This is a genomic window from Lysobacter sp. HA35 (assembly GCF_054061195.1).
On record NZ_JBSSDY010000001.1, the window covers coordinates 837157 to 952499 of the forward strand.

A 115343-nucleotide genomic window follows, 5' to 3' on the forward strand; every position below is an offset into this window, starting at 1 on the left:
ACCATCCTTGGACGTCACTAGGACTGCACCGATACCGCAGGTGCCGACGTACCAGGTGTTTCCGTAGATATGGCGCGGTACCGCCGGATCATTCCAACCCGCGTCGTCGGCGCAACGGTTCGGTGCGGGGATCGAGGTCGCCGGCGTCTTGGCGACGCTTGCGCACGCCGACAGCGCGCCGATCGCGAGGACCAGCAGTGCGACGCGTAGGTCAGACATTGCGCGCGAGTTCCGCGGCGCGGCCGATATAGCTGCCTGGCGTCATGTCGACGAGGCGCTGCTTGGCATCGGCCGGCAGGTCGAGGCCGGCAATGAACTCGCGCATCGACTGTTCGGTAATGCCTTGGCCACGCGTGAGCGCCTTCAGCTGCTCGTAAGGCTGCGGGAGCCCATAACGACGCATCACCGTCTGCACCGCTTCGGCGAGCACTTCCCACGCCGCATCGAGGTCGGCGGCGAGGCGCTCGGGATTCACGCTCAGTTTGCCGAGACCACGCATCAGTGCATCGAAACCGATCAGCGAGTGGCCGAACGCGGTACCCAGCGCACGAAGCACGGTGGAGTCGGTGAGGTCGCGCTGCCAGCGGCTGATCGGCAGCTTCGCGGCGAAATGCTCGAAAAGTGCGTTGGCGATGCCGAAGTTGCCTTCCGCATTCTCGAAGTCGATCGGGTTGACTTTGTGCGGCATGGTCGAGCTGCCGACTTCGCCCGCCTTCACCGCCTGCTTGAAGTAGCCGAGCGAGATGTAGCCCCAGACGTCGCGGCACAGGTCGACGCAGATCGTGCCGATGCGCTTCATCGAATCGCTGATCTCGGCGATGCCGTCATGCGGCTCGATCTGCGTGGTGTACGGCTGCCAGGTCAGGCCCAGCGACTGCACGAAAAGCTGCGAGAACGCGGCCCAGTCGACATCCGGATACGACGCCACGTGCGCGTTGTAGTTTCCGACCGCGCCATTGATCTTGCCCGGCATCGGCAGCGCTTCGAGCACTTCGCGCTGGCGCTCTAAGCGCGCGACGACGTTCGCGAGTTCCTTGCCGACGGTGGTCGGTGACGCGGTCTGACCGTGGGTGCGCGACAGCATCGGCAGCTCGGCGTGCTGGTGCGCCATGTCGCGCAGCTTGCCGATGAGGTCGCGAAGCTTCGGCGCCATCACGTCATCGCGTGCTTCGCGCAGCATCAGCGCGTAGCTCAGGTTGTTGATGTCCTCGGACGTGCAGGCGAAATGCACGAACTCCAGCGCTGGCGCGAGCTCGGCGTCGTCCTTGAGGCGTTCCTTGATGAGGTATTCGACCGCTTTGACGTCGTGGTTGGTCGTGCGCTCGATTTCCTTGACGCGCGCGGCGTCGGCGACCGTCAGGCCGTCCGCGAATGCGCGGAGACGAGCGATCGCGGCGTCAGCGAAGGCCGGCAGCTCGACGATCGCCGGCTCGGCCGCCAGCGCGATCAACCATTCGACCTCGACCTTCACGCGCGCCTTGATCAGCCCGAATTCGGAGAACACCGGCCGTAGCGCGTCGACCTTGCCCGCATAGCGGCCATCGAGCGGCGAGAGGGCAAGGAGCGAGGTTTCGACGGACGGGGACATGGCGGGCCGGACGGGGAGGGTGCCGCGATTTTACCTGCCGCGGGCGCCAGGCCCGGCGCGCGTTGACGCCGCGCGTCGTACGCTCGGGTCTTCGACAGGAGGCGACGATGGCCCGCGACGACGCAGATGTCCGCATCGAACACGACAGCATGGGCGAGCTGCAGGTCCCGGCCGACGCGCTCTGGGGCGCGCAGACGCAGCGGGCGGTCGAGAATTTCCCGATCTCCGGCCGGCGCATGCCGCGCGGTTTCATCGAGGCGCTGGGGCTGATCAAGGCGTCCGCGGCCGAGGTCAACGCACGGCTCAGGCTGCTCGATCCGGCCGTCGCCAAGGCAATTGCGGACGCCGCGCAACGCGTGGCCGGCGGTGAGTTCGACGCGCAGTTTCCGATCGACGTGTTCCAGACCGGCTCGGGCACGTCGAGCAACATGAACGCCAACGAGGTCATCGCGCATGTTGCTTCGAACACGCGGCGGCGCGTGCATCCGAACGATCACGTCAACCTCGGGCAGAGTTCCAACGACGTGATCCCCACGGCGATCCGCGTGTCTGCGGCCATCGCCTGCACCCGTGAGCTGCTGCCGGCACTGAAACATCTACAGACGACGATCACCAGGAAGGGCCGCTCGCTCGGCAAGGTCACCAAGACCGGCCGTACGCACCTGATGGACGCGATGCCGGTGACGTTCGCGCAGGAGTTCGGTGCCTGGGCGTCGCAGCTGGATTCCGCGCGGATGCGCATCGAGGATGCGTTGGTGCGGCTGCGTCGGCTGCCGATTGGCGGCACGGCGGTCGGTACCGGCATCAACGCCGATCCGCGCTTCGGCGAGCAGGTTTCGAAGGCGCTGGCCAAGCGTTCGGGCGTGAAGTTCGATTCGGCGGCCGATCGCTTCGAAGGCATTGCGTCGCAGGACGACGCGGTCGAGTTGTCCGGCCAGCTCAACGCGCTAGCGGTCGCGCTGATGAAGATTGCCAACGACCTGCGCTGGATGAACTCCGGGCCGCTTGCCGGACTCGGCGAGATCGAACTGCCGGCGCTGCAGCCGGGCAGCTCGATCATGCCGGGCAAGGTGAATCCGGTGATTCCGGAAGCGGTCGCCATGGTCTGCGCGCAGGTGATCGGTCACCACGCCGCGATTACCGTCGCCGGGCAGAGCGGCAATTTCCAGCTCAACGTGATGCTGCCGCTGATCGCGGACAACCTGCTCGACTCGATCGGGCTGCTGTCGAATGTGACGCGGTTGCTCGCGGATCGTGCGATTGGCGGCCTCAAGGTGCGCAATGAACGCGTGCGCGAGGCGCTTGATCGCAATCCGATCCTGGTGACGGCGCTGAACCCGGTGATCGGTTACGAGAAGGCCGCGGCGATCGCCAAGCAGGCTTACAAGGACGGGCGGCCGGTGCTGGACGTCGCCGTCGAAGCGACCGGCATGCCGCGCGAGCAACTCCGTCGACTGCTGGATCCGACGTCGCTCACTCAGGGCGGTATCCGCGAAGGCATGTCGGGCGGCGGGTGATCGCGGCCCCCTGAAACGACGACGCGCCGTATAGACGGCGCGTCGAAGAACCATGTGCGAGCGGATCAGTTGCCCGGTGCGACCGTGATCGTATCCGGCGTTCCGGACTTGCTGGTCGAGCTCGAAATCGTCGTGGCGTCCTTGCCGTCCGACGTCAGGTCGTCATGACACTTGTCCTGTTCGGTGGACTTCATGGTTGCGAACGGTGCGAATTCCGGCACGGCCTGCGCAACCCGCTGCTGCGACGCATACATCGCCGGCAGCTTGTCGCAGAGCGACGCCGCCGCGCGCTTCATCTCCTGCGACTGGGCTTCGACGCTCTTCTCGATGCGGTCGGTATTGCCGCTGAAGATGCCGCTGATCGCTTCACTCACTGCGTGACCCGCGAGGTGCGCGCCCTGCTTGCCGATCTCGATGCCGGCGCTGGCGATTTCGAGGATGTGCGCGCGGTGCTCGAGCAGCAATTGGCGCTGCTCGGCGTTCACCGCGATGGTCTTGCCGTCGATGATCAGGTCGCCCTTCGGCGTGATCTCGGCGTGGCGGCCGTTCTCGGTGAGCTTGACGTTTTCGGTGCTGAGCTTCGCGTGCGCTTCGCTCATCGCGGTGTCGACGTTGCGGGTGATCGCGCCTTCGATGCCAGTGTCCGCCGCAGGCTTGGCGGCGGTGGCGGAATCCGGCGTCCGCGCCTGGCAGGCGGCGAGGCTGGAGATCAGTGCGGCAGCGAGTGCGGCGGTGCGGAGTGCGTTCATTGCGTGATCCTTCGGAAGCAGGACGCGGTGGTGTGTGGTGAAGCCGACTATCGGGCATCGAACCGCCGGGCGTGATGCCCGGCGTGCGATGGAAGTGCGGGACGGTGCCCGCAGCTCCTCAGCCCTCGTCGCGCCAGCGGCGCAGGCGGATCGCGGCGACGATCATCGCGAGGCCGGCCACGATGCCCACCCACATCGACGGTGTTGCGAACAGTGCGTACAGCGAGCGGACCGTTGCGAGTGCGTCGAGATCGGCCGGCGAGTTGACGTGGATGGTGCCGAGGTTCGCCGCCGCCGGAAGCATGGTCGGGAACGTGCTGCCGAGCAGGCGCAGGACGATGTTCTGCCAGTACCACGCGGTGTCGAGGTTGACGAAGTGGAGCAGGTCGAACCAGCTGACGAAGATGCCCACGAAGACCGGAACCACCAGCGCCCAGAGGAAGGGCTTGCTGCGTGCCCATGCCGAGCAGAGCATCAGCCAGCCCACCGTCGGCAGCGCCCAGGCTGCGTACACCGGCACACCTGCGATGAACGTCGCGATCACCGAGGTCGGGCTCGCCGGACCCCAAAGCAGCGTCATCGGGTTGCCGCCGTGCAGCAGCACGAACAGGCTCAGCATCACCATCAGGACGATCATCGTCGCGATGCCGGCGAGTGCGGCGAGTGCAGGAGCCACCAGCGTCGCACTGGCGAGCTTGGACAACACCGTCTGCGAATCCGACAGCGGCATCGACTTCCAGAACAGCACGCTGCGGTCGCGGCGGTCGTCGTACAGCGAGCCGAGCGCGTAGAAGAAGACCACGAAGCCGAGCACGATGAACGGGATGCCGGCCGACATCATCAACGTGAGGTCGATGGCGCCGCCGAACTGACGGAGGTCTTCCGCGCTCAGGTGCTGCGTGAGCTTGGAAAGATCCAACGCGCCGACCTGGATGTGCGAACCGTTGATGTTGAGGTTCTGCTCACCCGCACGGCTCTTCGCGACTTCGGCGGTGATCATGCCCATCAGCGTCAGCAGCAGGAAAATGCCGCCGGCGATCATCGGAGCCCAGAAAAACCCGCCCTTGTGCTCCCAGAATTCGCGCTTGAGCAACAGCTTGAACTTGTGGGTGGCGTGCGGCGCCGCGACTTGCGTGCGCGGCATGGTGTCGGTCATGGCATTCATGCGTAGGTCCCCTTCATCGTGGCGACGAACAGGTCGGCAAGCCCCGGCGTGCGGGTTTCGCCGAACTTCGCCAGCTGCACCGCCGGCACGCCGTCGAACAGCATCACGGTCTTGCCGAACGGAAGCGCGCGTTCATCGATCGGGTTGAGCGCGCGCGCCGTTTCGACGTTCGCGCTTTCGACCAGCACTTCGACGTAGCGGTCGCCGAGCGTGTCCATGGCGGCGTCGAGCGTGATGCGGCCGTCGCGGATGAACAGCACGTCGGTGAGGATGTGCTCGATCTCTTCCACCTGGTGGGTGGTGACGATGATCGTCTTCTCCTCGTCGAAGTAGTCCTCCAGCAGGCGCTGGTAGAACTGCTTGCGATAGAGGATGTCGAGGCCGAGCGTGGGTTCGTCGAGCACCAGAAGCTTGGCGTCGATCGCCATCACCAGCGCCAGGTGCAGCTGCACGATCATGCCCTTCGACATCTCACGCACTTTCAGGTTCGGCTTGAGCTGCGTGCCGGCGAGGAAGCGCTGGCACTTGGCCATGTCGAAGCGCGGATGCACACCGGCGACGAACTCGACCGCTTCCTTGACGCGGATCCAGCGCGGCAGCACCGCCACGTCGGCGATGAAGCACACGTCGCGCATCAGGTCGTCGCGCTGCGTGCAGGGATTGCGGCCGAGCACGGAGAGTTCGCCGTCGAACGGGATGAGGCCGAGCATCGCCTTGAGGGCGGTGGTCTTGCCGGCGCCGTTGGGGCCGATCAGGCCGACGATGCGGCCGGCCGGGATCTCGAACGACGCGCCGTCGAGGGCGGCCTTGTTCTTGTAGGCCTTGCGGAGGCCGCGGGCGCGGACCACCGGAGCCGGGGAGGACGGGGCGACCTGGGCATTCATTGCATGCCTTCCTTCGGGCCAGTGGCCAGCAATTCGTCGAGCTTGAGACCGAGGCGCGCGATGCGCTCCATCACCAGCGGCCATTCCTCGCGGAGGAAACGGTCGCGTTCGTTGACCAGCAACTTCCTTGCGGCTTCTTCGGTGACGTACATGCCCAGTCCTCGGCGTTTTTCGACCAGAGATTCGTCGGCGAGCTCCTGGTAGGCCCGCGACACGGTGATGGGGTTGAGCTGGTACTCCGCGGCGACCTGGCGCACGGAGGGCAGCGGATCACCCGGCTTGAGGAGCCCGTCGAGCATCATCGCAATGACGCGCTCCTTGAGCTGGCGGTAGATCGGAGCGCCGTCGCTCCATTGGATGGCGGCCATGGGTCAGCCCCTCGGCAGGAAAGAGAAATAGGGCATCGCCAGCGCGTGGCGGATGCGATTGATGTGGCTGACCTTCTGATGCGCGTTCATCGCCACGGCGACCACCGGGGGCGAAACCGCCGGTGCGGTGGAGGCGAACGGGACCGACGCGGCGCCGAAGGCCGCGGTCGCGCACAGGGCCGCCGTGACGACCAGGGCGTTCAGGCTGTTACGGAGCCTGCGGTACATGGCAAACCTCCTCGTTGGTAGACCGGTGTTGTAGGCAACTATAACACCACTTCGGCCAGCGTCAACAAGCGAGGCCCCAACTGATGGCATACGGCCGCTCTCCGATTTGCCCGGTTCAGGACGCGCCGCGACAATACGGCCCCTCGCGCCGATCCGGCGCCGCACTGGAGTCGTGCATGAACCTGTCCGCACGCGGCCTCGCCGCGCTGCTCGCGTCGACCGCTGCCGTGGCCTTCGCCGCGCCGCCGTCGACCAAACCGGCCCCGGCCAAGCCGGCACCGGTCGCGTCCGCCATCACCGCGCAGTCGTTGGCGACGCCGCGTCAGAAGGCTTCGTATGTCGTCGCATTCGATCTCTCGCAGATGCTGCTGCCGATCGCACCGGACTTCGACGTCAACGCGTTCCGCGCGAACGTCGACCAGATCGTCGCCGGCCACGCGCCTCAGGTCGATCGCGCGCGCGCGCAGCAGATCAACCACGCGCTGATGGCGCGCATCGCCGCGCGTCGTGGCGAAGCGAAGGGCGCACCGCCGCCGGATGTATCGAAGACGGAAGTCGCGAAGCTGGTCGCCGCGGATCTCGGCCCGTCGCTCGCATCGATCAAGGATGAAGTCGATTACCCGCTCGTGTTCCAGGCGCTTTCCGGCCTGCTCGCAGGGCAGCAGCCAGTGCTCGACGAAACGACGCGCAACAGCGTGCGCACCGAGTTCACCACCTCGATGAAGTCGAAGCTCGACGCAAAGCGCGCGGGGCAGTCGGCGACGAACAAGCAGGCGGGCGAGAAGTTCCTCGCCGAGAACAAGACGAAGAAGGGCGTGTTCACCACGCCGTCCGGCCTGCAGTACATGGTGCTGCGCCAGGGTTCGGGCGCGCGTCCAAAGCCGACCGATCGCGTTCGCGTCAACTATCACGGTACGCTGCTCGACGGCACCGTGTTCGACAGTTCCTACGATCGCGGCGAGCCGGTGGAATTCATGCTCAACCAGGTCATTCCGGGTTGGACGGAAGGCGTGTCGATGATGCCGGTCGGCGCGAAGTACCGTTTCTGGATTCCGTCGCAGCTCGCTTATGGCGAGAAGGGTGCCGGCGAACAGATCGGTCCGAACTCCACGCTGGTCTTCGATGTCGAACTGCTGGCGATTTCGCCCTGACCGCGGCTATAGCCGCCCCGAAAGAGGATTTCGAATGAACGCTTCTCCGATGCGCCTGCTGGCGCTGAGCACGCTGTCCGTCGCGCTGCTCGCTGCCGCCGGTTGCAACAAGAACGCGCCGGCACCCAAGACCGAAGCCGCTGCAGACAAGAAAGACCCGAACGCGATTCCCGGCCTGAAGGACGAGAAGCAGCGCGTGAGCTACATGATCGGCCTCGACATGGGCCAGACGCTGAAGCAGGTCAAGGATGAGGTCGACCTTCCCACGCTCGAGAAGGGCCTGAAGGCCGCGCTCGACGGCAGCAAGCCGCTGATGAACGAGCAGCAGGCGCAGGCGGTGCGCGAAGCGTTCGCGCAGAAGCTGCAGGCCAAGCACATCGCGGACCAGATGCAGGCGGCGAGCAAGAACTCGAAGGAAGGCCAGGAGTTCTTCGCCAAGAACGCGAAGGCGGCTGGCGTGCAGGTCACGCCGAGCGGTCTGCAGTACCAGGTGCTCAAGGCCGGTACCGGCCCGAAGCCGAAGGCCGATGACGTTGTCACCGTGCATTACACCGGCACGCTGCTCGACGGCACGAAGTTCGACAGCTCGTACGACCATGGCGGCCCGGCGACCTTGCCGCTCGGCCAAGTCGTCGCAGGCTGGCGCGAAGGTATCCAGCTGATGCCGGTGGGCAGCAAGTACCGCCTGTGGATCCCGGCGTCGCTGGGCTACGGCGAAGCCGGTACGCCGGGTGGCCCGATTCCGCCGAACGCGACGCTGGTGTTCGATGTCGAGCTGATCGGTATCGGCAAGCCGGGCGCAGCGGGTCCGGGTCCGGGCGCGCCGGAAGGCATGCCGCAGGGCTGATCCAGGGGCCCGGCTCCGGCCGGGCCGCATCATTCGGAGCACGCGATGCGCGTCACCATCTTCGGTACCGGTTACGTAGGACTCGTCACCGGTACGTGCCTCGCGGACGTCGGCCATGACGTGGTCTGCGTCGATATCGATGCGGGCAAGGTCGCCGCGCTGCAACGCGGCGAGATCCCGATCTTCGAGCCCGGCCTCGCACCGATGGTGCGCGCGAACCACGCCGCCGGACGACTGAACTTCACCACGGACGCCGCCGAAGCGATCGTGCGTGGCGAAGTCATCTTCATCGCCGTCGGCACGCCCCCGGGCGAAGACGGCAGCGCGGACCTGCAGTACGTGCTCGCGGTGGCGCGTTCGATCGGCGAGCATCTCGATCGCCCCGGCGTCGTCGTCAACAAGTCGACGGTGCCCGTCGGTACCGCCGATAAGGTTCGCGATGCGATCGCCGCGGAGCTTGCGAAGCGAGGCGTCGACATCGAATTCGGCGTCGCGTCGAATCCGGAATTCCTCAAGGAAGGCGATGCGGTCAACGACTTCATGCGCCCCGATCGCATCGTCATCGGTGCGAGCGATGCGCAGGTCATCGAACGCCTGAAGCGCCTGTATGCGCCGTTCAATCGCAATCACGAGCGCATCGTGCTGATGGACGTGCGTTCCGCGGAGCTGACCAAATACGCGGCGAACGCGATGCTCGCGACCAAGATTTCGTTCATGAACGAAATGGCGAACATCGCCGAACGCGTGGGTGCCGATATCGAGATGGTTCGACACGGCATCGGCTCCGATCCGCGCATTGGCTGGCACTTCATCTATCCCGGCGCCGGTTACGGCGGCTCATGTTTCCCGAAGGACGTGCAGGCGCTCGCGCGAACTGCGCACGGCGTCGGCTACGAAGCCGAGCTGCTGCATGCGGTTGAAGCCGTGAATGCGCGACAGAAGCAGCATCTGTTCGAGCTGATCGAGCGTCATTACGGCGGAAACATCGACGGCAAGACGTTCGCCGTGTGGGGCCTGGCGTTCAAGCCGAATACCGACGACATGCGCGAGGCGTCCAGCCGCGTGCTGCTGCAACAGCTGTGGGACGCAGGCGCGAAAGTGCGCGCCTACGATCCCGAAGCGCGCGAGGAGACGCATCGCATCTTCGGCGATCGCGACGATCTCGTGCTCTGCGATAGTGCGAATGCCGCGCTCGTCGACGCGGACGCGCTCGTCGTCGTCACCGAGTGGAAGCAGTTCCGCAGCCCGGATTTCAGCCGTCTCCGCGCCGGTCTTGCCGATGCGGTGCTGTTCGACGGTCGCAATCTCTACCACCCCGACGAAGTCGAAGGCGCGGGTCTCGCGTACTACGGCATCGGTCGCGGGCGTTCGGTCGTCGCATGAGCGACGCCACGCTCGACGATCGTCTGGTCGAACTGGAGACGCGGCTCGCGTTCCAGGAACACTCGCTGGGCGAGCTCAGCGACGCGCTCGCCGACTTGCGCTCGGAAAACGCGCGCCTGGTGCTGATGCTGCAACGCGCGCTCGACGAGCTGCGGCAGGTTCGCGCCGGGCTTTCCAGTGATCTCACGGGCGACCCCGGCCTCGAGCCGCCGCCCCCGCACTATTGATCCATCGTCATGACCGACAGCCTTCGCGACCAGCTCCTCGGCCTCGGCTTCAAGCCGGCGCCCAAACCCGAGAAGCGCAACGCGCCACCGGCCAAGCCGGGCGCGCAGCCACCGCGTCGCGACGATCGTCGTCCGGCGGGGAATGGCGCGCGACCACCGCAGGGCAAGCCGTCGGGCCCGCGGCCGAATGCGCCGCGCCGTCCGCGCACGCAGGAAGAAATCGATCTCGGCAAGGCATACGCACTGCGCGCGCAGAAGGAAAAGGACGAGCGCATCGCCGCGGAAGCCGCGCGTCAGGAAGAAGCGCGCAAGCGTCGCGAGGCGCGCGTCAAGCTTGCCGAATTCCTGAAGGACAAGTCCCTCAACGACAAGGACGCCGAGATCGCGCGTCACTTCCCGTACGGCGGCAAGATCAAGCGCATCTACGTCAACACCGAGCAACTTCGCGCGCTCAATGCGGGCGAGCTTGGCGTGCTGCAACTCGACGGTCGCTATGTGCTGGTGACCGTGCCGGTGCTGGACGAAGCCGAAGCGATCTTTCCGCAGGCGGTCGCGCTGCGCGTCGATCCAAATGCGGCAGCGGGCGACGACCCGTACAGCGACCCGCAGTACCAGGTGCCGGACGACCTGGTCTGGTAATTCGCTAGTCGACGCCCAGAGCGTCGGCGGCTTCGTGCATCACGCGACGCACCGTCGATACGCCGAGGTCGCGCATGAGTCGATGCGCGGTATGCGGCAGCGGGGACTGCGCGATGTCGTGCGGCGTGACGTTCTTGCCTGGCACATCGGGCAACAACTCGATTCCGGCCTGCGCGAAGCAGTGCTGCACCAGCGCCGAGCAGTAGAGCGCGCCTTCGCGCGCGAGCAGGTTGTCACGACGTCGCAGGCGTGTGCTGTGCATGCCGAGCAGCGTGCCGACGAGCTCGCGGATCGAGTAGTGCGCGAGGCCCGACACCACGTCGAGCGCGGCGGTATGGCACGCGGCTACCTGCGCCGCGTCGAGTCCGAAATCGAGCACGGCGACATTCGGAAACGCTTCGTCGTCGAAGTAGCGGTCCAACCGGTTTTCCTGCGCGCCGAGTCGTACCTGCCGATAGCGCACGTCGAGGTCGGATTCGATCACCCACCAGCGTCCATCGACGCGCTTCTCGGTGAACAGGAACGCGTGCGACCAGAGGCTGCGATGCCCGTCGGCGGTCAGCGGTGCCTGTGCCTTGCGGATCAGGCGGCTGACCGGATCGCGTCCACCGCACAGGCCGACGCGGCCCGGCCCTGCATGCTCGAGGAGAAACCGCGCGTTATCCATGTCGCAGATCGAAGTGGGCGGCGTCCGCCATCACTCGGGATCGTAGTCCAGATTCGACGCCAGCCAGCGCTCGACCTGCGCGACTTCGACGCCCTTGCGGCGCGCGTAATCCGCAACCTGTTCCTTCGACACGCGGCCGACCACGAAGTACTGGCTCTTCGGGTGGCTGAAGTAGTAGCCCGACACCGATGACGCCGGATACATCGCGAAGCTTTCGGTCAGTTCGATGCCCGCACGTTGCTGCGCGTCTAGCAGGCGGAACAGCGTCGACTTCTCGCTGTGTTCCGGGCAGGCGGGATAGCCGGGTGCAGGGCGAATACCGACGTAGCGTTCGGCGATCAGCGCGTTGTTGTCGAGCGTCTCGTCGGCAGCGTACCCCCAGAATTCGCGACGTACGCGCTGGTGCAGGCGTTCCGCGAGCGCTTCGGCGAGGCGGTCGGCCAGCGCCTTGAGCAGGATGGCGTTGTAGTCGTCGTGGTCGGCTTCGAAACGGGCGACGTGTTCTTCGATGCCTAGGCCTGCCGTGACCGCGAACGCACCGATCCAATCATCGCGGCCGGTATCGGCCGGCGCGATGAAATCGGCGAGGCAGAAGTCGGGGCGATCGATGGGCTTGTCGACCTGCTGACGCAGGAAGTGCAGGCGGACCGTGGAGTCGGCGAATCCGTCAGCGGGCGGGCAATGGCGCAGCCCGTCCGATGCAGGCGCACCGGCAATGATGCGAACGTCGACGTCGTCACCGACGGCACGTGCCGGCCAGATACCGAATACCGCTTTCGCGCGCAGCCAGCGCTCGGAGACGATGCGGTCCAGCATCGCTTTTGCGTCGCGAAACAGCTCACGCGCCTGCGAGCCGACGATCGCGTCGTTCAGGATTTCCGGATAGCGGCCCGCAAGCTCCCATGTGTTGAAGAACGGCGTCCAGTCGATGTAGTCGACGAGTTCGGCGAGCGGGTAGTTGTCGAAAACGTGTACGCCGGTGACGCGCGGCGCGATCGGCGCGTGCGCGTCCCAGCCGCCGTCGAAGCGTTGCGAACGCGCCTTGTCCAGCGACACCAGGCGCTTGCCGTCACCACGATTGCGATGACGTTCGCGGATCTCCGCGTAGTCGGCCTGGTTGGCCGCGACGAAGGGCGCGCGAAGGTCGACGGAGATCAGCGACTGCGCGACGCCGACCGCACGAGACGCATCCTTCACCCACACGGTCGGCGCCTTGTAATGCGGATCGATCTTGAGCGCCGTATGCGCGCGTGAGGTCGTCGCACCACCGATTAGTAACGGCATCTGCAGGCCCTGTCGCTGCATTTCGCGCGCGACGTGGCTCATCTCTTCCAGCGACGGCGTAATCAGGCCCGATAGGCCGACCAGATCCGCGTTCTCCGCCTTCGCGCGGTCGAGGATGACCTGCGCCGGCACCATCACGCCGAGGTCGATCACCTCGAAGTTGTTGCACGCCAGCACCACGCCAACGATGTTCTTGCCGATGTCGTGCACGTCGCCCTTTACGGTCGCCATCACGATCTTGCCGTTGGAACGGCCGACGTCGCCGGTGCGCAGCTTCTCCGCTTCGATGTACGGAAGCAGGTAGGCGACCGCTTTCTTCATGACGCGCGCGGACTTCACCACCTGCGGCAGGAACATCTTGCCGGCGCCGAACAGATCGCCGACGACGTTCATGCCGTCCATCAGCGGACCTTCGATGACATCGAGCGGCCGCGTCGACAGCGCGCGCGCTTCCTCGACGTCGCCATCGATGTACGCATCGATACCGTGCACCAGCGAATGGCTGAGACGCTCGCGCACCGGCTTCTCTCGCCAGCGCAGGTCTTCGACGCGCTTCTCGCCCTTCTTGCCCTTGTACTTGTCGGCGATCTCCAGAAGGCGCTCGGTCGAGTCCTTGCGACGGTTGAGCACGACATCCTCGACGCGTTCGCGCAGGTCGGGCTCGAGATCGTCGTAAAGGGGCAGGGCGCCCGCGTTGACGATGCCCATGTCCATGCCCGCGCGGATCGCGTGGTAGAGGAACACCACGTGGATCGCCTGACGCACAGGCTCGTTGCCGCGGAACGAAAACGACACGTTCGAGACGCCGCCGGAGATATGGCTATGCGGGAAGCGTCTCTTCAGTTCGCGCGCGGCCTCGATGAAAGCCACCGCATAACCGTCGTGTTCCTCGATGCCCGTCGCGATCGCGAACACGTTCGGGTCGAAGATGATGTCTTCCGGCGGAAAACCGATCTCGCCGGTGAGCAGCGCATACGCGCGCGAACAGATGTCGACCTTGCGCTCGACGGTGTCGGCCTGGCCCTGTTCGTCGAACGCCATGACCACGACGGCGGCGCCATAGCGACGCACGAGGCGCGCCTGTCGAAGGAATTCGTCCTCGCCTTCCTTCATCGAGATCGAGTTGACGATGCCCTTGCCCTGCAGGCATTTCAGGCCGGCTTCGATCACCGACCACTTCGAGCTGTCGACCATCACCGGCACGCGCGCGATGTCGGGCTCGGCGGCCATCAGGTTGAGGAACGTCACCATGGCGTGCTCGGAATCGAGCATGCCTTCATCCATGTTGACGTCGATGACCTGCGCGCCGTTCTCGACCTGTTGGCGTGCGACGACGATCGCTTCGTCATAGCGCCCGTCGAGGATGAGCTTCTTGAACTGCGCCGAGCCGGTGACGTTGGTGCGTTCGCCCACGTTGATGAAGTTCGTCTGCGGCGTGACGACGAGCGGCTCGAGGCCGGCGAGGCGGGTGTAGCGGAAGAGTTCGGTCATCGGTCTGCAATGCGTGCGACGTCTCGCGACGTCGCGTGTGATTCGGAAGAAGCGATCAGGCCGCGTCGGCGAGACGCGGAAGTGCGCGAGGCGTGAGGCCACGCACGACCTCCGCGATGGCGGCAATGTGCGCAGGCGTGGTGCCGCAACAACCACCCACGAGGTTGACGAGGCCGGAACGCGCGAACTCGCCGATCACCTCGGCCATGTCCTCGGGCGTTTCGTCGTAACCGCCGAACGCGTTCGGAAGGCCGGCGTTCGGATGGGCGCTGATGTAGGCGTCGGCGACCTGTGCGAGTAGGTCGACGTGCTGGCGCAGGTCCTTCGCACCGAGCGCGCAGTTCAGCCCGATCGCGAGCGGTCGCGCGTGACGGACCGAATACCAGAACGCTTCGGCCGTCTGCCCGGAAAGCGTGCGGCCCGATGCATCGGTGATCGTGCCCGAGATCAGTACGGGCAGCCGCGCGCCGCGGGCGTCGAACGCTTCCTCGATCGCGAACAGCGCCGCCTTGGCGTTGAGCGTGTCGAAGATCGTCTCGACCATCAGCACGTCGGCGCCGCCATCGATCAGGCCATCGGCGGCCTCGCGGTAGGCGATTCGCAGGTCGTCGAACGTGACGGCACGGTAGCCGGGACGATTGACGTCGGGACTCAGCGACGCGGTGCGGCTCGTCGGGCCGAGCACGCCGATCACGAAACGCGGGCGACCGTCGATGCCTTCGACCTCGTCGCAGACTTGGCGTGCGAGTCGCGCGCCGACTTCGTTGAGTTCTCTTGCGAGGTGCGACAGCCCGTAATCCGCGAGCGAGATCGACGTCGAGTTGAATGTGTTGGTTTCGACGAGATCCGCGCCAGCCAGCAGGTATTCGCGATGGATGCCGGCGATGATTTCTGGGCGCGTGAGGCTCAGCAGGTCGTTGTTGCCGCGCTGGTCGTGCGCGCAGCCGCAGCCCGTGCCGTGCTGGTGCGCGTCGAGCGTGCGCGTCGCATCGAAACCTTCGACGAACCGCGTGCCGCGGTAGTCGGCTTCGGACAGCTCGTGCTGCTGGATCATCGTGCCCATCGCGCCGTCGAGCACGAGGATGCGCTCGGCCAGGAGCTTTTCGAGCGTGGCCGCGCGTTCCGGATTGACGTACGGAATCGTTTTCATCGTGAGGTTCTCCCGTGCGCGCCGTTGCCCGGCTTGCGCGCGATGATCGAAAGCACTTCGAAATGCGGCGGGCGGCGTTCGCGGGTGACGACGCCGCTACTCAGCACCTCCAGCCCGGCCTTCGTGGCGAAACGCTGGAGGTCCTTTTCGCTGAAGCCGAGGTTGACGTGCCCATACGCCTCGACGACTGCGCGATGCTCGTGCTTCGCGAGACTGCTCAGCAGCAGGCGTCCGCCAGGTCGCAGCACGCGGGCGGCTTCGGCAACGGCCTTCGCCGGTTCATCGGCATACGTGAGCGCATGCATGAGCACGACGAGGTCGAAGCTGCCGTCGTCGAACGACAGCGCGTGCATGTCGCCTTCGATCACCTCGACGTTGCTCAGGCGACGCAGACGCTCCGACGCGGCCAGCACGACCTTGCTGCTGGCGTCGAGGCAGACGTAGCGGCTCGAATGCGGCGCGATGAGTTCGGCGAGCACGCCGTCGCCGGACGCGATATCCAGAACATCGCCGGTTTCCATCAGCGGCAGCGCTGAGCGCGCGAGTGCTTCCCACGTGCGGCCCGGCGAGTAATGGCGTTCCATGTCGCCGGCGACGGTGTCGGCCCAGTTCTGGTCCGCGGCGCGGCTCGCGAGCACGGCAGGCACGCGTTCGGCGTCCTGGCGTAGCAGCGGATCGTCGCTGCCGTCGCGCAGCATTCGCCACAACGCCGACTGCGCGGGCTCGAGCGACTCGTCGTCGAAACGGTAATAGGCGGACACGCCGGCGCGGCGGTCGCGCACGAGGCCTGCGTCCTTCAGGCGCGCCAGATGCGTGGACACGCGCGGCTGGGCGAGGCGGGTGATGGACGAGAGCTCGGCGACGGTCAGTTCCTCGCGCTCGAGCAGCGCGAGCAGGCGGACGCGGGTGGCGTCGGCGAAGGTCTTGAGCTGGCCCGACCAGGCTTCTAGGTCCATGCGTCTATTTATCAACGTATCGCGATAGAGAGATAAGTGTCCTCGCCGGGGCCGCGGGGGTCAAGCGGGGAGGCGGCCGCAACGTGCATCCCGGTACAATTCGCGGGCTTTGCAGTCATCCGCCCAATTCGAGGTGCCGACGTGGATTTCCGCTTCACCGAAGAGCAGTTGATGATCCAGGATGTGGCCCGCCGCATCGCGCAGGAGAAGATCGCGCCGAGCGCGGAGCACTTCGACCGCACCGGCGAGTTCCCGCTCGACAACATCCGCACGCTGGGCGAGAACGGCCTGATGGGCATCGAGGTGCCGGCCGAGTACGGCGGCGCTGGCATGGACCCGGTGAGCTACGTGCTCGCGATGGTCGAGATCGCCGCGGCCGACGCCGCGCACTCGACGATCATGTCGGTCAACAACTCGCTGTTCTGCAACGGCATCCTGAAGTACGGCACCGAGGCGCAGAAGCAGCTCTACGTGCGCGCCATTGCCGAAGGCCGCGAGATCGGTGCGTTCGCGCTGACCGAACCGCAGTCCGGCTCCGACGCCACCGCGATGCGCTGCAAAGCGACCAAGCAGCCCGATGGCACCTACATCGTCAACGGCAAGAAGAGCTGGATCACCTCCGGCCCGGTCGCCAAGTACATCGTGCTGTTCGCGATGACCGACGCCGACAAGGGTGCGCGCGGCATCACCGCGTTCATGGTCGACACGACGCGGGCCGGCTTCGGCCGCGGCAAGACCGAGCCCAAGCTCGGCATCCGCGCGTCGGCGACCTGCGAGATCGAGTTCAACGATTACGTCGTGCAGGCGGACGAAGTGCTCGGCGCCGAAGGCGAAGGCTTCAAGATCGCGATGAGCGTGCTCGACGCCGGCCGCATCGGCATCGCGTCGCAGGCAATTGGTCTGTCGCGCGCCGCGTACGAAGCGACGCTCGCGTACGTCAAGGAGCGCAAGGCCTTCGGTGCGCCGATCGGCACATTCCAGATGACGCAGGCCAAGATCGCTGACATGAAGTGCAAGCTCGATGCGTCGCTGCTGCTTACGCTGCGCGCGGCGTGGCAGAAGGGCGAGTTCGACAAGGGCGGCGCGCGTTTCAGCACGGAGGCCGCCGTCGCCAAGCTCACGTCGTCGGAGGCCGCCATGTGGATCACCCACCAGGCGCTGCAGATCCACGGCGGCATGGGCTATTCGAAGGAGATGCCGATCGAGCGCTATTTCCGCGACGCGAAGATCACCGAGATTTACGAAGGCACGAGCGAGATCCAGCGCCTCGTGATCGCTCGCAACGAGACCGGCCTGCGCTGAGCCCGCAATGAGCACGTCGCCGGCGATGCGGCGTCGACGTTCGGGCTTCGGCCCGGACGCGATGCCCGCGCCGGCGTTTCCTTTTTGAAGGATCCGAACGCCGGCGTACGGATGCCGGCACAGGGAGTCGCCTCACATGACCACGAAACGCACCGCTTCCCGCACCACCCGTCGCGTCGACGACAGCGTCGTCGACCAGATCGTCGCCGCACTCAGCGCCACGCTTCCGAAGGCGCAGCAGGCATTGGCCGAATCGTTCGCGCGCGTCTTCTACAAGCGCATGACGACGGACGAGTTCCCGCAGCATTCGCCGCAGGCTTGGGCCGCACTCGCGGCGGGCTTCGTCGAGTTCATGCGCACCCGCAAGCCCGGCACCACGCTGGTCCGCCTGTTCAACCCGACGCTGCGCACGAACGGTTGGGAATCCGCGCACACGGTGCTGCAGGTCGCGAACGACGACATGCCGTTCCTCGTCGACTCCGTGACGCTCGCGCTCGCCGAGCGCGGCATCGCGGTGCACGTGCTCGGTCACCCGGTGGTTCCGGTCGCGCGCGATCGCGCCGGTCGCGTCACCGGCATCGGCGAAGGCAATCCCGAATCGCTGATGCACCTGGAGATCGATCGTCAGAGCGTCGAGACGATGGCGGAGATCGAGAGCGCAGTGCATCGCGTGCTCGAAGACGTGCGCGCGATCGTCAAAGACTGGTCCGCGATGCAGGACAAGATGCTGCAGGTGGCGGACGAACTGGGTGAGCGTCGTTCGCCGCTCGAGCCCGACAACGTGCGCGAGGCGCAGGAGTTCCTGCGTTGGGCCGCCGATAACCACTTCACCTTCCTCGGCTTCCGCGAGTACGAAGTCGCGAAGCAGGGCAAGCAAGAAGTGCTGCAGGCCGTGCCCGGCACGGGCCTCGGCCTATTGTGCGGCGAAGAGCGCGGCAAGCCGCGTCCGCTGTCGTCGCTGGCCGCGCATTACATGGAGCACTCGGGCGCCGTCGACGCGCTGATCCTGACCAAGACCAACGCGCGCGCCACCGTGCACCGCCGCGGTTACATGGATTACATCGGCGTCCTGAGCTTCGACAAGAACGGCAAGCCGGTGCGCGAAGAGCGCTTCCTCGGGCTGTTCACGTCGAGCGCGTACACGCGTCGCCCATGGGACATCCCGCTGGTGCGTCGCCGCTACGAGCACGTGATGGAGAAATCGGGCCTGCCGACCGATGGTCACAGCGGCAAGGCGCTCAAGCACATCCTCGAAACGCTGCCGCGCGACGAGCTGTTCCAGTCGGGCGAGGACGAGCTGTATCGCACCGGGATGGGCGTGCTCGGCCTGCAGGAGCGCGTGCGCAGCCGCATCTTCATGCGCCGCGACAAGTACGGCCGTTTCTACTCGGCGCTGGTCTACATCCCGCGCGATCGCTTCAACACCGAAGTGCGCCTGCGCATCGAGACGATGTTGAAGGACATGCTCAATGCCGAGCATGTCGATTCGTCGGTGCAACTCGGTGAGTCGCCGCTCGCACAGCTGCACATCATGGTGCGGCCGAAGCCGGCTGATGGTCATTCGGGCACGGTGCCGGACGTCGACGTGGCGGCGATCGAAGCGCGCCTCGCACAGATCGTGCGCAACTGGGCCGACGACCTGCGCGACCAGCTGATCGCGCGTCATGGCGAAAACACCGGGCTGCCGCTCGCGAACGCCTATGGCCGCGCGCTGCCGGCGGGCTACATCGAAAACGTGTCCGCGGAAGTCGCCGCGAACGACGTCGAGCATCTCGCTGCGTTGTCGGGTGCCGATGACCTTCGCCTGAGCCTGTATCGCAGCCATCAGGGCGAAGGCGGCCTGCGCTTCAAGTTCTATCGCGAAGGCGACGACATCCCGCTGTCCGACGCGCTGCCGATGATGGAGAACATGGGGCTGCGCGTCATCGCGGAGCATCCGTACCGCATCGAAGCCGCGGGCAAGGTGTTCTTCATCCAGGACTTCGAGGTCGAGTACCCGCGTGCGCTCGAAGTCACCGAGATCGATCAGGACTTCGAGGAAGCCTTCGCGGCTATCTGGCGTGGCCAAGCGGAGAACGACGGCTTCAATCGACTGATCCTCGCCGCCGGCATGTCGTGGCGCCAGGTCGCGATGCTGCGCGCGTACTGCAAGTACCTGCTGCAGGTCGGCGTGCCGTTCTCGCAGGCGTACATGGAGCAGACGCTGTCGCGTTATCCGATGATCGCGCGCCTGCTGGTCGAGCTGTTCGAAGCGCGCTTCGACCCGGCGACCGGCAAGGAAAGCAAGGCGGAAATCCGCGCGGGGATGCAGAAGTTCGAGGCGCAGCTCGTGCGTCTCGCCGGTGACGATGCCGCGCTTTCGGCGGCCGCGAAGCCGGTCATCGAAGCACGCGCCGGCAAGCGCGACGGTCAGGCGCAGGCCGCGCGCGACGCGATCTTCGGTCTGATGGACCGCGTGTCCAGCCTCGACGAAGATCGAATCCTGCGCAGCTTCATGGGTGTCATCGAAGCCACGCTGCGCACGAGCTACTACCAGCGCGAGCGCGGCGGTGCGTCGACCGGCTACGTCAGCTACAAGTTCGATTCGGCGAAGGTGCCGGACCTGCCGAAGCCGCGTCCGTACCGCGAAATCTTCGTGTACGGCCCGCGCGTGGAAGGCGTGCACCTGCGCTTCGGCCCCGTCGCGCGTGGTGGCCTGCGCTGGTCGGATCGTCGCGAGGATTTCCGCACCGAAGTGCTGGGCCTTGTGAAGGCGCAGATGGTGAAGAACACCGTGATCGTGCCAGTCGGTTCGAAGGGCGGCTTCTTCGTGAAGCGTCCGCCGGCGGGTGGCGACCGTGATGCGGTGCAGGCGGAAGGCATCGCCTGCTACAGCATGTTCATCAACGGCCTGCTGGACATCACCGACAACATTGTCGACGGCAAGATCATCGCGCCGAACGACGTCGTGCGTTACGACAACGATGATCCGTACCTCGTCGTCGCTGCCGACAAGGGCACCGCGACGTTCTCCGACATCGCGAACGGCATCGCGCGCGAACACGGCTTCTGGCTCGACGATGCGTTCGCGTCGGGCGGGTCGGTGGGTTACGACCACAAGGGCATGGGCATCACCGCGCGTGGTGCGTGGGAGTCGGTCAAGCGCCACTTCCGTGCGATGGGGCGCGACTCGCAGAAGCAGGACTTCACGGTCGTCGGTATCGGCGATATGTCGGGCGACGTGTTCGGCAACGGCATGCTGCTCAGCAAGCACATCGTGCTGCTCGCCGCGTTCGACCACCGCCACATCTTCCTGGACCCGACGCCGGATGCGGCGAAGTCCTTCAAGGAACGCGAGCGCATGTTCAAGCTGCCGCGTTCGAGCTGGGAGGATTACGACACCAAGCTGATCAGCAAGGGCGGTGGCATCTATTCGCGTTCGGCCAAGTCGATTCCGCTGAGCCCGCAGATCAAGCAGGCACTGGGCATCGATGCATCGGTCGAGTCGATGAGCCCGTCGGAACTGATGAGCGCGATCCTGCGCGCACCGGTCGACCTGCTGTGGAACGGCGGCATCGGCACGTACGTGAAGTCCAGCCGCGAAACGCATGCGGATGTCGGCGATCGCGCCAACAACGCACTGCGCGTCGATGGCCGCGACCTGCGCTGCCGCGTGATCGGCGAGGGCGGTAACCTCGGGCTGACACAGCTGGGCCGCATCGAAGCCGCGCAGCACGGCGTGCTGCTCAATACCGACTTCATCGATAACTCGGCGGGCGTGGACACCTCGGATCACGAGGTCAATATCAAGATCCTGCTCAACGCGGCCGTGCAGCAGAAGAAGCTCACGTTCGACCAGCGCAACAAGCTGCTGGCGTCGATGACGGACGAAGTCGGCGATCTGGTGCTCACCGACAACTACCGCCAGAACCAGGCGTTGTCGATGATGGAGCGCATGTCGGTTTCGCGCCTCGGCTCGAAGCAGCACTTCATCCGCACACTGGAATCGCAGGGGCTGCTCGATCGCCAGATCGAGTTCCTGCCGTCGGATGCCGACTTCGCCGATCGCAAGGCGCGTGGCCAGGGCCTGACGCGTCCGGAGCTGTCGGTGCTGCTGTCGTACAGCAAGCTCGTGCTGTTCCCGCAGCTCGTGCAGTCGGATGTGCCGGAAGATCCGTACCTGTCGAAGGAGCTGGTGCGTTACTTCCCGAAGCCGCTGCAGGAGAAGTACACCAAGCAGATGGAAGGCCATCGCCTGAAACGCGAGATCATCGCCACGGCGGTGACGAACTCGATGGTCAACCGCATGGGCGCGACGTTCGTGCTGCGCATGCAGGAAGACACCGGCCGTACGCCGGCGGAGATCGCCAAGGCCTACACCATCGCCCGCGAAGCGCTGGAAGCGCGCGATATGTGGGCGCAGATCGATGCGCTCGACGGCAAGGTGGTGGAGTCTGCGCAGGTCGATGCGCTGATGGCGATCTGGCACCTGATGCGTTCGATCACGCGCTGGCTGCTGTCGCGTCCGGGCGCCATCCCGGCCATCGAGGCGGCGGTCGTGCGCTACGGTGACGGCATCCGTGCGGTGCGCGATTCGCTCGAGCAGGCGATGACCAAGGACCTGCGCGCCGCGTACGAACAACGTGCGGCGGATTGGCGCGGTCGTGGCATTCCTGCCGCGCTCGCGCAGCAGCTGGCGTCGCTGCCACTGCTCGATGCGTCGATGGACATCGTCGAGATCGCGCAGGCGCGCAAGCTGGCGGCGGCGGAGGTCACCAAGGCCTACTTCGCCTTCAGCAGCGCGCTGCACCTGTCGTGGCTGTACGACCAGATCGAGGCTTTGCCCGTCGACAGCCGCTGGCAGGCGCTCGCACGCGGCTCGCTGCGTGACGAGCTCGGTGCGCAGCAGCGTGCGCTGGTCGGCCACATCCTGGCCGAGGGCGGGCGCAAGCCGGCCGACGGCAAGGTCGAGTCGTGGCTGCAGCGCGACGATTCCAGCCTGCGCTTCACGCTGACGATGCTGTCGGAGCTGGCGTCGCAGAAGTCGCTCGACTATCCGACGGTATCGGTGGCCGTACGGCGTCTCGCGCAGCTCGCACAGGGCGCCTGACGGATACGGCGCGGTTCGACGCGCCGTCGAGGAAATCACGAAAGCCCGTCGCATCTGCGGCGGGCTTTTCGTTTGGGCGGCCGTGTCGCACGCCTGCACGGTCAAGCCGCTATGCTGCGGCCATGGCGACCGACACGCTCCTGAAGGCGAATCCGCGGCTGGCCTTTCTTGCCGCGCCGACACCCGAAGCCCAGGCGGCGCGCACTGCGCTGGTCGATGCGCACGGCGATACGCCGCCGGCCGAAGCCGACGTGATCATCGCGCTCGGCGGCGACGGCTTCATGCTTCAGACGCTCCATCGCCATGCCGCGCTGTGCAAGCCGGTGTACGGCATGAAGCTCGGCACCGTCGGTTTCCTGATGAACCAGCAACGCATCGACTCGCTGGTCGAACGCATCCACGCCGCGGAGCCTGCCGTGCTGCGGCCGCTCGAAATGATCGTGCAGAGCGAGTCGGGCGCGACGGTTGGATCGCTCGCATACAACGAAGTCTCGCTGCTGCGACAGACGAGACAGGCAGCGCACCTGAGCATTGATCTCAACGGGCAGACGCGACTGGAAGAGCTCATCTGCGACGGTGTGCTGGTGTGCACGCCCGCCGGCAGCACCGCGTACAACTTCTCCGCGCACGGGCCGATCCTGCCGCTCGGCGCGAATGTCATCGCGCTGACGCCGATCGCCGCATTCCGCCCGCGTCGCTGGCGCGGTGCAGTGCTTAAGGCGGATACGGAAGTGCGCTTCAAGGTGCTCGATCCGCTGAAGCGGCCGGTCAGTGCAACCGCCGATTCGCATGAAGTGCGCGATGCGATCGAAGTGACGATCCGCGAATCGCGCGATCGCACGGTCACGCTGCTGTTCGATCCGGAACACAATCTCGAAGAGCGCATGCTCGCCGAACAGTTCACCAGCGGCTGATCGCGCTACGACGTTTCGACGCGGGCTTGGCGTCTGGCTAACGCACGCATCGCAACGATAGACGCCTCGATCCGGAGGCCGCGATGAAAGCCGAACTCAAGTCCGTATCCGACCAGGTCATGGTCATCACCGGTGCCAGCAGCGGCATCGGTCTCGCAACTGCGCTGATGGCGGCCGAGCGGGGCGCGAAGCTCGTACTCGTCGCGCGCAGCGGCGAAACGCTGGAAGAAATCCAGCGCGGTCTCGCCGACGTACGCGGCGAAGCGATCGTCTGCCCGGCCGACGTCGCCGACCGCGAAGCGCTCGAAGCCGCGGCGCAGAAGGCGGTCGAACGATGGGGCCGCATCGATACATGGATCAACGATGCCGGCGTGTCGGTGTACGGCCGCCTCGACGAAGTGAGCGAGGAAGACAACCGCCGCCTGTTCGACACCAACTTCTGGGGCACGGTGAACGGCTCGCTGGTCGCGCTGCCTTACCTGAAGCGACAGGGCGGGGCGCTGATCAACGTCGGCAGCGAAGTATCGGACGCGGTGATCCCGCTGCAGGGCATGTACGCCGCGAGCAAGCACGCGGTGAAAGGTTTCACCGACGCGCTGCGCATCGAACTGGAGCTGATCGACAAGGTGCCGGTGGAAGTCGTGCTGATCCAGCCGACGGCGGTCGACACGCCGTATCCGCAGCACGCCGCGAACTACATGGCCGAAGAGCCCAAGCTGCCGACGCCGATGATCGAGCCGGAGGACGTCGCCGAAGCGATCCTCAAGGCGGCGGAGAAGGGCGGTCGCGACATCAAGGTCGGTGCGATGTCGAAGATGAACACCATGACGTCGAAGCTGATGCCGAGCGTCGGCGACCGAATGTCCGCCATGCAGGCCGATCGCCAGCAGCGCGAGGAGCCGGCGTCGCGCGATCGCGAAGGTGCGCTCTATCGCGCCAGCGAGGACGGCCGCACGCACGGCACGCCGAATCCCTGACCGAAACGAGGAGATCGATATGACGCGTGGACTGGGCGGCGAATCGCCGTCGAACGTGGAGCGTTACCTGGCCGGCGTGCGTTACCCGGCGACCAAGGGCGACCTGCTGCAGGCGGCGCAGGCCAACGATGCGCCGCGCGACATCATGCGGCTGATCGAAGAAATCGAGATGGAGCAGTTCGGTGGCCCGCAGGACGTGATGAAGGGCTACGGCAAGCTCAATTGACGCAGGCGCGGCCGGTCGCCGGCGATGGCGGCCGGCCGCGGCGGGGGCGTGCAGAATAGGCGCATGCCCGACCGCGACGCCGACCCCCTGATCGTTGCCATTTCCTCCCGGACGCTGTTCGACCTGGAGGAAGGCCACGACCTGTTCGAACGCGAAGGCCTCGAGGCGTACGCGCACTTCCAGCGCAGTCATGAGAACGACGTCCTCGCGCCGGGCATCGCATTCCCGCTTGTGCGCAAGCTGTTGCGTCTCAACGACGGCGCGCCGCCGGAAGCGCCGCGCGTCGAAGTGATCCTGATCTCGCGCAACTCGGCCGACACCGGCCTTCGCATCTTCAATTCGATCGCGCACCACGGGCTGTCGATCCGTCGTGCGGCTTTCAGTAATGGCGCGCCGCCGTATCCGTACATCCGGCCGTTCAACGCCGACCTGTTCCTCTCCGCACACGGCGAGGACGTGCGTGCAGCGCTGCAGGCGGGCGTCGCGGCGGCGATGCTGCTGCCGTCCTCGTCACCGTCCGCACTGTCTGCAGGCGCACGCAATCCCGATCAATTGCGCATCGCGTTCGATGGCGACGCGGTGATCTTCGACGACGAAGGCGAACGTGTGTCGCGCGAAGGTGGCCTCGCGGCATTCACCGAGCACGAAATGCAGCGTGCGGGCGAGCCTTTGTCGGGCGGACCGTTTCGCGGCTTTCTTGATGCGCTGCATCGACTGCAGCAGGCGTTTCCCACTGGAGACGACGCGCCCATCCGCACCGCGCTGGTCACCGCGCGCAGCGTGCCCGCGCACGAGCGTGTGATCCGCACATTGCGCGAGTGGGGCATCCGTCTCGACGAGGCGCTGTTCCTCGGCGGTCGGCCGAAAGGGCCGTTCCTCGAAGCATTCGGCGCCGACATCTTCTTCGACGATTCCGAGCACAACATCGTCTCCGCACGCGACCACGTCGCCGCCGGCCATGTGCCGCACGGCGTGGCCAACGTTCCGCGCTAGCCGGTCAGGCTGCCGACGAGCCGGTCGACCGGCAGGCGCACGTCGGTCAGCCGCCAGCGCAGGCCATCGCGGGTGAACACGAACACGATCGGTACGCCGTCGGCGTTCTGCACGGTCGCGGTGAAGCGCGATGCCGACTCGTAGTCGTAATGCGCGCCGCGCAGCGGATCGAACTGCTGTTCCGGCGCCTGCGAACGTTCCGGCGGATAACCCATCGCGCGGCGGATCACGCTGCGGCCCTGCAGGATCGCACCGATGCCCGCGGGCGTCGCGAGTGCGTCGACCACGCCGCCGGTCATCGTCGACGTGACCTGCCGGCCGAGTTCCTTGAGGCGGCTGTCGGTCGACGGGTCGCCCATCTTGCGGGCGAGATAGTCCTCGAGCTGCGCCTTGACGCTGGCGCGCACCAGCGGAAAGTCGACGTCGCGATCGAGCGTGCGCATGTCCCCTTTCTGCACGGCCGCGCTGATCGAGCGCACGGTGAGGAGCGGTCCGGCCGCGACGTAGCCGACGACGGCCAGCACGGCGACCAGGAGGAGGGCGATCAGGGTCTTCATCGGGCGCAGCCTAGCGAATGCGCGTGAGGAGATCGCCGACAGGGCGTCAGGCGACGGGTTCCGGCGCGATCGCGGCGCGCACGCGGTTGCGGCCTTCGCGCTTGGCGCGATACAGCGCTTCGTCCGAGCGTGGCACCAGCGTTCGAAGGCTTGCGCTGTGCGGCTGGCCGTCGCTCCATGCCACGCCGAGGCTGGCGGTGACGCCGAAACCGGGCGCGAAAGGCTCGCAATCGATCAGTTCGACCGCCGCGCGGATCCGCTCGGCCACGGTCATCGCCTGCTCGAGCGTGCAGTCGACGAGCAACAACGCGAACTCATCACCGCCCCAACGCGCGGCGATGTCGCGCTGCCGCGCCTGCGCACGGATCACGTCGGCGATGGCCTGCAATGCGATGTCGCCCGCGGCATGCCCGTGGAGATCGTTGATTGGCTTGAAGCCGTCGACGTCGACCAGCATCAGCGCGACCGCATGGCCCTGCGCGAGATGTTCGAGTTCCGCATCCAGCGCCTGATCGAGAGCGCGACGATTCGACAGCAAGGTGAGTGCATCGGTGCGCGCGAGCCGCTCGGCGATGCTGGTCTGCACCTGCAGCGCATGCGTGCGTTCCTCGACGAGTGCGCGCAGCCGGCGCTGGCTGCGTCGCAGCTGACGGATGCGCGCGCCGTAGGCGAGGGCGAGCAACAACACGGTCGACACCACGATCAGCGCCCACACTAGCGGACGCTGCCACCAGTACGGCTCGATCGTGAACGTCAGGCCGCCGCGCGCGACCGCCGGCTCGCCCGGAACCCAAGCCTCGACGCGCAGGTGGAAATCGCGCGGCGGCAGGCGGGTGAACTGCACCTCGCGGCTGTCACCCAGATCGACCCACGTCGATGTAAGCCCGTCCAGGCGATAGCGGTAGTGCACGCGCTGCGCGTTGATCAGCGTTGGCGAGACAAAGCGCACGACGATGCGGTGGTCGCCCGGTGCGAGCGTCGATGCGACATGCGGATCAACCGCACGACCGTCGACTTCGAAGCGTTCGATGGTGACCGGCGGCAGAGGAAGCGAGCGACGGACCGCGGCTTCGGGATCGAGTCGCGCGACTCCGATAGCGGTCGCGACCCAAAGGCGTCCCGCGTCGTCGAGCGTGGCTGCGGGCATGGAGCCGCCATTCGCCTGCGCCGACATCATCCCGTCCGCACGACCGAACAGATGCACGTCGATGCGTTCTCGACGCTTCGCCGCGACGTCCTCCAGCTCGGCCATGCGCAGGCGCGCAATGCCTTCGTTGCCGGTCAGCCAAAGCCGGCCCTGCGCGTCGCGCACCGCAGCGAAGATCTTCTCGAACGGCAGTCCTTCGGCGCGGGCAACGCGTTGCGGACGCGAGCCGTCGTGATCGATGCGGACCAGGCCGCGATCAGTCGCGAGCCAGAGCGCGTTGCCGTCGACCGACGACACGAAGCTGTAGACGTACTGCGCATCGGTATCGCCGAGGTCCACGGGCTGCGCGCGTCCATTGCGGATCACCGCGGCGCCCGAACTGGTTCCGACCCAGACAGAGCCGTCGGCGTCCTCGTGGAGAGCGAGCACGAACTCCGCCGGCAACCCGTCGTGTGCGCCGTAGACACGCTGCTGCGTGCCGTCGAGCATCACCACGCCCTGCTTGGTGCCGACCCAGAAGCGGCCGTCATGCGCGGCGAGCACGGCACGCACTTCATTCGACGGGAGTCCGTCGTCCATGGTGACGTCGCCGACGACCTCGCCGTCGTGCAGGCGCAGCACACCGTCGTGGAACGTGCCAACGAGCAGGTCGCCGCTGCGATCTTCGGCAAGCGCGAGCACCGAAACGTCCGCGAGATGCGTGCCGAGCCCGACGCGCGTGATCGCGCCCGTCGTGGTGTCGATGCGATCGAGCCCTTGGCCGCTGCCGACCCACAACGTGCCGTCGTGCGAGACCAGCGTGGCGCGCACGAAGTCGTCGGCGAGGCCATCCTTGCGGGTAAAGGTGTGGATGGGCGCCGCGCGCAATCGCACGAGACCGCCGTTCGTGCCGACCCACAGGCTGCCTTCGTTGTCGCGACCGAGCGCGAGCACGCGGTTGTTCGGTAGGCCCTGCGGTGCGTCCAACCATTCGATGCGGTCGCCTTCGACGCGCGCGAGCCCGGCGTTGTTGGTGCCGACCCAGGTCGTGCCACTGGCGTCGCGCCAGATGCGCGTCGCGGTGCGCGTGGCGAGGTCGGGATGCAGCAGCCGCACAGGGCCGCCGTCATCGATCATCGCGCCGTGCTCGGTGCCGATCAGCAATCCACCGGACGGTAGTGCGAACAGCGAAAACACGGGGCCGGCGGTCAGGCCGTTTTCGCCAGCGGCGACCGCTCGATCACCTTCGACGCGCGCGAGCCCCAGGCTCGTCGCGACCCAGATGCGGCCGCGCGAGTCGCGGGCGAGTGCGTTGACGGTGTCGCTCGGCAGGCCGGCAGTCGCGTTGATGGTGTGGCGATGGCCATCGGGGTCGATGCGGACCACGCCGCTTCGTGCGGTGGCGACCCAGAGTCGACCGCCCGGTTCCTCGAGAAGATCGGTGATCAGGCCATCGACCGGCGGACGGGAGTCCCAGCGACCGGCATGCCAGCGCACGATGCCGCCGCGCGCGCTGCCGGCCCAGAGGTCGCCCTTCGGGCCGATGTGCAATGCGCGGACGCTGTCGTCGACGAGGCCTGGAATGTCGTCGCGCCGGTACAGCCGGAACTCGTGGCCGTCGTAACGTGCCAGGCCTTCCCAGGTCGCCAGCCAGAGATAGCCGTCGGAGGTTTGGCCGATGCCGTTGATGGTGCTGTGCGGAAGGCCGTCGCGCGTGGTCCACGATTCGACGAAGTCGTCAGCCAGTGAGTGAGCGGCAGACGCCGGAAGGCAAGCGAACGCGAGCACGGCCAACAACGCGAAAACGCCACGTCGCAGCGACGCGCGAAGGCGCGTGTGCGTACTGGCGCGGACACGCGCGCAGGCACGTGCCTTCAGCGATGCTGCCATCGACCTCGACCGGTTGAATCCCCCGCAGCTACTTTGCCACGGCACACGGGCGGAGTTCGCTTATCCGGACCGACGGCGTACCCGGCCATACGGCCGGTGGCCGGTTCAGGCGATCTCGGCCTGCCGCTCGCGGCCCCAGGCGTCCACCGCATCGAGCACGGCGCAGATGCGGTCATCGCCCGCGCGCGCGGCGCGCAGCGTGCGCAGTTCTTCGAAGAACGAGTCGAACGTGTATTCCGAGCACGTGGTATCGGCGAGACGCTCGCGGCGATACCCGTTCCAGCGCTCGTGCTCGTCGTGGCCCAGCGAATCGCGCCAGTTGCGCGCGCGATAGCGGAACAGCAGCTCGGGAAGCCGCGCGTCGTTGAAGTGGAAGTCGATGCCGCCGAGGTGCTGCGGCGGCGTGCCACGCACGTCGGGAAAGCGCAGGCGGTCGGCGTCGGGCAGGAAACCGTCGTAAAGCGATGCGTCGCAGTCGGACGCACCGCGATCGGGAACGGATGCGAAGACGCGGCGCACCTTCTCCGCGATGTCATGCGCGCGTTCGCGCAGGCGTGCAGCGTTGCGCGCGATGCGATCGACATCGATGCGAAGGCGATCGAGGTCGGCGGGCCGCAGGTGATCCCAAGCGACGATCGCCGGACACCGGTTGAGATGGATTTCCTTCAGCGCGACGCGTTCAACGCCTTCGGGCAATTCGTCCTGTTTGACGTAGAGCCGCGCCGCGATCTCCGTTGGATCGAGCGATAGCAATGCGTCCGGGTCCTGGTCGAGATCGAACACGACGACGCGACTGCCGATGCGCGGATGCATGGCGAGCGGGATCACCGGCGCCGCGCAAAGGCGACTCGCCGGGAAGCGTTGCGACACATGCAACACCGGCGTCATCGCCGCGACGTCGAGCACGCTGCCGGCGAAGCGCTTGTCGCGCAGCTTGAGGCAGTAGTCCCACAGGCGCGGCTGCGCTGCACGAAGGCGCTGGCCGAGACCGATCAGCGCACGCACATCGCTCAGTGCTTCGTGGGCATCGCCGATACGCACGCCGTTCGCGTTTGCGAGACCCTCGAGCGTGAAACTCGGCGTGCCGTCGTCGCGGTAGACCCAGTTGATACCGCCGGGGCGCAACGCGTGCGCGAGTCGCATCACGTCGAGCAGATCCCAACGACAGTTGCCGCCGCGCCACTCGCGTTCGTAGGGGTCGTAGAAATTGCGGAAGAAGCCGTGGCGAACGAATTCGTCGTCGAAACGCAGCGAGTTGTAGCCGGCGGTGCACGTGCCCGGCCGCATCATCTGCTCGTAAATGCGCGCGAACGCTTCCGCTTCGTTGACGCCATGCTCGCACGCGTGTTGCGGCGAAATGCCCGTGATGGCGGCCGCCATGGGCGAGGGCAGCAGGTCGTCGGCCGGCTTGACGTAGAAGCAGATGTCGTCGTCGATCTGCTCGAGGTTCGCATCGGTGCGGATGCCCGCGAACTGCGCGATGCGGCTGCGGCGCGGGCAGGCGCCGAAGGTCTCGAGGTCGTAGAACAGGAAGCTCGACGTCACGCTTCGGCCTCGAGTAGCGGCAGGCGTTCCGCGACGAGGCGATCAGCGAATTCGCGGTCGATGGTGTCCAGCGATGAATGCCCGCGCGTCACCTCCGCCAGCAGTTCCCGCTGCAGGCGGCCGCGTTCGAACGCCGTCGCGTACGGAATGCGCATGAACGTGACCATCGAATAGCGCGGGACGAAGCGGTTCGGATGCCTTGCCGCCAGCTCGCGTTCCAGCGCTCGCTGCAGCAGGTAATCGTCATCGTCGACGCGGTCGCGCATCTCCAGATAATTCTCCAGCGCCATCTGCTGGATGGCACGCGCGTTCGGCAGCCGCTCGGCCTGGAAGGCAGCGAACGCGGATGCGCGGTCCCGCGCACGGTCGAGATGCTCGGCAAGCGCGACGCAGTCCTCGAAGGCGCAGTTCATGCCCTGGCCGTGGAACGGCACCATCGCGTGGGCGGCGTCGCCGAGCAGCACGGCATCGCCGTCCAGATGCCACCGATCGAGGTAGAGCGTGGCGAGTACGCCGGTCGGGTGCGCGTCGAAATCGCGCTCGAGATCGGGGATGAGCGGCGATGCATCCGCGAAGTCGCGCTCGAAGAACGCGCGTGCCTCTTCGCCGTTGCGGACAGTGTCGAAGCTCGGGTCGCCGTGGTTCGGCAGGAAGAGCGTCACGGTGAACGTGCGCTCGTCGTTCGGCAGCGCGATGCACATGTAGCGTCCGCGCGGCCAGATGTGCAGGGCATTCGGCTCGACGCTGAAGCCGCCGTCGTCGGCCGGCGGGATCTCGAGTTCCTTGTAGCCGTGGCCGAGGTTCTCGGTGCGTTCGCCGAGGTCGGCGCGACGGCTCATTGCGGCGCGTAGCGCGGAACCGGCGCCGTCGGCACCGACCAGCGAGTCGAAGCCGACGTGGAAACCGTCCTCGCCGGTGGTGCCGAAGGTCGCGATGCGTCGGTCGAAATCGACGTCGACCAGACCGCGATCGAAATGCAGGCGCACGCCGGCAGCTTCGGCGATCTCCAGCAGAATGATGTTGAGTTCGCCGCGGTGCACCGACCAGATGACTTCGCTGTCGTCGCGGCCGTAGCGCTGCAGGTCGGTGCGGCCGTCGGCGAAATGCACCATGCGGCCCCGCATCATCACCGCATGCGACATCACCGCTTCGTCCGCGCCCGCGAGGCCCAGCGCGTAGCGACCACGCTCGGCGAGTGCGAGGTTGATCGAGCGACCGCCTGCATAACCGCGAACGCGCGGATCGCCGCGCTTTTCGTAAACCTCGACGCTCCAGCCGCGGCGCGCGAGCAGCGTGGCCAGCAACGCGCCCGCGAGGCCCGCGCCAATGATCGTGATGCTGCGGGGGCTGTCGCTCACGTGCAGATCCATCCGGTCGTCGTCGGGCGAGTGTAGTGGCAGCGACGCGTCGTGGCGGCGCGGTTCAAGGCGATGAACGACGCGATCAGGCAGCCGGCGCCCAGCGCTCGACCTCGCGCACGAACCGCAGCACGTCGGCATGCGTGTTGTAGAGCGGGGCAGGCGAGATGCGGATCACGTCGGGCTCGCGCCAGTCGCCCAGCACGCCGTTCGCGGCGAGGTGGTCGAACAGGGCACGACCCTGCTCGCGGCCGCCGTGCACGCGCAGGGACAACTGGCAGCCGCGCTGTGCGGTATCGCGCGGCGTCAGGATGTCGAGCACGTGCGAGAGCCGCGCGTCGATCAGCGCTTCGAGGTATCCGGTGAGCGAGCGCGACTTCTCGCGCAGCGCGGGCAGCCCGGCGCGGTCGAACAGCTCCAGCGATGCACGCAACGGCGCCATCGACAGGATGGGCGGATTGCTGAGCTGCCAGCCGTCCGCACCTGCAGCGGGTACGAAGTCCGGCCCCATGCGGAAACGCGTGGATGCGTCGTGGCCCCACCAGCCGGCGAAACGCGGCACGTCCTCACGCGAATGACGTTCGTGCACGAACGCACCGCCGACCGCGCCGGGGCCGGAGTTCACGTACTTGTAGTGACACCAGGCGGCGAAGTCGGCGTCGCTGTCGTGCAGCGCGAGCTCGAGATTGCCCACCGCGTGTGCGAGGTCGAAGCCGCACCTCGCGCCGGCGTCATGCGCGAGTTTCGCGATGCGCTTGAGGTCGAACGCCTGCCCGGTGCGGTACTGCACGCCGGGCCACAGGACGAGCGCGAGGCGGTCGCGGTTCGCCTCGATTGCGCGTTCGATCGCGGCCATCGAGATCGTGCCGCTCGGCGAGTCCGGCTCGACTTCGATGAGATCCGTCGCGGGGTCGAAGCCATGGAATGCGATCTGCGATGCGGTGGCGTGCCGGTCTGACGGGAACGCGCCGGCTTCGATGAGGATCGCCGGGCGCTCGCGCGTCGGCCGATAGAAACTCACCATCAGCAAGTGCAGATTGGCCGTGAGCGTATTCATCGCCACGACTTCGACCGGCTTCGCACCGACGAGGCGCGCCAGCGGCTCGCGCACGAGCTCGTGGTAGCTCATCCACTGCGCGTCGCCGGTGAAGTGTCCCTCGACCGCGTCCTCCTCCCATTTGCGCAGCACGGTTTCGACGTGCGCACGCGCACCGCGCGGCTGCAGCCCGAGCGAGTTGCCGACGAAGTACGCCATCGGCTCACCGTTGTGGCGCGGAATCAGGAATTCGTCGCGGAAGGCGCGCAGGGGGGCGGCCGCGTCGAGGGCGGCGGCGTGCGCGTCGGAAAACAAATCAGTCATTGATGGGATTCAGGCGAAGCGGGACAGCGGAAGGCCCAGCCAGTCGAGCGCGGTGCCGTGGTAGAGCCGCGCACGTGCGGCTTCGTCGAGCTCGAGCGCGGCGATGCCCGCGCCGGGCTCCTGCTCGCCGAGCGGGAACGGGTAGTCGGTGCCCAGCATCACGCGGTCGACGCCGCAGGTGTCGAGCAGGTATTCGAGCGCACGCGGATCGGCGACCCACGAATCGAAGAAGAATCGCGACAGGTAGTCGCGCGGATTGCGCGGGTTGTCGGTGGCGACGAGGTCGGGACGCATGTTGAAGCCATGCTCGATGCGACCGATCGTGTACGGAAACGAGCCGCCACCATGGGCGAGGCAGATCTTCAGCTTCGGCAAGCGCTCCAGCACGCCGCCGAAGATCAGGCAGCACGCGGCGCGCGACTGCTCCGCTGGCATGCCGACGAGCCACGGCAGCCAGTACTTGGGCATCGACTCGGTGCCCATCATGTCCCACGGGTGCACGAGGATGGCGGCGCCGAGTTCGGACGCGGCCTCGAAGAATTCGAACAGCTCCGGCGCGTCGAGGTTCCAGTCGCCGATGTGGCTGCCGATCTGCACGCCCTGCAGGCCGAGCTGATCCATGCAGCGCTCGAGTTCCTGCACCGCAAGGCGCGGCGATTGCAGCGGCACGGTGCCGATGCCGGCGTAGTTGCGCGGATAGTCGTTGACCGTCTGCGCCATGTGGTCGTTGAGCGCCTGATGCAGCTCCAGAGCGTGCTGCGGTTTCGCCCAGTAGCTGAACATCACCGGCACGGTGCTGATCACCTGCACCTGCACACCGAATCGCGCGTAGTCGTCGATGCGCTCCTGCGGATCCCAGGTCTTGCTGAAGATCTCGCGGAAGAACTTGCCGTCCTTGTAGATGCGATGGCGGCCGTCGTCGGTGTGGTGGATCACCGGGAAGCGGGCGTCACCGTACTTGCGCGCAAGGTCGGGCCAGTCGCGCGGCAGGTAGTGCGCGTGTGTGTCGATCTTGAGCATGCGTCAGGTGATGTCCGCTTCGGAGGTCGCTTGCAGCTCGTAGCGGCTGGGCCGCGGATTGAGGTGCCCGCAGTTCTTGCAGGTGCGCAAATCGTCGTCGCGATAGAAGCGTTCGAACACGCGGAAGAAATCCTGCTCGATGTCCACGAGGTGGAAGAACTCCTCGTACACCTTCGCGTTGCAGCGTTCGCAGAACCACATCAGCGCGTCGTCCTCGTCTGCAAGACGACGACGTTCGATCACCAGCCCGACGCCGCCCGCGCTGCGCTGCGGGCTGTGCGGCACGCGCGGCGGCAGGTAGAACATTTCACCCGCGCGGATCGGGATGTCGCGCACCGCGCCGTCTTCCTGGATGCGCAGCACCATCTCGCCTTCGAGTTGGTAGAAGAACTCCGGGCCTTCCTCGAAGTGGTAATCCGTACGCGCGTTCGGCCCGCCGACGATCATGACGATGTAGTCGCCATCGACGATGCACTTGTTGCCGACGGGCGGCTTGAGCAACTCGCGATGCTCGTCCACCCACTTCTGCAGGTTCAGCGCGTCCGGCAGTTTCACGACTTCAGCACCGCCACGCACTTCATCTCCACGGCGATCGGCGTCGGAAGGTAACTCACGCCGACAGTGGTGCGGCACGGCGCGTTCTCGGGGTTGGGAAAGTATTCCGCCCAGATCTCGTTGAACACGCGGAAGTCGTGCGGAAGGTCGGTGAGATAGACGGTGACGTCGATGAGGTCGTCGAGCTTGGCGCCCGCCGCATCGAGCACGTTGCGCACGTTGCGGAACACCGCGCGGCACTGCGCTTCGATGTCGTAGCTCATCAGCTTGCCTTCGGTGTCGCGCACGTCGCCGCTGACCTGGTTGGTGTCCGGGTCCCGCGGGCCGATGCCCGACAACAGCAGCATGTTGCCGACGCGGCGTGCATGCGGGTAGCTGCCGACGGGACGCGGCGCGTTGTCCTTCAGGATGATGCTGTCGCTCATGCGGTTCGCTCCGGGGATTCGATGTGGGCCAGCGCGCGTTCGTACGCGTCGGCGAGTGGCGTCGTGCGGTCGACATGCAGGCCGAGGTCGCGTACCAGGCCGTCCTCGAGTCGATAGCACCACGCGTGCACGGTGACGTCCTGACCACGCGACCAGGCGTCCTGCAGGATCGACGTACGCGCGACGTTGACCACCTGTTCGAGGACATTCAGTTCGCACAGCCGGTCGTGCATGGCGTGTTCGTCGCCCAGCGGCTGCAGATGCGCCTGGTGCTTCTCCGCGACGTCGGCGACGTGCCGCACCCAATTGTCGGCCAGCCCCAGTCGCCGCTGCGTCAGCGCGGCGTGCACGCCGCCGCAACCGTAATGCCCGACCACCAGGATGTGCCGCACCTTCAGCACGTCCACCGCGAACTGCAGCACCGACAGGCAGTTCAGGTCGGTGTGCACGACGACGTTGGCGATGTTGCGATGGACGAACACCTCGCCCGGCGCCATGTCGATGATCTGGTTCGCCGGAACGCGCGAATCCGAACAGCCGATCCACAGGAATTCCGGCGCCTGCTGTTGCGACAGGCGGCCGAAGAAGCCGGGGTCTTCGCGCTCGATGCGGGCGGCCCAATCCTTGTTGCGGGCCAGCAGGTCGTCGAGGGTTTCCGTCACTCGCAGTTCTCCAGGCAGATGCCGACATTCTTGGGTTCGGTGAAAAAGCGCATCGCTTCCCAGCCGCCTTCGCGACCGAGCCCCGATGCGCCCGCGCCGCCGAACGGCGTGCGCAGGTCGCGTTGCATCCATGTATTGATCCAGACCATGCCGACGCGCAGCGCCGCGGCGAGACGATGCGCACGGCCCAGATCGCGCGTCCATACCGACGCCGAAAGCCCGTAGTCGCCGCAGTTCGCGAGGGACAGCGCGTGCGCTTCGTCGTCGAACGCCTGCAGCGTGACCACCGGGCCGAAGATCTCCTCGCGATTGGTCGCGCAGTCCGCGCCGAGGCCGTCGATCACCGTCGGCTCCAGATACCAACCCGGTCGATCGACGCGATGTCCGCCGCAGAGCAGGCGTCCGCCTTCGTCGACGGCGCGCTGGATCGCTGCGGTCACCTTATCGAAATGTGCTTCCGACACCAGCGGGCCCATGTCGCTGTCGGTGTCGATCGGATCACCGATGCGGAGCGTTCGTGCGCGTTCGACGAAGGCGTCGACGAACTCGTCGTGGATCGAACGTTCGACCAGCATGCGCGACCCGCAGAGGCAGATCTGCCCGGTGTTCTGGAATGCCGAGCGCACCAGAAGGTCGAGGTGCTCGCGCCACGGGCTGTCGGCGAAGACGATCGTCGCGTTCTTGCCGCCGAGTTCCAGCGAAACCTTTTTGAGCAGCGGCGATGCGATACCGGCGATGCGCTGACCGACCGCGGTGCTGCCGGTGAACGTGACCGCCTTGACGTCCGCATGCGAAACCAGCGGTTCGCCTACGTCCGGCCCGCGGCCGTGCACGATGTTGAGCACGCCTGCAGGCAAACCGATTTCGCCGCAGAGCTCACCGAGCAGCGTCGCCGTCCACGGTGTGATTTCCGACGGCTTGGCGACCACCGTATTGCCCGCCGCCAGCGCCGGCGCGATCTTCCAGGTGAGCAGGTAGAGCGGCAGGTTCCAAGGCGAGATCGCTGCGACGACGCCGAGTGGCGATCGCAGCGTGTAGTTCAGCCCGGCCTCGCCGTGGTGCGACTCGCTCGCGAACTGTGTGGCGGCATGGGCGAAGAATCGGAAGTTGGAGATCGCGCGCGGGATTTCGATGGCGCGCGTCAGGCGCAGCGGTTTGCCGGCGTCGCGGGACTCGGCCGTCGCGAAGGTCTCGAGTTTTGCTTCGATGGCGTTGGCGAGCTTCTCCAGCCACTCGGCACGCTCGCTGTTGCGAAGTGCGGCCCAGGCGGGCGCCGCGCGCTTGGCCGCACCGACCGCCGCTTCCACGTCGGCCGCATCGCCGGCGGCGACCTCGGCCACGACGCGGCCGCTGGCCGGTTCGTGCACGTCGAGCCAACGGTCCGCGCGAGGCGGAACGGACTGCCCGTCGATCCAGTGATTCAGTCGCATGCCGACAGCTTAACGGACGCGCCTTCGCGGCCCGTTGCGATCAGATCGACTGCATGCGGCCACCATCGACGGCGAGGCTCACACCGTTGACGTAACCGGCCGCCGGCGAGCACAGGAAGGCGATGACCGACGCGACTTCGGCCGCTTCGGCGAAGCGGGCCGCGGGCACGGCGCGACGCATGCCGTCGGCGACCTCGTCCTCGCTCTGGCCGGTTGCCTTCGAGCGGTCGGCGAGGATTTGCGTCAGACGTGCGGTCTTGGTGTAGCCGGGCAGCACGTTGTTGACGGTGATGCCGTCGGCCGCGAGTTCGCGCGACAACGTCTTCGCCCAGCTGGCCACCGCGCCGCGCACCGTGTTCGAGACGCCGAGGTTCGGGATCGGCTCGCGCACCGATGTCGAAATGATGTTGACGATGCGGCCCCACGCCGCGCCTTTCATGCCGGCGACAACCGCCTGCACCAGCGTCTGGTTGGCGAGCAGGTGGCGTGTGAACGCGTCGCGGAAGGCATCGAGCGTGGCGGTATGCGCGGGCCCGCCCGGCGGGCCGCCGGTGTTGTCGATGAGGATGTGCACGGGCTTGCCGGACACCACGCCTTCGACCTTCGCGCGCAAGCCGTCGAGATCGCTGACATCTGCTGCGATCCAGCCGTGCGCCTGTGCACCGCGAGCGGGTAGGGCGTCGGCAACCTGTTGCAGCACTTCAGGGCGACGCGACAGCAGTGTCACGTCGGCGCCCAGCAGCGCGAGTTCGTGCGCCGTTGCGCGGCCGATGCCTTCGGAGGCACCGCAGACGAGCGCGTGGCGGCCAGTGAGGTCGAGATCCATGGATCAGGCTCCTTCTTGCATCGAGTCGAGAGTGGCGCGCATCCACGCGGCGACATCGCGATCGCCGGCGTCGTCGGACGACGCGAGGCGATCGATCACCGCGTGGCGGTTGGCGAGCGGATGGTTCTGGCTGAGCTTGGCCTTCAACTCGACGCGGTCGACGGTGATGCGCAGGCCGACGATGCCGCGCAGTTGCACGCGCTCGGCAGGATCGTTCGCGTCGTAGCGCCAGTCGCCGCCGACGCGCGATTCGTGCACGTCGCCGAGCTGGGTCAACAGATCGCCAAGCGCGTCCTCATCGTCGAACCACTCGAGCGCGCCGCTCAGATGGGCGACTACGTAATTCCAGGTGGGTACGCGCGCCTGCTCGGCCTTGTCCGTGTACCAGGTCGGCGACACGTAGGCGTGCGGGCCCCGGAGCATGACGAGCGCGCGGCCGCGATGACGCGTCTGCGGATTCGGCCGTGCGAGGTGACCGCGCAGCACGATCGAATCGCCGTCGCGTGCATACAGCATCGGCAAGTGCGAGAGAGTCGGCGTGCCGTCGTCGACGGTGATCAGCGTTGCGAACGGATGCGCCGCCGCGAGCGCGTCGAGTCGCGAGAGATCGCGCTCGTCGAAGGCTCGCGGTAGGTAGAGCGTCACTGGCGTCGCGGCAGCTTGACGATCATCTGCGGACGCAGCGCGTCGTCGCTGGTGCCGCGTGGCGGCGTGAGTGCGTCGAGGTCGAAGCCGCGCATGTCGGCATCGTCGGCATCGAGACCTTCGAGCGAGACGAACTCGGCGTCCATCAACGCGGCGCGCGCGCTGTCCTCGCTGTCGTAGGGCAGGGTGGCGCCGTCGCAATCCAGCACCTCTGCGGTGCCGGCTTCCAGCACGCGCAGGCGCGCCCAGATCAGCGTGCCGCCCGCGGTTGCGAGCCACCATTGGTCCTGCGACATCGTCATGCTCCCATCCAGTACGACACCAGCCACAGCAGCCACGCGAGCAGCAGGCCGACGATGATCGTCAGTAGCGAGATGCGCGCGGGCCCTGCGAGGCCGGTCAGGTTGCGATCCGGCATGCCGCGATAACGACCAAGCAGCAGCCATTTCCACGCGCTCAGGCGGAAAAACGCATTCGGCCCGAGCTGGTCGGCGAGCTCGGGATGCCGATCGCGGATATGCACGAGCGCCAGCGGCCAGAAGATCACCAGCGCACTCGCGCCGGCGATCGCCGTCGCGACGAAGCACAGGGCGAGGAACAGGATCATCAGTAGTCGGCCTGGCCCGGCGCGCGCGGGTAGGGGATGGCGTCGCGGATGTTCGACAGGCCGCAGACGTAGACGACGAGGCGCTCGAAGCCCAGCCCGAAGCCCGCGTGCGGCACCGTGCCGTAGCGACGGAAATCGCGATACCAGCCGTAGTGCTCGCCGTCGAGGCCGAACTGCGCCATGCGCTTGTCGAGCATGTCCAGACGCTCTTCGCGCTGGCTGCCGCCGATAATTTCGCCGATGCCCGGCGCGAGCACGTCCATCGCGGCGACCGTCTTTCCGTCGTCGTTGAGGCGCATGTAGAACGCCTTGATGTGCTCGGGATAGTTCATGACGACGACGGGGCGGCCGACGTGCTGCTCGGTCAGCCAGCGCTCGTGCTCGGTCTGCAGGTCCAGGCCCCATTCGACCGGGAACTCGAACTTCTCGCCGGACTTCTGCAGCAGCGTGATCGCGTCGGAGTACTCGATGCGCTCGAACGGCGCGTTGACGAACGCTTCGAGACGCGTGATCGCATCCTTCTGCACGCGCTCGGCGATGAACGCGAGGTCGTCCGCGCGCTCCGCGAGCACGGCGCGGAACAGGTACTTGAGGAAGCGCTCGGCGAGGTCGGCGTTGTCGTTGAGATCGGCGAACGCGATCTCCGGCTCGATCATCCAGAACTCGGCCAGGTGGCGCGTGGTGTGCGAGTTCTCGGCGCGGAACGTCGGGCCGAAGGTGTAGACCTTGCTGAGCGCGAGGCAGTACGCCTCGACGTTGAGCTGGCCCGACACCGTGAGGAATGCTTCCTTGCCGAAGAAGTCGCGGCTGAAATCGACCGCGCCCTTGCCGTCGCGCGGGAGATTCGCCATGTCGAGCGTCGACACGCGGAACATCTGGCCCGCGCCTTCGGCATCGGACGTCGTGACGATCGGCGTCGAGATCCAGTAGAAGCCGTTCTCGTGGAAGAAGCGGTGCACCGCCTGCGCCAGCGTGTTGCGGATGCGCGTGACCGCGCCGAACAGGTTGGTGCGCGGGCGCAGGTGCGCGACTTCGCGCAGGAACTCGAGCGAATGCGCCTTGGGCTGGATCGGATAGGTCTCGGGATCTTCGACCCAGCCGACCACTTCCATCTCGGTCGCCTGCAGCTCGAACGCCTGGCCCTGGCCCTGCGACTGCACGACCTTGCCCGTGGCGATCACCGCGCAACCGGCGGTCAGCCGCTTCACCTCGGACTCGTAATTGGCGAGGTCGGCCGGTGCCACCACTTGGATCGGCGCGAAGCACGAGCCGTCGCTGACGTTGACGAAGCTCAGCCCCGCCTTGGAATCGCGCCGCGTGCGGACCCAGCCGCGCACCGTGACTTCGCCACCTGCCGGCACCTTGCCCGCGAGCACCTGCTCGACGCTCATGATCGTCATGCGCTGACCGTCCGTCCTGATCTTGATTTACGGGCCGGTCGGCCCGACGTGGGACGCAGAGTTTACGTGCTGTTGCAGGGCCTTTGCGGCCAGCTGCCTATACTCGTCCCGCACGATCCGCCGCACTGGAGTCTTCATGGCCGTCTCGCTCGCCCCCGCCGCCCTCGACCGCGTCCGCCGCTACCTCAGCGAGACGCCCGATGCGCTGGGCCTGCGTTTCGGCGTCAAGAAGACCGGTTGCTCGGGCTGGCAGTACGTCGCCGACCTCGCGAAGGCATCGAGCAACGACGACCGCATCTTCCTGCAGGACGACGTGCGCATCTACGTCGACCAGGCCAGCCTCGCGATCGTCGACGGCACCGAGATCGACCTCGTGCGTCAGAAGCTCGGCGAGCAGTTCGTGTTCCGCAATCCGAACGTGCGCGGCGAATGCGGTTGCGGCGAGAGCTTCACCACCGCCGACGACGTCTGATCCGCGACCGGCGCACGGGCGGCGCGTCGACAAGCGGCGCTAGACTCGCGCGATCCCGCCCGGAGTCCGCCCGATGCTTCGTCCGCTGCTGCTCGCCGTCGCGCTGTCGACGTTGATTCCTGTCGTTTCGAGTGCTGCACCCGCGCCCGCACCGGCAGTGACGAACGCCGCGACCACGGCGTTGCATCGGTTCTTCGACGAGCAGTGGGAGCGCTACCTGCGCGAGAACCCCGAGCTCGCCACGACCGAGGGTGACACCCGTTACAACGATCGGTGGATCGACGCGAGCCTCCAGTCGTTCGCGCGTATCGAGGCCGAGGATCGTGATGCGCTCGCGCAGTTGAAGGCGATCGACCGCAGCGCGCTCTCCGACGCCGATCGCGTCAACTACGACGTCTACCTCTGGAGCGCCCAGCACGCGGTCGATCGCCAGCGCTTCGAGGAATGGATGATGCCGGTGACGCAGCTGGGTGGCATCCAGAGTGTCGACGGCATCGTCGAGTACATGCAGTTCCGCAGCGTCAAGGACTATCAGGACTGGCTCAAGCGCCTCGACGCACTGCCGACGCTCATCGAGCAGAACGAGGTGATTCTGCGCGCAGGCATGAAGGCCGGCCGCACGCCGCCGCGCGTGTTGATGCAGCGCGTGAGCACGCAATTGCAGTCGCAACTGGTCGACGACGTCACCAAGAGCCGGTTCTACTCGCCCTTCCTCAAGTTTCCGGATTCGGTTCCCGCCGCGGAGCGCGAACGCCTGCAGTCGCAGGCCAAGGACGTCATCGCACGCAAGATCATCCCGGCGTACCGCGAATTCGCGACGTTCTTCGACAAGGAATACATCCCGGCTACGCGCACGAGCACGGCAGCTACGGATCTGCCCGATGGCCGCGCGTACTACGACTTCCTCGCTGGCTACTTCACCACGACCAACCTGACCGCGGACCAGATCCACGAGATCGGCTTGAAGGAAGTCGCGCGCATCCGCGGCGAGATGGAGAAGGTGAAGGCGGAAGTCGGCTTCAAGGGCGACATGCAGGCGTTCTTCCAGTACCTCCGCACCGATCCGAAGTTCTTCAAGAAGACGCCCGACGACCTGTTCGAGGCGTACGCGGCGACGGCGAAGCGCATCGACCCCGAACTGGTGAAGGTCTTCCGCACGATTCCACGACTGCCCTACGGCGTGCGCCCGATCCCCGACGCGGTCGCGCCGGATCAGACCACCGCCTACTACCAGCCCGGCGCGTCCGACGGCAGCCGGCCGGGCTTCTACTACGTCAACCTCTACAAGCCCGAGACGCGGCCGACCTGGGAGATGGTCCCGCTGTCGCTGCACGAGTCGGTGCCAGGCCACCATTTCCAGTTCGCCCGGGCGCTGGAGCTGCCGGATGCGCCGATGTTCCGCCGCACGGCCTACTTCATCGCCTACAGCGAAGGCTGGGGCCTGTACGCCGAGCGCCTGGGCTACGACATGGGCCTCTACAACGACCCCTACGACCGCATGGGTCAGCTGGCCTACGACATGTGGCGCGCAGTGCGGCTGGTGGTCGACACCGGCATGCACGCCAAGGGTTGGAGCCGCGACCGGGCCATCCAGTACTTCATGGATAACTCGCCCAAGACCCGGCAGGACGTGGTCAACGAGATCGACCGCTACATCAGCTGGCCGGGGCAGGCGCTGGGCTACAAGATCGGCCAGATGAAGATCTCCGAGCTGCGCGCGAAGGCGGCCCGCGAGCTGGGCGACCGCTTCGACCTGCGCGACTACAACGACGCCGTGCTCGAGACCGGCTCGGTGCCGCTATCGGTGCTGGAGACCCACATCGACGAGTGGATCGCCGCCCGCAAGCAGGCGCCGGTCGCGGCCACTCGCTGAACCCGCCGGTCGCCCGAAACCGGCCCGCCGGTTTCACGCGGTTTGCACGTAACCCATTGAGCTGACATAATTTCCGGCTCCGCGGCCGTTGGTCGCGGCGACCTTGCTCCACTGCTGCTGCACGCAGGGAGCTGCCCGGCGCCACGCGCCGTATCCACAAGGAAACGAAAATGCGTCATTACGAAGTCGTGTTCCTGGTCCATCCGGACCAGAGCGAGCAGGTCCCGGCGATGATCGAGCGCTACAAGTCGCTGATCGAAACCGCGGAAGGCAAGATCCACCGTCTGGAAGACTGGGGCCGCCGCCAGCTGGCGTACCCGATCCAGAACCTGGTCAAGGCTCACTATGTGCTGCTCAACATCGAGGCCTCGCAGGCCACGATGAACGAGCTGGTCGACAGCTTCCGCTTCAACGACGCCGTGCTCCGCCACCTCGTCATGAAGCGCGACGGTGCGGACACCGAGCAGTCGCTGATCATGAAGTTCAAGGACGAGAAGGGTGACAAGGGCGAGCGTGGCGATCGCCGCCGCCGTGACGACGATGGCGACGGTGCACCCGCTGCCGACGCCTCCGACACCGCCGAAGCCGCCTAAGGAATCCGACCCATGTCCAAGTTCTTCCGTCGCCGCAAGTTCTGCAAGTTCACGGCCGAAGGTATCAAGGAGATCGATTACAAGGATCTCAATACCCTTCGCCAGTACCTCACCGAGACCGGCAAGATCGTCCCGAGCCGCGTCACCGGTACCAAGTCGAAGTACCAGCGCCAGCTGGCCACGGCGGTCAAGCGCGCCCGTTTCCTGGCGCTGATCCCGTACACCGACAACCACAACGCGTAAGTACGCGTCGTTCGTAGGGAGTCCGCGTCAACACGCGGGCTCTTCGACGAAGCACCGCGACTTTTTCCATTCGGACAGCGATCCGCTGTGGCGGTGACCGGCAGACGCCTCGCCGCCACTAACGAATACGGAGCATCACCATGCAGCTCATTCTTCTCCAGAACGTGACCAACCTCGGCCGCCTCGGCGACAAGGTCAACGTCAAGCCGGGTTACGGCCGCAACTTCCTCGTCCCGCAGGGCAAGGCCACTCCGGCCACCGCGTCGAACCTGGCCGACTTCGAGGCGCGCCGCGCCGAGTTCGAAGCCAAGGCCAAGGCGCAGCTCGAGGGCGCCGAAGCCCGCCGCGCCGCGCTGGAAGGCGCCGAGGTCACGATCGCCGCCAACGCTTCGCCGGAAGGCAAGCTGTTCGGCTCGGTCACGCCGCGCGACATCGCCGAGCAGCTGTCCAAGCTCGGCCACAAGGTCGACAAGTCGGAAGTGGTGCTGGGCGAAGGCCCGTTCCGCCGCACCGGCGAGTACGACGTCATCGTGCGCATGCACGCCGACGTCGAGCAGACCGTCAAGGTGATCGTGGTCGGCGAACAGGCCTGATCCACGCGTCATCGCGACAAGCCGAAGGGCGCCTCCGGGCGCCCTTCGTCGTTTCCGGCCGCGCAAGACAGCGTCTGCGTGGCGCGAATCCGGACGGTGTCGACAGCCGATTCGTGATCGCACTCCACGAGACAGCGCCGTGCGACAACGGCTGCGACTTATCCCGACTTACCCACAGACTTATCTGCAACGGACGCAGGCTTCCGCTGGCTAGGATGCGGCGGGGAACATCGCGCCGCGAACGCGGCAGAGAGCAGCAACGACGATGAGTGCACGCGCCGGCTTCCGCAACGAAAAGCGCTTCGAGACGCGCGCCGAGCAACGCGTCGACCAGTTGAGGGTGCCGCCGCAGTCCGTCGAGGCCGAGCAGGCCGTGCTCGGTGGCCTGATGCTCGCGCCGGACGCCTACGACCGCGTCGCCGACCAGCTCAGCGACGGCGATTTCTACCGTCGTGACCATCAGCTCATCTATCGCGCGATCCGCGAGCTGGCGGAGAAGAACCGTCCTTTCGACGCGGTGACGCTCGGCGAATGGTTCGAGTCGATGGGGCAGTCGGAAACGGTTGCCGGTGGCGCGTATCTGATCGAACTCGCAAGCACTACGCCGTCGGCCGCGAACATCGCCGCGTATGCGGAGATCGTGCGCGACAAGGCAATCCTGCGGCAGCTGATCGAAGTCGGCACCGACGTCGTCAACAACGCGTTCCAGCCGGACGGCCGCGAGAGCGGCGAGATCCTCGAGGAAGCCGAACGCGAAGTGCTGGCGATCTCGCAGGCCAACCGCACGGGACGCGAGGACTTCACGCCGGTCACCAAGGCGCTGTCGGAAGCGTTCGACGAACTGCAGACGCGCTATGCGAACGGCAGCGGCGTCACCGGGCTGCCCACGGGCTATACCGAGTTCGATGAACTCACCGCCGGTCTGCAGAAGACCGACCTGATCATCCTTGCCGCGCGTCCGGCGATGGGCAAGACCACGCTCGCGCTCAACATCGCCGAGTTCGCCGCGTTCAAGAGCCGCCTGCCGGTCGCGGTGTTCTCGATGGAAATGTCGGCGTCGCAGCTCGCGATGCGCTTGATCTCGTCGGTGGGTCGCGTCAACGCGCAGCGCCTGCGTACCGGTCAGCTGGAAGACGAGGACTGGAGCCGCGTCACCGGCGCGATCCGTCAGCTGCGCGAAGCCAAGGTGTTCATCGACGATGAGCCGGGCCTGTCGCCGGTGAAGCTGTCGTCGAAGGCGCGTCGCCTCAAGCGCGAGCACGGCCTCGGCCTGATCGTCATCGACTACCTGCAGCTGATGTCGGTGCCAGGCAACAACGAGAACCGCGCGACCGAAATCTCCGAGATCTCGCGCTCGTTGAAGGGCCTGGCGAAGGAGCTCGGCGTGCCGATCATCGCGCTGTCGCAGCTCAACCGATCGCTGGAAACGCGTACCGACAAGCGGCCGGTGATGGCAGACCTTCGCGAATCGGGCGCGATCGAGCAGGACGCCGACATGATCGTCTTCATCTACCGCGACGATTACTACAACAAGGAAAATTCGCCGGATAAGGGCCTTGCCGAAGTCATCATCGGCAAGCAGCGAAGCGGCCCGACCGGCTCCTTCAAGCTGAAGTTCTTTGGCGAGTACACCCGCTTCGACAACCTTTCACACGACTCGATCGGTTCGTTCGAATAATTTCGCGGGGTGGAGCGCATCCCCCTCGACTCCGAAGCCCTGAGCAGCGTCGGTTATGACCCGGCGCGTCAGGTGCTGGAGATCGAATTCACCAGCGGCAGCGTCTACCAGTACTTCGAAGTGCCCGAGCAGGAAGTGCTGCGGATGATGCGGGCCGGCTCGCGCGGCCACTATTTCAGCGAGCGCGTGCGCGACCGCTACCGCTTCGAGCAGGTGCACTGACGCCGCCTTAGAATGCGCGGATGGCACGACCGACCTCCGCGACCATCCACGTCGACGCCCTGCGTCACAACCTCGGCCAGGTGCGCGCCCGCGCGCCGCGCAGCCGGGTGATGGCGGTGGTGAAGGCCGACGGCTACGGCCACGGCCTCGAGCGTGTGGCGCGTGCGCTGGCCGGCGCCGATGCGTTCGGCGTCGCCGCGTTGTCCGATGCAGAGCGCCTGCGTGCTGCGGGCATTTCGCAGCCGATCCTGCTTCTCTCGGGCTTCGACGAACCTTCGGACATCGAACGCCTGCGTGGCTTGAACGTGTGGACGACGGTGCATCACGTCTCGCAGCTCGAAATGCTCGAACAGGCCGCGCCCGGTGAGCCGATCGATTGCTGGCTCAAGCTCGACAGCGGCATGCATCGCCTCGGTTTCGCGCCAGATGCTTTTCGCGCCGCGTATCAGCGGCTGATGTCCATGCGCGGTGGCGCCGTCGGCAACGTCGTGCTGATGAACCACTTCGCGGCGTCCGACGATTTCGCGGACAGCCCATCGCGCGGCGCGCAGACACGTGAGCAGATGGACGTGTTCCGCGCGGTCACCGCCGATCTCGACGGCGCGCGGTCGCTCGCGAACTCCGCAGCGGTGCTCGGTTGGCCGGATGCGCACGACGACTGGGTGCGTCCCGGCGGCGCGCTTTATGGCATTTCCGTGGTCGACGGCCGCACCGGCGAAGACTTCGGCCTGCGTCCCGCAATGACGCTGTCGACGCGCCTCATCGCGGTGAATCGCGTCTGCAAGGGCGGCCGCATTGGCTACGCCGGCACGTGGGAATGCCCGGAAGACATGGACGTAGGCGTCGCGGCCATCGGCTATGGCGACGGCTATCCACGCGCGGCGCCCGCAGGCACCCCCGTTCTCGTTGGCGGCCATCGGACGCAGGTGATCGGGCGCATTTCGATGGACCTGATGACGATCGACCTGCGCGGCGTTCCCGAAGCACGCGTTGGCGATCCGGTGACTTTGTGGGGTCCGGAGTTGCCCGTCGAAACCATCGCGGCATCGGCCGGCACCATCGGTTACGAGCTGACCTGTTCGATCACGCGACGCGTACGTTTCCTCGAACGCTGACGCCATGCCCGTCGCGATCGTCTGGTTCCGGAACGACCTGCGGCTCGACGACAACCCGGCGTTGCAGGCCGCGATCGATGGCGGCTTCGATGTGGTGCCCGTCTACATCCATGACCCGGACGGCGAGGGCGAGTGGGTGCCCGGTGCAGCCTCGAATGCATGGCGCGCACGATCGCTGCAATCGCTGGACGACGCATTGCATCGGCACGGCAACGCGCTGCGATTCTTTCTCGGGCATGCAGGCCCGACACTCGCCGGCATCGCTGCCGCGACCGGTGCGGAAGCCGTGTTCTGGAATCGTCGCTACGAACCTGCGGTCGAAGCGCGCGATGCACGCATCAAGCGCGAACTGCGCGAGCAGGCGCTGCAGGTCGAAAGCTTCAACGGTGCTCTGCTGTTCGAACCGTGGACGCTGAAGACGGGGAAGGGCGGGCCGTATCGCGTATTCACGCCGTTCTATCGCGCCGCGCTCGCGCACTGGGCGCCGACGTCGCCGCAGGATGCACCCGACCGCATTCCGCACAGTGACGACGGCCCGGCGGGCGTGCTGATCGACCAGCTTCGCCTCACGCCGGAGCGAACCTGGGACGGCGGCTTCTGGTCGCACTGGACACCGGGTGAGGCCGGCGCGCGCGAAGCGCTCGAAGCGTTCGTCGATGGCGCGTTGCACGGCTATGTCGAAGGACGCGATCGGCCGGATCGAATCGGCACGTCGCGACTGTCGCCGCATCTGCATTTCGGTGAGATCGCGGTCTGGCGCGTGGTGCATGCGATCGAAGCGCAGCGTGGTCGCGTTCCGGATGCGCAGATCGACGCCTTCCTGCGTCAACTCGTCTGGCGCGAATTCGCAACGCATCTTCTGCATCATTTCCCGCATACGCCCGATCGCGATCTCGACGAACGCTTCGCGTCGTTCGACTGGGCCAAGCAGACGCGGTCGAGCCTGGACCGCTGGCGTCGCGGACGCACCGGCGTGCCAATCGTCGATGCGGGCATGCGCGAGCTGTGGGCGACAGGCTGGATGCACAACCGCGTGCGCATGATCGTCGCGAGCTACCTGTGCAAGCACATGCGCGTGCATTGGCGCACGGGCGCGGAGTGGTTCCGTGACACGCTGGTCGACGCCGATCTCGCCAACAACACGATGGGTTGGCAGTGGGTTGCGGGCACGGGTGCGGACGCAGCGCCGTACTTCCGCGTGTTCAATCCGGTGACGCAGGCCGAGCGTTTCGACCCGCGCGGTGAGTACGTCGCACAGTGGCTTCCGGAGCTCGCATCGATTCCTGTGCCGTTGCGTCATGCACCGTGGCGCAACCCGGAACTTCTCGCGCGCGTTGCGCCTTCGTATCCGAGAACACCACTCGTCGACCTTGCGAAAGGTCGTGACGACGCGCTCCTCGCATACCGGAAATCACGCGATGCACGACGCGGTGACGACTAATACCTCTGGACGCTGAACGAGCGTGCTCTTCCTCACCTGTCGGTGACGATGGCGCACCTAGCGTGGCCACGCCAAAGCCTAGAGGGCCACTCCATGAAGACTGCTTCCACGTTCGTTCTTACCGCGCTGATCGGCGCGATGGTCGCCGGTTGCGCGACGAATCCGAATTCCTACAGCACCAACCCCGATACCAATGACCGCACGCGCAACGGTGCGCTGATCGGCGCAGCAGTCGGCGCCGTCGCCGGCGTTCTGAGCGGTGACGATGCGGTCGAACGCCGCCAGCGTGCGCTCGTCGGTGCAGGCGTCGGCGCACTCGCCGGCGGTGCCGTCGGCAACTATCAGGACCGCCAGGAACGCGCGCTGCGCGACAGCCTGCAGGGCACCGGCGTCGGCGTGACGCGTCAGGGCGACAACATCGTGCTGACCATGCCCGATGCAATTACGTTCGGTACGAACAGCTCGGCGCTGCAGTCGCAGTTCCGTCCGGTACTGGACAACCTGGCGAGCACGCTGACGCAGTACAACCAAACGGTCATCAATGTCGCCGGTCACACCGACCAGCGCGGCGATGCCAGCTACAATCTCAACCTGTCGCAGCAGCGCGCCGAATCGGTGGCCGGCTACCTGACGACGCGCGGCGTGACGCGTGACCGCATGGTCGTCGTCGGCCGCGGTGAAACGCAGCTGCTGTGCACCGAGAACACGGAATCGTGCTGGTCGCGCAATCGCCGCGTCGAAATCACGCTGGTGCCGCTGCGCCAGGGCTGATCGAACAGATCGGGCGGGGGAAGGCGGGGTGCTTCGGCGCCCCGCCTTTCTTTTTGGCGGTCCAGAAACAAGCCGCGTTGAGGTCACGCGCGACCGGCCGTACTCGCGTAGCTGCGTCGATTGTGAATGGCGATGCCGGCGCGGCCGACGCGTCACGTCAGGTGAGACGGCATCGCCTTACCGTCGCCCTGCGCCTTTGTCGGTGCGCTGACGCTCCACCGCCTACGGTCGCTCCATGTCATCCGATCTCGTCGTCCTCCGCCGCGAAGGGCTGTATTGCCCGCAGGGCGACTTCTACATCGACCCGTGGAAACCCGTCGAACGTGCAGTGATCACCCACGGCCATGGCGACCACGCGCGCCCGGGCAACGCCGAGTACTTCGCCGCACGCGACGGCCTGCCGATCCTGCGGTGGCGTCTGGGCGAGCAGGCGTACCGCACGTTCGAGTACGGCGAATCATTCGAGATCGGCCATGCGCGCGTGTCGTTCCATTCGGCGGGCCATGTGCTCGGCTCGGCGCAGGTGCGCATCGAGGCGGACGGGCAGGTGTGGGTGGCGTCCGGCGACTACAAACGCCAGCACGACCCGACCTGCGCGCCGTTCGAGGTCGTCGACTGCGACACCTTCATCACCGAGGCGACGTTCGGTCTGCCGATCTATCGCTGGCCCGATACCAGCGATGTCGCGCGTGAGATCGTCGAGTGGCGCGACCACTGCGCGTCACGCGGTGAAGCCGCAGTGCTGCTCTGCTACGCGCTCGGCAAGGCGCAGCGTGTTCTCGCGGAACTCGCGATGTGGACCGATCGCCCGGTGTTCGTGCACGGCGCTGTCGCCGCCGGCGTGCAGGTCTATCGCGACGCCGGCATCCGCATGGTCGAGACGTTGCCCGTTTCCGAAACAGCGAAGGGTGCCGAGTTCGCAGGCGAACTGGTGATCGCACCGCCGTCCGCGGCAGGTAGTCCGTGGATGCGACGGTTCCGTCGTGCGCAGACGGGTTTCGCGTCAGGCTGGATGCGCGTGCGTGGCAATCGCCGGCGTCGGAACTACGACCGCGGCTTCGTCGTCTCCGATCACGCCGACTGGCCGGATCTGATGCGCACCATCCGCGAAACCGGTGCGAGCCGCGTCATCGCCACGCATGGCAATACCGACGCGATCATCCGCGCGCTCATCGAAGAAGGTATCGCGGCCGAAGCCTTCGCCACCGACTACGGCGGTGAAGCCGAATGAAGCGCTTCGCCGCCCTGTACACCGAACTCGATCGCAGCACCGCGACGCTCGACAAGCGCGCGGCGCTGATCGCGTATTTCCGCGATGCGCCGCCCGAAGACGCGGTCTGGGCGCTGTGGCTGTTGTCCGGCGGCAAGCTCACCAAGATCGCCAACACGCGCGAACTGCGCGAATGGCTGACGCAGGAGGCCGGCATGCCGGAATGGCTGTTCGAGGACAGCCATGCGCACGTCGGCGATCTCGCGGAGACATTGACGCTGTTGTTCGACGACCCGCCGAAGGGCGTCGTCGATATTCCGCTGCATGACTGGATCACCAAGCGGTTGATCCCGGTGGCAGGGCGCGACCCGGTATTGCGTCGGGCCGCAGTCGTCGATGGTTGGAAATCGCTGTGCGCCGACGAGCGACTCGCCTTCAACAAGATGCTGACCGGTGCGCTGCGTGTCGGCGTGTCGCAGCGACTGGTGCAGCAGGCGCTCGCCGAGATGTCGGGCGTCGACATCGCCCGCATCGCGCAACGCATGCTCGGCAACTGGGCGCCGACGCCGGACTTTCTGCGCGACCTGCTCAATCCCGAAGAATTGCCGGGCGATCGCGAACAGCCTTATCCGTTCTTTCTGGCATCTCCGCTCGAAGCGGAAGCCGAAAGCCTCGGCGCCATCGAGGACTGGTTGCTCGAATGGAAGTGGGACGGCATCCGCCTGCAGCTGATCCGGCGCGGCCCGGAGATCGCGCTGTGGTCACGCGGCGAAGAACGGCTGGACGGACGCTTTCCGGAGATCGAAGACGCCGCGACGCTGCTTCCGCGCGACTGCGTCATCGACGGTGAACTCATGGCGTGGCGCGCAGGCGATGAGCAGCCGATGCCGTTCACCGCACTGCAGACGCGGATTCAGCGTCGCAAGCCAGGTCCAAAGACGCTCGCCGACACGCCGGTCTGCGTACTCGCCTACGACCTGCTTGAACTTAACGGTCGCGACCTGCGTGAGGTTCCGCTCGCCGAGCGACGACTCATGCTCGATGACCTGCTGTCATCCACGAACGACCCGCGGATCGTTCCATCGCCCGTGGTCGATGCGGGTGACTGGACGGAAGCGCTGTCGCTACGCGAAGCCGCGCGCGAACGCGGTGTCGAGGGGTTGATGCTCAAGCGTCGTTCGTCGACATATCAGGTGGGTCGTCGTCGCGGTGACTGGTGGAAGTGGAAGATCGATCCGCTCAACATCGACGCCGTGCTGATCTACGCGCAGTCGGGGCACGGTCGACGCAGCACGCTGTTTACCGATTACACGTTCGGTCTATGGGATGGCGACGCACTGGTGCCGGTCGCGAAGGCGTATTCGGGGCTCGACGACAAGGAGATCCTCGCTCTGGATCGCTGGATCCGCGCGCACACGGTCGAACGCTTTGGGCCTGTGCGGTCGGTCGAAGCGGTACATGTGTTCGAACTCGGCTTCGAAGCAGTGAACAAGTCCAGCCGGCACAAGTCGGGAATCGCCGTGCGCTTCCCGCGCATCCTCCGCTGGCGTCAGGACAAGACACCACGCGACGCCGACAAGCTCGACACGCTGCGAGCGCTGGCGCGATGAGCGGCTGGTTGTTGAAGGGCCTGATGCCGCCCGACGGCGAGGACGACCCGTACGCGGCGTATCCCGAGCGGCCCGACCCGGATGCGCCGCGGCAGACGGTGGAATCGATACGTCGCGAGAAGTCGCGGCGCGCCGCCTCCGAGCGACGTCGCGCAGAAGCGCAGGCGCGAGCAGAACGCCTGCGCGAGCGCGAGCAACAGACCGCAGAGGCCGATGCGATCTGCGCACTCGAAGGTGTCATCGACCTGCCGTCGCGAGTTAGGCCTGCGCGACATTCGAAATCCCACGACCCCGAGCAGGTGCTGGCCGACTGGTTCGCCAGCCGCGGCTGGTCGCCGGCGCCGTTCCAGCGTGATGTCTGGACGCGCTATCTGCGCGGCGACAGCGGGCTGCTGCATACGCCGACGGGCAGTGGCAAGACGTTAGCCGCGTTCGGCGGCCCGTTGATCGAGGCCATCGCAGACGTGCGGGGCGGGGCAGTCGCGAACGAGAAGACGCGCGACCTCAAGGTGCTGTGGATCACGCCGCTGCGTGCGCTCGCCACCGACACGCTGCGCGCGCTCCGCGAACCCGCCGATGCGCTGGGCCTCGACTGGGCGATCGGCCTGCGCACGGGCGACGCGAGCGCGCGCGACAAGAAGCTCGCTCGTGACGGCCGGCTGGATGCGCTGGTGACGACGCCGGAGTCGCTCGCCCTGTTGCTGTCGTATCCGGAAACCGCCGAACGGCTGGCGTCGCTTCGCTGCGTCGTCGTCGACGAATGGCACGAGCTACTGGGCACCAAGCGCGGCGTACTGCTGCAGCTGTGCTTGGCGCGGGTGCGCGCGTTGTCGCCGAAGCTGCGCATCTGGGGGCTGTCCGCCACGCTCGGCAATCTCGACCAAGCGCGCGAGGTACTGCTTCCACACGTGCCGGACTCGGTGGTGGTGTCCGGTGCGACACCACGCGCCGTCACGCTCGAAACGTTGTTGCCCGACGCGGGCGAACGTTTTCCGTGGGCGGGACATCTCGGCCTCGCGCAACTCTCGCGCGTCGCCGATCGCATCTTCGAAGCACGCACCAGCCTGCTGTTCACCAACACGCGCGCCTTCGCCGAGCTCTGGCATCAGGCGCTGCAGGCGGTGTGGCCGGAAGATCCGGCGACGCTCGCGCTGCATCACGGCTCGCTCGATCCCAGCATACGCGCCGAAGTCGAAGCCGGGCTGCGCGACGGCAGCGTGCGCTGCGTGGTCGCGACGTCGAGCCTAGATCTCGGCGTCGACTTTCCCGCGGTCGACCAGGTGTTCCAGCTCGGCAGCCCCAAGGGGACCGCGCGCCTGCTGCAGCGCGCTGGCCGCGCGAAGCATCGTCCCGGCGAATCTGGTCACGTGGTCTGCGTGCCGACGCACATGCTGGAACTCGTCGAGTTCGCCGCGGTGCGCGAAGCGGTGACGGCCGGCGAGGTCGAGGCACGCCGCCCACCTCGTATGAGCCTCGACGTTCTCGCGCAGCACTGCGTGACGCTCGCGCTCGGCGGCGGATTCGATGCGGACGAACTGCTGCAGGAAGTTCGTGGCACGCATGCGTTCGCCGGACTGGCCGACGAAGCCTGGCAGTCGGTGCTCGACTTCATCGTGCAGGGCGGCCGCGCGCTCGAGCATTACCCGGACTTCCAACGCGTCGTGCGCGATGAGAACGGCCGCTACTTGGTCGACGATCGGCGCGTGGCGCTGCGTCATCGCCTGTCGATCGGCACGATCACCAGCGAAGGCAGCGTCGCGGTCAAGCTCGTGCGAGGCGGCACGCTGGGTGCGGTGGAGGAGAGTTTCGTCGCACGACTCAAGCCGGGCGATCGCTTCCTGTTCTCCGGCCGCATGTTGCAGCTGGTGCGCATGGAAGCGATGACCGCGCTCGTGAAGCGCGCACCGGCCGGCGAAGGGCAGGTGCCGCAGTGGACGGGCATCAAGCAGCCGCTGTCGATGGAACTCGCGGCGCGCGTGGAACGCCTACTCGCGCGACCGGTCGACGTTCCGGAGATGCGCGCCGTCGCCGGCCTGCTCGAACTGCAGTCGCGCATTTCTTCGTTGCCGCGCGCGGGACAGCTACTGGTCGAATGGACGAAGACGCGCGAAGGCACACAGCTGTTCGTGTTCCCGTTCGCCGGTCGGCTTGCGAACGAAGGACTCGCGGCGCTGGTATCGCTGCGATGGGGGCGTCTCGAACCCAACACGTTCGGTTACGCCGCGAACGATTACGGCTTCGTGCTGAAGCCCGCGAACGAGCCAGGCATTGACGAAGAGCTGCTGCATGACCTGATGTCGCCCGAGCGCTTGTTCGAAGACCTGCGCGAAAGTCTCAACCTCGGCGAGCTCGCACGTCGACAGTTCCGTGAGATCGCGCGCATCGCGGGCCTGCTGCCGCCAACGGTGCCCGGCCGCCCGCAGAAGAGCATGCGTCAGCTGCAGGCATCGAGCGGACTGCTCTATGACGTGCTGCAACGTTACGACCCGCACCACATGCTGCTGGAACTCGCCGAGCGCGAGGTGTTCGCCGGGCAACTCGAAGTGCAGCGCCTGCAACGCGTGCTTGACGACTGCGCATCGCGCGAAGTGATGTTGTTGCGCCCTCGCGGTCTGACGCCTCTAGCGTTCCCGCTCTGGGCGGAAGGTCTGCGCGGCCAGCTCAGTAGCGAGGATTGGAAGACGCGGGTGCAGCGCGCGGCGAGTCGACTGGAGAAACGTCATGGCCGCTGACCACGGGCTATGGGTCGACGCCGACATTGCCGGCGAAGCGACGCAACTTCTCGCCGCACGCGCCTTGTATTGGCCGCGCATGCGTCGGCTGTTCCTGTCCGATCTCCACCTCGGTAAGGCGGACGTGTTCCGTCGCGCCGGAATCGGGCTGCCGCGCGGCGGCACGATGGGCGATCTGCGTCGCCTCGCGGATGCCATCGCGCTCACCGGTGCAACGTCGGTCTGGATCCTTGGCGACGTCGTGCACGGCGCAGTCAACGACAGCGCATGGCTGCAGGACTGGGCGACGTGGCGCGAGGCGCATCCGCAGGTCGAGGTCGCGGCGCTGACCGGCAACCACGACCGCGCGCTGGCCGATGCCGGCCTCGACGTCGAACTGCTGGGCGACGCGTTCGACGTCGGCCCATTCGCGCTGCGCCACGAGCCGGGGGAGGTCGCGGGGCTGCATGTCCTGAGCGGCCATCTGCACCCGTGCGTGGGAATCGCCGAGCTGGGGCCGCGACGCTGGCCTGTCTTCTGGCTGCAGCCCGGCATCACGGTTCTGCCCGCGTTCTCGGAATTCACCGGCGGCTGCCAGGTCGATGCATCGCGTGCGGACGGGCTGGTCGTCTGCGCCGCCGGAACGGCCGCGTGGATCCGCCGTCCGGCACCCGCTGAATACGCACACAGCCGCCGTCGATCGAAAGGTTGAGACGGAGGCATTGGGGCCTATACTGGTCCCGTCAGCGATACATGCTGTCCCCGGGGGTGCACTGGCTTCGACGGGGGTCGCGAAATCGCCTGGCGCATGCCGAGGGGGTAGCTTTCCTCGTTAATCCAGCTGCAAAACTTTAGTTGCCAACGACGACAACTACGCTCTCGCCGCTTAAGGCGTAAGCCCCGAAACAGCTTGTGTCCGTGCTCGCTGCGTAGGGTCATTATCACGGAATCGCCGGTGATGGCTGCCCGTCAGTCGCCGGTTAACCCAAAGCGGGCTTGTTTCAGGGTGCGCTTTGCACGCCGTGCTGCCCTGCGACGAGACTCAACGGCGAGCTAAGCATGTAGTGCCGGGGATGGAGTGCCTTCGGACGGCGGTTCGATTCCGCCCACCTCCACCAACACGGAGCCCTGCCGAAAGGCGGGGCTCTTTTTTTGCCTGTCACGACCGTGCGCATCGCGACGGTATGCTGTCGCGATGGATGATCGTGCGGGCCTGCCGAAGGAATCGCCGTGGTCGCGCGTGGTGCCGCGCGGAAGCCACCTGCTTGCATTCGCGGTGCTGATCGCATCGTTGCTGCTCGTCTCATGGACGTGGACCAACGCGCGGACGCGCGAAATCCGTGCGGCGCAGGAACAATTCAACGCGGACACTGACGAAGCCGCGGGCATCGTGCGCGAACGACTCGCGCAGTACGAACTGATCACGCGTGGCGGCGTCTCGCTTTTTTCATCCGTTGCACGCCCAACGCCACGACAGTGGCAGTCGTACGTCGAAGGCATGGGCATCGCCGAGCGCTATCCGGCCATCCTCGGCCTCGGGTTCGCGGGCTACGTGCCGGGTTCGCGCCTGCCGGACATGCAACTCGAGTGGCGCGACTCCGGCTACGGGCTGCTCAACATCCGACCGCGCGGCGTGCGTGCGTACTACGGCCCCGTGCTTTACCTGGAACCGCGGCGCCCCGAGAACGTCGCCGCGATCGGTTACGACATGTACGGCGAGCCCATCCGCCATGCCGCGATGGAGTCCGCGCTCGAAACCGGCCGCCCGCGCGTCAGCGGCCCCGTGCAGCTGGTGCAGGACGGCCTGACGCCGCGCTCCAGCGTGCAGCTCTACCTCCCGATCTATCGCGCGGGCGACCAGCCGCTTACGCCGTCGGCGCGTCGCAATTCGATGCAGGGCTGGATCTACGTGCCGTTCCACGTGCGCGAGATGGTCGAGACTGCGCTGGGCAGCCGTCTTTCGAACGTGCACCTGCGCATCTTCGATGTCACCGGCACGCCGGTCGCGTTGTACGACGGCGGCGAACGCGAAACGAATCCTGCGTTTACGCGCTCGACGACGTTGGATGTCTACGGTCGCCGTTGGCGATTCGATTTCGCGTCATCGCCGGTCGTTGAAGCGGTTCCCGGGCTGCGCACGCTGCAGGGCACGCTCGCACTGGGCCTGATCGCGGCCCTGCTTTTGTACGGCGTCGCGTTCACGCTCGCGCGCACCGGAACCCGTGCACGCGCGATCGCCGGTCGCCTCACCGAAGAGTTCCGCCGCAGCGAGCTTCGCTTCCGCGCCGCGATGCAGTATTCCGCGATCGGCAAGGCGCTCGTCGACAGCCGCGATTGCATCGTCGACGTGAACCCTGCATTCGCCGCGATGTTCGGACGCCGCCCCGACGCGATCATTGGCCTGCCGTTCGAATCGCTGTTCGACCTGCGCGAAGGCGAATCGCTCGCGCGCAACGACGTCGAGGGCGTCTGGCGCGCCATGCGCCGGTTCCACCGCCCGGACGGCACGACGCGACACGTGCATCTCACGTATTCGCCCATTCCGGGCAACATCGGGCAGGACGTGGCCGGTCTCCTGCAAATGGAGGACGTCACCGAACGCCTGCTCGCCGAAGCGCGTGTGCATGCACTCAACCGCACGCTCGAAGCCCGTGTCGCACTGCGTACGCGCGAGTTGATGCGCGCGAACCAGGAACTCGAATCGTTCGCTTACAGCGTCTCGCATGACCTTCGCGCGCCGCTGCGGGCGATCGACGGATTCAGTCGCATCCTGTCCGAGCGCTACGCGGAGCGACTCGATGATCCCGGTCGCGATTACCTCGCCCGCGTGCGACGCGCCGCGACCCGCATGGGTGAACTCATCGACTCGATGCTGCAGCTTGCGCGTCTGTCACGCAGCGCATTGAAAGTCGAGCAGGTCGACCTCAGCCGCGTGGCGACCGAGCTGATCGAGGAGCTGCACGTCGGCGAGCCCACACGCCAGATCGACGCGCGCATACAGCCCGGTCTCGAAGTCGAGGGTGACGCCACGCTTCTGCGCAATCTGCTGCAGAACCTCATCGGCAACGCGTGGAAGTTCACGCGTGATCGTGAGCCGGCCGTCATCGAATTCGGCCTGACGCCCGGCGGCGAATATTTCGTTCGCGACAACGGCGCCGGCTTCGCGCAGGACTACGTCGACAAACTGTTCCGACCCTTCCAGCGCCTGCACACCGAGGAACATTTCGCAGGGCACGGCATCGGTCTTGCGACGGTGCGACGCATCGTCGAACGCCATGGCGGCACCATCCGAGCCGAAGGCGAGGTGGGGCAGGGCGCCACGTTCTATTTCACCCTGCCGGGCGCAACCGACCTTTAAGCGTTCTTGTTGTGCGAGCGCATGGCACGCTGCTTCTCGCGCTGCCAATCGCGTTCCTTGCTTACGTCGCGCTTGTCGTGTTCCTTCTTGCCCTTCGCGAGCGCGACTTCGGCCTTCACGCGATTGCCCTTCCAGTACAGCGCGGTCGGCACGACGGTGTAGCCATCCCGCTGCATGCGGCCGATGAACGAATCGATCTCGTTACGGTGCATCAGCAGCTTGCGGGTGCGGCGCTCTTCGGGGATCACGTGCGTCGATGCCTGGATCAGCGGCGTGATCTGCGCGTTGAACAGGTACATCTCGCCGTTGCGAACCACGGCGTAGGCCTCGCCGATGTTGGCGCGCCCGGCGCGGATCGCCTTGAGCTCCCAGCCCTGCAGCGACAGGCCGGCCTCGGTGCGCTCCTCGAGGTGGTATTCGTGGCGCGCGCGCTTGTTCAGCGCGATCGTGCCGCCGGCCTTTGACTTATCCTTGCCGGCCTTTCCTTTCGAATTCTTGCTCATCGCGCCATTGTCCCCGATCGCGGGGCGCGCCGGCGAGAAGGAACGCAGATGCCCACCATCCGTCGCACGGCGCTCGTCGAGCATTCCGCCGCCCGCATGTTCGGGCTGGTCAACGACGTCCGGGCCTATCCGGCCCGATTCGACTGGTGCGACGAGGCGACCGTGCTCGAGGAGTCACCGGATCGCATGAAGGCGCGGCTCGACCTGCGCGTCGGCGGTTTCCGCACCTGGTTCATCACCGACAACACGCTGGTGCCGCCGCACCACATCGACCTGCAGTTCGTCGACGGCCCGTTCCGGCAGCTGCGCGGGCGCTGGGAATTCCACGCGATCGACGAATCGGCCTGCCGTGTGACGCTCACGCTCGAGTTCGAGCCCGCCGTGAAGCTGCTCGCAGGCGCGTTCGCGCTGGGTTTCCAGGGGCTCGCCGATCGCATGGTCGACGACTTCGTGCGCGCGGCGGACCGCGGCGAGACATGATCCGCGTCGAGCTCGTGCGTGCGTGGCCGCGTCACTACGACTCGTTGTGGCTGGATCTGCCGGACGACGCGACGGTCGCGTCCGCGATCGAAGCGAGCGGGTGGGATGCGGCGGAAATCGCGGTATTCGGCGAACGCGCGGCGATGACACGCGCGCTCGTGGATGGCGACAGGGTCGAAGTATTGCGTCCGCTAATCGCGGATCCGAAGGACGCGCGCCGGCGCCGAGCGCAGCGGAACGCGTCCTGAGGCGAGCGCTCAGCCGCCGCCGCGACGCTTCTTCTTGTCCTTGTCCTTCGCGAGGTTCGGGCCGAACTGGTGCACGGTCTGGCGTGCGAGCTGTTCGTCCTGCTCGGGGAAGTAATCGCCTTCCCAACGGGCGAGCTTGTCGCCTTCGAAGTACAGGGTGAAGTCCTTCTTGTCCGTGTGGCTCGTGCGACCGGTGCGCTGCGTCGCGACGTAGTCCCAGCGATCCTGATGGTACGGATCGGACACCGACGGCGTGCCGAGCAGGAGGATCACCTGCTGCTTGTCCATGCCCGCCTGGAGCTGGTCGACCGCCGACTTCTCGAGCAGGTTCCCCTGGTAGATCGGCTGGTGATAGACGATGCCGCAGCCTGCGGTGAGCAGGGTGGCGACGAGGACGGGAAGCAGCTTTCGCATGGGTCAGAACACTCGACACGACGAGGGTCGTGGGACCGGCGGATGATACACTGCCGCCCGCCTGCCGCACCCCGCGCGGTGCGCCGCGTCAGCTCCGGTTGAGCGTGCGGCCGGGCGATCTCCCGTCCCGTCGGGCTGCGCATCGCGGCCGTCCCGGAGCTTCGATGGAATCGCAAGACCTGCGCAATGTCGGCCTGAAGGTCACCCACCCGCGACTGCGCATCCTCGACGTTCTCGAACGCGCGCAGACGCGGCACATGACCGCGGAAGACATCTATCGCCGCCTGCTCGAAGACGGCGAGGACATCGGCCTTGCGACGGTCTACCGCGTGCTGACGCAGTTCGAAGCCGCCGGGCTGGTGCTCAAGCACCATTTCGAGTCGGGCCAATCGGTGTACGAACTCGATCGCGGCGAGCACCACGACCACATGGTCGACGTGGACACCGGCAAGATCATCGAGTTCGAAAGCGCCGAGATCGAAGCGCTGCAGCAGCGCATCGCAGCCGAACACGGCTACGACATCGAAGCGCATTCGCTGGTGTTGTACGTGCGGCGCAAGAAGACCGGCTGAGTTCCGGTCGCGTCGCAACGCGACGTCAGCTCACATCCTGCAGAAGTCGTTTCGCCGCAGCACGCGCCTCGCGCGTGAGTTCGACGCCGCCGAGCATGCGCGCAAGCTCGTCCTGTCGTTCCGCCGGCGATAGTGCGACGACTTCGCTCTGCGTCACGCCGTCGCTCTTGGATTTCATGACGCGGTAGTGCGAATGACCCTGCGCGGCGACCTGGGGCAGATGGGTGACGCACAGCACCTGGCGGCGATGGCCAAGCGCACGCAGTTTTTGACCGACGATGTGCGCGATCGCGCCGCCGATGCCGGTGTCGACCTCGTCGAAGATCATTGTGGGCACTGCATCCAGACCGAGCGACGCGACTTCGATTGCGAGCGAGATGCGGGCAAGTTCGCCGCCCGACGCCACTTTGCGCAGCGGGCGTGTCGGCTGACCGGGATTCGCGCTCACCATGAACTCGATGCGTTCCGCGCCGTTCGGGTCGGGGCGTTCCGTAGTGGTCGGTTCGAACGCAACTTCGAACGTGCCGCCGCCCATGCCGAGTTCGCCCATCAACGTCGTCGTTTGCGACGAGAGCGAGTGAGCCGCTGCAGTGCGAGCGGAAGTCAGTTTCGATGCCGCGTCGCGCCATGCGGATGTTGCGCGCGCGATCTCGCCGTCGAGCTTTTCCAGGCGCTCCCCGGCTGTGCGTAAGGCCTCGACTTCCTCGCGGATCGCATCCCGACGCACCCCAAGCTGCTCGGCCTGCACGCGATGTTTGCGTGCGAGTTCGTGCACGCGGCCGAGGCGATGTTCGAGGCGTTCGAACGTGTCCGGATCAATATCGAGATCGCTTCGCACGCGATCCAGCGCGGCGATCGCTTCGTCGATCTGGATCGTCGCGAGGTCGAGCATTCCGTCGACTTCACCGAGCCGCGGCTCATGTTCGGTCGCACGCGCAAGCTCGGCGCGAACCTGGCCGAGAACGCGCGAAATCGACGGGCCGTCATCGCCGCCGAGGCGCGAGAACGCGTTGTCGCAGGCCGCTATCAGCGCGGTCGCGTGACCAAAGCGGCGATGGTCGGACTGCAGCTTCTCGATGCTGTCCGGCTCGATGTCTTCGCGCTCGAGTTCGTCGAGCTGGTGCTGCAACCATTCGATTCGATCGGAGACGTCACCCTGCGACGACAAGCGATCGCGCTCGCGCAACAGTTCGCTCCATGCAGCCGCGGCGGGCGCGACCTGCGCGAGTTCTCCATCCGTGCGCCCGAACGCATCGAGCAGCGCGAGCTGGCTCGTACGCGACAGCAGCGCTTGGTGCTCGTGCTGGCCGTGAATCTCGACGAGATGGCCGGCCAGTTCGGTGAGCTGCGCGATCGTCGCCGGTCGACCGTTGATCCATGCCTTCGACCCGCCGTCGGCGCGGATTACGCGACGGATGCGACAGGTGCCGGGCTCGTCCTCGTCGTCGAGTTCGTTCTCGCGCAACCAGTCGCGCGCGGCGATGGCGTCGGCGAGGTCGAACGCGGCCGAGAGTTCGGCGCGATCCGCGCCGTGGCGGACGACGCCGCTGTCCGCGCGCAGGCCAGAAATCAGCCCCAACGCGTCGACCAGCAACGACTTGCCGGCGCCGGTTTCGCCGGAAATCACCGTGAGGCCGGGTCCGAATTCGAGTTCGGCCCCCGTGACGACGGCGAACTGCTTCAGCGAGAGTTGGGTCAGCATGGCGCGAATTGTGCCCGGCCCGGCGTCGCACGCGAAGCGACGACATCGCTTGCACGCCCGCTGCCCGCAGCTTATAGGTCCGACATGAGCCGCCGTCCCCTCGACCCCAGCCAGGATCCCCGCGCGCGGCAGCTGCTGCGCACGCTGATCGCGCGCTACATCCGCAACGGCGAACCGGTCGGGTCGCAGACGTTGGCGCGCCATGCGGGGCTCGACGTCAGCGCAGCGACCATCCGCAACATCCTGTCCGACCTCGAGGATGCTGGGCTGCTCAGCGCGCCGCATACGTCCGCCGGCCGCATCCCGACCGCGCAGGGCTACCGGCTCTTCGTCGACTCGCTCCTTCAGGTCAGTCCGTTACCAGACGGCGAGATGGCGCGGCTGCGTGGCGAGCTGCCCACCGGTTCCGGCACGCAGGCGCTGCTCGGCAGCACGACCGAACTTCTGTCCGCGATGACGCATTTCGTCGGCGTCGTCAGCGTGCCGGGCCGCGAGCAATTCGCGTTCCGCCGCATCGACTTCGTCCAGATCGACGAGCAGCGCGTGCTCGCGATCCTCGTGTTCTCCGACGGCGACGTGCAGAACCGCATCATCCAGGCGCGTCGGCCGTTCGAATCGGGCGAGCTGGAACGCGTCGCCAACTACCTCAACCAGCATTTTGCGGGCCGGCCGCTCGCGGAGATCCGCGCGATCCTGCTGCACGAAATGCGCACCGCGCAGGACGAATTGCATCGCCTGATGGACCGCTCGATCGAACTCGCCGAGCAGGTGCTGGTGCCGGGCGACGAGGACATGCTGGTCGCGGGCCAGACGCGCCTGATGGGCGTGCAGGAACTGGCCGACATCGAGCGCCTGCGGGAACTGTTCGACGCGTTCTCCCGCAAGCGCGAGATTCTGCAGCTGCTGGAGCGTACCGCACAGGCGCCCGGTGTGCGCATCTTCATCGGCGAGGAGACCGGGCTGGCGCCGCTGGACGGCGTCTCGCTGGTCACCGCGCCGTACGGTTCGGGCGGTCGGGTGCTCGGCGTGCTGGGCGTGATCGGCCCGACACGCATGGCCTACGACCGCGTAATCCCGGTCGTGCAGGCCGCGGCGGACATCCTCGGCGATGCGCTGAACACGGGCGATCGCGGCAGCTGAAGCCTTGAATCGGCGGTCGACGGCCCCATAGCTGGCCCGGCGCGCGACCCGCGCGAAGGAGACAGGCCTGCGATGACCACCGAACAGACCGTGCAACCCGGCGCCGACCCGGCGCAGCCGCCCGCCGGCGAAGGCGTGAAGGATTGCTGTGCCGCGCTGCAGACGCAGCTCGACAGCGCGACCAGCGAACTCACCCAGCTTCGCGAGGATTCGCTGCGCGAGCGCGCGGAGCTCGAGAACCAGCGTCGCCGCATCGCGCGCGACATGGATACCGCCCGTAAGTTCGCGAATGAGCGCCTGCTCGGCGAGCTGCTTCCGGTGATCGACAGCCTTGAAGCCGGCCTTTCGCAGGCGTCGGCCGATGCCGGCGCGCTGCGCGAGGGCATGGAACTCACGCTCCGGCAGCTGTTGAAGGTGGCGTCGGACAACGGCCTCGTCCCGGTCGACCCGAAGGGCCAGCCGTTCAATCCCGACCACCACCAGGCCATGAGCATGGTTCCGGGCGGCGACACGCCCGACAACCACGTCGTGCAGGTCTACCAGAAGGGCTGGCTGCTGAACGAGCGGCTGTTACGCCCCGCGTTGGTGGTAATCGCGCAGTCCTGATCGCATCCGGCGCCTTGAACCGGCGCCAGCGGTCCATAGATACGGCTTATCGGCGCTGACCCAGCGCCCCCGAATTCACGAATTGGCAGGAGCAACCCCATGGGCAAGATCATCGGTATCGACCTCGGCACCACGAACTCGTGCGTCGCGGTCATGGAAGGCGGCAAGGCGAAGGTCATCGAGAACGCGGAGGGCGACCGCACCACGCCGTCCGTCATCGCGTACACCAAGGACGGCGAGATCCTCGCCGGCGCCTCGGCCAAGCGCCAAGCGGTGACGAACCCGAAGAACACGTTCTACGCGGTGAAGCGGCTCATCGGCCGCAAGTTCACCGACGCGGAAGTGCAGAAGGACATCGGCCTCGTTCCGTACAAGATCTCGCAGCACGAGAACGGCGACGCGTGGGTGGAAACTGCCGACGGCCGCAAGATGGCGGCGCAGCAGATCTCGGCCGAAGTGCTGGCCAAGATGAAGAAGACCGCCGAGGCCTATCTCGGTGAAGCGGTGACCGAAGCGGTGATCACCGTGCCGGCGTACTTCAACGACTCGCAGCGCCAGGCAACCAAGGACGCCGGCCGCATCGCCGGTCTCGACGTCAAGCGCATCATCAACGAGCCGACCGCGGCCGCGCTCGCGTACGGTCTGGACAAGTCGGGCGCCGATCGCAAGATCGCCGTGTACGACCTTGGCGGTGGCACGTTCGACGTGTCGATCATCGAGATCGCGGAAGTCGACGGCGAAAAGCAGTTCGAAGTGCTCGCGACCAACGGTGACACGTTCCTCGGCGGCGAAGACTTCGACAAGCGCGTCATCGACTATCTCGTCGAAGAGTTCCAGAAGGACCAGGGCATCGACCTGCGCAAGGATCCGCTCGCGCTGCAGCGCCTGAAGGACGCCGCGGAGCGCGCGAAGATCGAGCTGTCGACCGCGCAGCAGACCGAAGTGAACCTGCCGTACGTCACCGCGGATGCGTCGGGCCCGAAGCACCTCAACATCAAGCTGACCCGCGCCAAGCTCGAAGCGCTGGTCGATGATCTGGTGAAGAAGACGATCGAGCCGTGCCGCGTCGCGCTCAACGATGCGGGCCTGCGAGCGTCCGACATCACCGAAGTCATCCTCGTCGGCGGCCAGACCCGCATGCCGAAGGTGCAGCAGGCCGTTGCCGATTTCTTCGGCAAGGAGCCGCGCAAGGACGTCAACCCGGACGAAGCCGTCGCCATCGGCGCGGCCGTGCAGGGCGGCGTGCTCAAGGGTGACGTCAAGGACGTTCTGCTGCTCGACGTGACCCCGCTGTCGCTGGGCATCGAGACGCTTGGCGGCGTGTTCACCAAGATCATCGAGAAGAACACGACCATCCCGACCAAGGCGTCGCAGACGTTCTCGACGGCCGAAGACAACCAGTCCGCAGTCACCGTGCATGTGCTGCAGGGCGAGCGTGAGCAGGCGCGTTACAACAAGTCGCTGGCGCGCTTCGACCTCACCGGCATCGATGCGGCACCGCGCGGCATGCCGCAGGTCGAGGTCACTTTCGACATCGACGCCAACGGCATCGTCCACGTCACCGCGAAGGACAAGAAGACCGGCAAGGAGCAGAAGGTCGAGATCAAGGCGGGCTCGGGCCTGTCCGAGGACGAGATCAAGCGGATGGTCGAGGATGCGGAAGCCAACCGCGAGGAAGACCGCAAGTTCCAGGAGCTCGTGCAGGCGCGCAACCACGCCGATGGCCTAATCCACATGACCCGCGGCGCGATCAAGGAGCACGGCGAGAAGGTGCCGGGCGACGCGATCGGCCGCGCGGAAACCGCGATCGCCGACCTCGAGACCGCGATGAAGAGTGACGACAAGGGTCAGATCGAGGCCAAGAGCCGCGCGCTCGAGGAAGCCGCGCAGTCGCTGCTGGCGGTCGCGCAGGCGGGTCAGGGCGGTGGCGACGACGCGTCGGGCGGTGCGAATCCGGGCGGTGCGTCGCGCAACGACGATGTCGTCGATGCCGAATTCACCGAAGTGAAGGGCGACGACGCCAAGTAAGCTGTCACAGGGCGCCGGTCACCGACCGGCGCCTTTCTTTCGACGGGGATGGCGATGAACAAGGGGAGGCTCGAAGCGTTCAGCGATGGCGTCCTCGCCATCATCATCACCATCATGGTGCTGGAGCTGCGCGCGCCGGCCGGCAGTGATCTCGAATCATTGCGGCCCTTGCTTCCGGTGTTCGTCAGCTACGTGCTGAGCTTCATCTACGTCGGTATCTACTGGAACAACCACCACCATTTCCTGCGCGCGGCAACGCGTATCGACGGACGGGTGATGTGGGCGAACCTGCATCTGCTGTTCTGGTTGTCGATGTTCCCGTTCGCCACCGCGTGGATGGGCGAACACCACGACGCGGCCACGCCCGTCGCGATGTACGGCGTCATGCTGATGATGGCGGCGATCGCGTGGCTTCCGTTCCAGGCTTCGCTGATGCGCGCCAGTGGAAGTGATTCGACGCTGTCGCGTGCAGTCGATCCGTGGGGTTGGAAATCCGTTCTACCCGTTGTGTTCTATCTCACCGGCATCTCGCTGGCCTTCGTCAACACCTGGGCGGCACAGGCGATGTACGCCGCCGTCGCCGTGATGTGGTTCGTCCCTGACCGCCGCATCGAACATCGCATCCAAGACATAGCGCACCATGAGCAAGCGTGATTACTACGAAGTCCTCGGCGTTGCCCGCGACGCCAGCGACGAAGACCTGAAGAAGGCCTATCGCCGTGCCGCGATGAAGCACCATCCGGACCGCAATCCGGGTGACAAGGCGTCCGAGGATGCGTTCAAGGAATGCAAGGAGGCGTACGAAACGCTTTCCGACGCCAACAAGCGCCGCATGTACGACGCGCATGGGCATGCCGCGTTCGAACACGGCATGGGCGGTGGCGGGCAGGGTCCCGGTTTCGCCGACATGGGCGATATTTTCGGCGACATCTTCGGCAACATTTTCGGTGGCGGCGCACAGCGCGGTCCGCGTCGCGGCGCCGACATCGGCTACGTGATGGAACTGGGTCTCGAGGAAGCCGTTCGCGGCATCGAGAAGACCATCGAGATCCCGACGCTTGAAGAATGCGAGACCTGCGACGGCAGCGGCTCGGAAGACGGCAAGCTCGAAACCTGCGCGACGTGCCAGGGCCGCGGCCAGGTGCGCTTCCAGCGCGGCATCTTCTCGATGCAGCAGGCCTGCCCGCATTGCGCGGGTCGCGGCAAGATCATCGCGAATCCGTGCGATGACTGCGGCGGTCAGGGTCGCGTCGAACGCACCAAGACGCTGCAGGTCAAGATTCCGGCCGGCGTCGATAGCGGCGATCGCATTCGTCTGGCGGGCGAGGGCGAAGCCGGTCCGGCAGGCTCACCGCCAGGCGATCTGTACGTTGACGTTCGCGTTCGCGAGCACGAGATCTTCCAGCGCGACGGCGACGATCTGCACTGCGAAGTGCCGATCCGCATCTCGCAGGCGGCGCTCGGCGACACCATCCGCGTGCCGACGCTGGGTGGCGAAGTCGAGCTGCGCATTCCGGTGGAAACGCAGACCGGCAAGATGTTCCGGCTGCGCGGCAAGGGCGTGCGTTCCGTGCGCAGCCGCAGCGAAGGTGACCTGTATTGCCGCGTCGTCGTCGAGACGCCGGTGAATCTCACCGTCGAACAGCGCGAGCTTCTAGAGAAGTTTGAAGCGACGTTCGTCGGCGAGACGGCCGCGCGTCGTCATTCGCCGCGTTCGTCGACGTTCCTCGACGGGGTGAAGGGGTTCTGGGAACGGATGACGGGGTGAGCGGCAGCGCTAGGACGCTACGCGTCCTGCTGCCGCGAACGCCATCGCGAATAGCGATGGCCGGGCGGCGCAAGTGGTGCGAGTGACATACGACCCGCTTCTAACGCTCTCGATAACGCGATCGATCGGCAGAAAAAAGCGGGCCTCGGCCCGCTTTTTTCTTGCCCACCGCATCCATCAATCCGGATGCGAAGCATTGTCCTTCCGCCCCGCACCAAATCGCTTATCCAACGCACCCAGCAACCGCTTCAACCCGCGCGAAAACCTCCCGCGCTTGGTCTTCCGCAGCTTCTCGTCCTCGCTGGTCAGCCATGCCACTTGCACCACGCGCCGCTCGCCCTCGAACGGCAGATGCCCGTGGAACGAGTTGTCCTCGCGCTTGAACGCGGCAAGAGTTCCGTACACGGGGCGGATTTCTGGAACGACCAGCGCGTCGATGTCGTCGATCTTGCCGAGAAACCGCAGGCAGCCGTCGCTGATCGCCGGCCAGTCCTCGTTGAGATAGAGCAGGGCCGTGACGACCTTCGAACGGCTGTCGGTGTGGATCGTGCCGTGGCGACGATTGAGCGAGCGGCACAGCGTCGCCAGCGTCGGCTTGTCGCCCAGCGCTTCGATGCCCAGCTGGCGGCCTACCGCATCGCCAAACGCCTTCGACGTCATCTGCTCGACGACAGCGCGCATCGACGGCCCGCAGTCTTCTGGCGCGTACGGAAAGAAGCCCGCGCTGCGATAACGCGGAAAGTCGTCCTCGAGCGGAGCCGCCGCGTCAGCCGGCAGCATGTGCTCGAGCACGAACAGCGGGAACGGCGCGGGCGGGCGACCAGGGATCGGCGCCTGCAGGCGATGCATGTCGAGCAGTGCGTCCATGACAGCTCCGGCAGAGGTCGCCGCGATTTTACGCGCGCTTGTCGCATTGCTCGACGGCCGCTAGCCTCGCGCGATGACCGAACCGACCCGACTGCTGATCCAAGGCGCTTCCGGCCGCATGGGCCAGGCCCTGATGCGCCTGGCTGCCGAACGCGACGACCTGCGCGTGGTCGCGGCCGCCGCACGCCGGGCGCCGGCGGACCTGCCGGCCGGCGTTGCAGCCATCGACGCGGCATCGCTCGACAGCGCGCCGGAATTCGACGCCGCCATCGATTTCAGTCTGCCCGACGCCTTCGATGCGGCGCTGGCGCTTTGCGCAAGACGCGGCGTGGCTTTCGTCTCCGGCACGACCGGGCTTTCCGACAGGCAACGCGACGCTCTTGCGAACGCAGCAACCAAGATCCCCGTCGTCTGGGCCGCGAATTTCAGCCTCGGCGTCGCGGTCCTCGGCGATCTGGTCGAACGCGCGGCCCGCGTCCTGGCCGACTGGGACTGCGACATCGTCGAGTCGCACCACGTCCACAAGAAGGACGTGCCGTCGGGCACCGCGCTCGCACTGGGCGCACGGGCCGAAGTCGGCGGCGCCGAGCCCCACTACGCCTCGCTGCGCGCCGGTGACATCGTCGGCGAGCACACCGTCCAGTTCGCCACGGCGGGCGAGCGCATCGAGCTGATCCATCGGGCGACCAACCGCGACATCTTCGCGCGCGGCGCATTGCACGTGGCCCGGCGGCTCCAGGGTCGCGCTCCCGGCGCGTATCGCGTCGCCGATCTGCTCGACTGACGACGATTTCACCGCAGAAGCGGCGACTGCCGCTGGAACCGCGGCCGCCTTGCGTCTAGAATTCTCGCTCGCCTGAAGCCCTTCGTCGGACCGGTCCCGCACCGCGTCCGCGATTTTCTGCAGCCGCGATCCGGCGCTTGCAGGGCTCGGCATCCTCTGGCAGCACAGGCGATCCCCGTGAATCAACCTGCGATCCTCGCGCTCGAAGACGGAACGATCTTCGAGGGCGTTTCGGTCGGCGCGCCCGGCCTGTCCGTCGGCGAAGTCGTGTTCAACACCGCCATGACCGGCTACCAGGAAGTCGTGACCGATCCGTCGTACGCGCGGCAGATCGTGACGCTGACCTACCCGCACATCGGCAATACCGGCACGACCGAAAAGGACGACGAAGCGAAGACGGTATGGCCCGCCGGCCTGATCGTCCGCCACGTTCCGAAGCGCCCGAGCAACTGGCGCTCGCAGCAGTCGCTGCCGGAATGGCTCGCGGCGAAGGGCGTGGTCGCAATTTCCGACATCGACACCCGCAAGCTCACGCGCATCCTGCGCGACCGCGGCGCGCAGAACGGCGCGCTGATGGCGGGCGAGATCGATGCAGACCGCGCGCTCGAAGCCGCACGCAAGTTCCCCGGCCTCAAGGGCATGGACCTCGCGAAGGAAGTCTGCACCCGCACGTCGTACGAATGGCGCGAGACCGAACTGGATCTGGACAGCAATTCGTTCGCACAAGGCGACGACCGTTTCCACGTGGTCGCGTACGACTTCGGCATCAAGCTCAACATCCTGCGCATGCTGGCTTCGCGCGGTTGCCGCCTCACGGTGGTGCCGGCGCAGACGCCGGCGGCCGAGGTGTTCGCGATGAGGCCCGACGGCGTGTTCCTGTCGAACGGCCCAGGCGATCCGGAACCTTGCACGTATGCGATCGACGCGACGCGCGAATTCCTCGCACGCAAGCTGCCGGTGTACGGCATCTGCCTCGGCCACCAGATTCTTGGTCTCGCCGTCGGCGCACGCACGCTGAAGATGAAGTTCGGCCACCACGGCGCGAATCATCCGGTGCAGGACCTCGACAGCGGTCGCGTGCTGATCACCAGCCAGAACCATGGATTCGCGGTCGACGAGGCGACGCTGCCCGGCAACGTGCGCGTCACCCATCGCTCGCTGTTCGACGGCAGCAACCAGGGCATTGCGGTCACCGACGCGCCGGCTTTCAGCTTCCAGGGTCATCCGGAAGCGAGCCCGGGTCCGCACGACGTCGCGCCGCTGTTCGATCGCTTCATCGATGCGATGGAGTCCGCGCGTTGAGCGCAGCGGGCGCTGCCGACGGTCGCTCGCGGCGCCGTCGCTGGCGTCGTTGGGCTGTCGTTGCTCTCGCGCTCGGCGCCTATCCGGCGTTCGTGCTCGGCGCGACGTACGTGCACTTCTTCCAGGCGCATCTGCCGGGCGGACGTAACGGCCCCGCCGACGCATACCGCCACTCGCTGGCGAGCGCGACCGTCGCGTACACGCTGTCGCCGCGCTGCGTCGACTGGGTCACGCACGTGATGGAGCACGACGGCATCGGCAACGACAGCCGCGCGATGGATGCGCACAACAACCTGCTCGGCGCGCGCATCGGTTCCACCGCGCGCAGCTGGAGCGACATGCAGTCCGCGATCCGCGATGCCGTGCGCAATGGCGCCGTCGACGCGACCGATCCGGATCGAATCACCTGGCTGCCGCCGTCGCGGTGGCAGAACCGACTGTACTGAGGACACGATGCCCAAGCGCACCGACATCAAGACCGTGCTGATCATCGGCGCGGGCCCCATCGTCATCGGACAGGCGTGCGAGTTCGACTACTCCGGCGTGCAGGCCTGCAAGGCGCTGCGCGACGAGGGCTTCCGCGTGGTGCTGGTCAACAGCAACCCGGCGACGATCATGACCGACCCCGACATGGCGGACGCGGTCTACATCGAACCGATCACGTGGCAGACGGTTGAGAAGATCATCGCCAAGGAAAAGCCCGACGCGCTGCTGCCGACGATGGGCGGCCAGACCGCGCTCAACTGCGCGCTGGACCTCGCCGACAACGGCGTGCTGGAGAAGTACGGCGTCGAGCTGATAGGTGCGTCGCGCGATGCGATCCGCATGGCTGAAGATCGCGAACTGTTCCGCGTCGCGATGTCGGAGATCGGTCTCGATTGCCCGAAGGCGGCGGTCGCACGCAGCTTCGAGGAAGCGGTGCAGATCCAGACCACCGTCGGCTTCCCGACCATCATCCGTCCGAGCTTCACGCTGGGCGGCACCGGTGGCGGCATCGCCTACAACAAGGAAGAGTTCGAGGAGATCGCCAAGCGCGGCCTCGAACTCTCGCCAGTGCACGAAATCCTCGTCGAGGAATCGGTGCTGGGCTGGAAGGAATTCGAGATGGAGGTCGTCCGCGACAAGGCGGACAACTGCATCATCGTGTGCTCCATCGAGAACTTCGATGCGATGGGCGTGCACACCGGCGACAGCATCACCGTCGCGCCGGCGCAGACGCTCACCGACAAGGAATACCAGCGCCTGCGCGATGCATCGATCGCCGTGCTGCGCAAGATCGGCGTCGATACCGGCGGCTCGAACGTGCAGTTCGGCGTCAATGCCCACGATGGCCGCGTCGTCGTCATCGAAATGAATCCGCGCGTGTCGCGTTCGTCGGCGCTGGCCTCGAAGGCAACGGGCTTTCCGATCGCGAAGGTCGCGGCGAAGCTCGCCGTCGGCTACACGCTGGACGAGCTGCGTAACGAGATCACAGGCGGCCAGACGCCGGCGTCGTTCGAGCCGTCGATCGACTACGTGGTCACCAAGATTCCGCGCTTCGCGTTCGAGAAGTTCCCGCAGGCCGATGCGCGCCTCACCACGCAGATGAAGTCGGTGGGCGAGGTGATGGCGATGGGCCGCACCTTCCAGGAGTCGCTGCAGAAGGCGCTGCGCGGGCTGGAGACGGGCAAGGTCGGCCTCGATCCCACCGGCCTCGATCTTTCGAGCAACGAGGACATGGCGACGCTGCGTCGCGAGCTTAAGGAGCCGGGTGCCGAGCGCATGTTCCACATCGGCGATGCGTTCCGTGCGGGCATGAGCGTCGAGGACATCCACGCGCTGTCGCATGTCGATCGCTGGTTCCTCGACCAGATCGAAGAGATGGTGCAATCGGAAAGTGAAGTCGCCGCTGCAGGGCTCGCCGCGCTCGATGCACGCCGTATGCGCGCACTCAAGCGCATGGGTTTCTCCGACGCGCGCCTCGCACAGCTCACCGGCACCGACGAAACCGCGGTGCGCGCGCTGCGCCGCGCGTTCGGCGTCCGGCCGGTCTACAAGCGCATCGATTCCTGCGCCGGTGAGTTCGCGACGGAAACCGCGTACATGTACTCGACCTACGAGGACGAGTGCGAGGCGAATCCGACGGATCGCAAGAAGATCATCGTGCTGGGGGGCGGCCCGAACCGCATCGGGCAGGGCATCGAGTTCGACTACTGCTGCGTGCATGCCGCGCTGGCACTGCGCGACGACGGGTTCGAGACCATCATGGTCAACTGCAACCCGGAAACCGTGTCGACCGATTACGACACGTCCGATCGCCTGTATTTCGAGCCGCTGACGCTCGAGGACGTGCTGGAGATTGTCGATCTCGAGAAGCCCTTCGGCGTGATCGTGCAGTACGGTGGGCAGACGCCGCTCAAGCTCGCACGCGCGCTCGAGGCGAATGGCGTGCCGGTGATCGGTACGTCGCCGGACAGCATCGACCTCGCCGAAGATCGCGAACGCTTCCAGAAGCTGGTCGACGATCTCGGCCTGAAGCAGCCGCCGAACCGCACGGCCCGCAATCCGGACGAAGCGCTCGTGCTCGCGCGCGAGATCGGCTACCCGCTCGTTGTCCGCCCGAGCTACGTGCTCGGCGGCCGCGCTATGGAAGTGGTGCACGCCGACAGCGACCTCGCGCGCTACATGCGCGATGCAGTGAAGGTGTCCAACGATTCGCCGGTACTGCTCGACCGCTTCCTCGACCACGCGGTCGAAGTCGACGTGGACATCATCGCGGACAAGGACGGCAACGTGCTGATCGGCGGCGTGATGGAGCACATCGAGGAAGCCGGTGTGCATTCCGGTGACTCGTCGTGCTCGCTGCCGCCGTACACGCTGTCGAAGGAAACGCAGGATCGCCTGCGCGAGCAGGTCGTCGCCTTGGCGCGCGCGCTGAAGGTCATTGGCCTGATGAACACGCAGTTCGCCATCCAGCAGGAAGCCGATGGCAGCGACACGATCTTCCTGCTCGAAGTGAACCCGCGCGCGTCGCGCACCGTGCCGTTCGTGTCGAAGGCGATCGGTATCCCGCTGGCGAAGATCGCGGCGCGCTGCATGGCCGGCATGACGCTGGCGGAGCAGGGCGCAACGAAGGAAATCGTCCCCGACTACTTCTCGGTGAAGGAAGCGATCTTCCCGTTCGCGAAGTTCCAGGGCGTCGACCCGATCCTCGGGCCGGAGATGCGTTCGACCGGCGAAGTGATGGGCGTCGGCCGCAACTTCGGCGCCGCAATCGCGCGTGCGCATGAAGCCGCGGGCATCCGCGCATTGCCGTCGGCCGGCAAGGTGTTCGTCTCCGTGCGTGACCCCGACAAGCAGCGCGTGCTACCCGTCGCGGCGGAGATCGTGGCGCGTGGCTACACGCTCGTTGCGACGCGCGGCACTGGCGCGTTCCTGCAGGAAAACGGCGTCGCCTGCGAGATCATCAACAAGGTGATCGAGGGCCGGCCGCACGTCGTCGACCTGATCAAGAACGGCGAGATCGCCTACATCGTGAACACGACGGAAGGCCGCCAGGCCATCGCCGACTCGTTCTCGATCCGCCGCGAAGCGCTGCAGCATCGCGTCACGTATTCAACGACGGTGTCGGGCGCGCGCGCCCTGTTGCAGTCGCTGGAATACCGCGGCACCGGTCCGGTCTGGTCGCTGCAGGAACTGCACGCCAGCATCGTCTGACCCGCCTGAAATTGCCCATGGCCGGCCGCCACGTGCGGCCGGTCGCGTTTCCCGGCCCCGCATTGCGGCCCGGACGCGGCACAATCGACCATCGAATTTTGACGCCGGCGTTCGACGCCGGTCGCCACCGAGGAATCCCATGAGAGCTCCGATCACCGCCCAGGGTGCGCAGCGTTTGCGCGCCGAACTCGAGAACCTGAAGTCCGTGCAGCGCCCGGCGGTCATCAACGCGATTTCCGAGGCGCGCGCCCACGGCGACCTCAAGGAAAACGCCGAGTACCACGCCGCCCGCGAGCAGCAGGGTTTCATCGAAGGCCGCATCAAGCAGCTGGAGAGCGAGCTGTCGCACGCGGAAGTCATCGACGTCGCCAAGCTCAACGCCGGTTCGCGCGTTGTGTTTGGTGCGACGGTGAAGCTGGCCGATGTCGATACCGACGAAGAGAAGACGTACCAGATCGTTGGCGACCTTGAGGCCGACATCAAGCAGGGGCTGATCGCGATCTCGTCGCCGGTGGCGCGCGCCGTTATCGGCAAGAGCGAAGGCGACACGGTGACGATCGAAGCGCCGGGCGGTACGCGCGAATACGAGATCCTGAGCGTCAGCTACGTCGGCTGATCCGTGACCACGCCCGTCGACGTCGCGTTCGTTCTGCCGCCGCGCTCGCGGTTCGCGGGCGAAGCGTTGCCTGCGTCGGTGGCGCGCGTGGTGGGTCGTGCGGATCGGTTCGATGCGAAAACGGGCGTCGACGCGCTGTTCGACGTGCTGCCGCGCGGCTGGCCTGCCGCTGCAGTGACGCGACAGGTCGAAGCGGGTGATGCGCGTGATTCGTCGTGGCTGCGCGCCGATCCCGCCTATGTTCGTGCCGACATCAACGGTGCTCGCCTGCTCGCCATAGGCGACATGCTCGGTCTCGACGCAGAGACCGCGGAAGCCTTGTTGCGACCGCTGCGGCCGCTGTTCGGCGACGCGGGCATGCCGATCGACGCCGGCCGTCCGAACGCCTGGTACCTGCGACTCGCTCCAGGTTCGCCGCTGCCCGCGTTCATCTCGCCCGACGACGCGCTCGGCAGCGACCTGTTCGACCAGATGCCGCAGGGCGCCGAAGGCAAGCGCTGGCGTGCACTGATGTCGGAAGCGCAGGTGCTGCTGCATCACCATCCGGTCAATGCCGACCGCCTGAATCGCGGACTCGCGCCGGTCAATTCGATCTGGTTCTGGGGCGCGGGGCGTTTACCCGATCACGTGACGACGCGTTATGCATCGATTCGCTCGCATGACGCGACGGTCGGCGCGTTCGCCCAACTGGCCGGCGCGTCGTTTGCGCCGCCGGGCGCCTGGACGACGCCCGAGCAGAACCTCGCCGTCGACTTGCGCTACGAACGCCGGCTCGACCGGCTGTCCGCCGACTGGATCGAGCCCGCGCTCGTGGCCGTCGCGAGCAAACAGGTCGCAACGTTGAGCCTGATGTGGGCCGACGGCGCGCGCTTCGACGTGCGCCGGTCGCAGTCGCTGCGATTCTGGAAGCGCCCACTGCGCGTCCTGGCCGAACGCGACGACGAATGAGCCGCTTTACCGCCCGACTCGTGCGTCGTCCCGTGGTGATTCCTGGCGACTGGGCGCACGGCCTTCATCCGGTGCTCGCACGCGTCTACGCCATGCGCGGTGCGACGTCGCTGGAACAGGCGCGCCCGAAACTCGCGCAACTGCATCCGCCGGAAACGATGGGCGGGCTCGACGCCGCGACGCGCCTGCTCGCCGACGCCATCGCGAACGACGCGCACATCGTGGTCGTCGGCGATTTCGATTGCGATGGCGCGACGGCCTGCGCGGTCGGCGTGCGTGGCCTGCGCATGCTCGGCGCGCGACGTGTCTCGTTCGCGGTGCCGAATCGCATCGTGCACGGCTACGGTCTGACGCCGGCGATGGTCGATGAGCTCGCGCCGATGCAGCCTGATCTCGTGGTGACGGTCGACCACGGCATCGCCTGCCACGCGGGCGTGAGTGCGGCGAAGGGGCGCGGCTGGAAGGTGCTGGTCACCGATCACCATCTGCCGGGCGAAGCGCTGCCGCCGGCCGACGCCATCGTCGACCCGAACGTGCGTGGCGACGGATTCGCGAGCAAGTCGCTCGCCGGCGTGGGCGTCATCTTCTACGTGCTGCTCGCACTGCGAAAGCATCTGCGCGAGCAGGGCAAGCTGCCGCCGAACGAGCCGGATCTTTCGCAACTGCTCGACTTGGTGACGGTCGGCACCGTCGCCGATCTCGTGCAGCTCGATGCGAACAACCGCGCGCTGGTCGCGGCGGGTCTGCGCCGCATGCGCGCGGGGCAGGTGTGCGCCGGGCTGCGTGCGCTCGTCGAAGTCTCGCAGCGGGAACTCGCGCGTCTCGGTGCAGCAGACATCGGATACGCCGTCGCGCCGCGCATCAATGCAGCGGGTCGTCTCGAAGACATGTCGCTCGGGATCGAGTGCCTGCTCACCGACGACCTCGCACGCGCACGCGAAATCGCGCAGATGCTCAACGAGATCAACGGTGAGCGTCGCGCGGTGCAGCAGCAGATGGTCGACGAGGCCGAGCGCGCGCTGGCGCGCGTCGAGCTGCCGGGCGGTGACCTGCCGCATGCCATCTGCCTGTTCGACCCGGAGTGGCATCCGGGCGTGGTCGGCCTGGTCGCGTCGAAGATCAAGGAAAGGCTGCATCGGCCTGTCGTCGCCTTCGCGCCCGCCGCGCCGGGTTCCGACCTGCTGCGCGGTTCCGCGCGATCCGTGCCGGGCTTCCACATTCGCGACGCGCTGGCGACGGTGTCGTCTCGTCGTCCGTCGCTGGTCGATCGCTTCGGCGGCCACGCGATGGCGGCGGGCCTCAGCCTGCGCATGGACGGGTTCGCCGAGTTCTCGTCGCTGATGCAGGACGTCGCCGCGGGCCTGCTCACGCCCGACCTGCTGCAGGCCGAAGTGCTGAGTGACGGCGAACTCGCGCCGGGCGAAATGGCACGCGCCTGCGCCGAGGCGCTGCGCGACGGCGGGCCGTGGGGGCAGGGCTTCCCGGAACCGCAGTTCGACGGCGAATTCGAAGTGTTGAACTGGCGCATCGTCGGCGAGCGGCACCTCAAGCTTGAGCTCAGCCTCGGCGGCCTGCGTCTGAACGCGATCGAGTTCGGTGGCTGGCGCGGCAATGCGCCGCCGAACCGCGTCCGCATCGCCTATAGGCTCGAACCCGACGACTACCGCGGCGGCGACGCGGTCCAGTTGGTCGTGGTGCACCGCGAAGGCGCCGTTTAGGCGCATTTGCGTGCATTTGCGCTGCCCCAAGGGGCAATTGGCGCGACCTGCGGCATCCCATAACCTGATCCGGCGTCCCTCCCGGAGAACGTGCGATGCCGCTGACCGTCAACATCGATCTATCCGACGATGACCTGAAGCACTTCGCGCGTGCCGCCGACATCGCGCGCCAGCGTGGCGCCGACCTGACCAACCAGCAGGTAGTGAGCGCCGCGACGGACATGCTGCGTAAGGCGCACGACAGCAACCCGCCGCAGTTCGTCAAGGACCGCCTGCTTGTGCTCGACAACCTCATCGCGATGATGCGCGACGAGGGCTGGGCGCTGGGCGACAGCGATGCCTCGAACGTGCGCGCGGCGCTGGTGTACTTCGCCGCCACCTCAGACGCGATTCCCGACACCGTGCCCGTGCTCGGCTTCGTCGACGACGCGATCATGATCGAGCTGTGCGCGCGCGAGCTGCGACACGAACTCGACGCCTACGACGACTTCACCGAGTTCCGCGATCGCGAGGCCGAGCGTCGCGGCATGGACGCTGCGGCGGTTGGTCGCGCGGACTGGCTGGACAGCCGCCGACAGGAACTGCAGGACCGCATGCGCCGCCGCCGGTCGCGCGATTTCAGCGGCGGTTTCGGCAGCGGCTTCGGCACCGGCTACGGGAGCAGCAGCGGCTATGGGCCGATCCGCCCGTACTCGCCGTCGAACGGGCGGAGCTCGGCGTTCCGCTTCCGCTGAGCGAACCTGCACGAAACCCCGCATTTCGGGCGCGGCATTCCGCATCGAAGGCCACCGGCATTGGTAGAATCGCCGGTTCCTTGCAATCGAACAGCGCCGGACATGATCGAGCTGAATCCCGTTCGCCAGCGAATCGCCGACCTCCGCGGTCGGCTGGATTCGCTCAGGGGGTATCTTTGACTTCGACCACAAGGTCGAACGTCTTGAAGAAGTAAACCGGGAGCTCGAGAGCCCCGACGTGTGGAACGACTCCGAGCGCGCGCAAGCCCTGGGCCGCGAGCGCTCGTCGCTGGAAAAGGTCGTCCACGGCATTCGCAGCCTCACCGACGGTCTCGTGGGCGCTGGCGAACTGCTCGAACTCGCGGAAATGGAAGACGACGAGGACACCGCGAAGGCGGTGGTCGACGACGTCGAGCGTTACGCGAAGGAGGTCGAGCAGCTCGAGTTCCGCCGCATGTTCTCCGGAAAGATGGACACGGCGAATGCGTTCGTCGACATCCAGGCGGGGGCGGGCGGCACCGAGGCACAGGACTGGGCTGAAATCCTGCTGCGCATGTACCTGCGTTGGTGCGAATCGCGCGGCTGGAAGACTGAACTGATGGAAGCCAGCGGCGGCGACGTCGCGGGCATCAAGTCGGCCACGCTGCGCGTGGAAGGCGATTTCGCGTACGGCTGGCTCAAGACCGAAACCGGCGTGCATCGCCTGGTGCGCAAGTCGCCGTTCGACTCGGACAATCGCCGGCACACGAGCTTCACCTCGGTATTCGTGTCGCCCGAAGTCGACGACAACATCGACATCGAGATCAATCCGGCGGACCTGCGCACTGACGTCTATCGTTCGTCCGGCGCCGGCGGCCAGCACGTCAACAAGACCGAGTCGGCCGTGCGAATCACGCATATCCCGACCAACATCGTCGTCGCGTGCCAGACCGGCCGCAGCCAGCACCAGAACCGCGACAACGCGATGAAGATGCTCGCAGCGAAGTTGTACGAACTCGAGATCCAGAAGCGCAACGCCGAGCGCGACGCGGTAGAAGCCACCAAGTCCGACATCGGCTGGGGCAGCCAGATCCGCAATTACGTGCTCGACCAGAGCCGCATCAAGGATCTGCGCACCGGCATCGAGCGCAGCGATACGCAGAAGGTGCTCGACGGCGATTTGGACGAGTTCGTCGAAGCCAGCCTGAAAGCGGGCCTCGAAGTCGGCGCCAAACGCACCGACGCCGCCTGATCCGACGCCCCGCGCACTGCGGGGCGCACGGCCGCTACCATCGGCCCTATCCCTTGAACTCCTGCCCTGCCATATGCGGGCCCCAGCGAACGCCACGATGACCGACAGTACCGCCACGCCGCCGACCGACGAGAACTTCCTGATCGCCGAGCGGCGCGCGAAACTCGCGCAACTTCGCGCGAACGGCATCGCGTTCCCGAACGATTTCAAGCGAGCGCATTACGCGGGTGACCTGCAGGGCGAGTTCGCCGATGCGGAACAGTGGACGGCGGAAGCGCTCGAAGCCGCGCCGCGCCGCGTCGCACTCGGCGGCCGCGTGCTGCTCAAGCGCGACATGGGCAAGGCGGGCTTCGCGCAGATCCAGGACGAATCCGGCCGCGTGCAGCTGTGGCTGAAGAAGGACCTGCTCGGCGATGCGTTCGACGTGTTCAAGGAACTCGACCTCGGCGACATCGTTGCGGTCGAAGGCGAGCTGACGCGCACGCGCACCGGCGAGCTGTCGATCAAGGCGACGTCGCTGCGTCTTCTCACCAAGGCGCTGCGTCCACTGCCGGACAAGTTCCACGGCATGGCGGACATCGAACAGCGTTATCGCCAGCGTTACGTCGACCTGATCGTGACGCCGGAATCGCGCGACGTCTTCGTCAAGCGCAGCAAGATCATCCGTGCGATGCGCGAGTGGCTGGATGCGCGGCGCTTCCTCGAAGTCGAGACGCCGATGATGCATTACATCCCAGGCGGCGCGACGGCGAAGCCGTTCGTCACGCATCACAACGCGCTCGATCTCGAGCTGTACCTGCGCGTCGCGCCCGAGCTTTATCTCAAGCGCCTCGTGGTCGGCGGCCTCGAGCGCGTGTACGAGATCAACCGCAACTTCCGCAACGAGGGCGTGTCCACCCGACACAACCCCGAGTTCACGATGCTCGAGCTGTACGAGGCCTACGCCACGTACACCGAGATCATGGACCTGACCGAAGACGTGATCCGTCACTGCGCGCAGGACGTGCTGGGAACGACGTCGATCGAGTGGGAAGGCGCGCCGATCGATCTCGGCCCGCGCTTCCGTCGGTGGTCGATGACCGATGCGGTACTCGAACTCAACCCTGAGATCGCGCGCGAAGAGCTGCGGGACCTCGAGAAGATGCGTGCGCATTGCGCGCGGCTGCGCATCCCGGTCAAGCCGTCGTACGGCTGGGGCAAGCTGCTGCTGGAAGTCTTCGAGAAGACCGTCGAACACACGCTGGTGCAGCCGACTTTCATCACCGATCACCCGGTCGAGGTCAGCCCGCTGGCGCGCGCCAATGATCTGGACCCGGAACTCACCGACCGCTTCGAGCTGTTCGTTGGCGGCAAGGAGCTGGCGAACGGCTTCTCGGAGCTCAACGACCCCGAAGACCAGGCTGCGCGCTTCCAGGCGCAGGTCGAGCAGAAGCAGGGCGGGGACGACGAAGCCATGCATTTCGACGCCGACTACATCCGCGCGCTGGAGGTCGGCCTGCCGCCGACCGGCGGTCTGGGCATCGGCATCGACCGTCTCGTGATGCTGCTCACGGATCGCGCCTCCATCCGCGACGTTCTGCTGTTCCCGTACATGCGGCCCGAGCAGGCGGGCTGACCCCACGCTCAAGTACGCCGGCTGGGCGGCCGATAACGAGGAGCAGGGCGCGGTGCCACCGGCTGGCCACCGCGCTATCCTCGGCCCACAGCCGCCGTACCGGTGTCTCGCCAACGGATGGTCCAATGAATGTCGTCATCGTCGATGACCAGACCAGCGCACGCACGATGCTGCGCCACATCATCGAGGACATCGGCGCAGAGCTGAGCGTCCACGATTTCGGTGAACCGCAGGCCGCGCTGGACTGGTGCGCCTCGAACGATCCGGATCTGCTGCTGCTCGACTACCGCATGCCCGGCATCGACGGGCTGGAATTCGCGCGCCGCTTCCGTCGCCTGCCGCGACACCGCGATATCCCGATCATCCTAGTGACCGTCGTCGGCGACGAGCCGATCCGACAGGCCGCGCTCGATGCGGGCGTTATCGACTTCCTGGTCAAGCCGGTTCGCCCGCGCGAACTGCGCGCGCGTTGCCGCAATCTTCTGCAGCTGCGCCAGCAATCGGAGAACGTGAAGCAGCGCGCGCTGTCGCTCGAGCATCGCCTGCAGACCACGCTTCAGCAGATCGCCGAGCGCGAACGCCAGATGTTGACGCGCCTGGCGCGAGCGGTCGAATACCGCGACGGCGGCGCGCATCCGAACCTGCAGCGCATGTCGGCGGTCGCCGGCATGATCGCGCGCGGTGTCGGGCTGTTCGACGACGAGGTCAGCCTGCTCGAACAGGCGACGCCGCTGCACGACATCGGCAAGATCGCGTTGCCGGACGCCGTACTGCACAAGCCCGGTCCGCTCTCGGACGACGAAATGGCGCTGGTGCGCCGTCATCCGGAAATCGGTCATGACCTGCTTTCGGGCAGCGGCACGCCGTTCCTTGAACTCGCCGCGCGCATCGCCCTCGGCCATCACGAACGTTTCGACGGCAGCGGCTATCCGCACGGCCTGGTGGGTGACGCCATTCCGATCGAGGCGCGCATCGTCGCCGTCGCGGACGTCTTCGACGCGCTGATCTCCGAGCAGCCGTACAAGCACGAGTGGGCGATCGACGCGGCGCTCGCGCATCTCTACGCCCAGCGCGGCCGCCTGTTCGATCCTCAGTGCGTGCAGGTGCTTGTGTCGGCGCGCCGCCAGCTCGAAGCGCTGTGCGAGAGTTTCCGTTCGCCGCGGGGCCGGCTGTCTTGATCGCCGCGCTGCGCCACGTCCGCCAGCGGTTCGCGGCTCGCGAGGACAGCGAGCATGGCCAGGCGACCGTGCGCATCGCTGCGCTCGGCGTCGTGCTCGCCTACCTGCTGATCGGCCCGCACGACAGCCAGTCGAACGCGTACTACGACGTCATGGCGATGGTGGTGGCGGGCTTCGTGATCGGCGCGGCGATTCTCGGCTGGATGTACGTATCGCCAAGCCGCAACCATGCGCGACGCCTGGTCGGCATGGCCGCCGATTACGGCCTGATGGCGGCCGCGATGATCCGCATGGGCGAGCCAATCGCTTGGGTCTACATCCTGATCATGTGGGTCACGGTCGGGAACGGCCTGCGCTTCGGGCGTCGCTATCTGCACGGCGCAGTGGCCGCGGCGACGCTGTCCTTCGGCCTCGTGCTCGCCAAATCGAGCTACTGGCACGCCAACCTGCCGCTCGGCGTCGGCCTGCTCGTCGGCCTCGTCGCGATCCCGATGTACCTCACCAGCCTGCTCGCCGCGCTGACACGCGCGACGGAAGAGGCGCGCCGCGCGAACGAAGCGAAGAGCCGCTTCCTCGCCAACATGTCGCACGAATTCCGCACGCCGCTCAATGGCCTCGGCGGCATGACCGAAGTGCTGGCGGCGACCGATCTCGACGCGGAACAGCGCGAATGCCTCAACACGATCCAGGCGTCCACGCGCACGCTCATGGGCCTGGTCGAGGACGTGCTCGACATCTCGGCGATCGAAGCCGGCAAGCTCAAGCTCCACAACGCCGACTTCGACGTTCGCGAACTGGTCGCGAGCATCGGCCTGATCCTGCAACCGCAGGCGCGTTCGAAGCACCTCGACTACCGCGTCTCCGTCAGCGACGACGTGCCAGAGCGCGTGGCCGGCGACGTCGCGCACGTGCGCCAGGTGCTGATCAACCTCGTCGGCAACGCGGTGAAGTTCACCGACCGCGGCTCGGTCACGCTGCAGGTCGAGAGCGTGCTGCAGGACGGGCACCGCACGCGGCTGCGTTTCACCGTCATCGATACCGGCATCGGTATTCCGACCGAGATGCGTCGCCGGCTCTTCGATGCCTTCGAGCAGGCCGACGCCGGTCTCGCGCGTCGCTACGGCGGCACCGGCCTCGGCACGACGATCGCCAAAGGCCTCACCGAGGCCATGGGCGGCACGATCGGCTTCGAGAGCACGGAAGGCGAGGGCACGCGCTTCTGGGTGCAGCTGCCGTTCCAGACGGTCGCACCCGCCGCCGAGCCCCAGACCACCGACGTCGCGTCAGCGAACGGCGAACCCGCGCAGCTGGGCGAGAACGTCATCGCCTTCAGTAACCCGTTCCTCCGCCACCGTGCACGCGTTCGCCCGCTGCACGTGCTGGTGGCGGACGACAACGCGGCGAACCGCATGGTGCTGCAGCGCCTGCTGCAGAAAGCCGGCCATCGTTCGACCTGCGTCGACGGTGCGGAGGAGGTGCTCGACCTCCTCGCCGAGTCCCATTTCGACCTCGTGATCTGCGACTTGCACATGCCCGGCATGAGCGGTGTCGACATGCTGCGACACCTGCGGGTGATGGAGGCGGGCAGCACGTCGCGCACGCCGGTCGTCATCCTCAGTGCGGACGTCACGCCGTCGGCGATCCAGGGCTGTCACGACGCTGGCGCCTGGGGCTTCCTCGCAAAGCCCGTTTCCACCGCGAAGTTGCTCGACATGCTCGGCGACGTCGCGGAGCGCGAGGGCATGCCGACGCGGGCCGCGAAACCTGCGGCGCCCGTAGCCGAGCGCAACGACGACACGGTGTTTGACCCCGCCGTACTCGACGAACTTGCGTCGATCGGCATGGGCGATGCGTTCGAGCGCGAGTTCACCAGCGAATGCATGGCGGACGCCGAACGTGGCATCACGCTGATGGAAGAGTGCGCGACGCGCGGCGACTGGACGGAGATGCGCGAACACGCCCACGCCGTAAAGGGCGTGGCGGGCAACGTCGGCCTGGTCCGGCTCTCGCTGCTCGCGGGCGAGATGATGCGTTTGCCGGACTGGCAGCTTTCCCGCGAATGGCGGCTGCGCCTCGACAGCCTGCGGGAACGCCTCACGCAGGGTCGCGACATCCTCGCGGCCCGCAGAAGCCGCGACGGACGCAACGATCCCGCGCTGCGGTCGGACTGACCTCAGCGCGCCGAACGACGCGCCTGCGCGCGCACGATGCGTTCCATCGTGCGCAGCGAGCGATCGTCGAGTTGCAATGCCGCGTCGACCCAGATCGCAGTGATCTCGAGCAACTCGTCGTAGCTGACCGAACGCGCCGCACGACGCACGCGGTTGAGCGCGAGATGCGCATGCGGTGCACGCTGCTCCTGTCGGATCAGTTCGCGGACCACGCGCTCGCCTTGGCCCTTCGGCGCCAGCACGTCGACGATGCCCATGCGGTGCAGCTCTTCGGCGGGCAGGATGCGGCCTTCGAGGATCACGCGCTCGGCCTGGTGCGGCGCGACGCGACGGCTCAGGAACGAATACGCACCCATGCCCGGGAACAGGCCGAACAGCACTTCGGGCACGCCCATCTCGCTGCCTTCCTCGGCGACGATGACCTGGCAGGCCAACGCGAGTTCCATGCCGCCGCCGAGTGCATCGCCCTGCACCAGCGCGATCGTGCGCACGTCGCCACCCAGCCCGTCATGCAGAAGATGCACGCCGTCGATGCAACGCGTCGCATAGTTCATCAAGCCATCGCGATCGCTCGCGCGGATCAGGCTCGCGAACAGCGCGAGGTCGCCACCGAGGTTGAACGCGCCCGGCGCATCCGACGCCAGCACGACGTGACGCAGCGGGCTATTGATTGACGACGATGCGGATACTTCCGACAGCATCGACCACATGTCGTGCATCAGTTCGACGCGGAAACACGGGCGGATGCCGGCGGCGTGGTCGGCGTGCATGTACAGCCAGTCGCCGGCACCATTGATGTCGGCTTCCACCCGAACTGTCGGGTGGAGTCGTGCGCGGTGCAACGATTCGATCGTGCTCATTTCTGCGGGTCCTTGAAGGGGAACCGCCCGCGGAGGCTGGTGGGCGCGGGCGATCAGGTGGTGCCCACCAGCCGATCCTACACCCGGCCCCGCATGCAAAAGACAGGCCCGCCGAAGCGGGCCTGTATGCGTCATACGCGGCGGAAAAACGTCACGCGGGCATGGGTTCCCTCAACTCGCGACGCAGGATCTTGCCGACGTTCGTCTTCGGCAGCTCCTTGCGGAATTCCACGTAGCGCGGAAGTTTGTAGCCGGTGAGGTTTTCGCGCGCGTGCGCGATGACCTGTTCGGCGGTGAGCGACGGATCCTTCGGCACGATCACCACTTTCACCGCTTCGCCCGACTTCTCGTCCGGCACGCCGACTGCAGCCACTTCCAGCACCTGCGGCATCATCGCGATCACGTCTTCGACTTCGTTCGGATAGACGTTGAAGCCGGACACCAGGATCATGTCCTTCTTGCGGTCGACGATGTAGAAGAAGCCGTTGTCATCCATGCGCGCCATGTCGCCGGTGTGCAGCCAACCGTCGGCGTCGACCACCTTCGCGGTCTCTTCGGGACGGTTCCAGTAGCCGCGCATCACCTGCGGGCCCTTGATGCAGAGCTCGCCGATTTCGCCGGTGCCGAGCACGTGGCCGTCGTCGTCCTTCAGGCATGCATCGGTCGACGGAATCGGCAGGCCGATCGCGCCGTTGTAATCCTTGAGATCCATCGGGTTGATGCACGCTGCGGGCGACGTTTCCGTCAATCCGTACGCTTCGACGAGCGTGCAACCGGTGACCTGCTTCCAGCGCTCGGCGACCGAACGCTGCACGGCCATGCCGCCGCCGAGCGTGAGATGCAGACCGGAGAAGTCGATCGACTCGAAGCCCGGCGTATTGAGCAGGCCGTTGAACAATGTGTTGACGCCGGTGATCGCGGTGAACTTCGTCTTCTTGAGTTCTTTCACGAAGCCCGGCATGTCGCGCGGGTTGGTGATCATGTGGTTCAAACCACCGAACTTCATGAAGACGAGCCCGTTCGCCGTCAATGCGAAGATGTGATACAGCGGCAACGCGGTGACGATGGTTTCTTCGCCGTAACGCACGTTCGTGCCGATCCACGCCGCGGCCTGCTGCATATTCGCGACGAGGTTGCGATGGGTGAGCATCGCGCCCTTCGCGACACCGGTGGTGCCGCCGGTGTATTGCAGGAACGCGATGTCCTCGGGCTCGATGTCGACGTCCGCATCCTTGAAGGGCAGGTGCTCGCCGGCATCGATGGTGTCGTTGAAGCGGATCGCGTGCGGGATGTCGTAGTCCGGCACCATCTTCTTGACGTAGCGGACGACGAAGTTGATCGCGGTGCGCTTCGGGAAATCGAGGCAGTCGCCGAGTGCAGTCGTGATGATGTGCTTGAGCGGCGTGTCGTGCAGCACTTCCTGCACGGTGTGCGCGAAGTTGTCCATCACGAGGATGGCGACCGCGCCCGCGTCGTCGAGCTGATGACGCAGCTCGCGCGCGGTGTACATCGGATTGACGTTGACCACCGTCAGGCCTGCGCGCAGCACGCCGAACAACGCAATCGGATACTGCAGGCAGTTCGGCATCATGATCGCGACGCGATCGCCGCGCTTGAGCTTGAGTTCGCCCAGCAGGTACGCGGCGAAGCGCGCACTCAGCGCGTCGACTTCGCCGTACGTGATCGTCTTGCCGAGACTGGAAAACGCGGGGCGGTCGCGGTATTTCGCGATCGCGCTCTGCAGGACGGACACGATCGACGGAAATTCATCCACGTCGACCTCGGCCGGTACACCGGCGGGATAGCTCGCCAGCCAGGGCCGGTCTTGCGTCATGCGATTTCCCCTTCGTATTCGCCGCTTCTGATGATGCGCCGTCGGATGCGGCCCCGTACGGTCGCCGGATTGGATCACACGCCTCGCGAGCGTCGCAAGGCGCGGTGCAGCGTAAAAGGCATCGGCCGCCAAAGCCGAATCTGTACGGCTCAGCGGGCTCGGGCGCCTGGCGAATGCCGGAAACGAGACGGGACGCCGAAGCGTCCCGTCCGGTGTTGCCTTGGTACAGCGCGTTACGCCGCCTTCTTCGAAGCTAGCTGGCGAAGCACGTAATGCAGGATGCCGCCGTGGCGGAAGTACTCGACTTCCTTCGGCGTGAGCAGCAGCACCCGCACTTCGAAGCGCCTCTCGAATCCATCGCCGCGACGTGCGACCACGGTCGCGGTCTTGCTCGCGCCGTCGTTGAGCCCTTCGATGTCGATCGTCTCAGAGCCTTCCAGACCCAGAACGCGCGCGTTCTCGCCGGCCATGAACTGCAGCGGCAGCACGCCCATGCCGACCAGGTTAGAGCGGTGGATGCGCTCGAAGCTTTCGGCTACGACCGCCTTGATGCCCAGCAGGTTCGTGCCCTTCGCCGCCCAGTCGCGCGACGAACCGGTGCCGTATTCCTTGCCCGCGAACACCACCAGCGGCACGCCGGCGGCTTTGTACTTCATGGCCGCGTCGTAGATCGCCAGCTTTTCCGGCTGCGCGTCCGAGTAATACAGCGTGTTGCCGCCTTCCTCGCCGCCGAGCATCAGGTTCTTGATGCGGATGTTGGCGAACGTGCCGCGCACCATGACGTCATCGTTGCCGCGACGGCTGCCGTAGCTGTTGAAGTCGGCCGGCTGCACGCCGCGCTCCATCAGGAAACGGCCCGCCGGCGAATCTTTCTTGATGTTGCCGGCCGGCGAGATGTGGTCGGTGGTGATCGAGTCGCCGAACAGGCCGAGGATGCGCGCGCCCTGCACGTCGTTGATCAGGCCGACGTCCATCGACATGCCGTCGAAGTAGGGCGGGTTCTTGATGTAGGTCGACGCGCCGCTCCACTCGAACGACTCGCCCTGCGGCGATGCGATCTCGTTCCAGCGCGAATCGCCCTTGAACACGTCCGCGTAATTCTGCTTGAACAGCTCCGGGCCGACGGTCGCGGCGATGGTGTCGCCGATTTCCTTGTTGCTCGGCCAGATGTCGCGAAGGAACACCGGCTGCCCGTTGCTGCCGGTGCCAAGCGGTTCCGTCGTCAGGTCGATGTCGACCGTGCCGGCAAGCGCGTAGGCGACGACGAGCGGTGGCGACGCGAGGTAGTTCATCTTCACTTCGGGGTGCACGCGGCCCTCGAAGTTGCGATTGCCCGACAGCACCGACGTCACGACGAGGTCGTTCTCGGCGATGCCGCGCGACACTTCGTCCGGCAGCGGGCCGGAGTTGCCGATGCAGGTCGTGCAGCCGTAGCCGACGACGTCGAAACCGAGCTGCTCCAGATCGCCAAGCACGCCGGCCTTGCGCAGATAGTCGGTGACCACCAGCGAGCCCGGTCCGAGCGACGTCTTGACCCACGGCTTGCTCTTGAGGCCGAGGCGGTTCGCGTTGCGCGCGAGCAGTCCGGCGCCGAGCATCACGGCAGGGTTCGACGTATTGGTGCACGACGTGATCGCAGCGATGACGACCGCGCCGTCGACGAGCTCGACGTCCTGTTCCTTCATCCGGATCTTCGAACGCGGTTTCGCGGCCAGGTGATCGGCCTGCGGCTGGTCGCCGCCTTCCGCGTCGAAGCGCTTGAGCTCGGACTTCTTCGCATCGCGGTTCGACGTAAGGCCGCCGAGGTTCGCGTTGTAGTTGTCCTTGACCTTCTCGAGCAGCACACGGTCCTGAGGGCGCTTCGGACCGGCGAGCGACGGCTTGACGTCGCCGAGGTCGAGTTCGAGCACTGCGGAGTACGAGGCTTCGGCGGTCGTGGCGTCGTGCCACAGGCCCTGCGCCTTCGCGTACTGCTCGACGAGCGCGATCTGCTCGTCGCTGCGGCCGGACAGGCGCAGGTAGTTCAGCGCTTCGGCGTCGATCGGGAAGATGCCGCAGGTCGCGCCGTATTCCGGCGCCATGTTGGCGATGGTCGCGCGATCGGCGAGCGGCAGGTGCTGCAGGCCTTCGCCGAAGAACTCGACGAACTTGCCGACGACGCCCAGCGCGCGAAGCATCTGGGTGACGGTGAGCACCAAGTCGGTCGCGGTCGCGCCTTCCGGCATCCCGCCCTTGAGCTTGAAGCCGACGACCTGCGGAATCAGCATCGACGACGGCTGGCCCAGCATCGCGGCCTCGGCCTCGATACCGCCGACGCCCCAGCCGAGCACGCCGATGCCATTGATCATGGTGGTGTGCGAGTCGGTGCCGAACACGGTGTCCGGGAACGCCTGCAGCACGCCGTCGACCTCGCGCTCGACCACGACGCGGGCGAGGTTCTCGAGGTTCACCTGGTGCACGATGCCGGTGTTCGGCGGCACGACCTTGAAGTTGTCGAACGCCTTCTGGCCCCAGCGCAGGAAGCTGTAACGCTCCATGTTGCGCTCGAACTCGATGCGGCCGTTGATGTCGGCGGCGTCCTGGCGACCGTAGACGTCGACCTGCACCGAGTGGTCGATGACCAGCTCGGACGGAATCAGCGGATTGATCTGTTTCGGCGAGCCGCCGAGCTTGGTCACCGCATCGCGCATGGCGGCGAGGTCGACCACGCAGGGAACGCCGGTGAAGTCCTGCAGCACGACGCGCGCCGGCATGAAGGCGATTTCGGTATCCGATTCGCTCTTCGGATCCCACGTCGCAACCGCTTCGACATGCTCGGGGAGCACGGTGACGCCGTCCTCGTGCCGGAGCAGGTTCTCCAGCAGGATCTTCATCGAGTAGGGCAGGTGCGCCAGGTTGAAGCGCTGGCCCAGCGTCGGCAGGCTGAAGTAGGTGTAGGACTTGCCATTGACGGCAAGCTGCGCGCGGGTGGCGAAGGAGTCGGCCATGAGGGCTCCGTGGAGGCGGCAGGGAACGCGGCGGTCTGCATCGGCGGCGCTAAAGGCCGGCCGGAACGAATCGCCCCGGAAAACCCGCTAATTATGCCGCATCCGGCGTCGTACGGGCAGGCTCAACCCAGGTGCGCGTCGACAGCGGCCGACATTGCGCGCCGCTGGAACGCGAAATCCCACAGCGTCCCGCCGCGCTGCCGCCACAGCACGGCCGATCGCACGGCGGCCAGCAGCACGGCGCGGACTTCGCCCACAACGCGCGGCTGGCCGAGGTAATGCGGGTTGCCTTGGACGAGCACGCGCGGCCGCAGTGTGCTGAGCGTCTGCGAATACAGCTGGCCGATGGGCGCGATGATGTCGGGATGCGTGACGCCGGACGTTTCCGCGCGCGGCGCCAGCACTTCGAGGCCGCGCCGCACGCGTTCGGTCATCGCATCGTCCCGCACGAAGCGGCGCTCGAGCTGCATCACCGGCATCGCGAGGCGCGGCAGGGCTTCGTCGCGCTGCGCGCCGGAAAGGTAGTCGCGTAGCAGCAGCAATCCGGGACGCACGTTTTCCAGCCCGCCATAGACGTCGGCCGTGGTGCGCGCATCGAACCGGAACAGTGAGCCGATGCAGGTCTCGAGTATCTCCTCGTTCGACTCGCCAGTGTCCGCGATACGTCGCACCTGGGCGAGCGCTTGCAGCAGCCCGGCGAGCGCGACGACGCGGTCGTAGATCGGTTCGACCGATGCAAGCGACGCGGCGATTTCGGAAGTGGCGCGGGTCATGCGGCGGCCCTGCGGGAAGCGTCGAGCGGCGCGTCGGTGGTGTCGATCACGGCGCCGCCGAGGCATTCGTCGCCGTCGTAAAGCACGAGCGACTGGCCCGGCGTGACTGCGCGCTGGGGTCGCTGGAACACGACGTCCAGCGCGCCGTTCGCGCGAACGACGACGCGGCATGGCTCGTCATTCTGGCGATACCGCGTTTGCGCCGCGCATTCGAATTCGCCAGCGGGCGGGGCGCCGGAAATCCAGTGCGCGGCTTCAGTGGTGAGCCGGGTCGACATCAGCCACGGATTATCGATGCCCTGTTCGACGTAGAGCACGTTGGTCGCCACGTCTTTTCCCACGACGTACCACGGCGCCTGCTCGCGACCGCGCACACCGCCGATCGCCAGACCCTCGCGCTGGCCGAGGGTGAAATAGAAGACGCCGGGATGACGGCCGACCGAGAGTCCTTCCGGCGTACGCATCTCGCCCTCGCGTGCCGGCAGGTAGCGGCCGAGGAACTCGCGGAAGTCGCGCTCGCCGATAAAGCAGATGCCGGTCGAATCCTTCTTGGCGGCGGTCGGCAGGCCGGCATCGGCGGCCATGCGGCGGACATCGGTCTTGGGCAGTTCGCCGAGCGGGAACAGCGTGCCCGACAGCTGCGGCTGGCCGAGCTGGTGCAGGAAATAGGACTGGTCCTTGCTGCGATCCATGGCGCGCAGCAGTCGCCAGCGGCCATCGCGCTGGTCGACGCGCGCGTAGTGGCCGGTCGCGATGCGCTCGGCGCCGAGCTCGTGCGCGGCGTCGAGGAAATGCTTGAACTTGATCTCGCGGTTGCACAGCACGTCCGGATTAGGCGTGCGGCCAGCGGCGTACTCGGCAATGAAATGCTCGAAGACGTCGCCCCAGTATTCCTTCGAGAAATCGCGGAAATGGATCGGCAGTCCAAGGCGCCCGCAGACGGCTACCGCGTCGCGGCGATCGTCTTCCGCGCGACAGTCGCCGCTGCCATCGTCGGCCCAGTTCGACATGAAGAGCCCGGCGATCGGCTCGCCCGCGTCGCGCAGGCGCAGCGCCGCGACCGACGAATCGACGCCGCCTGACATCCCGACGATGGTGCGCGCCGGCGTCATCAGCCGACCGCGGTCACGAGATCGAGCGGATAGCGGCGGCCGGCGAGCGCATCGGCCACCACGCGCCAGACCAGCGGGCTGCGATGGCGGGCGGACTCGGCCTGGAGCTCCGCCGGCGTCATCCAGATCGCGCGGACGATGCCGTCGTCCAACGCACGCGCCGGATCGAAGTGCAGGGGCTCCGCCACGAATGCGAACCGTACGTAGGTGCGCTCGGCGCCAGCCAAGCTCACCGAAGGCGCCTTCCACTGGTAGGCGCCGACGAACGCCGTTGGCCGAACGTCCCAGCCTGTCTCCTCGCGGGTTTCGCGGATGGCGGCCTCGACGATGGGCTCGTCCGGTTCCAGATGGCCCGCGGGCTGGTTGAGCACGGGTCGCCCGGCGACCTGTTCCTCGACGACGAGCACGCGCCCGCCATCGATGACGACGGTCGCGACCGTAACGTCCGGTTGCCAGAAGCGCGGATCGGCCGTCACGCGAATGCGGTCCGTGCGACGAACGTCGCACCACGCGAGACGCGCGGGATGCACAGTGTCACCGTCGGAACGGTGTGATCACGGCTGCGCAGCATCATCGTTCCCATGAACCCAAAGCGGCATTCTGCCGGGGCCGCGCGGCGGCCGTCCATGTCGCGCGACTTATACTGGTGCGATGCCGAAACACACCACGCACGATCAGGAACAACACGGTCAGCACGGCCTTGCGGTCGAGACCAGCCGGCCGGAAGTCGCGCCGCCACCGATGTACTCGGTGCTTTTGCTGAACGACGACTACACGCCGATGGACTTCGTAGTGGATGTCCTGACGCGGTTTTTTGCGATGAACATCGAAAAAGCGACACAGGTGATGCTCCACGTGCACACCCGCGGTCGTGGCGTATGCGGCGTTTTCACGCGCGAGATTGCCGAATCGAAAGTGTCGCAAGTGAACGAATACGCAAGGATCAACCAGCATCCCTTGTTGTGCACGATGGAAAAGGCCTAAAAGCGGTTTAAACCGCGCTACCGGCCCCCATCTGGTAACGCAGACGCTTCGGAGGCTTCCACATGTTCAGCAAGGATCTCGAGTACAGCATCGGGCAGTGCTACAAGCGCGCCCGCGAGGCTCGACACGAATTCATGACCGTCGAGCACCTGCTTCTGGCACTGCTCGACAACCCGTCGGCCGAGGGCGTATTGCGCGCCTGCGAGGCCGACACGCCGCGACTGCGACGCGAACTCGACGAGGCCATCGCCACGTCGGTCGCGGTGCTGCCCGACGACAGCGATCGCGACACGCAGCCCACGCTGGGTTTCCAGCGCGTCCTGCAGCGCGCGGTCTACCACGTGCAATCGTCCGGCAAGAAGGAGGTGACGGGCGCGAATGTCCTTGTCGCCATCTTCGGCGAGAAGGATTCGCACGCGGTCTATTTCCTCAACCAGCAGGACATCGCGCGGCTCGACGTCGTCAACTACCTCTCGCACGGCATCAGCAAGCAGGGCGGTGAGGAAGGCGGTCGCGAGGAAGGCCAGGGCGGCCAGGAAGCGGGCGACGGCGAAGGCAAGGGCGACGCGCTCACCGAGTTTGCGACGAACCTCAACCAGCTCGCGCGCGAAGGCAAGATCGATCCGCTTGTGGGTCGCGCCGACGAAGTCGAGCGCACGATCCAGGTGCTCTGCCGTCGTCGCAAGAACAACCCGCTCTACGTGGGTGAGGCCGGCGTGGGCAAAACCGCGATCGCTGAAGGCCTTGCCAAGCGTATCGTCGACAACGACGTCCCTGAAGTTCTGCAGGACGCGACGATCTACGCGCTCGACCTCGGTGCGCTCGTCGCGGGCACCAAGTACCGCGGCGATTTCGAAAAGCGCCTGAAGTCCGTGCTGCAGCAGTTGCGCAAGATCCCCGGCGCGGTGCTCTTCATCGACGAGATCCACACCATCATCGGTGCGGGTTCGGCGTCGGGTGGCACAATGGATGCGTCCAACCTGATCAAGCCGGCGCTGTCGTCGGGTGAGCTGCGCTGCATCGGCTCGACCACGTTCCAGGAATACCGCGGCATCTTCGAGAAGGATCGTGCGCTTGCACGTCGCTTCCAGAAGATCGACATCGTCGAGCCGACGGTGAGCGAGGCTGTGGAAATCCTGCGTGGCCTGCGCCCCAGGTACGAGGCGCACCACGGCGTGAGCTATGCGGACGACGCGATCCAGGCGGCGGTCGACCTGTCGGTGAAGCACATCGGCGATCGCCTGCTACCCGACAAGGCCATCGACGTCATCGACGAAGCCGGTGCACGCCAGCGCCTGCTTCCGGAAGACAAGCGCAAGACCGTCATCGACGTCGAAGAGGTCGAGACCATCGTTGCCAAGATGGCGCGCATCCCGGCCAAGCAAGTCACCGCGACCGACAAGGACGTGCTGCGCAACCTCGAGCGGAACCTGAAGATGGTGATCTTCGGTCAGGACCCGGCGATCGATTCGCTGACGTCCGCGATCAAGCTCGCTCGTTCGGGCCTTGGTAATCCGGACAAGCCGATCGGCAACTTCCTGTTCGCCGGCCCGACCGGCGTCGGCAAGACCGAAGTGACCAAGCAGCTCGCGATGCAGCTGGGCATCGAGCTGGTGCGCTTCGACATGTCGGAATACATGGAAGCGCATTCGGTGAGCCGTCTGATCGGCGCGCCTCCGGGTTACGTCGGCTTCGACCAGGGTGGCCTGCTGACCGAGAAGATCGTCAAGACGCCGCACTGCGTTCTCCTGCTCGACGAAATCGAGAAGGCGCATCCGGACATCTTCAACATCCTGTTGCAGGTCATGGACCGCGGCATGCTGACCGACACCAATGGTCGCGAAGCGAACTTCCGCAACGTGATCCTGGTGATGACTACGAACGCCGGTGCTTCCCAAGCCTCGCGTCGCTCGATCGGCTTCACCAAGCAGGACCATGCGTCGGATGCGATGGAAGTGATCCGTCGCAGCTTCTCGCCCGAGTTCCGCAACCGTCTCGATGCGATCGTGCAATTCCAGGCGCTGGGGATGGATCACATCCTGCGCGTGGTCGACAAGTTCATCATCGAGCTGGAAGCGCAGCTGCACGAGAAGAACGTCACGCTCAACGCAACGCCCGAAGCCCGCGACTGGCTCGCCAAGCACGGCTTCGATCCGACGATGGGTGCGCGCCCGATGGCCCGCATCATCCAGGAGAACATCAAGCGTCCGCTGGCGGACGAGCTGCTGTTCGGCAAGCTGGTGGGCGGTGGCCGCGTGACGGTGGACGTGCGCGACGACAAGCTGGTCGTCGATGCGACGGCGGAGCCCGAGAAGCTGTTGCCGGCGACCGTCGAACACTGAAGGACGTTCGAAACATCGGAAACGAAAAAGGCGGCCTTCGGGCCGCCTTTCTTTTGGGTCGCACCGCCGCGATTACTTCATGCGGTACGTGATGCGGCCCTTGGTGAGGTCGTACGGCGTCATTTCGACCTTGACCCGGTCACCGGTGAGGATGCGGATGTAGTTCTTCCGCATGCGACCGGAGATGTGGGCAATGATCTCGTGGCCGTTTTCGAGGCGAACGCGGAACATCGTGTTCGGAAGTGTTTCCGACACGGTGCCTTCGAATTCGATCACGTCGTCTTTTGCCATGGGGTCCTTGAAGAATTCTGTGGAGCGGGCGTAGGAAGCCGTGGATTGTGCCACGCGGGGCGGAAGGGGCGCAAAAAGGTCCGCCGCTCAGGCGTGGGTGTACGCCAGTTCCCGGGCGGGCAGGTCGCCGAAAGGCTCCGTCCAGCTACCTTCACGTCCGGGGCTTTCGACCAACCCGGAGACCGCCGTGAGGAAATCCGGCCGCGGCCAACGCTCGGCGCCAAGCGACAGCAGGTGCGGGTTCTCGACTTGGGCATCGAGGAGCGGCCAGCCCCATTCGTGCAGCCGGTGGGTGAGTCCGGCGATCGAGACCTTCGAGCCCCCGGTTCGTGCGCTGAACATGCTTTCCCCGAAAAACATGCGTCCGACCGCGACGCCGTAGATCCCGCCGACCAGCGCGTCGCCGTCCCAGGCTTCAACCGAATGCGCGTGGCCGAGGCGGTGCAGCTCGACGTAGGCGTCGCGCATGCCGGACGTGATCCACGTGCCGGGCTGGCCCGCGCGCGGGATCGTGGCGCAGCGGTCGATGACGGCTTCGAAAACAGTGTCGGCTCGTACCGTCCAGTCGCAACTCCGGAGGCCACGGCGGAAACGCCGGGACGTCGCGACTCGGTGGGTGCGGAACACCATGCGCGGATCGGGCGACCACCAGAGCGGCGGCTCGCCCTCGGAGAACCACGGAAAGATGCCGGCGCGATACGCGGCCAGCAGGCGTCGTGGGTCGAGGTCGCCGCCGATCGCGAGCAGGCCGTCCGGGTCGCGCAGCGCCGTCGATGGATCGGGGAACGGCGCGTCCGGCTCGTCGTCGAGCCACGGGATTCGCAGCGGACTCACGTCGATGCGTTCCGGAACGGACTGCTCGCGCGGAGTCGGGTGGCGTACGCAGTCACCGCCTCGCGTTCCTCCGCGCACCAGCCGGCGAGTGCCTCGCGAAATGCAGGCTCGGCGATCCAGTGGCGACTGCGCACCAGCGTCGGAAGGAAGCCGCGCGAGAGTTTGTGCTCGCCCTGCGCGCCGGGTTCGAAACGTCGCAGGCCTTCGCGCAGGCAGTAGTCGAGGCCCTGGTAGTAGCAGGTCTCGAAATGCAGGCCGGCGTGCTGTTCGATCGAGCCCCAATAACGACCGTAGAGCGTGTCGCCACCGCGCAGGCATAGCGCGCCCGCGATCGGCCGACCGTCGCGCTCGGCGAGCACGATCACCAGCGAGCGCGGCATCGTCTTCGCGAGGTGCTGCAGGAACTCGAGCGTGATCGCCGGGCGATTGCCGTATTCGGCGAACGTCTGCAGGTAGAAGTGATGCATCGCCTCGAGATCGGCGTCGGATGCTTCATCGCCATGCACGACGCGGAACGTGATTCCGCCGCGCACGACCTTCGCGCGTTCCTGCCGGATGTTCTTGCGGTGCTTGTGATCCATCGCGGCGAGGAAGGCGTCGAAGTCGCGCCAGTCGCCGGTGTTTTCCCAGTGGTACTGGACATCGACGCGTTCGAGCCAGTCGTCGTCGAAGGCTTCGTCGTCGGCGGCGACATGGAAGTTGACATGCGCGGACGAGAACGCGTCGTCGCAGGCGTCACGCAATGCGGCGATCAATGCACGCTTGGCATCGATGTCGCGAGCGAGCAATCGCGGACCCGTTACAGGCGAGTAGGGCACCGCGCAGACCAGCTTCGGGAAGTAGTCGAGGCCGTAACGCGAGTACGCATGCGCCCATGCGTGGTCGAACACGAATTCGCCGTGCGAATTGGTCTTCGCGTAGCACGGTGCTGCGGCGACGAGTTCATCGCCACGCCAGATGGTGAGGTGTCGCGGCGTCCAGCCGAGCCGCTGTTGCACGCAGCGCGTCGATTCCATGCCCGACAGGAAGGCATGGCGCACGAACGGGTTCGCGTCGCCGGCCAGTGCATCCCACGCGGCCGCGTCGACATCCACGAGCCGCTCGATCCATCGCGTGCGCAGCGTCATCGCGGCGCGCGCCCGCCGGCGTCAGCCGGCCTTGTCGAGATAACGCTCCGCATCGAGCGCGGCCATGCAGCCCGAACCGGCCGAGGTAATCGCCTGGCGGTAGTGCTGGTCGGCGACGTCGCCGGCCGCGAACACGCCGGGAATCGTCGTCGCCGTCGCGTTGCCTTCGATGCCCGACTGCACGGTGATGTAGCCGTTGCGCATCGCCAGCTGGCCTTCGAACAGCGCCGTGTTCGGCGTGTGGCCGATGGCAACGAAGAAGCCGTGCACGGGGATTTCGCGGGTCGATTCATCGAGCACGGAACGTACGCGAAGCGCGGTGACGCCCGCTTCGTTGCCGAGCACTTCGTCGACCGCGTGGTGCCAGATCGGCTCGATCTTGCCGGCCTCGATCTTCGCGAACAGCTTGTCCTGCATGATCTTTTCGGCGCGAAGCGTGTCGCGGCGGTGCACGAGGTAGACCTTGCGCGCGATGTTCGAGAGATACAGCGCTTCCTCGACCGCCGTGTTGCCGCCGCCGACGACCGCGACATCTTGGTCCTTGTAGAAGAAGCCGTCGCAGGTCGCGCACGCCGAGACGCCGCGGCCCTTGTAGGCCTCTTCGGACGGCAGGCCGAGGTACTTCGCGGTCGCGCCGGTCGCGATGATCAGGCCGTCGCACGTGTACTCGCCGCTGTCGCCGCGCAGGCGGAACGGGCGCTGCGAAAGGTCGGCCGTGTGGATGTGGTCGAAGATCACTTCGGTGTTGAAGCGTTCCGCATGCGCCTGCATGCGTGCCATCAGGTCCGGACCCATCAGGCCGTGCGCGTCGCCCGGCCAGTTGTCGACCTCGGTCGTCGTCATCAGCTGGCCACCCATCTGCAGGCCGGTGATGACGACGGGCTTGAGGTTCGCGCGGGCCGCGTACACCGCGGCGCTCCAGCCGGCAGGGCCGGAGCCGAGGATGATCAGCCGCGAGTGCTTCGAAAGGGTCATGGATATAATGGCGAGTTATGTGATGCGTGCATTTCGGCACGCGGATCGATGCGCTGTCGAAGGCATCATTCCGCCGCCGCGATTGAACGCCGGAAGCGCCATAGCTTGGCGGTCGCATGACGGCAGCACAAGGCGCGACCCGCGGAGACAGTGTTCCGCAGCCGCGCCTCCCCCACCCCTGCAGACCCGCGCGCAAGCGATTCGCGACGCGCGCTCCGGAGACAGCAATGCGCATCGGTGTACCCAAGGAAACCAAGACCCTCGAAGGGCGCGTCGCGCTCGTGCCGGCCGCGGCCGGTGACCTCGTCAAGCGTGGCCACGAAGTGTGGCTGGAGCAGGGCGCAGGCCTGAAGAGCGGCTTCAAGGACGACGAGTACACCCGCCTGGGCGTCAAGATCGCCCCCGATGCGGCGGCGCTGTACGAGAAGGGCGAGATGATCGTGAAGGTGAAGGAGCCGATCGCCGGCGACCTCGCGCACCTTCGCAAGGACCACCTGCTGTTCTGCTATCTCCACCTTGCCGCCGAGCCGACGCTGACCAAGCAGCTGCTCGACATCGGCCTGACCGGCGTCGCGTTCGAAACCGTCGAGCTGCCCAACGGCGACCTGCCGCTGCTGGCGCCGATGTCGGTGATCGCCGGCAAGATCGGCGTGCAGGTCGGCACGCACCTGCTGCACCAGCCCATGGGCGGCAAGGGCAAGCTGCTCGGCGGCCTGTCGGCGACGGAGCGCGGCAAGGTCGTCGTGTTCGGCGCGGGCCGCGCCGGTGGCGCATCGGCCGCGCTCGCGGCGGCTGGCGGCGCGAATGTCACCGTCTTCGAAATGCGCGAAGACCGCATGGACGAGATGATGCGCCTGGGCAACAACGTCACCGCGCTGTATCCGTACCACGACGTCGTGGCGCGTGAAGTCGCGTCGGCGGACCTCGTGATCGGCGCCGTGCTGGTGACCGGTGCGAAGGCGCCGCACGTCATGACCCGCGAGATGCTCAAGGGCATGGAGGACGGCTCGGTCGTCGTCGACATCGCCATCGACCAGGGCGGCTGCTTCGAAACCTCGCGTCCGACCACCTGGAAGGAGCCGACCTACGTGGAGGAGGGCGTGACCCACTTCTGCGTGACCAACATGCCGGGCGCGGTGCCGCAGACCTCGTCGCAGGCGATCTGCGCGGCGATCCTGCCGTGGGTGAACAAGCTTGCCGGCGGCGACTGGCGCAACAACCAGGCGCTGGTGCGTGGCATCAACGTCGAGGGCGGCAAGATCGTCCACCCGGCGCTGCAGGACATGGTGCTCTGATCCACTGAGACGGCACGTCCGCACAATCCGCGGGACCGGTCGCGATTCGCGGCCGTTCGGAACCGGCGCTGGCCGTATGCAGCGCCGGTTTTCACGTATATTCAACGACTAACACGCTCGACCTAAGGCTGCATCTCACGTGGCGCAGGCGCCAGCTGCAACCCGCAAGAAGGCCGCGAACGCGGCCGCATCCCAGTCGCCCCGTCCCGGAATGTCCCCGGGGCGCCAGCGCATGGCGCGCGATATCGCGCTGATCTTCATCGTCCCCGCGATGCTTTACCTCGTGGCGACGTTGTTCACCTACTCGCCGCAGGATCCGGGCTGGACCAGCTCCGGCGCGGTCACGGCACCGCTCCACAATATGGGCGGCGCGGTCGGCGCGATCATCGCCGACATCATTTTCAACCTGCTCGGCTACGCGGCCTATCTGCTGCCGGTGATCCTCGGCGCGATCGTCTGGATCGCGATGTTCCAGAAGGACACCGACGTCGAAAAGAGCGACCTGACGCCCGCTCTGCGGCTGGTCGGGTTGGTCGCGTTTCTTATCGCGATGACGGGGCTTCTGCACCTGCGGCTCGGCACCGTCGACGCTGATCTTTCGCGTGCCGGCGGCATCCTCGGTCGCTTGGTCGGCCGATCGCTCGCACGTGGCTTCGGCCAGCTCGGCGGCAACCTGTTCCTGCTCGCGCTGTTGCTGACGTCGGTGACGCTGGCGACCGGCCTTTCATGGCTGCACGTGATGGACCGCGTCGGTGGGTGGGTGATGTCTGCCGGCCCGTTCGTGTCCACGCTTTTCCGCCGCAGCGCCCGCGAGGTCGTCGAGCGTCGCGAAGTGCACGTGCTGCGCGAGGAGCGCGAGCAGGTGCGCAAGGTCGAGACCGAGAAGCGCGAGAAGCGCGCGCCGGTCAAAATCGAGCCGCCGCCGGCGCCGGTCGTGGAAAAGAGCGAGCGCGCGAAGCGCGAGCAGCAGATACCGCTGTTCCATGTCTCCGACGGCACCGGCATTCCGCCGCTCGCGCTGCTGGACGACCCGAAGCCGCAGCCGAAGGGTTACGACCCGGAGACGCTCGAGACGCTGTCGCGGCAAATCGAGTTCAAACTCAAGGACTTCCGGATCGATGCCCACGTAGTGGGTGCATATCCGGGCCCGGTCATCACGCGATTCGAGATCGAACCCGCGCCGGGCATCAAAGTCAGCCAGATTTCGAGTCTGGACAAGGACATAGCGCGCGGACTTTCAGTAAAGTCTGTGCGAGTGGTCGACGTCATTCCGGGCAAGTCGGTGATCGGGCTGGAGATCCCGAACGTCAACCGGGAAATGATCTATCTCTCCGAGTTGCTCCGCTCGAAGGAATACGACAAGTCGACCAGCCCGCTGACGCTGGCACTGGGCAAGGACATCGCGGGCCGGCCTACGGTCGCCGACCTCGCTCGCATGCCGCACCTGCTCGTCGCGGGCACGACCGGGTCGGGCAAGTCCGTCGCCGTGAACGCGATGGTGCTGTCGCTGCTCTACAAGGCGTCGGCCAAGGACGTGCGCCTGCTGATGATCGACCCGAAGATGCTGGAACTGTCTGTTTATCAAGGCATTCCGCACCTTCTGGCGCCGGTCGTGACCGACATGAAGGAGGCCGCGAACGGCCTGCGCTGGTGCGTTGCCGAGATGGAGCGCCGCTACAAGCTCATGTCCGCGGTCGGCGTGCGCAACCTCGGCGGCTTCAACAAGAAGGTGACCGACGCGATCAACGCTGGGCAGCCGCTGATGGACCCGCTGTTCCGGCCGAACGCCGAGGCCGGCGAGGTGCCGCGCCAGCTCGAGCCGCTGCCGCACATCGTCATCTTCATCGACGAATTTGCCGACATGATGATGATCGTCGGCAAGAAGGTCGAAGAACTGATCGCCCGCCTGGCGCAGAAGTCGCGCGCCGCGGGCATGCACCTGATCCTCGCCACTCAGCGGCCGTCGGTGGACGTCATCACCGGCCTGATCAAGGCGAACATCCCGACGCGTATCGCGTTCCAGGTGTCGTCCAAGATCGACTCGCGCACGATCCTCGACCAGTCGGGCGCCGAAACGCTGCTCGGCCACGGCGACATGCTGTACATGCCGCCCGGTACATCGATGCCGGAGCGTGTGCACGGTGCCTTCGTCAGCGACGAGGAAGTGCATCGCGTCGTCGAGCATCTGAAGCAGATCGGCGGCGGGCCGGACTATGTCGAAGGCGTGCTCGAGGAAATCCAGACGATGGGCGACGGCGTGGTCGTCGGCCCGACCGGCCTACCCGAAAGCAGCGGCGGTGGTGGCGACGAGTCCGACCCTCTGTACGACGAGGCGGTGCGCATCGTCACCGAGAGCCGTCGCGCCTCGATTTCCGGCGTCCAGCGTCGCCTGAAGATCGGCTACAACCGCGCGGCGCGACTCATCGAGGCGATGGAAGCCGCGGGCGTCGTGACGCCGCCGGAACACAACGGCGACCGCAGCGTGCTCGCGCCGCCGCCGCCGAAGAACTGAGGTCGCGCTGAAGGCGACGTCGCGGTTCCGCTGATACTCGCGCCCTGTTCATGAAACGCCGCACAGACTCGCGGCAGACCTTTTTGGAGATCGCCATGCGTTCCATGACGACCCTGGCCGCCGCCGGCCTGATGCTCTTCGCGGGCGTCGCCAGCGCTGGCGCGCGCGACCAGCTCAACACGTTCACCAAGGGCCTGAAGACGCTCGATGGCCGCTTCACCCAGCAGGTGTTCGATGCCCGCGGCAAGCTCAAGGAGACCAGCAGCGGCCGCGTGTCGCTGTCGGCGCCGAAGCAGTTCCGCTGGGAATACGCCAAGCCGTACCCGCAGCAGATCGTGGCGGACGGCACGACCGTCTGGATCTACGAGCCCGACCTGCAGCAGGTGACCAAGCGCCCGCAGGGTGCCGAAGAGCGCACCAGTCCGCTGACGGCGCTGACCAATCCGTCGCGTCTCGACGCGCAGTTCAAGGTGCAGGAAGCCGGCGCAGCGAACGGGCTCGAGTGGCTGACGTTGACGCCGAAGGGCGACGCCACTGCCTCCGGCTTCCGCAGCGCGAAGCTCGGCTTCGGCGCGGGTGGCCTGTCGAAGATGCAGGTGGTCGACCAGCTCGGCCAGCGCACCGACATCAGCTTCAGCGATCTGAAGCGCAATGCACCGCTGCCGGCCGGCACCTTCCGTTTCGCGGTACCGAAGGGCGTAGACGTCATCGGCGGCTGAGGCCGCAACGGTTCGACAATCGAAGGGGCGGGCAACCGCCCCTTTTTCGTGCCGCCGATCAAGCAATTCCGACCGTTCGGTGAAGGCGTGCAAACAAGCCTTAACCGTTTGGAACGATTGAGGTTTTCCGGCTCGCGATATCACGAATCATCCACGCCGGCGTGCCGAGAGTGGCCTTCACACGACGCGGTCGCGTCACGCAAGGCCATCGAAATGCCGCTTCGCAGCACGCTCCTCTCCGTCGGCACCTTCGCCGCACTTGCGGCCACCTCGCTCATCGCTGGACATCGGACGACCGCGGCCGCCGCGCCGCTGGTTGCCGCGCCGGTGGCACCGGCTGCGACATCGCGGTTGGAAGCGCGCGAGCAGATCGACGACTCGGTCGCGGCCGCCGTCATCGGCAGCATCACGCGACAGTTCGACACGTCCGACGTCGTCGTCCAGCTCGGCAAGGTGCAGGTACGCCCGGCGAGCATCCAGGACCGCGAAGTCACCGGCGACGGTCGCCTGCGCATCGACGGGCAGGGCGAATGGATCCCGTTCCGCTTCGCCGCGATGTACGACACGACCAGCACCGAGGTGACGTACCCGCAGCTGGAACTCGGCGGCGGTGACGGCAAGGCGGTTGTTGCCGGCTCGTCGCTCGCGGTCTCGCTGGACCAGCAGGTCGCGAAGGCGCTGCACGGCGAGTTCCAGAGCCAGCCGGTGAAGTGGACGTCCGGAAAGGTCGACGCCACCAACATCGGTCGCTTCGTGCGCGTCAACGGCGAAGGCCTGGTCGACTTCGGCGCCGACGGCTCGACCCCGGCGCAGGTGCAGGGCCTGTACGACAGCGCAGCGCATCGCTGGGTGCGCGTGCATTACGAGCTCGGCCCGGGCAGCGAGTGGTCGGCCACCACGACCGGCATCGCGAGCCTCTGACGCGCGGCTGCTAAGGTGCGGGGCCCGTCCCCGCATCGCACGCCGTGGCCCGACGTCCCACACTTTTCGCCCGCGACGACGACCCCGCCGTCGATTCGCTGCGCCCGCTTGCCGAGCGCATGCGCCCTCGCACGCTGGACGAAATGGTCGGGCAGAAACGACTGCTTGCGCCGAATTCCGCGCTGCGACGCGCCGTCGAATCGGGCCGTGTGCATTCCATGGTGCTCTGGGGTCCGCCTGGTTGCGGCAAGACAACGCTCGCCTTGCTGCTTGCGCGATACGCCGACGCCGAATTCCGCGCGATTTCGGCGGTGCTCTCCGGCCTGCCGGAGGTGCGTCAGGTGCTGGCGGAAGCCGCGGAGCGATTCGCGGACGGACGCCGAACCGTGCTGTTCGTCGACGAGGTCCACCGCTTCAACAAGGCGCAGCAGGACGCGTTCCTGCCGGCGATCGAGCGCGGCACCATCGTGTTCGTCGGCGCGACCACCGAGAACCCATCGTTCGAGTTGAACTCGGCACTGCTGTCGCGCTGCCGCGTCCACGTGATGGAGGCGGTCGCGGTCGACGACCTCGTTGAAGCCTTGCATCGGGCTCTCGACGACAGCGAGCGCGGGCTCGGCGGGCAGGGCCTGCAGGTCGACGAGGACTCGCTGCGACAGATCGCGACGGCAGCCGATGGCGACGTCCGCCGTGCACTCACACTGCTCGAGATCGCCGCCGAACTCGCGACGGGCGAGGGCGGGCGCATCACCGAGGCCACGCTGGTGCAGGTGCTGGCCGATCGCACGCGTCGCTTCGACAAGGGCGGCGAACAGTTCTACGACCAGATCTCGGCGCTGCACAAATCGGTGCGCAGTTCGAACCCCGACGCGGCGGTCTACTGGCTGGCGCGCATGCTCGATGGCGGCGCCGATCCGAACTATCTCGCGCGGCGCATTACGCGCATGGCGGTCGAGGACATCGGCCTCGCAGATCCGCGCGCGCTCGAAATGGCGATCGATGCGTGGGAGACGTTCGATCGCCTCGGCAGCCCGGAAGGCGAGCTCGCACTAGCGCAGACGGTGATCTATCTAGCGACCACGGCAAAGTCGAACGCCGGTTACGTCGCATGGAACGAAGCGCGCGACGACGTGCGCCGACTCGGCACGCAGGACGTGCCGCTGCACCTGCGCAACGCGCCGACCAAGCTGATGAAGTCGCTGGGCTATTCGAAGGGCTACCAGTACGACCACGACGCGGAGGGCGGCATCGCGCTCGACCAGACCGGCTTCCCCGATGCGATGGGCGAACGCGTGTATTACCGACCGGTCGACCGCGGGCTGGAGATCAAGCTCGGCGAGAAGCTCGCGCGATTGCGTCAGCTGCGTGCGGATGCGCGTGGCGAATCATCAGGCGGCGACGGCTAACAGCTGCAATCCGTAGCGCGTCGCCATGACGCACATGTCGACGTATTAGACGCCGTAGTACCCGCGATACCACTCCACGAACTTCGCGACGCCCGTTTCCACCGGCGTGGAAGGCGCGTAGCCCGTGTCGCGACGCAGCGCCTCGACGTCGGCATACGTATCCGGCACGTCGCCCGGCTGCATCGGCACTAGACGACGCTCGGCCTTGCGCCCGAGACATTCCTCCAGCACCTCGATATAGCGCAGCAGTTCGACCGGGCGGTGGCTGCCGATGTTGTAGACGCGATACGGCGCGGTCGATGTCGCGGGTGATGCGAGCAGCGATGCGTCGTCCGACGCCTGCGGCACGGTGTCCAGCGTGCGGATCACGCCTTCGACGATGTCGTCGATGTAGGTGAAATCGCGACTGTGTCGGCCGTGGTTGAACACATCGATCGGCTCGCCGGCGAGGATCTTTCGCGTGAACAGGAACAGCGCCATGTCCGGCCGGCCCCAGGGACCGTAGACGGTGAAGAAGCGCAGGCCCGTCGTCGGCACCGCGTACAGATGGCTGTACGTGTGCGCCATCAACTCGTTCGCCTTCTTGGTCGCCGCGTACAGGCTGACCGGATGGTCGACGCTGTGCTCGACGGCGAACGGTAGCTCGCGATTCGCGCCGTAGACCGAGCTCGACGATGCATAAACGAGATGCTCAACGCCGCCATGTCGGCAGGCTTCGAGCACGTTGATGAAGCCGACGAGGTTGCTGTCGATGTAGGCGCGCGGGTTTTCCAGCGAGTAGCGCACGCCCGCCTGCGCGGCGAGATTCACCACGCGCTGCGGCTTGAAGTCGGCGAACGCGCGACCCATCGCATCCCGGTCCTCGAGCTTGGCGTGGACGAACTGGAAGTCGTGGCCCGGCACGACGCGCGACAGGCGATCGCGCTTGAGCTGCGGGTCGTAGTAATCGTTGAGGTCGTCGAAGCCCAGCACTTCGTCGCCGCGCTCGATCAGGCGCTTGGTGAGGTGGGAACCGATGAAGCCGGCGGCGCCGGTCACGAGCACGCGCATGGCGAAGTCCTCAGAGGCGACCGTGGATGAGGGCGCGGGGCAGGGCGCCCTTGACGTCGAAGATGACCGCGCCGTCGCGGCCAAAGCGAATGATCGAATCCACGCCGTCCTGCACGAACTCCGTATGCGGCACGGCGAGAACGACCGCGTCGTACGCGCCGGAGTTCGGCGCATCGATCAGGCGAAGGCCATGCTCGCGACGCGCTTCCTCGGCATCGACGCGCGGGTCGTGCACGTCGACATGGGCGCCGTACGCCGCAAGTTCCGACACGATGTCGACCACGCGCGTATTGCGGAGGTCGCCGCAGTTTTCCTTGAACGCGAGGCCGAGCACCAACACGCGCGGATGCGGAGGCGGCGTGTCCTGCGCGGCGATCAGCCGCAGCACGCGTTGCGCGACGTGCTGACCCATCGTGTCGTTGATGCGTCGCCCCGCGAGGATCACTTCCGGGTGGTAGCCGATGCCCTGCGCCTTGTGCGTCAGGTAATACGGATCGACGCCGATGCAGTGCCCACCGACCAGGCCCGGCCGGAACGGCAGGAAGTTCCACTTGGTGCCGGCGGCTTCGAGCACTTCGAGCGTGTCGAGCCCGAGGCGTTCGAAGATCAGCGCAAGTTCGTTGACGAGCGCGATGTTGACGTCGCGCTGGATGTTCTCGATCACCTTCGCGGCTTCCGCGACGCGGATGCTGGACGCGAGATGCGTGCCCGCCGGAACCACGGAGCGATACAACGCGTCGACAAACCGGCCTGCAGCGTCGCTGGAACCGGAGGTCACCTTCACGATGTCGGGCAGCTTGTGGCGACGGTCGCCCGGGTTGATGCGCTCCGGGCTGTAGCCGACGTGGAAGTCAGCGCGATAGCGCAGGCCCGACTCGCGCTCGAGGATGGGCACGCAGACTTCCTCGGTCGCGCCGGGATACACGGTCGATTCGTAGATGACGACGCCGCCGCGTTTCAGCGCACGGCCCACGGTCCGGCTTGCAGCTTCGAGCGGGCTGAGGTCGGGGCGCTTGAATGCGTCGACCGGCGTTGGGACGGTGATGATGAAGACGTCGCGGTTGGCGAGCACTGCAACGTCGGAATCGAAGCGCAGGCGCGTGGCGCGCCGGAAGTCGCCTGCGTCCGCCTCGCCCGTGCGGTCGTGACCGCCGCGCAGTTCGTCGATGCGGCCCGCATCGATATCGAAGCCGAGCGTGTCGTGCGTCGCCCCGAAGGCCATCGCCAGGGGCAGGCCGACGTAGCCGAGGCCGACCACGGCGATGCGTGCTTCGGCGAGGACGGGCAGGGGCGTGTCGTGCATGCGGAGATTCCCGGGGCGGCCACCTATGATGCCCCGTCGCCCCGCATCCGTCTCGGAGAAGTCCGACACAGCGTCGCGGCTGCGGCTGATTCAACGCATGCCGGCACGCCCCGATCCTGTCGCCACGACAGGAGGATTCGCGATGACGACAAGGATGTGGACGGCGGCGCTGGCCGTCACGATGCTGTGCGCGGCTACTGCCGCGAACGCACAGACGGTGCAGAAGTGCGTAACGCGCGATGGGCACGAGCGCTACCAGAGCGAGCCCTGCGCGCACGGCGAGCGCACTGCGGAAATCTGGGATGCGACGCCGGACCCGGTGGCACCGGCGAGCGACGAACCACGTCCGCGGACCCGTGCAACAACGCGGAAGCGTTCGACGCGACGAAGCGCGCGAACGACCGTCGCCATGACCGACACGCACGATGACTGCGCGCAGGCGCGTGACTATCGCGACGCGGTCGAGCGTCGTGCCGGACTCTCGCGCAACTACGATCTGTTGTCGGCCTTGCAGGAACGTGTGTACCGCGCCTGCCGGTGACCGGTCGGGAACGCTTGGGCTTCGCGTAACGGTGCGACCGTGCGCGGAACCCACGAAAACGCAGCCGTTTTCCGCGTTCGTGCGTGACTTAATGCACTGCAGCATCGATTGCTGCCGAGCTATGAATCAGCCGCCCGCGCGACACCGCGAAATCATTCCGGTGAACCCGTTTCCGTGCGTTACCGCATGTGCATGTTTCGTGTTCGAAACATGACTCGGCGTTCACCAGCGGCTGTTTAGCGTGCCGGCCACGGCCGCGAGGAATACGCCGCGGCGCGCTTAAATGGAGATGCGACCGTGCACGATTCTGATCGAAGCCTGCGGACGATGGCGGCTGCGTTGGTGGGCCTCGTCCTGGGTTTCGCCGCGCTGACGGCGAGCGCGGCCGCGCCGCAGGCATCCGGCGATTGGACGATGCCCGCGCACGACTACGCGAGCACGCGATACAGCCCGCTCAACGAGATCACGACGGCGAACGTCGGCAAGTTGCAGGTCTCGTTTACGTTCTCCACCGGTGTCGATCGCGGGCAGGAGGCGGCGCCGATCGTGGTCGGCAACACGATGTACGTGGTCACGCCGTTTCCGAATGTCCTATACGCGCTCGACCTGACCAAGCCCGGCGCACCGGCCAAGTGGTCGTACAAGCCGAAGCCCGAGCCCGCGTCGCAGGGCGTTGCCTGCTGCGACGTCGTCAACCGCGGCGCGGTGTACTGGGCCGGCCGCGTGTACTTCAACACGCTGGACGGCAACACGATCGCCGTGGACGCCGCGACCGGGCAGCTCGCGTGGCGCACGAAGCTCGGCAACATCAACAAGGGCGAGACCATCACCATGGCCCCGCTGGTGGTGAAGGGCAAAGTGCTGGTCGGCAACTCCGGTGGCGAGTTCGGCGTACGCGGCTGGATCGCTGCGCTCGATGCCGGCAGCGGCAAGATCGTGTGGAAGGCGTACAGCACCGGTCCCGACGAGGACGTGCTGATCGGCCCATCGTTCAAGCCCTTCTATTCCGGCGACAAGGGCAAGGATCTCGGCTCGAAGACCTGGCCTGCGGACGCCTGGAAGATCGGCGGCGGCAATGTCTGGGGCTGGATTTCCTACGACCCCGAACTCGACCTCATCTATTACGGCACCGGTAACGCCGGGCCGTGGAATGCCGATCAGCGCCCCGGCGACAACAAGTGGACCGCCGGCATGTTCGCGCGCGATCCCGACACCGGCGAAGCGCGCTGGTTCTACCAGTTCACGCCGCACGACCTGTTTGATTACGACGCGATCAACGAGAACCTGTTGCTCGAGATGACCATCGCCGGCAAGCGCCGCAAGGTCATCGTGCGGCCGGAGCGCAACGGTTTCATGTATGTGCTCGACCGCGCGACCGGTCAGGTCTATTCGGCTGATCCCTACGGCCCGGTCAATTCGATCCTGAAGGTCGACATGAAGACGGGGCGTCCGCAGTTCAACGCGGAGAAGTGGCCGAAGACGGGCCATACCAGCCGACAAGTGTGTCCGTCCGCACCGGGCATGAAGGACTGGAACCCGTCGTCGTTCTCGCCGCGCACCGGCTTCGTCTACATCCCGCATAACAACCTGTGCATGGACTGGCAACCGAGCGAGGTGAACTACATCGCTGGTACGCCTTACATCGGTGCGGAGGAGAAGTACTACGCCGGGCCCGGCGGAAACCGCGGCGTCGTCACGGCATGGAATCCCGTGCAGCGCCGCGCGATGTGGAAGATCAAGGAAGATCTGCCGGTGTGGAGCGGCACGTTGTCGACCGCTGGAGACGTCGTGTTCTACGGAACTATGGACGGCTGGTTCAAGGCGATCGACGCACGCAGCGGTGCGCTGCTTTGGAAGTTCAAGACCGGCTCCGGAATCATCGGCCAGCCGATCGCGTATCGCGGCCCCGACGGTCATCAGTACATCGCGATCCTGTCCGGCGTCGGCGGCTGGCCGGGCGCCGTCGTCACCAACAATCTCGACACGCGCGACGCGACGGCGGCGGCCGGGTGGGGCGCGGCGATGGCCGACCTCAAGCAGAAGACGACCGCGGGAGGGACGCTCTATGTCTTCGCGCTTCCGCATTGAACTGGCGGTCGCGGTGCTCGCGGCGTCGACACTGCTCGTCGTCGGCTGTGAGCGCGAGCGTCGCGAATATCACTCGTCGCCGTCGGCAACGGTGCGCAACAGCCCGCGCTTGACCGACCTGCAACCCGGCGAACCGATGCCGGACCCGATCGATCCGGTCGGCCTGCATTACCAGGACAACGCGTACCACATCACCCAGGGCGGCCACTGGTTCCGCTGGTTCAACTGCAACGGTTGCCATGCCAATGGCGGCGGCGGCATGGGCCCGGCGCTGATGGACGACGAGTGGCGCTACGGCGGCCGCATCGACCAGATCCACGCGACCATCCTCGACGGCCGACCGAACGGCATGCCGTCGTTCCGCGGCAAGGTGACCGACCAGCAGGCATGGCAACTCGCGGCCTATGTGTTGTCGCTGTCGGGCAACGTGCGCAAGGACGCTGCGCCGAGCCGACCGGATTCGATGCTCGGCGCACCGCCGCCGACGCAGATGCCGACGCAGGCCAAGAAGGGCGGCGACGTGAGCGGCGTGCAGGCGCCCCCGCCGTGATGTCACGGGTGACGCGATCGCTGCGTATCGCCGGCGTCGCACTCGTCGCGATGCTGGCGCTGTCGGGCTGCAGCGGCGTGCAGTCGGTGCTGGTCGGCGCGGGTGACCAGGGCGCGACGATCCGTCAGGTCTGGAACTTGCTCGTCGCGGTCTGCGGGACGATGTACGTCGTCGTGCTGATCGGCCTCGGCGTCGCGATCCTCCGTCGCCGCCGCACGCTTCAGCGCGAAGGCACCACGCGCGATCGCGCGCTGTCGATCGCGCTGGTCGCGTGGACGGTGCTGATCGTCGGGTTGCTGACCGTGCTGGTGTCGTCGAGCTACATTGCCGACCGCCGCATCCGCAACGGCCAAGCCGATCTCGCGGTGCGCGTCACCGCGAAACAGTGGTGGTGGCAAGTCGAGTATCTCGACCGCGATGCGTCGCGCCACTTCACCACCGCGAACGAACTGCACCTGCCGCGCGACCGCACGGTGCACGTCGAACTCGTCTCGGGTGACGTCATCCACAGCTTCTGGGTGCCGGCACTGAGCGGCAAGCACGACCTGATTCCGGGCCGCACCAACGCGCTGCTGCTGACGCCGCGCGTCAACGGCTATTACCGCGGCCAGTGCGCCGAGTTCTGCGGCCTGCAGCACGCGAAGATGGCGATCGACGTGCAGGTCGAAGACATCGCCGCCTTCCAGTCGTGGGCCGACCACCAGCGACAGCCGGGCGCGACGCCGACCACCGCGGCCGCGCAGCACGGGCAGGCCATCTTTACGCAGGCAGCCTGCGCGATGTGCCACCAGATCGTCGGTACGCCAACCGGCGGACGCACCGGTCCGGACCTCACGCATCTCGCGAGCCGTCGAACCATTGCCGCCGGAACGCTACCGATGAATCGCGGAAACCTCGCCGCGTGGATCATCGACCCGCAGCACCCCAAGCCCGGCGCGAACATGCCGGCCGTTCCGCTGTCGCCGCAGGACGTCAGCGATCTCGTCGATTACCTGATGGAGCTGAAGTGATGGCGCAGGACCCGTCCATCGCCGAGCTGGAACGCGTCTGGGCCGACAAGCCGGGCTTCATCGGCTGGCTGACAACGGTCGACCACAAGCGCGTCGGGCGACGCTACATCGTCACCGCGTTCGTGTTTTTCGCGCTCGCCGGCATCCTTGCGTTGCTGATGCGCACGCAGCTGATCATCCCGAACAACACGGTGCTGGGGCCGGACCGCTACAACCAGGTCTTCTCGCTGCACGGCTCGGCGATGATGTTCCTGTTCGCGGTGCCGGTGATGGAGGCGGTGGCCGTCTACATCATCCCGCTGATGGTGGGCACGCGTGCGATTTCGTTCCCGCGGCTCAACGCTTTCAGTTACTGGATGTACCTGTTCGGCGGCATCCTGATCTTCGTCTGCTTCCTGATGGACATCGGCCCGGAAGCGGGTTGGACCGGCTACACGCCGCTGTCGAGTTCGGAATTCTCGCCGGGCAAGCGCACCGATTTCTGGGCGCAGATGATCACGTTCACCGAGGTCGCGGCGCTGTGCATCGCGGTCGAGATCGTCGCGACGGTGATGACGATGCGCGCGCCCGGAATGACGCTCGCGCGCATGCCGCTGTTCGTGTGGTCGATGCTGGTCACCAGCCTGATGGTGATCTTCGCGATGCCGTCGGTGATGCTCGCGAGCACGTTCCTCATCACCGACCGACTGGTCGGCACGCAGTTCTACAACGCCGCTGAAGGCGGCGACCCGCTGCTCTGGCAGCACCTGTTCTGGTTCTTCGGGCATCCCGAGGTCTACATCATCTTCATGCCCGCGCTCGGGATGATTTCGCAGATCGTCGAAGCGTTCTCGCGACGTACGATCCTCGCGTATCCGGCGATGGTTCTGTCGCTGGTCGCCACCGGTTTCCTCGCGTTCGGCCTGTGGGTACACCACATGTTCGCGACCGGGCTGCCGCCGATGGGCAACAGCTTCTACACCGCGGCGAGCATGCTGATCGCGGTTCCGAGCGGCATCCAGGTGTTCGCGTGGATCGCGACGATCGCAACGGGCCGACCCGTGCTTCGCGTGCCGATGCTCTACATCCTCGGCTTCTTCGCGCTGTTCGTGCTCGGCGGCATGACCGGCGTGATGCTGGCCTCGGTGCCGCTGAACCTGCAGGTGCACGACACCTACTTCGTCGTCGCGCACTTCCACTACGTTCTGATCGGTGGCGCGGTATTCCCGCTGCTGGGCGCGATCGTGTTCTGGTACCCGAAGATCACCGGCCGGATGATGAGCGAGCGCCTCGGCAAGTGGTCGTTCTGGCTGCTCTTCATCGGCTTCAACGTGACGTTCTTCCCGATGCACTACCTCGGGCTGGTCGGTATGCCGCGTCGCGTCTACACGTACCTGCCGGGCCTGGGTTGGGAGATTCCGAACCTGATCGCGACGCTCGGCTCGTACATGATCGCGATCAGCGTGCTGCTCTACGTCATCAACGGCCTGAAGTCGCTGCGCAGCGGCGAGATCGCGCCCGACGATCCGTGGGGTGCGCCCGACCTGCCGTGGGCGGTGTCGTCGCCGCCACCGTCGTACAACTTCGCGCAGATCCACGTCGTCACCAACCGCCATCCGCTGTGGCTGGATCAGGACGCCACGCCGGCCATCGAACTGCCCGTCATCGAAGGCGTGCGTAGCGATCGACGCGAGGTGTTGCTGACGTCGCCGGTGGACGCGGTTCCGTCGCACCGCTGGGGCATGCCCGAGCCGACCATCTGGCCGCTGCTCGCCGCGATCGCGATGACCGGCCTCTTCATCTGGTCGGTGTTCGAGGAGTGGGGCGTGGTCTGGGGCTCGATCCCGGTCGCGATCACGCTCACCGCATGGTTCTGGCCCAAGGCCTCCGAGCCGAGCCTGAAGGGGGAATCGTGATGCGCACGACCCGCGTCGTCGCGAACGTTCGTGACCTGAAGGATTACGGCTTCGGCCCGACCACGCTGAGCTGGTGGGGCGTGCTCGGCTTCATGCTCATCGAAGGCATGGCCTTCGTGCTCGCGATCGGTGCGTACTACTTCCTGCTGCCGAACGAAGACGTGTGGCCGCCGACGTCGCCGGTGCCGCCGCTGTTCTGGTCGACGCTGTTCGTCGTGGTCGGGTTGCTCAGCGAGATCCCGAACGTCATGGCGCAGCGCGCTGCCAAGCGTCTCGACCTCAACGTCGTGCGCATCGGTTTGACGCTCACGATCATCGCCGGCCTCGCGATGCTGGTGATCCGCTGGTTCGAGTTCGACGCGCTCAACGTGCTTTGGCAGCGCAGCGCCTACGGTTCGATCGTGTGGGCGCTGATCGTGCTGCATACCGTGCACACGCTCACCGACGTCTACGACAGCGTGGTGATCGCCATCCTCGCCTGGAAGGGCGAATGGGACGGCCGCAAGTTCTCCGACGCGTCCG

The 115343-nt window shown here is 66.5% G+C and carries 102 protein-coding genes and 1 other RNA gene (2 of these 103 only partly in view); 61 read left to right on the plus strand and 42 right to left on the minus strand.

Annotation, left to right across the window (positions count from 1 at the left end; all coding sequences use genetic code 11):
* Both bla and purB read right to left on the minus strand, forming a co-directional pair.
* On the minus strand, positions 1 to 219 hold the 5' portion of the coding sequence (bla, locus tag ACVWZN_RS04240; protein WP_456952745.1) for a subclass B3 metallo-beta-lactamase. The gene continues 678 nt to the left of window position 1, outside the view; the window shows 219 of its 897 coding nt (coding positions 1-219); the start codon lies at positions 217 to 219; its stop codon lies beyond the left edge, outside the window.
* Entirely contained in the window at positions 212 to 1588 is a 1377-nt protein-coding gene (purB, locus tag ACVWZN_RS04245; protein WP_456952746.1) for an adenylosuccinate lyase, read from the minus strand. Before purB ends, bla begins: the two co-directional genes overlap by 8 nt.
* A 107-nt stretch (positions 1589 to 1695) precedes the next feature.
* Here purB and ACVWZN_RS04250 point away from each other — a divergent pair, with 107 nt between their 5' ends.
* Positions 1696 to 3105: a class II fumarate hydratase gene (locus ACVWZN_RS04250; protein ID WP_456952747.1), complete on the plus strand. Its 1410-nt coding sequence runs from the start codon at positions 1696 to 1698 to the stop codon at positions 3103 to 3105.
* A 65-nt stretch (positions 3106 to 3170) separates the two neighbouring features.
* Here ACVWZN_RS04250 and ACVWZN_RS04255 read toward each other — a convergent pair whose 3' ends face one another.
* The 5 genes from ACVWZN_RS04255 to ACVWZN_RS04275 all read right to left on the minus strand — a co-directional run bounded on the left by ACVWZN_RS04255 (position 3171) and on the right by ACVWZN_RS04275 (position 6499).
* Positions 3171 to 3854, minus strand: a complete 684-nt coding sequence (locus ACVWZN_RS04255) for a DUF2884 family protein (RefSeq protein WP_456952748.1) — start codon at positions 3852 to 3854, stop codon at positions 3171 to 3173.
* Positions 3855 to 3972: 118 nt separating this feature from the next.
* Positions 3973 to 4998, minus strand: a complete 1026-nt coding sequence (locus tag ACVWZN_RS04260) for a hypothetical protein (RefSeq protein ID WP_456954710.1) — start codon at positions 4996 to 4998, stop codon at positions 3973 to 3975.
* Positions 4999 to 5015: 17 nt separating this feature from the next.
* Complete coding sequence (locus tag ACVWZN_RS04265) at positions 5016 to 5903, minus strand: ABC transporter ATP-binding protein (RefSeq protein WP_036141960.1); 888 nt, start codon at positions 5901 to 5903, stop codon at positions 5016 to 5018.
* Positions 5900 to 6271: a GntR family transcriptional regulator gene (locus ACVWZN_RS04270; protein WP_027083031.1), complete on the minus strand. Its 372-nt coding sequence runs from the start codon at positions 6269 to 6271 to the stop codon at positions 5900 to 5902. Before ACVWZN_RS04270 ends, ACVWZN_RS04265 begins: the two co-directional genes overlap by 4 nt.
* A 3-nt stretch (positions 6272 to 6274) precedes the next feature.
* Entirely contained in the window at positions 6275 to 6499 is a 225-nt protein-coding gene (locus tag ACVWZN_RS04275; protein WP_027083032.1) for a hypothetical protein, read from the minus strand.
* Positions 6500 to 6675: 176 nt separating this feature from the next.
* On the opposite strand from ACVWZN_RS04275, the gene ACVWZN_RS04280 reads away from it, so the two are divergent.
* The 5 genes from ACVWZN_RS04280 to ACVWZN_RS04300 are packed head-to-tail and all read left to right on the plus strand — an operon-like array spanning position 6676 to position 10746.
* Positions 6676 to 7650 carry an FKBP-type peptidyl-prolyl cis-trans isomerase gene (locus ACVWZN_RS04280; protein WP_456952749.1) on the plus strand — a complete coding sequence of 325 codons (975 nt, stop codon included), beginning with the start codon at positions 6676 to 6678 and terminating at the stop codon, positions 7648 to 7650.
* A gap of 34 nt (positions 7651 to 7684) precedes the next feature.
* Positions 7685 to 8497 (plus strand): FKBP-type peptidyl-prolyl cis-trans isomerase, encoded by an 813-nt coding sequence (locus ACVWZN_RS04285; protein ID WP_456952750.1) that lies wholly within the window; start codon positions 7685 to 7687, stop codon positions 8495 to 8497.
* Positions 8498 to 8542: 45 nt separating this feature from the next.
* Entirely contained in the window at positions 8543 to 9880 is a 1338-nt protein-coding gene (locus tag ACVWZN_RS04290) for a UDP-glucose dehydrogenase family protein (protein WP_456952751.1), read from the plus strand.
* Positions 9877 to 10107, plus strand: coding sequence for a SlyX family protein (locus ACVWZN_RS04295; protein WP_027083035.1), 231 nt, complete (start codon positions 9877 to 9879; stop codon positions 10105 to 10107). The genes ACVWZN_RS04290 and ACVWZN_RS04295 overlap by 4 nt, the downstream gene beginning before the upstream one ends.
* A gap of 9 nt (positions 10108 to 10116) precedes the next feature.
* Positions 10117 to 10746, plus strand: a complete 630-nt coding sequence (locus ACVWZN_RS04300) for a DUF2058 domain-containing protein (protein WP_456952752.1) — start codon at positions 10117 to 10119, stop codon at positions 10744 to 10746.
* Between the two features lie 4 nt (positions 10747 to 10750).
* Here the strand turns inward: ACVWZN_RS04300 and ACVWZN_RS04305 are convergent, their stop codons facing one another.
* From ACVWZN_RS04305 to ACVWZN_RS04320, 4 genes are read right to left on the minus strand one after another with little or no spacing between them, the layout of a single operon-like run.
* On the minus strand, positions 10751 to 11413 hold the full coding sequence (locus ACVWZN_RS04305) for a hypothetical protein (protein ID WP_456952753.1): 663 nt from the start codon (positions 11411 to 11413) through the stop codon (positions 10751 to 10753).
* Between the two features lie 30 nt (positions 11414 to 11443).
* Positions 11444 to 14230 (minus strand): methionine synthase, encoded by a 2787-nt coding sequence (gene metH, locus ACVWZN_RS04310; RefSeq protein ID WP_456954711.1) that lies wholly within the window; start codon positions 14228 to 14230, stop codon positions 11444 to 11446.
* Positions 14231 to 14243: 13 nt separating this feature from the next.
* On the minus strand, positions 14244 to 15338 hold the full coding sequence (locus ACVWZN_RS04315) for a homocysteine S-methyltransferase family protein (protein WP_456952754.1): 1095 nt from the start codon (positions 15336 to 15338) through the stop codon (positions 14244 to 14246).
* The gene (locus tag ACVWZN_RS04320) at positions 15335 to 16294 is read right to left on the minus strand and encodes an ArsR/SmtB family transcription factor (protein ID WP_456952755.1); all 960 of its coding nucleotides are present in this window, start codon (positions 16292 to 16294) and stop codon (positions 15335 to 15337) included. Before ACVWZN_RS04320 ends, ACVWZN_RS04315 begins: the two co-directional genes overlap by 4 nt.
* A gap of 117 nt (positions 16295 to 16411) precedes the next feature.
* Here ACVWZN_RS04320 and ACVWZN_RS04325 point away from each other — a divergent pair, with 117 nt between their 5' ends.
* The 6 genes from ACVWZN_RS04325 to ACVWZN_RS04350 all read left to right on the plus strand — a co-directional run bounded on the left by ACVWZN_RS04325 (position 16412) and on the right by ACVWZN_RS04350 (position 25795).
* The gene (locus tag ACVWZN_RS04325) at positions 16412 to 17596 is read left to right on the plus strand and encodes an acyl-CoA dehydrogenase family protein (RefSeq protein WP_456954712.1); all 1185 of its coding nucleotides are present in this window, start codon (positions 16412 to 16414) and stop codon (positions 17594 to 17596) included.
* Positions 17597 to 17732: 136 nt separating this feature from the next.
* A complete protein-coding gene (locus tag ACVWZN_RS04330) occupies positions 17733 to 22685 on the plus strand; it encodes an NAD-glutamate dehydrogenase (RefSeq protein WP_456952756.1) in 4953 nt (1650 codons plus the stop codon).
* Positions 22686 to 22825: 140 nt separating this feature from the next.
* Entirely contained in the window at positions 22826 to 23599 is a 774-nt protein-coding gene (locus ACVWZN_RS04335; RefSeq protein ID WP_027083043.1) for an NAD kinase, read from the plus strand.
* Between the two features lie 83 nt (positions 23600 to 23682).
* Positions 23683 to 24576 carry an SDR family oxidoreductase gene (locus tag ACVWZN_RS04340; RefSeq protein WP_456952757.1) on the plus strand — a complete coding sequence of 298 codons (894 nt, stop codon included), beginning with the start codon at positions 23683 to 23685 and terminating at the stop codon, positions 24574 to 24576.
* A gap of 19 nt (positions 24577 to 24595) precedes the next feature.
* Positions 24596 to 24802 (plus strand): DUF2795 domain-containing protein, encoded by a 207-nt coding sequence (locus ACVWZN_RS04345; RefSeq protein WP_456952758.1) that lies wholly within the window; start codon positions 24596 to 24598, stop codon positions 24800 to 24802.
* A gap of 63 nt (positions 24803 to 24865) precedes the next feature.
* On the plus strand, positions 24866 to 25795 hold the full coding sequence (locus ACVWZN_RS04350) for a 5'-nucleotidase (RefSeq protein ID WP_027083046.1): 930 nt from the start codon (positions 24866 to 24868) through the stop codon (positions 25793 to 25795).
* On the opposite strand, the gene ACVWZN_RS04355 is transcribed toward ACVWZN_RS04350, so the two are convergent.
* The 15 genes from ACVWZN_RS04355 to asnS form a co-directional block, all read right to left on the minus strand.
* Entirely contained in the window at positions 25792 to 26352 is a 561-nt protein-coding gene (locus tag ACVWZN_RS04355) for a DUF2939 domain-containing protein (protein ID WP_456952759.1), read from the minus strand. The two genes, ACVWZN_RS04350 and ACVWZN_RS04355, sit on opposite strands and share 4 nt — an antisense overlap.
* 46 nt (positions 26353 to 26398) lie before the next feature.
* Positions 26399 to 29368, minus strand: coding sequence for a two-component regulator propeller domain-containing protein (locus ACVWZN_RS04360; RefSeq protein WP_456952760.1), 2970 nt, complete (start codon positions 29366 to 29368; stop codon positions 26399 to 26401).
* 105 nt (positions 29369 to 29473) lie between these two features.
* Entirely contained in the window at positions 29474 to 30913 is a 1440-nt protein-coding gene (gene sbcB, locus ACVWZN_RS04365; RefSeq protein WP_456952761.1) for an exodeoxyribonuclease I, read from the minus strand.
* Positions 30910 to 32271: an FAD-dependent oxidoreductase gene (locus ACVWZN_RS04370; RefSeq protein WP_456952762.1), complete on the minus strand. Its 1362-nt coding sequence runs from the start codon at positions 32269 to 32271 to the stop codon at positions 30910 to 30912. The genes sbcB and ACVWZN_RS04370 overlap by 4 nt, the downstream gene beginning before the upstream one ends.
* Positions 32272 to 32356: 85 nt before the next feature.
* Positions 32357 to 33631 (minus strand): kynureninase, encoded by a 1275-nt coding sequence (kynU, locus tag ACVWZN_RS04375; RefSeq protein ID WP_456952763.1) that lies wholly within the window; start codon positions 33629 to 33631, stop codon positions 32357 to 32359.
* Positions 33632 to 33640: 9 nt separating this feature from the next.
* On the minus strand, positions 33641 to 34651 hold the full coding sequence (locus tag ACVWZN_RS04380) for an amidohydrolase family protein (protein WP_456952764.1): 1011 nt from the start codon (positions 34649 to 34651) through the stop codon (positions 33641 to 33643).
* Between the two features lie 3 nt (positions 34652 to 34654).
* Positions 34655 to 35206 (minus strand): 3-hydroxyanthranilate 3,4-dioxygenase, encoded by a 552-nt coding sequence (locus tag ACVWZN_RS04385; RefSeq protein WP_456952765.1) that lies wholly within the window; start codon positions 35204 to 35206, stop codon positions 34655 to 34657.
* On the minus strand, positions 35203 to 35631 hold the full coding sequence (locus ACVWZN_RS04390) for a RidA family protein (protein WP_027083052.1): 429 nt from the start codon (positions 35629 to 35631) through the stop codon (positions 35203 to 35205). Before ACVWZN_RS04390 ends, ACVWZN_RS04385 begins: the two co-directional genes overlap by 4 nt.
* A complete protein-coding gene (gene can / locus ACVWZN_RS04395; protein WP_456952766.1) occupies positions 35628 to 36293 on the minus strand; it encodes a carbonate dehydratase in 666 nt (221 codons plus the stop codon). Before can ends, ACVWZN_RS04390 begins: the two co-directional genes overlap by 4 nt.
* Entirely contained in the window at positions 36290 to 37723 is a 1434-nt protein-coding gene (locus tag ACVWZN_RS04400; RefSeq protein WP_456952767.1) for an aldehyde dehydrogenase, read from the minus strand. Before ACVWZN_RS04400 ends, can begins: the two co-directional genes overlap by 4 nt.
* A 40-nt stretch (positions 37724 to 37763) precedes the next feature.
* Positions 37764 to 38549, minus strand: coding sequence for an SDR family oxidoreductase (locus tag ACVWZN_RS04405; RefSeq protein WP_456952768.1), 786 nt, complete (start codon positions 38547 to 38549; stop codon positions 37764 to 37766).
* 3 nt (positions 38550 to 38552) lie between these two features.
* Positions 38553 to 39194, minus strand: coding sequence for an FMN-binding negative transcriptional regulator (locus tag ACVWZN_RS04410; protein WP_456952769.1), 642 nt, complete (start codon positions 39192 to 39194; stop codon positions 38553 to 38555).
* The gene (locus tag ACVWZN_RS04415; protein WP_456952770.1) at positions 39191 to 39496 is read right to left on the minus strand and encodes a hypothetical protein; all 306 of its coding nucleotides are present in this window, start codon (positions 39494 to 39496) and stop codon (positions 39191 to 39193) included. The genes ACVWZN_RS04410 and ACVWZN_RS04415 overlap by 4 nt, the downstream gene beginning before the upstream one ends.
* Complete coding sequence (locus ACVWZN_RS04420; protein WP_456952771.1) at positions 39493 to 39801, minus strand: hypothetical protein; 309 nt, start codon at positions 39799 to 39801, stop codon at positions 39493 to 39495. The genes ACVWZN_RS04415 and ACVWZN_RS04420 overlap by 4 nt, the downstream gene beginning before the upstream one ends.
* Complete coding sequence (gene asnS / locus ACVWZN_RS04425; RefSeq protein ID WP_456952772.1) at positions 39801 to 41201, minus strand: asparagine--tRNA ligase; 1401 nt, start codon at positions 41199 to 41201, stop codon at positions 39801 to 39803. The genes ACVWZN_RS04420 and asnS overlap by 1 nt, the downstream gene beginning before the upstream one ends.
* Before the next feature lie 136 nt (positions 41202 to 41337).
* On the opposite strand from asnS, the gene ACVWZN_RS04430 reads away from it, so the two are divergent.
* From ACVWZN_RS04430 to ACVWZN_RS04505, 16 genes are all read left to right on the plus strand, one after another.
* Complete coding sequence (locus ACVWZN_RS04430) at positions 41338 to 41673, plus strand: HesB/IscA family protein (RefSeq protein ID WP_027083060.1); 336 nt, start codon at positions 41338 to 41340, stop codon at positions 41671 to 41673.
* Between the two features lie 73 nt (positions 41674 to 41746).
* Positions 41747 to 43546, plus strand: coding sequence for a DUF885 domain-containing protein (locus ACVWZN_RS04435; protein WP_456952773.1), 1800 nt, complete (start codon positions 41747 to 41749; stop codon positions 43544 to 43546).
* Between the two features lie 170 nt (positions 43547 to 43716).
* A complete protein-coding gene (gene rpsF / locus ACVWZN_RS04440) occupies positions 43717 to 44139 on the plus strand; it encodes a 30S ribosomal protein S6 (protein WP_027083062.1) in 423 nt (140 codons plus the stop codon).
* Positions 44140 to 44151: 12 nt separating this feature from the next.
* Entirely contained in the window at positions 44152 to 44382 is a 231-nt protein-coding gene (gene rpsR / locus ACVWZN_RS04445) for a 30S ribosomal protein S18 (RefSeq protein ID WP_027083063.1), read from the plus strand.
* Between the two features lie 140 nt (positions 44383 to 44522).
* Positions 44523 to 44975, plus strand: coding sequence for a 50S ribosomal protein L9 (rplI, locus tag ACVWZN_RS04450; RefSeq protein ID WP_027083064.1), 453 nt, complete (start codon positions 44523 to 44525; stop codon positions 44973 to 44975).
* Positions 44976 to 45240: 265 nt separating this feature from the next.
* Positions 45241 to 46653 carry a replicative DNA helicase gene (locus ACVWZN_RS04455; protein ID WP_027083065.1) on the plus strand — a complete coding sequence of 471 codons (1413 nt, stop codon included), beginning with the start codon at positions 45241 to 45243 and terminating at the stop codon, positions 46651 to 46653.
* 9 nt (positions 46654 to 46662) lie between these two features.
* Positions 46663 to 46875: a KTSC domain-containing protein gene (locus tag ACVWZN_RS04460; RefSeq protein WP_456952774.1), complete on the plus strand. Its 213-nt coding sequence runs from the start codon at positions 46663 to 46665 to the stop codon at positions 46873 to 46875.
* A 20-nt stretch (positions 46876 to 46895) separates the two neighbouring features.
* Positions 46896 to 47990, plus strand: coding sequence for an alanine racemase (gene alr / locus ACVWZN_RS04465; RefSeq protein WP_456952775.1), 1095 nt, complete (start codon positions 46896 to 46898; stop codon positions 47988 to 47990).
* A gap of 4 nt (positions 47991 to 47994) precedes the next feature.
* Positions 47995 to 49431, plus strand: a complete 1437-nt coding sequence (locus ACVWZN_RS04470) for a cryptochrome/photolyase family protein (protein WP_456952776.1) — start codon at positions 47995 to 47997, stop codon at positions 49429 to 49431.
* A gap of 93 nt (positions 49432 to 49524) precedes the next feature.
* Positions 49525 to 50202, plus strand: a complete 678-nt coding sequence (locus ACVWZN_RS04475; protein ID WP_027083069.1) for an OmpA family protein — start codon at positions 49525 to 49527, stop codon at positions 50200 to 50202.
* 235 nt (positions 50203 to 50437) lie between these two features.
* The gene (locus tag ACVWZN_RS04480) at positions 50438 to 51433 is read left to right on the plus strand and encodes a ligase-associated DNA damage response exonuclease (protein ID WP_456952777.1); all 996 of its coding nucleotides are present in this window, start codon (positions 50438 to 50440) and stop codon (positions 51431 to 51433) included.
* The gene (locus ACVWZN_RS04485; protein ID WP_456952778.1) at positions 51430 to 53022 is read left to right on the plus strand and encodes an ATP-dependent DNA ligase; all 1593 of its coding nucleotides are present in this window, start codon (positions 51430 to 51432) and stop codon (positions 53020 to 53022) included. The genes ACVWZN_RS04480 and ACVWZN_RS04485 overlap by 4 nt, the downstream gene beginning before the upstream one ends.
* Positions 53019 to 55754, plus strand: a complete 2736-nt coding sequence (locus ACVWZN_RS04490) for a ligase-associated DNA damage response DEXH box helicase (RefSeq protein WP_456952779.1) — start codon at positions 53019 to 53021, stop codon at positions 55752 to 55754. Before ACVWZN_RS04485 ends, ACVWZN_RS04490 begins: the two co-directional genes overlap by 4 nt.
* Positions 55744 to 56445: a ligase-associated DNA damage response endonuclease PdeM gene (pdeM, locus tag ACVWZN_RS04495; protein ID WP_456952780.1), complete on the plus strand. Its 702-nt coding sequence runs from the start codon at positions 55744 to 55746 to the stop codon at positions 56443 to 56445. Before ACVWZN_RS04490 ends, pdeM begins: the two co-directional genes overlap by 11 nt.
* A 52-nt stretch (positions 56446 to 56497) precedes the next feature.
* Positions 56498 to 56851: a transfer-messenger RNA gene (gene ssrA, locus ACVWZN_RS04500) on the plus strand.
* Between the two features lie 77 nt (positions 56852 to 56928).
* On the plus strand, positions 56929 to 59091 hold the full coding sequence (locus ACVWZN_RS04505; RefSeq protein WP_456952781.1) for a CHASE domain-containing protein: 2163 nt from the start codon (positions 56929 to 56931) through the stop codon (positions 59089 to 59091).
* Here ACVWZN_RS04505 and smpB read toward each other — a convergent pair.
* Entirely contained in the window at positions 59088 to 59594 is a 507-nt protein-coding gene (gene smpB, locus ACVWZN_RS04510; RefSeq protein ID WP_027083073.1) for an SsrA-binding protein SmpB, read from the minus strand. The two genes, ACVWZN_RS04505 and smpB, sit on opposite strands and share 4 nt — an antisense overlap.
* Positions 59595 to 59642: 48 nt before the next feature.
* On the opposite strand from smpB, the gene ACVWZN_RS04515 reads away from it, so the two are divergent.
* On the plus strand, positions 59643 to 60074 hold the full coding sequence (locus tag ACVWZN_RS04515; RefSeq protein WP_027083074.1) for a type II toxin-antitoxin system RatA family toxin: 432 nt from the start codon (positions 59643 to 59645) through the stop codon (positions 60072 to 60074).
* On the plus strand, positions 60074 to 60322 hold the full coding sequence (locus tag ACVWZN_RS04520; RefSeq protein WP_456954713.1) for an RnfH family protein: 249 nt from the start codon (positions 60074 to 60076) through the stop codon (positions 60320 to 60322). The genes ACVWZN_RS04515 and ACVWZN_RS04520 overlap by 1 nt, the downstream gene beginning before the upstream one ends.
* Before the next feature lie 9 nt (positions 60323 to 60331).
* Here the strand turns inward: ACVWZN_RS04520 and ACVWZN_RS04525 are convergent, their stop codons facing one another.
* Positions 60332 to 60736: an outer membrane protein assembly factor BamE gene (locus ACVWZN_RS04525; protein WP_027083076.1), complete on the minus strand. Its 405-nt coding sequence runs from the start codon at positions 60734 to 60736 to the stop codon at positions 60332 to 60334.
* 164 nt (positions 60737 to 60900) lie between these two features.
* Between ACVWZN_RS04525 and fur the strand changes: the two genes are divergently transcribed.
* Positions 60901 to 61308, plus strand: a complete 408-nt coding sequence (gene fur, locus ACVWZN_RS04530; RefSeq protein WP_027083077.1) for a ferric iron uptake transcriptional regulator — start codon at positions 60901 to 60903, stop codon at positions 61306 to 61308.
* Positions 61309 to 61333: 25 nt separating this feature from the next.
* On the opposite strand, the gene recN is transcribed toward fur, so the two are convergent.
* Positions 61334 to 63010 carry a DNA repair protein RecN gene (recN, locus tag ACVWZN_RS04535; RefSeq protein ID WP_456952782.1) on the minus strand — a complete coding sequence of 559 codons (1677 nt, stop codon included), beginning with the start codon at positions 63008 to 63010 and terminating at the stop codon, positions 61334 to 61336.
* A gap of 84 nt (positions 63011 to 63094) precedes the next feature.
* On the opposite strand from recN, the gene hrcA reads away from it, so the two are divergent.
* The 5 genes from hrcA (at position 63095) to dnaJ (ending at position 68552) form a co-directional block, all read left to right on the plus strand.
* Positions 63095 to 64150 (plus strand): heat-inducible transcriptional repressor HrcA, encoded by a 1056-nt coding sequence (gene hrcA, locus ACVWZN_RS04540; RefSeq protein WP_456952783.1) that lies wholly within the window; start codon positions 63095 to 63097, stop codon positions 64148 to 64150.
* A gap of 72 nt (positions 64151 to 64222) precedes the next feature.
* Positions 64223 to 64756, plus strand: coding sequence for a nucleotide exchange factor GrpE (gene grpE / locus ACVWZN_RS04545; protein ID WP_456952784.1), 534 nt, complete (start codon positions 64223 to 64225; stop codon positions 64754 to 64756).
* Between the two features lie 99 nt (positions 64757 to 64855).
* On the plus strand, positions 64856 to 66784 hold the full coding sequence (dnaK, locus tag ACVWZN_RS04550; RefSeq protein ID WP_456952785.1) for a molecular chaperone DnaK: 1929 nt from the start codon (positions 64856 to 64858) through the stop codon (positions 66782 to 66784).
* Positions 66785 to 66838: 54 nt separating this feature from the next.
* Positions 66839 to 67438 (plus strand): TMEM175 family protein, encoded by a 600-nt coding sequence (locus ACVWZN_RS04555; RefSeq protein WP_456952786.1) that lies wholly within the window; start codon positions 66839 to 66841, stop codon positions 67436 to 67438.
* Positions 67425 to 68552 carry a molecular chaperone DnaJ gene (gene dnaJ / locus ACVWZN_RS04560; RefSeq protein WP_456952787.1) on the plus strand — a complete coding sequence of 376 codons (1128 nt, stop codon included), beginning with the start codon at positions 67425 to 67427 and terminating at the stop codon, positions 68550 to 68552. Before ACVWZN_RS04555 ends, dnaJ begins: the two co-directional genes overlap by 14 nt.
* A 177-nt stretch (positions 68553 to 68729) precedes the next feature.
* Here dnaJ and ACVWZN_RS04565 read toward each other — a convergent pair whose 3' ends face one another.
* Positions 68730 to 69419 carry a 2OG-Fe(II) oxygenase gene (locus ACVWZN_RS04565; RefSeq protein ID WP_456952788.1) on the minus strand — a complete coding sequence of 230 codons (690 nt, stop codon included), beginning with the start codon at positions 69417 to 69419 and terminating at the stop codon, positions 68730 to 68732.
* A 73-nt stretch (positions 69420 to 69492) separates the two neighbouring features.
* Here ACVWZN_RS04565 and dapB point away from each other — a divergent pair, with 73 nt between their 5' ends.
* The 12 genes from dapB to ACVWZN_RS04625 all read left to right on the plus strand — a co-directional run bounded on the left by dapB (position 69493) and on the right by ACVWZN_RS04625 (position 85412).
* Positions 69493 to 70203, plus strand: coding sequence for a 4-hydroxy-tetrahydrodipicolinate reductase (dapB, locus tag ACVWZN_RS04570; RefSeq protein WP_456952789.1), 711 nt, complete (start codon positions 69493 to 69495; stop codon positions 70201 to 70203).
* Between the two features lie 177 nt (positions 70204 to 70380).
* Entirely contained in the window at positions 70381 to 71505 is a 1125-nt protein-coding gene (carA, locus tag ACVWZN_RS04575) for a glutamine-hydrolyzing carbamoyl-phosphate synthase small subunit (protein ID WP_456952790.1), read from the plus strand.
* Entirely contained in the window at positions 71502 to 71951 is a 450-nt protein-coding gene (locus tag ACVWZN_RS04580) for a DUF6973 domain-containing protein (protein ID WP_456952791.1), read from the plus strand. The genes carA and ACVWZN_RS04580 overlap by 4 nt, the downstream gene beginning before the upstream one ends.
* Positions 71952 to 71958: 7 nt before the next feature.
* On the plus strand, positions 71959 to 75201 hold the full coding sequence (gene carB / locus ACVWZN_RS04585) for a carbamoyl-phosphate synthase large subunit (RefSeq protein ID WP_456952792.1): 3243 nt from the start codon (positions 71959 to 71961) through the stop codon (positions 75199 to 75201).
* A 139-nt stretch (positions 75202 to 75340) separates the two neighbouring features.
* The gene (greA, locus tag ACVWZN_RS04590; protein WP_027083090.1) at positions 75341 to 75817 is read left to right on the plus strand and encodes a transcription elongation factor GreA; all 477 of its coding nucleotides are present in this window, start codon (positions 75341 to 75343) and stop codon (positions 75815 to 75817) included.
* Positions 75818 to 75820: 3 nt separating this feature from the next.
* Positions 75821 to 76765: a phosphoglycerate mutase gene (locus ACVWZN_RS04595; protein WP_456952793.1), complete on the plus strand. Its 945-nt coding sequence runs from the start codon at positions 75821 to 75823 to the stop codon at positions 76763 to 76765.
* Positions 76762 to 78483, plus strand: a complete 1722-nt coding sequence (gene recJ / locus ACVWZN_RS04600) for a single-stranded-DNA-specific exonuclease RecJ (RefSeq protein ID WP_456952794.1) — start codon at positions 76762 to 76764, stop codon at positions 78481 to 78483. The genes ACVWZN_RS04595 and recJ overlap by 4 nt, the downstream gene beginning before the upstream one ends.
* A 95-nt stretch (positions 78484 to 78578) precedes the next feature.
* Positions 78579 to 79217: a YkvA family protein gene (locus ACVWZN_RS04605; RefSeq protein ID WP_456952795.1), complete on the plus strand. Its 639-nt coding sequence runs from the start codon at positions 78579 to 78581 to the stop codon at positions 79215 to 79217.
* A gap of 102 nt (positions 79218 to 79319) precedes the next feature.
* Positions 79320 to 80448, plus strand: a protein-coding gene (gene prfB / locus ACVWZN_RS04610; protein WP_456952796.1) for a peptide chain release factor 2 whose coding sequence is annotated in 2 segments (ribosomal slippage) — positions 79320 to 79394 and positions 79396 to 80448 — 1128 coding nt in all. Because the reading frame shifts where the segments join, the coding sequence is not laid out codon by codon here.
* Between the two features lie 97 nt (positions 80449 to 80545).
* Positions 80546 to 82063, plus strand: coding sequence for a lysine--tRNA ligase (gene lysS, locus ACVWZN_RS04615; protein WP_456952797.1), 1518 nt, complete (start codon positions 80546 to 80548; stop codon positions 82061 to 82063).
* A 125-nt stretch (positions 82064 to 82188) separates the two neighbouring features.
* The gene (locus ACVWZN_RS04620; RefSeq protein ID WP_027083095.1) at positions 82189 to 83241 is read left to right on the plus strand and encodes an HD domain-containing phosphohydrolase; all 1053 of its coding nucleotides are present in this window, start codon (positions 82189 to 82191) and stop codon (positions 83239 to 83241) included.
* On the plus strand, positions 83238 to 85412 hold the full coding sequence (locus tag ACVWZN_RS04625; RefSeq protein ID WP_456952798.1) for an ATP-binding protein: 2175 nt from the start codon (positions 83238 to 83240) through the stop codon (positions 85410 to 85412). The genes ACVWZN_RS04620 and ACVWZN_RS04625 overlap by 4 nt, the downstream gene beginning before the upstream one ends.
* A 2-nt stretch (positions 85413 to 85414) precedes the next feature.
* On the opposite strand, the gene ACVWZN_RS04630 is transcribed toward ACVWZN_RS04625, so the two are convergent.
* The 6 genes from ACVWZN_RS04630 to ACVWZN_RS04655 form a co-directional block, all read right to left on the minus strand.
* Positions 85415 to 86272: a crotonase/enoyl-CoA hydratase family protein gene (locus ACVWZN_RS04630; protein WP_456952799.1), complete on the minus strand. Its 858-nt coding sequence runs from the start codon at positions 86270 to 86272 to the stop codon at positions 85415 to 85417.
* Positions 86273 to 86423: 151 nt separating this feature from the next.
* The gene (locus ACVWZN_RS04635) at positions 86424 to 88106 is read right to left on the minus strand and encodes a long-chain fatty acid--CoA ligase (protein WP_456952800.1); all 1683 of its coding nucleotides are present in this window, start codon (positions 88104 to 88106) and stop codon (positions 86424 to 86426) included.
* Between the two features lie 233 nt (positions 88107 to 88339).
* Positions 88340 to 91093 (minus strand): aconitate hydratase AcnA, encoded by a 2754-nt coding sequence (acnA, locus tag ACVWZN_RS04640; RefSeq protein WP_456952801.1) that lies wholly within the window; start codon positions 91091 to 91093, stop codon positions 88340 to 88342.
* Positions 91094 to 91215: 122 nt separating this feature from the next.
* Positions 91216 to 91866, minus strand: a complete 651-nt coding sequence (gene hflD, locus ACVWZN_RS04645) for a high frequency lysogenization protein HflD (RefSeq protein WP_051235149.1) — start codon at positions 91864 to 91866, stop codon at positions 91216 to 91218.
* Positions 91863 to 92978: a tRNA 2-thiouridine(34) synthase MnmA gene (gene mnmA / locus ACVWZN_RS04650; RefSeq protein ID WP_456952802.1), complete on the minus strand. Its 1116-nt coding sequence runs from the start codon at positions 92976 to 92978 to the stop codon at positions 91863 to 91865. The genes hflD and mnmA overlap by 4 nt, the downstream gene beginning before the upstream one ends.
* Positions 92978 to 93454 carry an NUDIX hydrolase gene (locus ACVWZN_RS04655; RefSeq protein ID WP_456952803.1) on the minus strand — a complete coding sequence of 159 codons (477 nt, stop codon included), beginning with the start codon at positions 93452 to 93454 and terminating at the stop codon, positions 92978 to 92980. Before ACVWZN_RS04655 ends, mnmA begins: the two co-directional genes overlap by 1 nt.
* A gap of 175 nt (positions 93455 to 93629) precedes the next feature.
* Here ACVWZN_RS04655 and clpS point away from each other — a divergent pair, with 175 nt between their 5' ends.
* Positions 93630 to 93962 (plus strand): ATP-dependent Clp protease adapter ClpS, encoded by a 333-nt coding sequence (gene clpS / locus ACVWZN_RS04660; RefSeq protein ID WP_027083103.1) that lies wholly within the window; start codon positions 93630 to 93632, stop codon positions 93960 to 93962.
* 62 nt (positions 93963 to 94024) lie between these two features.
* Entirely contained in the window at positions 94025 to 96304 is a 2280-nt protein-coding gene (gene clpA / locus ACVWZN_RS04665; RefSeq protein WP_456952804.1) for an ATP-dependent Clp protease ATP-binding subunit ClpA, read from the plus strand.
* Positions 96305 to 96376: 72 nt separating this feature from the next.
* Here the strand turns inward: clpA and infA are convergent, their stop codons facing one another.
* The 4 genes from infA to trxB all read right to left on the minus strand — a co-directional run bounded on the left by infA (position 96377) and on the right by trxB (position 99531).
* The gene (gene infA / locus ACVWZN_RS04670; RefSeq protein WP_027083105.1) at positions 96377 to 96595 is read right to left on the minus strand and encodes a translation initiation factor IF-1; all 219 of its coding nucleotides are present in this window, start codon (positions 96593 to 96595) and stop codon (positions 96377 to 96379) included.
* A gap of 87 nt (positions 96596 to 96682) precedes the next feature.
* Positions 96683 to 97429, minus strand: a complete 747-nt coding sequence (aat, locus tag ACVWZN_RS04675; protein ID WP_456952805.1) for a leucyl/phenylalanyl-tRNA--protein transferase — start codon at positions 97427 to 97429, stop codon at positions 96683 to 96685.
* Entirely contained in the window at positions 97426 to 98556 is a 1131-nt protein-coding gene (locus tag ACVWZN_RS04680) for a GNAT family N-acetyltransferase (protein WP_456952806.1), read from the minus strand. Before ACVWZN_RS04680 ends, aat begins: the two co-directional genes overlap by 4 nt.
* 21 nt (positions 98557 to 98577) lie before the next feature.
* Positions 98578 to 99531 (minus strand): thioredoxin-disulfide reductase, encoded by a 954-nt coding sequence (trxB, locus tag ACVWZN_RS04685; RefSeq protein ID WP_456952807.1) that lies wholly within the window; start codon positions 99529 to 99531, stop codon positions 98578 to 98580.
* Positions 99532 to 99758: 227 nt separating this feature from the next.
* Here trxB and ACVWZN_RS04690 point away from each other — a divergent pair, with 227 nt between their 5' ends.
* From ACVWZN_RS04690 to ACVWZN_RS04710, 5 genes are all read left to right on the plus strand, one after another.
* Positions 99759 to 100826 (plus strand): alanine dehydrogenase, encoded by a 1068-nt coding sequence (locus tag ACVWZN_RS04690; RefSeq protein WP_027083109.1) that lies wholly within the window; start codon positions 99759 to 99761, stop codon positions 100824 to 100826.
* Positions 100827 to 101037: 211 nt separating this feature from the next.
* On the plus strand, positions 101038 to 103338 hold the full coding sequence (locus ACVWZN_RS04695) for a DNA translocase FtsK (RefSeq protein ID WP_456952808.1): 2301 nt from the start codon (positions 101038 to 101040) through the stop codon (positions 103336 to 103338).
* 95 nt (positions 103339 to 103433) lie between these two features.
* Complete coding sequence (gene lolA, locus ACVWZN_RS04700) at positions 103434 to 104057, plus strand: outer membrane lipoprotein chaperone LolA (protein ID WP_456952809.1); 624 nt, start codon at positions 103434 to 103436, stop codon at positions 104055 to 104057.
* A 213-nt stretch (positions 104058 to 104270) separates the two neighbouring features.
* Positions 104271 to 104978 carry a hypothetical protein gene (locus ACVWZN_RS04705; protein ID WP_456952810.1) on the plus strand — a complete coding sequence of 236 codons (708 nt, stop codon included), beginning with the start codon at positions 104271 to 104273 and terminating at the stop codon, positions 104976 to 104978.
* Between the two features lie 119 nt (positions 104979 to 105097).
* Positions 105098 to 106384 (plus strand): replication-associated recombination protein A, encoded by a 1287-nt coding sequence (locus ACVWZN_RS04710; protein WP_456954714.1) that lies wholly within the window; start codon positions 105098 to 105100, stop codon positions 106382 to 106384.
* A 45-nt stretch (positions 106385 to 106429) separates the two neighbouring features.
* On the opposite strand, the gene ACVWZN_RS04715 is transcribed toward ACVWZN_RS04710, so the two are convergent.
* Both ACVWZN_RS04715 and ACVWZN_RS04720 read right to left on the minus strand, forming a co-directional pair.
* Entirely contained in the window at positions 106430 to 107434 is a 1005-nt protein-coding gene (locus ACVWZN_RS04715) for an NAD-dependent epimerase (protein ID WP_456952811.1), read from the minus strand.
* 10 nt (positions 107435 to 107444) lie between these two features.
* Positions 107445 to 108737: a nucleotide sugar dehydrogenase gene (locus ACVWZN_RS04720; protein WP_456952812.1), complete on the minus strand. Its 1293-nt coding sequence runs from the start codon at positions 108735 to 108737 to the stop codon at positions 107445 to 107447.
* Between the two features lie 409 nt (positions 108738 to 109146).
* Between ACVWZN_RS04720 and ACVWZN_RS04725 the strand changes: the two genes are divergently transcribed.
* From ACVWZN_RS04725 to ACVWZN_RS04750, 6 genes are all read left to right on the plus strand, one after another.
* Positions 109147 to 109278: a hypothetical protein gene (locus ACVWZN_RS04725; protein ID WP_456952813.1), complete on the plus strand. Its 132-nt coding sequence runs from the start codon at positions 109147 to 109149 to the stop codon at positions 109276 to 109278.
* Between the two features lie 297 nt (positions 109279 to 109575).
* The gene (locus ACVWZN_RS04730; protein WP_456952814.1) at positions 109576 to 111366 is read left to right on the plus strand and encodes a methanol/ethanol family PQQ-dependent dehydrogenase; all 1791 of its coding nucleotides are present in this window, start codon (positions 109576 to 109578) and stop codon (positions 111364 to 111366) included.
* On the plus strand, positions 111344 to 111916 hold the full coding sequence (locus ACVWZN_RS04735; RefSeq protein ID WP_456952815.1) for a c-type cytochrome: 573 nt from the start codon (positions 111344 to 111346) through the stop codon (positions 111914 to 111916). Before ACVWZN_RS04730 ends, ACVWZN_RS04735 begins: the two co-directional genes overlap by 23 nt.
* An 8-nt stretch (positions 111917 to 111924) precedes the next feature.
* Positions 111925 to 112926: a cytochrome c oxidase subunit II gene (gene coxB / locus ACVWZN_RS04740; RefSeq protein WP_456952816.1), complete on the plus strand. Its 1002-nt coding sequence runs from the start codon at positions 111925 to 111927 to the stop codon at positions 112924 to 112926.
* Positions 112926 to 114821: a cytochrome c oxidase subunit I gene (gene ctaD, locus ACVWZN_RS04745; RefSeq protein ID WP_456952817.1), complete on the plus strand. Its 1896-nt coding sequence runs from the start codon at positions 112926 to 112928 to the stop codon at positions 114819 to 114821. Before coxB ends, ctaD begins: the two co-directional genes overlap by 1 nt.
* A protein-coding gene (locus ACVWZN_RS04750; RefSeq protein ID WP_456952818.1) for a cytochrome c oxidase subunit 3 crosses the window boundary here: on the plus strand, positions 114821 to 115343 show its 5' portion. 83 nt of this gene lie beyond the right edge of the window; only the first 523 of its 606 coding nucleotides appear in the window; the start codon lies at positions 114821 to 114823; its stop codon lies off the right edge, out of view. Before ctaD ends, ACVWZN_RS04750 begins: the two co-directional genes overlap by 1 nt.

Bases quoted from the DNA above. Each gene is read 5' to 3' on its own strand.
- lysS (WP_456952797.1), top strand. From the start codon at position 80,546: ATGACCGACAGTACCGCCACGCCGCCGACCGACGAGAACTTCCTGATC.
- ACVWZN_RS04290 (WP_456952751.1), top strand. From the start codon at position 8,543: ATGCGCGTCACCATCTTCGGTACCGGTTACGTAGGACTCGTCACCGGT.
- ACVWZN_RS04720 (WP_456952812.1), bottom strand. From the start codon at position 108,737: ATGCACGACACGCCCCTGCCCGTCCTCGCCGAAGCACGCATCGCCGTG.
- carB (WP_456952792.1), top strand. From the start codon at position 71,959: ATGCCCAAGCGCACCGACATCAAGACCGTGCTGATCATCGGCGCGGGC.
- ACVWZN_RS04690 (WP_027083109.1), top strand. From the start codon at position 99,759: ATGCGCATCGGTGTACCCAAGGAAACCAAGACCCTCGAAGGGCGCGTC.
- ACVWZN_RS04505 (WP_456952781.1), top strand. From the start codon at position 56,929: ATGGATGATCGTGCGGGCCTGCCGAAGGAATCGCCGTGGTCGCGCGTG.
- ACVWZN_RS04515 (WP_027083074.1), top strand. From the start codon at position 59,643: ATGCCCACCATCCGTCGCACGGCGCTCGTCGAGCATTCCGCCGCCCGC.
- ACVWZN_RS04295 (WP_027083035.1), top strand. From the start codon at position 9,877: ATGAGCGACGCCACGCTCGACGATCGTCTGGTCGAACTGGAGACGCGG.
- ACVWZN_RS04250 (WP_456952747.1), top strand. From the start codon at position 1,696: ATGGCCCGCGACGACGCAGATGTCCGCATCGAACACGACAGCATGGGC.
- asnS (WP_456952772.1), bottom strand. From the start codon at position 41,201: ATGACGATCATGAGCGTCGAGCAGGTGCTCGCGGGCAAGGTGCCGGCA.
- ACVWZN_RS04430 (WP_027083060.1), top strand. From the start codon at position 41,338: ATGGCCGTCTCGCTCGCCCCCGCCGCCCTCGACCGCGTCCGCCGCTAC.
- recN (WP_456952782.1), bottom strand. From the start codon at position 63,010: ATGCTGACCCAACTCTCGCTGAAGCAGTTCGCCGTCGTCACGGGGGCC.
- ACVWZN_RS04705 (WP_456952810.1), top strand. From the start codon at position 104,271: ATGCCGCTTCGCAGCACGCTCCTCTCCGTCGGCACCTTCGCCGCACTT.
- ACVWZN_RS04350 (WP_027083046.1), top strand. From the start codon at position 24,866: ATGCCCGACCGCGACGCCGACCCCCTGATCGTTGCCATTTCCTCCCGG.
- ACVWZN_RS04565 (WP_456952788.1), bottom strand. From the start codon at position 69,419: ATGGACGCACTGCTCGACATGCATCGCCTGCAGGCGCCGATCCCTGGT.
- hrcA (WP_456952783.1), top strand. From the start codon at position 63,095: ATGAGCCGCCGTCCCCTCGACCCCAGCCAGGATCCCCGCGCGCGGCAG.
- ACVWZN_RS04710 (WP_456954714.1), top strand. From the start codon at position 105,098: ATGCGCCCTCGCACGCTGGACGAAATGGTCGGGCAGAAACGACTGCTT.
- purB (WP_456952746.1), bottom strand. From the start codon at position 1,588: ATGTCCCCGTCCGTCGAAACCTCGCTCCTTGCCCTCTCGCCGCTCGAT.
- ACVWZN_RS04605 (WP_456952795.1), top strand. From the start codon at position 78,579: ATGCCGCTGACCGTCAACATCGATCTATCCGACGATGACCTGAAGCAC.
- acnA (WP_456952801.1), bottom strand. From the start codon at position 91,093: ATGGCCGACTCCTTCGCCACCCGCGCGCAGCTTGCCGTCAATGGCAAG.
- ACVWZN_RS04635 (WP_456952800.1), bottom strand. From the start codon at position 88,106: ATGACGCAAGACCGGCCCTGGCTGGCGAGCTATCCCGCCGGTGTACCG.
- ACVWZN_RS04255 (WP_456952748.1), bottom strand. From the start codon at position 3,854: ATGAACGCACTCCGCACCGCCGCACTCGCTGCCGCACTGATCTCCAGC.
- ACVWZN_RS04360 (WP_456952760.1), bottom strand. From the start codon at position 29,368: ATGGCAGCATCGCTGAAGGCACGTGCCTGCGCGCGTGTCCGCGCCAGT.
- ACVWZN_RS04380 (WP_456952764.1), bottom strand. From the start codon at position 34,651: ATGCTCAAGATCGACACACACGCGCACTACCTGCCGCGCGACTGGCCC.
- pdeM (WP_456952780.1), top strand. From the start codon at position 55,744: ATGGCCGCTGACCACGGGCTATGGGTCGACGCCGACATTGCCGGCGAA.
- ACVWZN_RS04525 (WP_027083076.1), bottom strand. From the start codon at position 60,736: ATGCGAAAGCTGCTTCCCGTCCTCGTCGCCACCCTGCTCACCGCAGGC.
- ACVWZN_RS04320 (WP_456952755.1), bottom strand. From the start codon at position 16,294: ATGGACCTAGAAGCCTGGTCGGGCCAGCTCAAGACCTTCGCCGACGCC.
- ACVWZN_RS04680 (WP_456952806.1), bottom strand. From the start codon at position 98,556: ATGACGCTGCGCACGCGATGGATCGAGCGGCTCGTGGATGTCGACGCG.
- ACVWZN_RS04435 (WP_456952773.1), top strand. From the start codon at position 41,747: ATGCTTCGTCCGCTGCTGCTCGCCGTCGCGCTGTCGACGTTGATTCCT.
- ACVWZN_RS04415 (WP_456952770.1), bottom strand. From the start codon at position 39,496: ATGACGATGTCGCAGGACCAATGGTGGCTCGCAACCGCGGGCGGCACG.
- ACVWZN_RS04265 (WP_036141960.1), bottom strand. From the start codon at position 5,903: ATGAATGCCCAGGTCGCCCCGTCCTCCCCGGCTCCGGTGGTCCGCGCC.
- ACVWZN_RS04260 (WP_456954710.1), bottom strand. From the start codon at position 4,998: ATGCCGCGCACGCAAGTCGCGGCGCCGCACGCCACCCACAAGTTCAAG.
- ctaD (WP_456952817.1), top strand. From the start codon at position 112,926: ATGGCGCAGGACCCGTCCATCGCCGAGCTGGAACGCGTCTGGGCCGAC.
- grpE (WP_456952784.1), top strand. From the start codon at position 64,223: ATGACCACCGAACAGACCGTGCAACCCGGCGCCGACCCGGCGCAGCCG.
- ACVWZN_RS04715 (WP_456952811.1), bottom strand. From the start codon at position 107,434: ATGCGCGTGCTCGTGACCGGCGCCGCCGGCTTCATCGGTTCCCACCTC.
- ACVWZN_RS04270 (WP_027083031.1), bottom strand. From the start codon at position 6,271: ATGGCCGCCATCCAATGGAGCGACGGCGCTCCGATCTACCGCCAGCTC.
- infA (WP_027083105.1), bottom strand. From the start codon at position 96,595: ATGGCAAAAGACGACGTGATCGAATTCGAAGGCACCGTGTCGGAAACA.
- lolA (WP_456952809.1), top strand. From the start codon at position 103,434: ATGCGTTCCATGACGACCCTGGCCGCCGCCGGCCTGATGCTCTTCGCG.
- ACVWZN_RS04345 (WP_456952758.1), top strand. From the start codon at position 24,596: ATGACGCGTGGACTGGGCGGCGAATCGCCGTCGAACGTGGAGCGTTAC.
- rpsR (WP_027083063.1), top strand. From the start codon at position 44,152: ATGTCCAAGTTCTTCCGTCGCCGCAAGTTCTGCAAGTTCACGGCCGAA.
- ACVWZN_RS04420 (WP_456952771.1), bottom strand. From the start codon at position 39,801: ATGATCCTGTTCCTCGCCCTGTGCTTCGTCGCGACGGCGATCGCCGGC.
- ACVWZN_RS04285 (WP_456952750.1), top strand. From the start codon at position 7,685: ATGAACGCTTCTCCGATGCGCCTGCTGGCGCTGAGCACGCTGTCCGTC.
- dapB (WP_456952789.1), top strand. From the start codon at position 69,493: ATGACCGAACCGACCCGACTGCTGATCCAAGGCGCTTCCGGCCGCATG.
- trxB (WP_456952807.1), bottom strand. From the start codon at position 99,531: ATGACCCTTTCGAAGCACTCGCGGCTGATCATCCTCGGCTCCGGCCCT.
- ACVWZN_RS04490 (WP_456952779.1), top strand. From the start codon at position 53,019: ATGAGCGGCTGGTTGTTGAAGGGCCTGATGCCGCCCGACGGCGAGGAC.
- ACVWZN_RS04280 (WP_456952749.1), top strand. From the start codon at position 6,676: ATGAACCTGTCCGCACGCGGCCTCGCCGCGCTGCTCGCGTCGACCGCT.
- ACVWZN_RS04470 (WP_456952776.1), top strand. From the start codon at position 47,995: ATGCCCGTCGCGATCGTCTGGTTCCGGAACGACCTGCGGCTCGACGAC.
- kynU (WP_456952763.1), bottom strand. From the start codon at position 33,631: ATGACTGATTTGTTTTCCGACGCGCACGCCGCCGCCCTCGACGCGGCC.
- alr (WP_456952775.1), top strand. From the start codon at position 46,896: ATGGCACGACCGACCTCCGCGACCATCCACGTCGACGCCCTGCGTCAC.
- ACVWZN_RS04330 (WP_456952756.1), top strand. From the start codon at position 17,733: ATGACCACGAAACGCACCGCTTCCCGCACCACCCGTCGCGTCGACGAC.
- ACVWZN_RS04620 (WP_027083095.1), top strand. From the start codon at position 82,189: ATGAATGTCGTCATCGTCGATGACCAGACCAGCGCACGCACGATGCTG.
- greA (WP_027083090.1), top strand. From the start codon at position 75,341: ATGAGAGCTCCGATCACCGCCCAGGGTGCGCAGCGTTTGCGCGCCGAA.
- recJ (WP_456952794.1), top strand. From the start codon at position 76,762: ATGAGCCGCTTTACCGCCCGACTCGTGCGTCGTCCCGTGGTGATTCCT.
- ACVWZN_RS04405 (WP_456952768.1), bottom strand. From the start codon at position 38,549: ATGGATCTCGACCTCACTGGCCGCCACGCGCTCGTCTGCGGTGCCTCC.
- ACVWZN_RS04735 (WP_456952815.1), top strand. From the start codon at position 111,344: ATGTCTTCGCGCTTCCGCATTGAACTGGCGGTCGCGGTGCTCGCGGCG.
- ACVWZN_RS04555 (WP_456952786.1), top strand. From the start codon at position 66,839: ATGAACAAGGGGAGGCTCGAAGCGTTCAGCGATGGCGTCCTCGCCATC.
- ACVWZN_RS04695 (WP_456952808.1), top strand. From the start codon at position 101,038: ATGTCCCCGGGGCGCCAGCGCATGGCGCGCGATATCGCGCTGATCTTC.
- ACVWZN_RS04485 (WP_456952778.1), top strand. From the start codon at position 51,430: ATGAAGCGCTTCGCCGCCCTGTACACCGAACTCGATCGCAGCACCGCG.
- smpB (WP_027083073.1), bottom strand. From the start codon at position 59,594: ATGAGCAAGAATTCGAAAGGAAAGGCCGGCAAGGATAAGTCAAAGGCC.
- clpA (WP_456952804.1), top strand. From the start codon at position 94,025: ATGTTCAGCAAGGATCTCGAGTACAGCATCGGGCAGTGCTACAAGCGC.
- rplI (WP_027083064.1), top strand. From the start codon at position 44,523: ATGCAGCTCATTCTTCTCCAGAACGTGACCAACCTCGGCCGCCTCGGC.
- ACVWZN_RS04725 (WP_456952813.1), top strand. From the start codon at position 109,147: ATGACCGACACGCACGATGACTGCGCGCAGGCGCGTGACTATCGCGAC.
- ACVWZN_RS04390 (WP_027083052.1), bottom strand. From the start codon at position 35,631: ATGAGCGACAGCATCATCCTGAAGGACAACGCGCCGCGTCCCGTCGGC.
- ACVWZN_RS04630 (WP_456952799.1), bottom strand. From the start codon at position 86,272: ATGAGCACGATCGAATCGTTGCACCGCGCACGACTCCACCCGACAGTT.
- ACVWZN_RS04300 (WP_456952752.1), top strand. From the start codon at position 10,117: ATGACCGACAGCCTTCGCGACCAGCTCCTCGGCCTCGGCTTCAAGCCG.
- dnaK (WP_456952785.1), top strand. From the start codon at position 64,856: ATGGGCAAGATCATCGGTATCGACCTCGGCACCACGAACTCGTGCGTC.
- ACVWZN_RS04400 (WP_456952767.1), bottom strand. From the start codon at position 37,723: ATGCGACTGAATCACTGGATCGACGGGCAGTCCGTTCCGCCTCGCGCG.
- mnmA (WP_456952802.1), bottom strand. From the start codon at position 92,978: ATGACGCCGGCGCGCACCATCGTCGGGATGTCAGGCGGCGTCGATTCG.
- hflD (WP_051235149.1), bottom strand. From the start codon at position 91,866: ATGACCCGCGCCACTTCCGAAATCGCCGCGTCGCTTGCATCGGTCGAA.
- dnaJ (WP_456952787.1), top strand. From the start codon at position 67,425: ATGAGCAAGCGTGATTACTACGAAGTCCTCGGCGTTGCCCGCGACGCC.
- ACVWZN_RS04475 (WP_027083069.1), top strand. From the start codon at position 49,525: ATGAAGACTGCTTCCACGTTCGTTCTTACCGCGCTGATCGGCGCGATG.
- ACVWZN_RS04275 (WP_027083032.1), bottom strand. From the start codon at position 6,499: ATGTACCGCAGGCTCCGTAACAGCCTGAACGCCCTGGTCGTCACGGCG.
- ACVWZN_RS04355 (WP_456952759.1), bottom strand. From the start codon at position 26,352: ATGAAGACCCTGATCGCCCTCCTCCTGGTCGCCGTGCTGGCCGTCGTC.
- ACVWZN_RS04480 (WP_456952777.1), top strand. From the start codon at position 50,438: ATGTCATCCGATCTCGTCGTCCTCCGCCGCGAAGGGCTGTATTGCCCG.
- ACVWZN_RS04305 (WP_456952753.1), bottom strand. From the start codon at position 11,413: ATGGATAACGCGCGGTTTCTCCTCGAGCATGCAGGGCCGGGCCGCGTC.
- ACVWZN_RS04315 (WP_456952754.1), bottom strand. From the start codon at position 15,338: ATGAAAACGATTCCGTACGTCAATCCGGAACGCGCGGCCACGCTCGAA.
- ACVWZN_RS04455 (WP_027083065.1), top strand. From the start codon at position 45,241: ATGAGTGCACGCGCCGGCTTCCGCAACGAAAAGCGCTTCGAGACGCGC.
- ACVWZN_RS04340 (WP_456952757.1), top strand. From the start codon at position 23,683: ATGAAAGCCGAACTCAAGTCCGTATCCGACCAGGTCATGGTCATCACC.
- clpS (WP_027083103.1), top strand. From the start codon at position 93,630: ATGCCGAAACACACCACGCACGATCAGGAACAACACGGTCAGCACGGC.
- fur (WP_027083077.1), top strand. From the start codon at position 60,901: ATGGAATCGCAAGACCTGCGCAATGTCGGCCTGAAGGTCACCCACCCG.
- rpsF (WP_027083062.1), top strand. From the start codon at position 43,717: ATGCGTCATTACGAAGTCGTGTTCCTGGTCCATCCGGACCAGAGCGAG.